Here is a 115,343-nt window from a genome sequence, read left to right as displayed (position 1 = left end):
AGCTTGATGAGCCTTAATACTGTGCATAGCCAGAGCAACACGAGAGGCTATCTGCTGAACCAGCTCAATATCATACTGCTGGTAATTGACGGTTTCTCTTTTCATATAGCAGATATAACCAATAGTTAACCCACGAAAAACCATCGGAACAACACAAGCACTTTTTACTTTTGATGGAAAATAAGGACCATTTTCATCTTGGCGAATTTGATCCAATTGGTTGTGATCAAGTATTACAGGTTTATTACTCTCTATTGCATGTTTAATCATTTTATCATCATTAAAAAAATGACAATGAAATTCAGTATTACTATTGTTTAACCCACAAAACATTTGCATATAATGGTTATCTTGGAGCTGAATAATTGACAGCTCTGTCATAGCAAAATGTTGATAAAGAAAATGTAATAAAGAACTGATTAATTCTTTTTTTGTACTTTGACTAATAACCGTATTGGTAATATCGACTAATACTTGGAAGTTCTTTTTTCATTACTTAATTGCTGTGTAAAATCAGAAGCAAGTTGATGTTCAATAATATGCTCTATCATGGCAGCGATCATATTATTAAACAGTTTAAATTGTCTCTCAGATTCAATACTGTCTGCTAATTTATGATTAATATACTCAATAGCACCTAATGGTTTACCTGCAATTAAAAGCGGTATTTTGCAGTATCGTTTTACGTCATAGTAAGCAGGGTGGTCAACTAATTGAGGAAACGTCTGGTACAGTTCATGACCAGAGATATCATGATAATACTCACAAGAAGCAATCTTATGTAGCGCTAAAGAATGTTGATTATACTGATAATTTTTTTGTTCATTGCCTTTATCTAAAAAGTAAAGTGTTGGCGTATCATCTATATCATTTTTTAGTAGTAAATTTACCCTATCAACTTGAATAAATAGCAAATCTTCGTTATTTAAAAACGTCATTACGCCAGAAATATCGTTGATGGATAATAAGGCTTTTGAAAAACTCATCAAGTCGGCTTCAAAGCGTTCCATGGTACCATTAGCTCTTGCAGATAAATTGGCCCGAATAGCAAATAAAAATTCAAGCATTTGTAATACAATTCTCAAGCATTTTACTAACCAAGCATTGATCTGAATCAACCAAGCGGAAAACTCAATTCAATTCCATATAAAAAATGATGATATCTACTAATTTTCTTCTGACTTATAAAGCAAAGCTATTAATTACTCTCAATGAGAATAAATAAGGCTCCAAAATAAAAAATAGCAATATTTTATCTTGGAAACCTTATTTCCATAAATGCGCCATTATTTAAGTGAAATAATTAGCTACGCATTAATTACATGATTACGTAATCGCGCTTTTAAATTACTGTATTCGGTTTGAACGTAATTTTCTGCCCAAGATTGATCATCAATATGCTCAACTTTTACCGCACAATATTTAAACTCTGGCGTTTTTGATATGGGATCTAAATGCTCAATAGTTAGCTCATTACAAGCACCAATCCACCATTGGTAAGTCATGTAAACCACGCCTTTATTGACACGCTCATTATAGTTAGCTCTAGAGATAACTTTACCTCGGCGGGAAGATACCCAAACTAACTGCTGATCAGCAATACCTAACGCTTTAGCATCATCAGGATGCATCTGGACATAACCAGGTTCATCGGCCAACGTTTGTAAAGCAGCACAGTTACCTGTCATGGAGCGACATGAATAGTGACCAACTTCACGAACCGTTGAAAGTACTAGTGGATACTCAGCATCAGGTTGTTCAAGTGGAGCACGCCATTCGGCACCAATAAAGATCCCTTTACCTGATGGCGTACTAAACTGATTACCTTCAAATAAATACGATGTACCCGGATGATCCTCGGTTGGACACGGCCACTGAACCGATTTCAAATCAGCCATCTTATCGTAGGTAACACCAGCATAGAGCGGACATAGACTACGTAGCTCATCCCAAATCTCTTCAGTATTGTTGTACGACATAGGGTAACCCATACGCGTTGCTAATAAGCTAAAGATCTCCCAATCGGGTTTCACATCACCAGTTGGTTTTACCGCCTTATAGAAACGCTGAAAACCACGGTCAGCACTACTGTATACACCTTCGTGTTCTCCCCAACTGGTTGCAGGGAAAATCACATCAGCAAATTCAGCTGTTTGCGTCATAAAGATATCTTGAACAATCACTAACTCCATTTTACGCATGGTGTCGCGCATTGCGGCAAGATCGGCTTCCGTTTGTGCAGGATCTTCACCAAAGATGTAGAACGCTTTACAGATACCTTCTTCAACCTTGTGACCCATTTCCGTTAAGCGATAGCCAGGAGTTCCTGATAACGAAACACCCCAAGCTTGTTCAAACTTAGAACGTACGGCATCATCGGTAACGTCTTGATAACCAGGGAACTGATGCGGCAACATGCCCATATCACATGTACCCTGCACGTTATTTTGACCTCGAACTGGGCCACAACCCACACCACGACGACCAAAATTACCAGTTAGCAATGCAAGCCCTGCTAAGCCACGAACAACATCAACTGCTTGACCGTATTGGGTAACACCCATCCCCCACAAAATCATCGCTTCAGGCGCAGCAGCATAAGTACGTGCAGCTAAACGAATTTCTTGTGCAGTTAAACCTGTAACTTGTTCAACTGATTCAGGCGGATAGTGAGACGCTATTTCACGAAACTCGGCGAAACCTTCAGTATGGTTTTGCACAAATTCCTTGTTGTATAGCCCCTCTTCAATAATGACATTTGCTAACGCATTAACTAATGCCATATTCGAGCCATTATTTAGGGCTAACCATTGATCTGCAACACGAGCAGATTCAATCTTACGAGGATCACAAACAATGATCTTCGCCCCATTAGCACGAGCTTTTAAAATGTGCCTTGCTACAACCGGATGAGAATCTGCCGCATTGTAACCGAATATGAGTAAACATTTAGTATGTTGAATTTCGGGAATAGCGTTACTCATTGCGCCATTACCTACTGTTGTCTCCAGACCGGAGACTGATGGAGCGTGTCACACCCTAGCGCAGTGATCGACGTTATTAGTCCCTATGACCGCCCGTGCAAATTTCTGCATCACATAGTTAGCTTCGTTACCTGGCCCCCGAGCTGAACCTGTTGTCATAATGGCATCTGGGCCGTATTTCTTTTTGATTTCAAGTAATTTTTCACTTGCAAAATCAATTGCTTCTTGCCAAGAAACCGCTTCAAGTTGAGCATCACGAGTGCGACGAATCATCGGCTGTTTTAAGCGTGGCGTTAATAGATTGGTATCGTTAAGAAAATCCCAGCCATAGTAACCTTTTAGGCACAACTGACCTTCATTAGTACGACCATCAGCAGGCTCTGCTGCGATCACTTTGTTATTTTCAACGACCAACTTTAGTTTGCACCCAGTACCACAGTAGGGACAAACAACAATGGACTTTTTCATACTAACCTTTGGTAGTAACGGTTATTAATTTATATCAGCGACAAATTGCAACGGCATTTAACGCAGCAGCTTCACGCTTTTGTTTACTGTCTTCAGTCAAAGTTTCTGACTCAATGATTCGAATTGCACCGGTCGGACACACCTGCACACAAGCAGGGCCTTCTTCTCGGTGGTTACATAAATCACATTTTAGCGCTTGAGATTGAGGAACTTGACGTTTAAACAACGCAGACCCTTTTGTCTCTTCAACCATTTTTGTCACCACATTCATTGCGCCGTAAGGGCAAGCGATAACGCAAGTCTTACAACCAATACAACGTGACTGAATTACTTTGACAAAACCATCTTCTAAAACAATGGCATTATTAGGACAAACCTGAGCACATGGCGCATCATCACATTGCCGACACATAACAGGGGTGGTCACATGAGCATTTTTCACCAAAGTAAGACGAGGCAAAAAATCTACAGCATTTAACCCTGCTACTGTGCTATCTGCTTGGTGAGAAATAACACACGCAACTTCGCAGGTTCGACACCCAATACACAGATTTGGATCTGCAAAAACAAACCGGTTCATGGTGGATCCTTTATTGATGTCGATACATCGCAATCAGTCAACTGTCACCGAGCTTACTGACTGCGATACCATATAAGCATGAGGCGTGCCAATTTATCAAACTAACTAAAATAAAATATAACTACATGAAAATAATCAGAAAAAAATAAAAGCTCGAATTACTTCGAGCTTTTATTGATATGTCAGACAAGACCATCTCGTTCAATATTTTACTGTCGACACATTTCGTCACAACACTTCGACACTGTCGATATTAACGATACTTACACATGTTCAAACCCTCCATCATCTTGCCAAACAGGAAGTACCTGATACAAGGTTGATACCGCATTTTGAACCATCTCAGTTAAGGGGGCTGAAAATGCGACAATCGCAGGCTGAATACCGACAAAGACGACCTCTGGCACAAAGGTTTTAAGTTCATCAATCAGAAAATTGAGCGGTAGGCTGTGTGTTGAGACGACATACATATCAACAATCGATTCAGGATCTATCACTCGAATCGTTCCAGCTTCTTCGCCAATATCTGCCGCATCGACCACCAGCACACGATTCGGTTTTACTTTTCGAATTAAATGTAAGCAATCTTCTGGCATCGAACCACCTTCAAGTACACTCCAATTATCAATCGGATTGGCTTTTAACATTGTGGCTAATAAAGGGCCCGCTCCATCATCACCCATCATCGAATTACCCACGGTCAGTACGATATTATCAACGGTTAAATCAACATTACTACACGCCGCTTCACCCCATAATGCAGCTGATAAATTAATTTGTTGTAAACCACCACTCATGCTATTTGCCCATTAGTGTCATTATCACTGACCACTGTTGGCTTTTTAGAATCGCCACCGCGGATCATAAGATACATTGTCGGCTCATGGTAAATAGCGCTAAGTGCCGCAATAAAACCTTGGGTTAATTGTTGAGATTTTTTATCTTGTTTTAAAGTATCTAATCGATCAAAAGCAAGTGCCAGCATATTGATATGTTCAGGATAAATTGTAATTTCGCCAAACAAGAGAAAACCTTGCATTTTTCGATACGCTTCACCTTCATGGGGTAAAGCATCAATCCATGCTTGATATTCTCTGCCGTCGCAATCTAGTACTGATTTAAGGCAATCGACCACACCTAAATGATGGCCAATTGCCAGGCTGTAATACATGATCTGTTTTGCTTCTTCTGGCACATCATAGCTTTGATCAACAAACTTACGACTTAAGCTATAAAAATACACATGCCCTTCTAAATGGCGAGATTCAAGGGTGTTACAAGTCATCTCTCACCTCTACCCTAATAAGTCATTTTGAGCAGAACCAGAACACGTTTTTTGGCACTGACTTGAACAAATGCTTGATGCTTGAGGGCCTGTACCCGTTAATGCCGCCATCGTTTTATTAAACAAAATATGTACAATTTCACAAAGTCGCGGGTCGTCCTTTTGCTCAAGATAGGTCTGGATATTACTATCTACGGTATCACTGTCGCTATTGGCTAAAATCTCCATTACTTCATCAGCAATACGTTGACCTTGAACATATCCTGCTAGCAAGCGGGCTTCGCGTTCGATCATCACTTTAAGATCAAGTGGAATACCTGTATGACGTAATGAAGCTTTAGTTTGATCGGGTTGATGCGTTTTAGACTTCAACTTTTGATCAAGAAGCCCCAAAGCAACTGCAAAGCCATAAATCGTTGCTGCAGGTGTTGGAGGACAACCAGGAATATAGACATCAACCGGAACAATTTTGTCTGTTCCGCCCCACACACAGTAGAGATCATGAAAAATACCGCCATCGCAACCGCAGGCACCATAAGAGATCACAATTTTTGGATCGGGAGCCGCTTCATAAGCTCGTAAGGCGGGAGCTCGCATGGCACGAGTCACCGCTCCCGTAAACAGCAAGATGTCAGCATGACGAGGAGATGCCACCACTTTGATACCAAATCGTTCCGCATCAAAAACAGGAGTCGTTGCTGCAAAAATTTCAATTTCACAAGCGTTACAACCACCACAGTCGACACGATAGACATAGGCGGAGCGACGGATCTGCTTAATCAATGCATCTTTTAATTTCTGGCTATGAGGAGGCAACTCAACTGGAACCGTTTGAGTGTGAGCAGTACCAACTAACTGTTTAATACCTTTCATACGTCCTCCTCAATAAAACGTAGGTGGCTAATATTTTCACTATCTAACATATTATTTCGACGACGGCATTCAGGACAGGTTTCAAGCTGCTCACGGCGCTGTGCCAATTGGTCGGTAGGCACACCACTTAGCTCCAGTGTATCCAATACATACTCAAGCAGTTTACGGGCCACAAATGGTCTGCCACATTGGCTACAATCGGCCAGATCAAACGTTGCCGATTCATACAAATCCGCTTTATTGGTCACGGCTAACTCAAAATTTTGCGACAATTTAATGGCTTTTGTTGGGCACACTTCTTCGCAGCGACCACAATAAATACAACGAGCCATCGACAGTTCCCAACGTCGAGTACCTGCTTGCTCATCGGTTTCCATAATCAGTGCATTTGCAGGACAAGCTCGCGTGCATGCACCACAAGATAGACATTGATCAGCGTTTAATTCAGGTTTACCACGAAAATCTTGGCTCACTTCAAGAGGGGCAAATGGGTATTTCGTGGTTGCCTCCCCTGTTTTAAGTACCGTTTTTAATAACTTAAACACAAGGCCCCCTTAGATTTTAAATGGCGAATTCTTGCGATTGATACTGTATTGCTCAATCGCTTTATATGGCACGGTTTGGCTGCGTTTTTTCTTAGTATCAACAATGGTGACGCGGTCTGTGCATGAATAACAAGGATCTAAACTACCGATAATTAAAGGGGCATCAGCAACGGTGTTACCACGCAACATATAGCGCAATGTAGGCCAATTTGCATATGTAGCAGCACGGCAACGCCAACGGAAGAGTTTTTGATTATCCCCGGTCATACTCCAGTGCACATTTTCCCCACGAGGTGCTTCAGTAAAGCCTAATGCAAACTTATTCGGAACATAGTTAAACCCTTCGGTTAAAATTGCCCCAGCAGGTAAGTTATCTAAACCAAACTCCACAATATTAAGAGCGTCAAACACTTCACGAATACGAACCATCACACGAGACTGCACATCGCCATTTTCCATGGTTTGCAGCTCAATCGGCACCTTACTGTAAGCTTCAAACTGCTGGCCGTGGATGACACGAACATCACGTTTAAATCCAGTACCACGAATCAAAGGACCTACAGGGCTGTAATTACGAGCGATCTCTTTACTTAAAATGCCCACGCCACAAATACGGCTATCGATATTTGGCGTTGCTAATAGCATTTCAACCAGTTCGCTAAAGGATTGACGAACCTCTCGCACCATCGCAATACCTTTCGTACGCTGCTCTTTAAGAAAATCTCGGCGAACACCACCAATAAGGTTCATACCATAGGTTTTACGAGCGCCAGTTAACAGTTCAGCTAACTCCATGGTTTTTTCACGAATACGGAAAAACTGCATAAAGCCAGAATCAAAACCGACAAAGTGGCTAGATAGTCCAATGTTGAGCAAATGGCTATGCAGACGTTCAACTTCAAGCAGTACGGTACGAATCATCTTGGCGCGAAACGGCACATCAACATCAAGTGCGTTTTCAATAGTATTGCTATACCCCACACTATGGGTAAAACCACAAATACCGCACACGCGATCGGTCAATTGAGCGACCTCATGATAACCCATTCGTGTTTCAGCCAATTTCTCCATACCACGATGGACATAAAACATGCGATAGTCCGCATCCACAATGTCTTCACCATCAACAAATAGGCGGAAATGACCTGGTTCATCGGAGGTGATATGCAAAGGACCAACGGGCACAATGCGGTTGCTATCGTTGCCTAATTGGTTATCAAACTGATAGGTTTCTGTCTCAGTTGTAGGTTGAGGACGCTGACGATAATCCATAGCATCTTTACGTAATGGATGCAGATCTTCCGGCCAATCGTCAGGGAGAACCAAACGACGTTCATCAGGTAATCCTACCGGATGTAAACCATACATATCCCGTACTTCTCGTTCTCCCCAAACCGCAGCTGGAATCGTGGGCGTAATTGAAATGAATTCTTGGCTTACAGGATCGACTAAAACTTTTACCGTTACCCAACTTTTCACTTCGCCTTCCATAGACAAAGCGTGATAAACCGCAAAGTGACCATTAAGAGAGCGTTCATCATTACCAAACGTTACAGTAAGCCAACCGCCTTGGTCGTAATAAAGCCACTTCATTACATCAACTAAAGCCGTCATTTTGACCGTAATCGTAACTTGATTTTCGGTTTGCCACTCTTCATCTATGATGGCTAATGGGAAAAAATGATTCACGCCATCGACATAGTTTTTACCAATACGTTGGGGATTTATAGCTGTTTCAAATATAGAACTTGTCATTGTCGTGACTTACCAACCAAGAATAAAGAACAGCAGTGCGATCACTGCCACTAAGAACATCGGGAAAATAGCACGATGAATTTTCATAAAACGAAAACGTGCCATCGTATTTTCTGCAATCCCAGCAATTAAGAAGATCACAAAAAGCTTAATCAGCAAAATTACCGTTGCCGAGAACAGTCCAGTGAATGTCAAACTGCTGGCTTTACCCCATGGAATGAAAATCGCTAAAAAGAGCTGAGCCACAACAAGCTGTTTTAAGCCAAGACCCAGCTTAACAAGCGCAAGATTAGAACCAGAATATTCAGTAACAGGGCCCTCTTGCAGTTCTTGTTCGGCTTCTGCGCTATCAAACGGTAACTTACCCATCTCAATAAATAGAGCAAATGCACACACGATGCCGGCTAAAATCAAGGTTAAAGGCTGATGCCAAGTTTGAGTTGCCATAGCTCGACTAATATAACCAAGATCCGTTGTACCCATCGCGAGCGCCACCAGCAAAATAGCCAGAATAAGGATCGGTTCTACCAAAATTCCCAACGTGAGCTCACGGCTACTGCCTAAACCACCGAACATGCTGTTAGAGTCAATGCCCGCAAGAGCAAAGAAGAAACGGAATATGGCTAATAAATAGATATCTGTGATCAAATCACCAGAGATCGGAAATGGTGATGTTTGGGTAACAGTAGGTAATGCCATTGCGATCAACAGCATAGTGATAATCAAAACCCATGGCATCAGCCAGAAAATCATTCCAGCATTGCTTGGTGCAACCGACTGACGACGCAGCAACTTCATAATGTCGCGGTAATCTTGCAAGATACCAGGGCCTTTACGAGAGTGAATTTTCGCCCGTATAACACGAGAGAAACCGGTTACTAATGGAGTTAAAAGCAACATCAATAGCGCTTGAACCACAGCCAAGATAATCCATCCCGCTGATGGCATTTCTAATGGAGACATCAGTAACTTACTCCTGAAATAAATGGGAAGAAACCGATCACAAATAACGCCAGAACTACGCAGAAGACTTTCACTTTATGGCAGCTTAATTGACCATTTAGATCGACAAAGAAAGGCAAAACATAACGCTCAGTTAGGGATGTTTTAGGTCGATTATTGTAAATAAAACCAAACATCTGACGCATTGGTGCAGTAATACCAGCAGTTGAGACTGTCATGCGTTGTTCATACTGATAACCACAAGCCCAAGGATCGCCTTGTTGACGACGAGACACTCGATGACCACCAAAAATCATCAGTAACAAAGCAGGGACTAAGGTCAATAACGCTAACGTAATAGCAATAACTGGGGTAGAAAGGATGGCTTGCGTTGGAATCACAGGATATAACGCGGCACCAGAAGCAACGGGAACTGGCATTAAATTCAACATAGATGAAGCAATCGCAGAGAAATAAGGTGCAATCCATGGCGAACCAACACCTAAGATAATACAAACGATCGCAAGACTTGATGTTGCCAGTGTCATTGCAGGCCCTACTTCTTTGGTATTGGCCGCTTGTTCTGATTTAGGCGCACCAGTAAAACACACACCATAAACCTTAACAAAACACATACAGGCCAAAGCACCGGTTAGCGCCAACATCACCATGCCAAATGGACCAAAGATTAAATTGGTGACACTGCCAGCTTTACCCAATGAAAATAGTGACTGGTAGATAAACCACTCAGAAACAAAACCATTAAGGGGAGGCAAAGCACAAATGGCCATCGTACCAATCAAAAAGGCGAGAGCTGTTTTTGGCATGGTTTTACCCAGACCGCCCATTTGATCCATCTCTTTAGTGTGCATGCGATAGACAATTGATCCCGAACCTAGGCACAAGAGTCCCTTAAATACCGCATGATTTAGTAAGTGATATAGAGCCCCTAATAGACCAAGCAAGGCAATAACAGGATGAACCGTTGCAATACCTATCATTGCAACACCCACACCGATTAAAATAATGCCAATATTTTCAACGGTGTGATATGCCAATAGGCGCTTGATATTGTGTTCGGCAAGCGCGTACATCACACCAAGAACCGATGACAATGCACCAAAAATTAAGACGACAATACCCCACCAGAGCTGACTTGCCCCTAGGAACATAATGCCAAACTTGATGATGCCATAAATACCAAGCTTAACCATCACACAAGAGATTAAGGTTGAACTGTGAGATGGCGCTAGCGGGTAAATCTTTGGCATCCAGCCATGTAAACCAATACCAGCGGCTTTAATACCAAAGCCAAATAGCGCAAAAATAAAGGCCCAAGAAGCCGTTGTACCGGTAATTGGAGTCGCAACAAAAACGCTAAAATCAAAACTATGACTATGGCAAACTAAGATCAAAAACGCGAATAAAATGAATAAATTAGCAAGATGATCAACCACGAAATATTGCAGACCAGCTTTTCTGTTTGCTTCAGAACCGCCACTGACAACAAGCAGAACTGATGCCAGTGAAATGATCTCCACAAAAAACATAAAGACCATTACATTAGCAGCCACAACTAGGGCCGTCATGGCAGCAGCAAACAAGTTAAACAGTACACTGATTTTCCAACCACCTTTACCAAGGTATTCCTGCAGATAATTAATGGAATAAATGGATGATGCGATGGTGACAATTGAAATAACACACACCATCAGGGCTGAAAGCATATCCATACTCGCCCAATGGTTGGTCATTAAGCTTATATTGCCAGATGTAATGGTGGTTAAACCCGCAAGCAACCCCAAAAAAGCAGAAAAGGCACTGACAAGGCCTGATAATTTCAATGTCTCTTGTTCGTGCTCTCGGCCATAAAAAGAAAAAATACTTGCGCCTAAATACCCCAACAGAGCAAGCAGGATTAAAACTAATGGATTCATGATTACAATTCTCCGCCTTGAACAACTGCTGAACTTTCTGCAGCTTGAGCGCGTTTTATTTGGCGAGCTTTAGCGATTTTCCCTTCATCAACCACCATAATGGCTTGTGTTGGACAAACTTGAGCACAGACCGGCCCTTCATCACGAAAACCACACAAATCACATTTTACCGCGATGCTCTTAACACCCGGTTCCCAAGCGAGAATGTCTTGGCCAAAAGTACTTGGTATCGATGTTGATGGATTGCTAGAGCGAGGAGTTGAAGGTATATAAATATCGTAGCTATTTGCCATCGCAACCGGACGACTACCATCAAAAGCAATCGCGCCAAATGGACAAGCAACAGCGCACAAAGTACAACCGACACAAAGAGTTTCATTTAATAAAACCCGATCATCTTGTTTCGTGATCGCTTGTACCGGACAAACGGCCGCACAAGGGGCATCCTCACAGTGACGACACATCACAGGAGCGGTGGCATCATTTTGTTTGACAACCGTTAAACGAGGGTGGCTCTGTAACCCCTCTTGTTTATGAACGGTTGAACATGCTGCCATGCAGGTCCCGCAGCCTATGCACTTTTCGGGATCGGCGATAACAAAGCTTTTCATGGCTCTACCAGTTAATCGTAAAAAGCCCCATTAAAGCAACATCTATGCCAGCAAAGAATAAACTGCATTTTATGTTTTTATTCAATTAATTAGATAAAATCTATTCATTGCTTTGTCTAAACCCATGTCAATAACAAGGTAATTAGAGTGTCGATAGATTTTTCGACACTCATTTCGACACAAGAATCGACATAAATTAAACTCTTATTCTATGCTTACAAAAAATATAAACTTAAATACTTTTTCCAATGGTACGAATAACAACAATGAATCCCATGCTAAAAAAACAACTGTTAACATTAATGCCGTTTTATTTGCTCTTTATTGCAGGAATTGTCGATGTAATTGGTTTTCTGCATCTTAAAAATGGCTTATTTGTCTCTTTTATGAGTGGTAATACAACCCATGTCGGGATCTTACTTAATGAACCAAGTAATCCACTCATTTGGCATTATGTAGGAGTGATTGGACTGTTTGTCTTTGGAGCCATGATAGGAGAAATGTTGGCCCTAAGTGCTTTTCGCTACTATCGCTGTATTATTATGGCAATCGTCGCTCTACTATTGAGTATTACAGCATTAATTACCAATCATACCGCCCCAATTGTGACCAATTTTGTTTTAAGCTTTGCCATGGGCATTCAAAATATCGCGCTACGAGCAACTATAGATAAAGCCACGGCTCTCACCTATGTTACCGGCTTTCTCGTTAATACTGGACGTTCATTGGCGCTTCTACTGATGGGGCATCGGGAACAAAGTGCTTTTTTTCGGCACTTATTGTTATGGTTATCCATTTTTCTCGGTGCGATTACGGGAGCGAAAGTAATGACAGGCTCCTTAACGATAGCGCTGATTACGCCAATTGTATTATCTTTAATAGCAACAGTGATATTGTATTGGACTCATGAATTGGCAGACGCTTAGAGGTTAGGCATTTAATATTTAATCATATGAGATAAAGGCTCATCATGAGCCTTTTTAAACATTACAATTATAAAGAAAAACAATTAACTACATATCAATGGCTCTATTTCTTCATATTCATATTCAATAATCTCTAAGCTAATAGTTCAACAATCAAACTGATTGATAATTACCCAACAAAAGAGATATGTGATTCAAATATAATCACAACAATATCATAATCAAGAATGAATTACACTACCCATGCAATATTCCAATATGAAATCATTGTGATATAATAAAGAAATATTTTTACAATACAAATTCCTTTTATGTATAAACCACACTCAAAAAAACATATCGAAGAGTCAAAAGTAAAATATAATATTTTTTATAGATTTAAAAAAATATTATTTGAAATTGACTGGTCTTTCAGTCGTTTCTTACTATTATTTTTAAATAGAGTTGTATTTTTATCTCTTCTTATAATAAGCAGCCTTTCAATCATATTTCAAGCTCTAAATATTTTTGAATACGATGAAGGTTTATCTGACATTTCAACAATAGAAATACTATTTATATTTTCATTGTTAATATTATTAAGACGATACTATATATATACCAAAAAAACATCTATGCATTGGTGGGATCGTTTAGTCACTCCATTAATTGTAAATGGTAAATTTATTCTTATTACATGGTTTTTATTCAGTTTTATCACAGTTACAGACTCATATAATCATACATATTTTTTCGATAAAATAATAATTCAATACCAAAGTTATCTACAACTTTTATTATTTGCATATCTATTAATCAGTTTATATATCTCTATACCAAGTAAGGATCTAAGGATTAAAAAGCAAAGTATTAAACAACAAATAGCAAATAATGAAGAATTAAAAACTAAAAAAGGAATCTAAAATGCCTGTAAAAAAAAGACTATTTATTGTGATTTTTCTTATGATATTATCAACATCATCTATAGCAAAATCATTATCTTTAGTAGATAGCTGTACAGACCTAATCAATATCTATGATTCAAAAGAATCGCAGCGGCTATTGGCAGCACAAACAACATCATTATCACAAAGTCTTCGTGCTGGCTATTGCTTGGGAGTTATCCAACAATATAAAAAAAACAGAGGCTATTGCTATAAAAATTGGTTTGAACAGGCCAAATTTATTGCATCTTATGAACTTAAAAATACTTACCTATCTGACGATGAATTATTGGAGCAATCTTGTGACGTTCGATGATGAATATATATCTACACCTGATGCAATATTAGAATTGTTTAAAGTTAACTTATCCGAACATAAAGAGTTCAAAGATTTACTCTATTCTTTTATTAGAAATAGAGGTAAAGGTGATAGTTTCTTAAATACAAAAGAAGTCCCTCAAGAAAATACCGGAGCCAACACCAGAAACAATCTTTTCATTCCTAGAAATAGTTTAATAAAACTTAATAATGCAGTTATTCTTCAAGCATTTTTTAATGATACTAAAAAAGTTAAAAAGATATTTACTAATGATAAATTAAGAAGAAAAGCATCTGATTTAATAGCGTTAATATTGACTGATAGAAATTTAATTCTTGGTATAGAACTTCAATCAAGAAATGCTGAAGAGCTTGTAAAATTAATGCGTTCGAATAAGTCATTAGATACAAATCGACTTCCTAACCCTTTTTTGGAATTACCACAACTGTCGTTGGGAGGAATGACAAGTATAATTCAAGGCCTTATAGCTCAAAGTGCAACTCTTTCTCAAGGACATTCTATGATGGATGAATTTTTTAATGGTGATTTAGAATGTGCATACGAAACCTCCATGTCATTACAAACATTTGATTTTAGTACAAAAAAATACCAAACATTAGTACAGAACAAATATAAAGAAGTAATGGAGTTTGAAGAACTTTTGGAAAATTTATTAAATTAACTATTGCGAGTGCAGTGCACTCAATTATTCTTACTCTCGCTTTCTAAGAACGAAGTAGGAATGGTATTAACTAATCTTTGATATTCATATGTTAGTTTTAATCTTTCTAAGATATTCAAGAAAAGAGAGCAGAGTTATATTTTTCTTAGTAATTTAATAAAGGATAAAGTTCAATGACTAAAAAGATCACACCAGAGAATAATGCAGCAAATATTTCTAATCCAAATAAAGGCTATAATGGTACTAATCGTCAATATGACCAAAACCAAGGTAATCGAGGAAAACAATTAAATCCTAATCAACAAGGAAAGAAATAAGATATCAATATCTCAAGATGGGGTAAATCATTTGGCTGATGTTTACAATCCAAATGATGATAATCATCTAGGCAATAACTAAATAAGAAAAGACCACAATCCTTAAGGCTTGTGGTCTTTTTTCATTCATTATTAAATTATATTAAAGAAACATTATCTAATAAAAATTAAATAGTTAACATTCATCTTAATTTATACAATAACTAAAACCATAAGCCAGTTTGTTACAACTTCACCAGCTTATGGTTTATGGTGTTTACTGACTCACAGCAGGAGCTGCAGCTGAAGGTTCCACAGGAGCTTGAACTTCTACAGCTTGTGGCTGTGCGGTTGGTTCAGCTGTTGTTTGAGTCATAGCTTTATGAGAAATGGACTCATCAGAGCTAGCTGCAGTGCACGGTATTCCCAAGCTCGTTAGTTTTTCAGCAAAAGCTTGGGCTTTAGTTTCACAATACCCCTTTTCATGACTGGCTTGCCACAGCACCTCAGTTCCTGAAGCCTTTGTGTAATGTACTTCACACGGTACAGAGCTATCAGGGTTTGTGTATACAACTTCAATAACACGCTCACTATTACCACTTTTACAGACGTACTTATCTTGAGCCTGTGCCTGAAAAGCGAAAATGGATAACGCGACCAATAACAGTGCTTTCATTCTTACTACTCCTAAATAGCAGTACCTTAACGACTTGGCGACTTAATGGGTATCTTACTCAGTATAATATGACTGGAAGCTGAATATTCCACAGTGAAGTCCCTTGCAAATACCCATTAAGCATACGTCAATTTCAGCTCATACGAATAGTAATTTATGGTTAACTCTGCCATATCTTTAAAATCACTCGCTCATCACCATCTCGGCGAACCCAACCATCTTTTTCCATGCGGTTTGCAAGCGGAATGGAATACTTACGGCTAAGTTCGGTACGATCTTTAATTTCCCCCATTGAGATCCGATCATACACTTGGTGGCCAGCGAGAATCTCTTTAACCAGATTATGATACAAACCCATATCAAAATAGATCGTATCATCTAAAGCAGTAATGTATTTTTGATGACTAAGCTGACGTAACCACTTTTTCCCTCCGGCGACCGTCACTTTATTTAACTCTAAGCCAGCCTTACCAAACTGACGGATTTGCTGCAAAATCGCCAAGGCTTCAGCAGGAAGATCATCTTCATTATCTCCAGCGCCAAAGCGCCATTTCCCATAGCTAAGGTGTACTTTCTGTTGCTGTTTAAGGTGCTGCATAATGGTATTAACCACCGCATCATCTAGCTTAAATCGTGAACTCAATTCATTTGTCGCCATTGCATCACCATCTTGCAATAGCGTTAATACATTTTGCATCCACGCATCTAGCCAATGGGAAGCAAAACAGTATGGCGCCAGATAAGTTTGATCACAGGTTGGGATATATTCACCCTCACTGCTATCAACAATCGGTTCAAAATAACCTTGTAAAGTGAGTCGCAGCTGGCGTTGATGCTCAATATTTAAATCTACAGGCAAGGCATCCAGAGCCTGATATAACGCTCGCTTTTGATGACCAGCAATAAAGTCATGCCACACAACTTCACCACCATGCATTAAGCGACTGCCACCTTTTTGAATCAGAGCCAAACGCTGACCAAAAAAGAGAGGAATCGGATGGTTAAACACTACTCGAGCTAATTGAGTCTGTGGCAAGTAGCTGACTTTCGCTACCCCATGCCATGTCCCAATAGCGGCTTCAACTTGTCGCTGTTTTTTCTCTTTTAATTTCGCATCATTTTTATTAATCCGAATGATGCATTGGTCAGCTAAAGTCATCGTATCATTTGCACTGACAACAAGATGACCTCGACCAATATCTTTACGACTTACGCCTTTTATATTAAGTGCTACGCGACAGGTTCCGGAGATCGTCTGTAAACTTTGATGATATGCTTGGATGGAACGAACCGTACCAACAATCCCTGATGGGTAACAACGCACTTTATCACCGAGATTAATGGTACCGTGAGCTAACGTGCCGGTTATTACTGTGCCAATACCATTAACCACAAACGCTCGGTCTACATACAGTTGTAGCTGCGAAGAAATTGTCGATTGCGCCGCTAAACTCTCATGGACGGTTGAAATTAATAACTGACGTAACGTAGAAATATTATCGTGAGTAAGTGCTGAAACCGCCACTATCTCTGGCAGTAATCCAGTCAACTCCATCACATTATCTAAAGCTTGATCTTCAATATCAGCCAATTGACAAGCATCTACTTTGTCTTTTTTATTGATACAAACAACAATGTGCTCTATTCCCATCGCATGGGCAACTTGAACATGAGAAGTGGTCATTGGCATCCACCCCTCATCTGCAGCTATCACTAGTAATAACACATTTAAGTGCCAGACCCCTGCAACCATATTTCGCAAATACCGCTCATGTCCTGGCACATCAACCACACCAATGGTATTACCGCTGTCATCTTGAAAGTGAGCAAAGCCTAAATCTTGTGTCATACCCAAGGCTTGTTCATGAGCTCGTGCTGTCATCATGCCTGTTACTGCTTGAATCAGTGCTGTTTTACCATGATCAACATGGCCTGCTAATCCGATAACGGCTTGGTAAGGAACCGATGAATTTGACGCAACCATTACAACGTCTCCTTGTGGGTCTTTGTTTTATGAACATAAAATTGAGCGATATAGCTATCCAACTGCTGGATAAAAATATCGATATCATGTGGTAATAAGGTAGCGACATTTAAGATCAATTGATTACGGTTAAGATAGCCAATAATAGGTACCGCAAAAGAGCGTAACGCCTCGAGATGTTGTTGTGCTTTTCCAGGTAATGTAAGAGTTAAGCCCAGACAAGGATAGGTCTCAGTTGGGATGGAGCCGCCCCCTACTTGCATTTGCAGCTCTGTTATACAACTAAATGGTTTCCACCGTTTTGCTAATTGCTCTGCAAGGTGGTTTTTCTCTGCTAATGCTTGCAGTGTGCGCTCAGCAATCCCTTTGCCACTCTCTTTCTTATTGAGCTTATCGATCAATAATTGTTCAAGTAACGACAAAACAATACGGCTGCTTCTAAATGCTCGCATCATAGGATTTTTACTTAACCGCAGACACAGAGCTTTATCACCGGCAATGATCCCAGCTTGTGGGCCACCCAGTATTTTATCGCCCGAAAAACAGACCAAATCTGCGCCCATTTTTAGATAGGTTTGCAGAGCGGTTTCACTTTGAGCATAACTTTCACTCGAAAGCCCGGAGCCTTGATCGACCACCAGAGCAATGTGTTCCGGTAAACGCTTAGCAACATCAGAAATATCAGGAGATTCTGTAAAACCTTGCATAGAAAAATTCGATTGGTGGACCATCAACACCATGGCAGTATTTTCAGTAATCGCATTAATGTAGTCATCACTGGTCGTAATATTGGTTGTTCCAACTTCAACCAAAGTGCATCCAGATAACGCCAAAATATCAGGAATACGAAAACCACCACCAATTTGTATTTGCTCACCACGAGAAACAATCACTTCTTTTCCTGCAGCTAAACCATGTAACGCCAGATAAATAGAGGCCGCATTGTTATTAACCACAACACACTCTTCAGCACCTAACCAACTGTAAACTAGACTCGATAATAAACCGTTACGTTCTCCGCGCTTACCATCACTTAATTTCAATTCAAGATTCGAATAACTGGTATTGAGATCACTAACTTGTTGCCATAATTGTTGGTGTATCGGTGAGCGGCCAAGGTTGGTATGCACAGCAATACCCGTTGCATTAATCACACGCTGCTGACGTTGTTCTCTTATGATTTGGCAACGTTGCCTAATCAATTGGTTAATATCAAAAGCCGCAACGCCTTGAGCTTGAAATTGAGGGTCGAGACGAAGTTTAGCAAATAGCGTACGAATGATATCGGTAACAAGCGGGCGGCTGAGTTGCTCAATATAAATCTGAAACTCATCTTGTTGCAGCAGTTTTTCTACTTGAGGTAAACGAAAATTAGGCTTTGATGTAACAGGGGGAGATTTTACATCGGGCTCTGAATAGAGAGTCACGGCACGTATCCTTTGCTGGTTTTAGACAACACGAACCAAGCCAGATAATCAGCTTAGATGTCTTGTTCAATGACATTGATAAAACCATTTATACGCGCGTGAAATGGCGGAAGAGGCAGGAATCGAACCTGCCAAAGCATATACTGCTCACATCGGTTTTGAAGACCGAGAAGGCCACCAGACCTCATCTCATTCCAAATTCCCGCAAAAGATATAGGGATTTGATCTCTTTTTTATTGATCTAACGCATTTATCATACAAAAATAATGGAATTGAATATTTCATTATAGAGCGAAACACTTTTTTGCTATCAAACCATATCTTTGTTTCTACTTAAAGCTAATCATATCCTCAAGCAACACTATTGCCAGTCTTGTTATATCTTACCACTTAGAGTTATGTCCAAATGATTTTTTATAAAGATATTGATAACATTCACTCGATGTTGATAAATAGTAATATTCGTCAACTTCATTTTTGTATTTGAGGAAAGTAAAAATTTTCCTTTGAAATTATGAGGAGTAATTTTAACTCTAGCCATAAATTATAACCTACTGCTACCTTATTGTTATTTTGCGCAGGAATTATAATTCATAATATTATTAGTCAATTTTATACTATCTATTTTTTACTCATATTTAACAGCGTTTATAAATTATGCATTAATTATCCTATAAACTATTATTTAATGATAAATATAACAATTAAATCTTGACACTAATTTACAAATAAATCGATCATCATTATTGCTTTATAAATATAAGTGATAAAATTAACGATATTTAAATACGGTATGTAGATTAATCTAAGTGAGTTATCTCAACCCACTTAAACTGAAAAGTGGTGTAATACCCAAGCGACTAAGTTAAGTTGCACTCACAATACTGTGTATCTTAACGTCACTTGGGTATAGAGTAAGAGGATTAGTTAGGCTTTTGATCTGTCATCACAAACCGTAGTTCACCACCTGCTTTAATGTCACTGTGGTTAAAGAAAACACCATCCGTTAACGGCTTGCCATTGATACTAACCGATTGAACATAGTAATTATCATCACTATTATTTTCAGCAATCACTTTAAAGACGCCGCCTTTGACAGGAATATCAGCTTCATCAAACAGTGGGCGGCCGATAGTATAAACCGTACTGCCTGGTGACACTTGATAGAAACCTAAAGCACTCATTACATACCATGACGACATTGCTCCAACATCTTCATTGCCAATAATGCCATTAGGCAAAGTGGTATAGAAGGTATCTAAGATATAATCGACATACTCTTGGGTTTTCCACGGCTCAGATGTGTAGTTATATAAATACGCTACGTGATGGTCAGGCTCATTGCCATGAACATATTGACCAATTAAGCCCGTCATATCTGCAGTACCTTCTAAAGGTTTTGCATTAAATAGTGCGTCTAGATTGCTTAAAAACGCCTCTTCTCCCCCCATAACGTATTTCAGACCATTGATGTCATGAGGAACAAACCATGTCCATTGCCACGCATTACCTTCAGTATAATTTCCCGTTTCATGAACCGCGTTATAAGGGTCAAAAGGAGTGCTCCAACTGCCATCACTCATAATTGGGCGCATAAAACCAGTACTGTTATGTTCGGCATAACGTGCTGGATTATGATCAAAATAACGTTTATAAGCCTTTGAGCGCTTCATATATTCAAGATAAATAGCATCGCTTCCGGCCAGCTTGGCCATCTGAGCAATACACCAATCATAATAAGCATTTTCTAAACCATAAGAGACCGATTCTGTCGTGCCATTAATCAAGTTTCCTTCACCGTCGCGCTCTACAGCCGGGGCAAATCCTAACTCGGCAATATATTTAATATGTGGAGTTAGAACCTTATTGAGCAAACCTTGATGCCAGTGTTGAAAATCTTCTGGATGATAGTTAGAACTGGCAAGGGCCGCTGCAAGTGCATCTTTACGCTCTTGATCGCTGAAAGATTCTGGATATTTGATCATCGCATCGGCAATGATCGAAACCGCAGGGTATCCCACCATAGTGCCACTGTAATCACCATGTAATTCCCATTTAGGCAGCAATCCACCTTCTTGCTGCTTTTTAATTAAGTTCTTAGCGTACTCGACCGCACGTTCAGGTTCGGTAATGGTCTTTAATGGGTGTAAAGAGCGGAATGTATCCCACATTGAATAGACCGAATAGTTTGTCTCTCCTTCACCATTGGTAAAGTTCTGAACTTGTGTACCATCGGCCATCCCTCGATATTGCCCATCAACATCTTGGTGAATCATGGGTGCTATTTTGGTGTGATACAACGCGGTATAGAAGATCTCTTTTTGATCTGCACTACCACCGGTGACTTTAATATCATTTAATGATTCAGCCCACTTCTGCTTAGCTTGCTGTTTAGCTTGATCAAAAGTGATATTTGCTTCTTGCTGATAGTTTTTCTCAGCGCCTTCAGTGCTAACCGGAGAAAGGGCAACTTTTGCAACAACAGGTTCATTGCTTGGTTCAAACTCAATAAAGGCAGTGACATCGGCTTGGATACGGCGTTTTTTACCTGCATCATCAGTTACAATGCGGGAAATACTTTCTGCGCTATTTCCTTTAACGGGCTCGCCTTCAACCGTTAATTGAATAGACTTAATTTTGTGGTCAAACTTTGCGTAAAAATACACGCGCTGATTCATCGACCAACCACCAAAACCGTGACTATCTCGCTCACCTATAATGGTGTAATCATCAATAATGGTGATCTTATTACGCATACTCTTACTACCCCAGTCGGTATTGAGCGTAGTATTTAAATCAACTTTAAGCTGCTGAGGTTGGTCTGGAGCAAATGTGTAGCGATGAAAACCAACACGTTCTGAAGCGGTAAGTTCAACCTTAATGTCTGACTCATCGAGTGTTACTTGATAAAAACCAGCTTGAGCAACCTCATTAACTTTAGCAAACGAAGCTTTTTCACTTTGGTTATCAAGGCTAAATGGCAAAAACGAAATATCACCTAAACCGCCAATCCCTGTACCAGAAAGATGGGTATGGCTAAATCCATATAAGGGAAGATCCTTATCTATAATCGTGCCTTTGGTGTAATCACTAGGATCGTGATAACCAGACGAAGAGTGCCAACCAGTTAATTGAGTATCTGGTGATAATTGCACCATACCAGAAGGCACAACTGCCCCTGGGAACGTATGCCCTGCATCTGCAGTTCCAATTAACGGATCGACATATTGCAATACACTCTGATCGATCGGAGTTTCGATATTATCTTTACCATCAAACGTCGAATTATCCGAATTACAGCCGCTTAATACCAAAGCGATCGCAGCCGTTAATGGTAGCAGTTTTAGTGACATAATTTGTTCCCTCTAGCCTTAAAAACTTTTTTATGGTTATTGCTCTAGAAACAAATTATCGAGAATAAAATCAGTGGGAGATATAGGACATAATTCGCATTCACTGCCTTTTTGTAACGAAAGAAAACCTCTGTGACCACGCGCAGGATCTTGATACGACCTATTCTGGACTCAAGATCACGCTCTTCCGTCTATGGTGTTTTATCTTTATTTTTCAAAAAGAGTGACTATCAACAAACCAAGTTAAAAAACATCACATCCTGCTCTTTTACTTGAAACACAAAGCCAAGTTTTACTAATAGGTGAGCTGATGCTTGATTATCGCGTGCCACCCCAGCAATCAAAGCCTGCCAGGATGTGTGTTCTTTAGCATGCTGAATCAAACCAGAGAGTAATTCAAAAGCATACCCTCTGCGCCAAACCGTTTCACTTAATAGGTATCCTATGTGTGCTTGTTCTGCTTCATCCACATAAATGAAAACAAAGCCAATCAATAGCTGTGTCTGTTTATCGTAAATAGCGAAAACCAAAGACTCTTGAGTAAGTTGTTGTAACCAATCTTTTGCCTGTTGATTAGTCGTAATATGATGAAAATGAGAGGGCAAGTGTTCAACAACACTAGGAGTAAGTACCGCAAGAATGGCCTCAGTATTCACTTTATCATTGGTAAATGAGTCAGCATCTAGAATCTGAGAAACCGTCAGTCGTGATGTTTGATATTGCATAAGTGTCTGAGCTTCCTACTCGTTCATGATAGAGGTTAAGTTATGCCTAAATTCAGCCTTTCACCTTTAAGTATGACTGTATGACCATTATCTCAGAGTCATTCTTAGCACAAAAAGAAAAGGCTCTGAATCTTATCATTCAGAGCCTTTACGAGCTTTTACTATTTATCATTCGGGATAATCCCTTCAGCCGAAATCTTACTTAACAGTGTTTTGGCTTTTATACATAGAAGAGAATACTGGAACGTATAGTGCAACAATTTTATTAACGATACGAGTCATCTCTATTGCCTCATTAATTAAGTGGATTTAAACCTGCGTTTTATTTAAACAAACCCTTTTTACATCGGGGTTTACCTCTGTATCTATGAGCGCAATTATAGGTATTTTTTTATGGTTGAGAAGTGATATAAAATAAAGATTCGGATTAGTTTTTATAATGCTTTAATGGCCGCAATAATGTGCCCTAAAAAAGAAAAAGCGGATGGTGATATCATCCGCTTTACGGTTTAAATAAACGCTTTTGTATTACTGAGTATGTTGCACTTCATTTGCGTGCAAGAAACTACCTACACCTAAGTTTGGCGGTACATCATCTTTACCTGTACCCCACTCTTTGTTTGGCTTTTCACCCATAACAAAGTGTAATGTTCCACCAGCCATAATTTCATCATGAGTCAAGTAAGTACGAGTAAACGCTTTACCGTTTAAGGTTGCAGATTGGATAAAGATTGCATCACGGCTTACACCATCGGTTGTCACTGTAAATGTTTTACCGTTACCAACATCAATGTTTGCTGACTCAAACATTGGCGTACCAATTTCATAGATCCCGGCAGATGCACTCACTGGGTAGAAACCTAAAGCACGGAAGACAAACCAAGAAGACATGGTACCAAAGTCGTCATTGCCGCAGATACCATCTGGAGTATTGTTGTAACAAACATTCGTAGCCGAAGCGACAGCAGCTTGCGTCTTCCATGGCTGACCAACATAGTTATACAAGTACGGTACATGGTGATCAGGCTCATTACCTTGAACGTGCTGACCTAAATTACCCGTATTAAAAATTGGATATTGGTTATCACCAGCATTACGATCTGGATAGGTGCTAAAGTACTCATCCAAACGGGCAGCAAAGAGATCGCCACGTTGAGCTTTTGGATCTTGAACCTCTTGATCGAACTTTGTCATATGATTGATCAAGCCATGAATATCGTGTTGAACGCTAAATGAGTACTGCCAACCGTTAGATTCTGTAAAGGCGTAGTTAAACATATCTGGGCGCCAATCTTTACCGACAGCTTTCCCCGTTTCTGGATCGACCCAGCCTGCATCTATGAATTTACCTTCGGTATCACGCGCCTTAAACCAACCTTGATATTTGGCCCCACCAAAGTCAAACTGAGCTTTCCAGTTATTGGACCTATCAGCAAACTCTTGATATTCAGGCACCTTATCACCACGAACGGCTTTGATCGCTTGTGCAATACACCAGTCATTGTACGCATATTCTAATGAGTAAGACGCAGTCCAGCTGCTTTCAAATGGTGAGTGAGCCCATAAATCGCCTTCACCTTCGCGTAACTTCGCTGATTTATAACCCTTAGTCACATACTCTTTGATTGAATCAACGGCGCTGTCTTCACGACCATCTTTAATCATGGCATCGATCAGGCGCTCTTTAATATCTTGGCGTTCACGCTCACTAAACCCAAGATCAATCATGCGTTTCTCTAACGAACCTTTGGTCAGTACATCAGCAATAATTGGAGTTGAATGCATACCCATCATCATGCCAGTCTCGTTACCCTTAAATGTCCACTCAGGCAAACGACCAACAACATTCCCACTCTCATCTTTTAACTCTGCAAATGATAAGAACGATAGCACCACATCTGCTAAGCGGTCTGGTTCGATAATGCTCGACAATGGCTGAACGGAACGATAGGTATCCCATAATGAGAACGTATCATAACGAGTGTAATCACCGACACCATCGTTGTTCGCATCCGCGATAAGAACCGGATCATGAAGAATTGGGTTATCAAACTCGCCATTTGGATACGCACCACGACCACGAGTCACCGCACGATAACGACCATCTAGATCCGAGTGAATAGTTTGACCTAATAGTGAGTGATAAAGCGCAGAATAGAAGGTTTGCTTATACTCATGATCACCTTCCACTTTGATTTTTGCTAACTCTTTTTCCCACTTGGCAGTTGCATCTTTACGTACTTGATCAAAATCTTTCCCCGCAACCTCCGTCATATTCAGTGATGCACCAGACTCTCCATTTTCACCAATTTCGACATTAGACAATGCCAATTTAGCCTCTACAACCAGTTCAGATTGTGCCGTATCAAACTCAACATAGGCTCGTGCATATTGGTGTTTACCACGAATTTCTCCGCCAATTTCGGTTGTACCAGCAGGGGCGTCGACATACTCTTTGCCGTCCTTATCGTAATAGGCAAAACGAATGTTCTTAATTGGCTGGTCGAACTCCATAATAAAGAATTCTTTTTGGCTTGGCGCCCAACCATCAGAGAAGCGGTGACCTAATAGGCGATTATTTTCTTTATCCCACTTAAAGTAAGAATCGGCGGTATAATCCCAATTGAGTTTAAAGCCAAGGTTTACAATCAGCTCTGATTTTTCATCTTGCGGGAACGTATAACGGTGAACCCCTACGCGATCAGATGCGGTCAATTCCGCTTTAATATCATAGCTATCAAGTAAAACCGTATAATAACCAGCCGTTGCTGACTCATTCTTATGCTGGAATGTCGACGCTTCAACATTGAGAGATGCAGAGCCTTCATTAAGCATGTAATCTGAGCGTGTATTAATCGGCATCACAAGAATGTCATTAAGATCGCCAGCTCCTGCACCTGATAGGTGGGTATGAGAAAAGCCAACCATACGAGCATCTTTGTAGAAATAGCCCGAAATATATTCCCATCCATTCGAACCATTATTTGGTGATAACTGCACCATACCGTGTGGCGTTGTTGCACCTGGATAGGTATTACCCAGCTCACCTGTACCAATAAATGGGTTCACATAACGAGTTAGATCCATATCATCAAACGCGATGGCTGGGTTTGCTCCCATATCAATATCAGGATTAACAATTGGTTGTTTACCTGATGCATCAACATTATCGTTATCTGAATTACAACCAACAAGGCCAAGTGAGAGTGCAATAGAAATAGCAACTAGCGTAGGTTTAAACATAATGAACTCCATGTTCAATTTAAAGGCGCACATCTCCTTTGCTAACACCTCATGTGCTAACAAAGAAAGAGAATATGGAGGCTGACAAAAAGATTCTGCCAGCCCAATCTTCCCAAGCAACATCAAGCTTTGAGGTTACTTGGGATGATGTATTAAGATTTAACGGGGCGATCGGTCATAACGAAATGTAATTGGCCACCAGGGCGAATTTCGCGATGATCAAAACTGAGGTTGGCATCAAGCGGCTTACCATTAATGGTTACCGACTCAACATAGATATTTTCAGGACTGTTATTTTCTGCCGTTATGGTGAATTGGCCACCATCGATATCCATAACCACTTTATCGAATAATGGTTTACCGATTGTATAAGATGGTAGACCTGGCGTAACTTGATAGAAACCAAGCGCACTCATAATGTACCAAGCAGACATTTGCCCAACATCTTCATTACCGATAAGGCCATCGGTGGTCGGATGGAAGAAAGAGCGCATAGCCTGTGTTACATACTCTTGGGTTTTCCAAGGTTCAGCAGTCCAGTTATAAAGATATGGCACATGGTGATCTGGCTCATTCCCCATAATAAATTGACCGATATAACCTGTCATATCGCCTTGAGATGTATCAGCTTCTGAATTGGCATTAAAGAGCGCATCCAAGTTTTGTAAGAAGCCCGCTTCACCTCCCATGACCGCTTTTAGCCCTGAGATATCGTGCGGTGCAAACCATGTCCACTGCCAGGTATTGCCTTCGGTAAAGTCTTGACCACGATGTTCAGCTCGATACGGCCAGAAAATATCAAAACTTGTTGCATCATTAATATCGCATCCTTCTGGCAAGGTAGAGATCGGATTACCACCATCATCAATAGCGCAAGAAGGATAGTTATTAACCCAAGAACCATCATAGTTTTTCGGACGCATAAAGCCCGTTGCACCATACTTACTGTATTCGTTTGGGTTGAAATCAAAGTAAGGCTTATAAGCGGGAGAGCGCTCTAGATAACGTTGATATTGAGCTTCGTTTCCTGCCAATTTAGCGATTTGAGCAATACACCAATCGTAATACGCATTCTCAACACCATAGGATACCGACTCATTGACTAGCTCATCATATTTATCTTGAGCATAGCCACCATCCTGAGGTTTCTTTTTCACATCGGCAGGCACATAACCATGTTGCTCGGCATATTGACCGTGGCGCGTCATCACAGTAAAGCGTTTATCACCATTCCAAGGATCGCGATACGGAACCCAATCATGAGTAAGCTCTAAATCAAAATTGGCAGAAACATCGGCCGCTTTTAGTGCTAACTGGAACTCTTGCTGGCTAAATGCTTCTGGGTGCTTAACCATAATATCGGCAATCACAGAAACTGCAGGATACCCCACCATTTCACCCGTATAATCTGAATGCAGCTCCCACTTAGGTAGCACACCACCTGTTTGGTACTTATTTAATAAGTCGCGGGCATATTCAATGGCGCGATCTTTATCAATAATGGTTTTTAGGGGATGAGCAGCGCGGAAAGTATCCCACATGGAATAAACCGAGTAGTTGGTAAACCCCTCTTTAGCTTGGTGCACTTTGCCATCCATCCCTCTGTATTTGCCATCTACATCTTGATAAACAAATGGCGCAATATAAGTGCGATAAAGTGAGGTATAGAACAAGGTCTTATCGGCTTCTGTGCCACCATCTACGCTAAATTTATTTAAAACCTTGGCCCATTTTTGCTTATTTTGCTCAACCACAGACGCAAAATCATAACCGTTATTATCGGCTTTTAGGTTTGCCATCGCCCCGTCAATGCCCGTTCCCGAGATCGCAATTTTAACCGTAATCGGCTGCTCACCTTTGGCAAAATTCAGGTGCGTAATAATGTCACGAACCCGCTCACGTTTATCGCCATAACCTTGATAATCAGCCAAGCCGACTTCGTTTTTCGAGCTAGGTTCACCATCCACATATACCCCATGTCCGGTAAAGGGTTCTGAGAACTCAGCATAAAAATATACGGTTTGCCACTGGCCCCATTCATTACTGGTTCTAGCTCCAGCAATTGCATGATCACTGATCTTTTTATAGTAAATACTGCGAGAGTGGTTACCGTACTGTTCTAATAATTCATGTTGAAGATCGATTTGAATCTTACGATCTTCATTACGAGGAAACGTATAACGGTGGAAAGCCACACGATCAGTTGCAGTTAATTCCGCTTTGATTTTGGTTTCAATCAGATCAACAGAATAGTAGCCCACCTCTGAGACTTCGCTCTGCTTATCCATGGTGACAGGCTTAGTATTAAATTTGGTATAAGGCAGAAAAGCAAAATCGTTCAGATCCCCTTTTCCAGCCCCTGAAATATGAGTGGTACTAAAACCTGAGAGCATCGTTAAATGATGGTGATAATCCGATGGCGATCCTTTTCCATTCCAATTCTTCGGATTCCAATTATCAGGGCTTGGTTGGATCATACCCTCTGGCGTTACAGGGCTTGGATTGACATTACCCAAGCCATCGGTGCCAATTAATGGATCCACATAATCTAAAATAGATTGCTCTGTTTCTGGATGGGTTTTATCTATAACCGTATTATTATCAGAATTACATCCAATAAGGGCAAAAGAGATAGCAAGGGCGAGAGGTAAGCGTTTAATAAGCATAAAAATCCCTTTAGCTCAATGAGTTATCATCAAGCCTTATTATTAATAGTTAACCTAGTGGTCAAATTATTAGCAATAAATTATCTGGGATATATAGGATAAACTTCGCATTCACTGCCTTTTTGTAACAAGAATTATGCCCTGTGACATTGGACATATTCTTAAAAGACACTTTTTGGACAGAAGATCACATTTTACGTTTTGATGGACAATCATATTGCGTAATCAATCTGTTTCGTTGAAATATCCTAAATACCGTTTTGTGAATAAAGGGGAATCCACTACCCTACAAACTCCATATACCCAAGTTATTCTTGTAGAACCTCACAGCTTGAAGTTACTTGGGTATATATCCTTACCTGTTAACAATACATGGTCGTGTTATGTCTGTTGAAAATCTTGTTCATCGAATCCGTCAATGTCAGATTTGTAAAGGAAAACTGCCTTATCCACCAAAACCACTGATTCAAGCCAGTGATCAAGCCAAAATTTTAATTATTGGTCAGGCTCCAGGAGAGAAAACCCATTTTAAAGGTCGAGTCTTTGATGATGTTAGTGGCGATCGACTGCGAGCATGGCTAGGTGTTGACAGAGAAACCTTCTATAACCCAGATATTTTTAATATTGTCCCGATGGGGTTTTGTTATCCAGGCACCATTATTCGAAATGGCAAACGAGCAGGTGATAAGCCGCCGAGACCAGAATGCCGAGCAACATGGCACCCTATTTTACTGCCGCAGCTTACTCAAGTAGAGCTGGTGATTTTAATGGGTAATTACGCTATCGAGTATTATCTTAAACAGAAAAAATTATCTGTAACCGATGCCGTTTTTAATCAAGATCACCACAAAGACAATATTTTTGTTCTACCTCACCCAAGTCCAAGAAATAATATTTGGCTGGCTAAGCACCCTCAATTTGAGCAAGATATTCTGCCAAAACTAAAACAGAAAGTAGCGCAATTAATTTAAACAAAAACGCCTCCTATTATATTAAATCGGAGGCGTTTTTGACTCACAATGAACAACTAATCATTAATGAAATGCACAAATTGAGGTTAAATAATCCACCAAAGCCATAGGCTGCTGCTGATTAACCAATTTGGCATCCTGGCTAACAATCGCATAATCACCGTTATCAATATCATCACTATTTAGAGCAATGGATTCGGCCAAAAACTCAGGCAATCCATTATCAATCAGCGACTGTTGATAATCGGCAATTGAAATAGACTTAAACTCAATACCTTTACCGCAATGACAGTTCATAAGCTCAGCAACGTCTCTCATGGCATACGCTTTTGAGCCCGTAAACGTATAAATCTCACCTTGCAGTTCCGGTTTTATCGCTAACATTGCTAAACCTTTTGCAACATCTTGGCGCGAGATAAAACTCAATGCACCACGTTGAGAGCCATCAATAAAGATATCGGTATCTAGGGCCTCTTTTACCGCAAACTCTAGATTTTCCATATACCAACTGCTACGAATAACCGTATGTTTAATACCAGAATGATTTAAATAATTTTCTGTATCAATATGCTGGCGAGTAAAAGGGAACACTGAATTGGGGTCAGTCACAATAATAAAACTCAAATACACAATATGCTGAATATTTTCTTGTTTAGCTGCATCTATGATTTGGCGATGTTGTTCAATTCGACGTTCTGTTTCTGCATTTCCAGAAATAAAAATAACCGTATCGACACCACGAAACGCCTCTTGCATCATGCTTGTGTCGTCATAATCAAAAGCTCTTAAAGCACACTCAATACCATGGTAACTATCAGGGTTTCTTACACCCGCGACAAATTCCACATTATTGTTTAAAAGCTCTTTTACAACACCCTGACCAATATGGCCACTCGCACCTGTTACTAAAATCATTATGTAATCCTCGTTGAAAAGACAATTCAGAAATGAATATCACATACGTTTTTTTAATCCTATCAAATACGGTGGAGTATTTATTTTTATTATTCATATTTCAGATTAAAATACATAAGGTTAGATATTAAATTTCAATATATAATCAAAATACATAGAACACTTAGAATATAGATATCAGCTCATTCGCTTTGTAAATCAATAATAGCTTAATGGTGAGTCTCATTTAAGTCATTAATATATAAACAAGTTGGAAAATATCTTTGCTAATATTTTAACTCTGTATAATTAAAACACTTGGGTATAATAAATAACTTCTAAACATAGTCAGTGTTATTGGTGATAAAGAATTATGAAAATATCCTTATGCTTACATATTGAAAAAAACGCACACACCGACAGTTATCAGCAAGCCTATAACGAATTTATTACGCTCTGTAAAATGGCTGATCGCGCAGGCTTTCATACTCTTTGGACAGGTGAGCATCATGGAATGGATTTCGCTATCACCCCTAACCCTCTCTTAAGTCTTGCCGATTTAGCCCATCAAACTCAATCTATCCGTTTAGGTACGGCAACACTGATAGCCCCTTTTTGGCACCCAATTCGTTTAGCTGGCGAGATCGCCTATACCGATATGATCAGTCATGGTCGTCTTGAAGTGGGATTTTCTAAAGGTGCTTTTCATTACGAATACGATCGCTTAAAACCAGGCATGAACAATGATGATGCAGGTGAAATGATGCGAGAAAGTATTCAAGCGCTTCAAAAACTGTGGCAGGGCAATTATAGCCATCAAGGTAAACATTGGCAGTTCCCAGAAACCTCAATCTCACCGCAACCAAGTCAATTACCGCATCCTCCACTTTGGGTTGCAGCGCAAAGCCCTTACACCATAGATTTCGCTATTGAACACGGATGCAATGTGCAAATGACACCGCTGTGGTTTGGTGAAGATAAAGTTCAAGAGTGCATTAATACCTATCAGCATGCGGTACAAAAACGCCAAGCAGACCACACAAAAATGCTGTTGCTGCGTCATGCCTTTATTGTGAATAGTGAAGAAGAAAAAGCGCGTATTTTGGCTCAGTTTAGTACGTTTTATGCTGAATTTGCCGCATGGTTTAATCAGAGTAACCCGGTATCTAACGGTAATTTAGTGGGTGATATTGAAGTAGGAGAGATGTTTACTGTTGAGACTCTGGCGCAAAACCTACTTATTGGTACGGCGCAAGAAGTATTAGCGCAATTAAAACAATATGAAGCACAAGGTGTTGATGAGTTTGCGCTTTGGATTGCAAATGGCATGAGTTTTGAGACGAAACAAGCCTTTCTTGAGCAATTTATTGAGCATGTTCTCCCGCATTTCCAATCAAACGAATAAGCTAAATAACAGCAGCAAATACATACCCAAGTAACGTTAGTTAAGATACTTGGGTATCAAGCATTACACTGTTTTCTATTCATGCGTCAAAAGTCCTAATCATTACCTAAAATCCAGTAACTCTTTAATAAACAAAGCTCTATTTTACCGCTATACGTTTCTGGGATCATAATCACGGTTAGATATTATGGTTACAAAAATGCTATAAAAGAGTCCTTTCTCTTCTATTTTATCCGGTCTGTTCTTTCTATATTGAGTCTATCGAAACAAGGACTACTAATAACAACAGGAGACTCACAATGAGAGTTGTCGCTATCACCGCTTGCCCTACTGGAATTGCACACACCTACATGGCAGCCGACAAGCTCACAGAGACAGCAAAAAAGCTAGGTATTACGATAAAAGTGGAAACCCAAGGAGCAATGGGTATCGAAAACCGCCTTACTGAGCAGGATGTAGAACGCGCAGATATCGTCATACTGGCCGCTGATATTAATATTGAACAGAGCGACCGCTTTGCCAATCGACGCTGTCTTGAAGTCTCCATCGAAGAAGCACTTAAGCACCCTCGTCGTGTTTTATCTCAATGCCAACAGTTGTTGTTAGCTCATCATTAATAGTTAAGTAAGGCAGTATAACTATGAGTCACCCAATTCAATCATTTCAATTTCAATGTCCACTACCAAATGGTATTCATGCTCGTCCAGCAACGCATTTAGAAAAGCAGTGCCAGCAATTTGAATGTCAAATCACCCTAACCAATTTAAGAACACAACAGAGCGGCGATGCTAAAAGTGTGCTTTCGTTAGTGGGCACTGATACCTTACTTAACGATCTGTGTGAAATGCGTTTTGAGGGCGTTGATAGTGAACAAGCTTGCGCAGCACTACAACACTATATTGAGCAAGAGTTCCCCCATTGTGATGAAGCATTAGAAACTCTAGCAGATGAGAGCGACATTATTTTGCCTCAGTCTTTGACGCGCTTAAATCCAACATTGATTTCCGGTAAACGCCTAGCAACGGGTATTGCTCAAGGTCAACTGATTGCGTTTAGCCAAATAGAGCCAGAACACTTTGCAACCGAGCACAAAGACGAACAAGAAGAGACTCGCTTTACAACAGCCCACCAGCAAGTTTGCCATGCTCTTAGCCAAAAAATCGCAAATGCGACAGCACAAGAAAAAGAGATCATTGAATCTCACCTCGCTATCGTTAACGATTCAGCCTTTGTCGCTGGTATTAAACAACATCTGGCTGATCACTCTACAGCTAATGCGATTTTAGCCGAAGTTGAACGAGTCTCTGCTCAGCTACGAAATGCATCGAGCAGCTATTTACGTGAACGAGTATTGGATATTAAAGATGTGGCAATTCAGCTTCTTACTGCTGCGTACCCAGAAAAAAATCTGATTACAGAATTTACTCTCAATAAGCCAAGTGTGGTTATTGCGAACGATCTAACGCCGAGCCAGTTTCTTGGTTTAGACCGCAAACATCTGCAAGGTTTAGTCTTAACCCATGCTGGTAGCACATCTCACACCGTAATTTTGGCGCGTGCTTTTGGTATCCCAACTCTATCTGGTATTGAACTGAGCGATTGTACTAAAGCGCTTAATCAAACGGTTTATCTTGATGCAAACCTGGGTGTATTGGCGGTTGATGCCACACCACAAGTTGCACAATACTTCCATCGTGCAATCAAACTCGCTCAAACTCAGCAGGAAAAACAAAACGGTTTTGCTCAACAAAAAGCCACTACACAAGATGGTCATTGCATTGAAGTGGCAGCCAACATCGCATGCTCTATTGAAGCAGAAGGTGCCTTTAATCAAGGTGCTGAAGGTATCGGCCTATTTAGAACTGAAATGCTATTTATGGATCGCAGCCAAGCACCGGATGAAGAAGAGCAGTTTAACCACTATCGCCAAGTGCTAGAAGCTGCTAACGGTAAACCTGTGATCATCCGTACTATGGATATTGGCGGTGATAAACCTATCGATTATCTGCAATTGCCAGAAGAACATAACCCGTTCTTAGGTTACCGCGCGGTTCGTATCTATCCACAATTTTTAACGCTATTCCATACTCAGCTCAAAGCGATTTTGCGTGCTGCTCAATATGGTAAAGCAAAAATGATGATCCCAATGATTCAAAGTATTGAAGAGATCCGTTGGGTAAAACAGCAACTGGAAGTGGTTAAAGCAGAACTCTCTTCACAAGCAGTGAGTTACTCAGAACATCTTGAGCTAGGTATCATGGTAGAGATCCCTGCGGTTGCCTTTATCGTGGATCAGTTCTGTCAAGAAGTCGATTTCTTCAGCATCGGCTCAAACGATATGACCCAGTATTTGTTAGCGGTCGATCGTGATAATGCGCAAGTGGCTAAACTCTACAACAGCCTAGCGCCATCGTTCTTACGCATGCTAAATCAAGTGGTCACTACAGCTCATCAACACAACAAATGGGTTGGTTTATGTGGTGAATTGGGTGCCGATGCTAAGGTTCTACCATTGCTAGTTGGTGCGGGTCTAGATGAAATCAGTATGGGCGCACCTAAGATTGCAGCGACTAAATCAACGCTTGCAACACTGGATTTTGCCCATTGCCAGCAGCTTTTTGCCGATGCGTGTCAGTGCAGCACTATCTCTGATGTTGAGCAGTTATTAAACCAAGCAAGCAGTGCTCAACCAGGTAAAGCTTTGCTATCACAAGATTGTGTCTTTAAGCACGCTGATTTTTCTAGCAAAGAAGAAGTGATTCAAGCTCTTGTGGGTAACTTGGGTGTTCAAGGTCGCTGTGATAATGCTTATAAGCTAGAAGAAGACGTATGGGCTCGTGAGGCGGTGTTCTCAACAGGTCTAGGCCATGGTTTTGCGATTCCACATACCAAATCAGAAAATATTCGTCATTCCAGTATCAGTATTGCGCATCTAGAAACACCGATTGATTGGCAGTCAGATTCGGGTGATGTCGACTTTGTGATTATGCTGACGCTTAATAAAGACCAAGGCGATCAACACATGCGAATTTTCTCAAGCCTTGCACGTAAACTGATTCACCAAAGCTTCCGCGACATGCTCCGTGATGCAGATAATGAAGCCGAAGTGATTCGAATTCTTGAGCAGGAGCTTGCGCTGTAAAGTTACATCTTTGTCCGTCGTATGGTAGGTACTACCATTTGTTTTAGCAGTATCGCTCCTGAGTGATCGTGCATTAAAACCTCCCTCTGTTCCCCCAACAGAGGGATTTTTTATTTTTGGGCAGGGGGAAGTAAAAGGAGGATTTAAACTATTAATAGAAAACCGTCACTGTGGACGGTTTTGAGGGATTAATACTTGGTGATCACACATCGTATTCTATATTTTGTGACGCATTTTTGGACAATTTCGCATTACGAATCGAAACAACACCAAACCCATTTGCATGAGAATATGTATGGCAAAACTCTATCTCATTGAGCAATTTTGATGAACCACTACACCTTTGATCTAAAAACTTAGTGAATAGTTTCATCCGTTGGGTTGATTTTTAAGCAATAGTCTCCATATGTTTTATGTGGTTATTACTGTGGTCGTTCTCATTTTGGGAACTTTATTGACTTAATTTAACTTCACATATAGGATAATTCCCAAATGGAGAACCTTTAATGCAATTGATTGGTAAACATCACCTCGCCACCGTATTAGGGATTGATGAAGACACTGATTTATGGGTTTCGGCGTGGGTCACTGAAGTCAGTCATGCTACTTGGAAAGAGCCTAACGCCATTATGGAGGCATTTCCCAGAGCCATACCTGTCGATCAGGCAGTATTTCTTTTTCCTGTTTGTGGCAAAGAGTTTCCTAGAATAAAGCTGAAAATTAAGTTTGGTTTGGATAAAGCAATGATTAGTGAAGTTATACAACAATGAGTACTCAATTAGTTCTGAGAATTATTAGGACAGAAGAGCAATATCATCAATATCTTAATGAAGTCGACGGTTTGTTTGACCAAAAGTTGGATCCTGGTTCAGAGGAAGCTGAACGCTTTGAATTGCTGACTTTACTCATTGAACAGTATGAGAAAAGTCACTATCCAGTGACTCCCGTTGAGCCTATCAATGCAATTAAATTTCGGATGGAAGAAAAGGGGCTTAAACAAATCGATTTAGCTCCATACTTTGGAACAAAAAGTAGAGTGTCTGAAGTTTTGTCAGGCAAAAGACCTCTGACAGTGTCAATGATTAAGTCGTTGTCCATAGGTCTAGGTATTGCACCACAAACTCTTTTGGGAATGGAGTCAGAGTCTGAGTTTACAGAAAGAGCCAGTAAACAAGAGATTAACTGGGCAAAGTTTCCAATTAAAGAGATGACCTCAAGAGGTTGGATTCAAGATACGACCTCAAAAACAAAATCTGAAATCGTAGGGCATGTAAAAGCTTTCATTCAGCAACTAGGCGGGACGACTGCATCTGCTGCATTTAAAAGAACTCTTACAGGTGATGCTTATTCGCCTTCGACTCAATACAAGTTGTACGCTTGGGTGAGTCGGGTGATACAAAAAGCCAGAGAGAAGAATGATATACCTTCATATGATCCTACAGTAATCGATAAAGAGTTTTTGAAGGGTTTGGCGCAGTTAAGTTGGTCGGAGTTTGGCCCTAAATTAGCGGTTGAGTATCTTGAGAAACATGGAATATGTGTAGTCATTGAACCTGCTTTGAAAGGAACTTCTGTGGATGGCGCTGCTTTAAAAGATCTAGATGGGCGGCCCATTGTAGCTCTGTCGCTGAGGTTGGATAGACTCGATAACTTCTGGTTCACTTTGCTTCATGAGGTTGTTCATGTATGGAAGCATATCGAACTAGACCAAACGTTTGTCGATGACCTCGAACATGGTTCAGATACAACAGATAAATACGAAGCGGAAGCTAACCGTATAGCAAGAGATACTTTAATTCCTCGTGCTGTTTGGAAACGTAGCCAAGCTTACTTGAACCCAAACAGCAAGAATATAGAAGAACTATCTAGAACTCTTAGAATTCACCCTTCAATAATCGCTGGCAGATTAAGAAGGGAAACGGGTAAATACAACCAGTTTACTAACTTGGTTGGTCAAGGGGAGGTTCGCAAACACTTTCCCAACAAAATTTGGTAAGTGAGGTAAGTTATGATTCCTAAATATGTCCCAATTAGTCGAGCTAAAAGCGGAGAGTTTGAAGCTTATAGACAACTTGATAAAAGCGTAAAAAAATCTATTTTGCCGATTTTCGAACTCCCACCCATGACAGAGGACATGTTAAGTAGGAAGAAATATGCCTCAGTAAGTAACCCATATGAAATTTATGTTCAAGCTATCGCCAGTGAGATAAAAGATGTTGCACCAGATGGCGCAATAGGGATAGACATAAACAGTTGGGCATCTAATGCCACTGTTGAGTCTGGTGAGCATGTTTTGGGGTTTTTTAGTAGTTGTTTAACTCATTTGGGCTGCGATGTTATTCCCGTAGTGGGCTATGACAGATGGGAAGATGATGAATACGCCACGATTTTGAAGCAGTTATCCAAAACTACAAACCGCTTTTTTATTCGCTTGGATAATGATGCTTTTGGCGATATGCAAGAAGAAGATTACTTTCTTGAAGTGTTCGAGGATATAGTCTCGACACTAGATATTGATACGTTTAGATCATCTGTTGTATTTGATTGCGGGGATGTTTCTGTTGCCAAGTCTTCAATCGTAGCTATTCAGGACAATATCATGCTAGCTTTGAAGCTTCTTGAAGGGTACACGTTTAAGTTCATGTCTATGGCTGGATGTTCAATAGCTGGAGATATAAATGGTATGGTTGATACTATTAACTCTCAAGCTCCAGTTATTCGCAAGGAAGTTAAAGCTTGGAAAAGCATAAAAGCGTTTAACCCCAACCTTAACTTGGTATTTGGTGATTATGGTATAAGTAACCCAACAGTGAGTGTCGATATGGCTCCATATGCAAATGGAAAAATAAGATACACAATTTCAGACAGCTATTGGGTCGTGAGAGGCTATCCAAGAAATCAGGGTGAAAAAGGTGCACAGATGCATGATTTATGTAGGAGACTGATAGCATCTGGTCATTATATGGATGCCTCTTTTAGTTGGGGAGATCGTATGATTAGTATCTGTGCTAATGAGGCGTGTGTAGATGGCAAAAAAGAACCATTTAAAGGAAGTACAACGCAGTGGGTCAGTATAGATACTACCCACCATATGACATATGTTGTTGAAGAAGTTAAAGAGTTTGAGTTGAGTCTATCTTCTACGAAAAAAATGGAGATGGTTACAGTTCGAAAGTAACGAGTTAGCTTACTAATTACCTAGGTATGCGCTCTTACTAAAAGCTTAAATAGCAAAGTAGTAGGCCACAAACTCAGAATATGTCTACGTTGCTATAACAACTCCATCCAAGTAGTGTTTGCTCTCAAGTAGACCCGCAAGAGTGGTTATTGAAAAAATAGCCACTCTTCAACCTCTTCGTCAGGCTTTCTATCATTAAGCTCACGTAGTTTACTAACAAAACTACTCCAAATCTCAAGCGGGGGTTTATTCCCATCGTAGAACTTCTTACCATTAACAAAGGCATTGAATCGTTGTTGTACAAGGCTCAGCATGTCTTGAACAAGGTTTTCTGAAGGGCTGGTATCTGCACTAATTTACTTGTGGTGATAGGCTCTGAAATAGCATTAGCAGCTCCTTAGGAGGGGCGAGTAAGCTGCTCGATGGTCATCGTTTTGGGTCGAGCGGTGTGTTCGAAAAAAGCGTAAGAGAAAATAAGTAAAACGGTGTTAAAGCTGACCACCTATCTAATTGTTGAAACACACAATGGTGCACTTCTGAGGTTCGAAGCATCAACTGTGAATGTGCTCACCACACGGATCTATCATTTACTTAAGTTCAAATTGACCGTCTCTATTTTTACATAGTTCTTTGACTATCAACATGAGTTAATTAGAGGTGTGTAGAATGATCGTTATAGATACTCGATCTCAACTTACCGAGAATAAAACACCCAATACAGTAAAACCGCAAATTAAAACTCTTATAGAGGTAGCCGAATTGGGCTGTATAGAGCATTTAAGTTGAAAGATATTTGACGGATTCGCTTAGAGCTTGAAGAACACTTATTTTAATTGACGCTATTTAATTAATTTTGACTCATGCTTAGCTCAGAAGTACAACTAAATACATTAGTTTAGAAATGAAGATACATTGAGAATTTCAGAAAACTGTGAGACATAAAGCATATTAGGTTTCAGATACAAAAAAACCCGCTTTAGGCGGGCTTTTTTGTTAAAATCGTTGCAACTTAGTTCGCAGGGGCTGTCTTTCGAGAGCTAGCCTGAAAATAAATCTAAGTGCTTACCCCAAAATAGTACGAGAATGACCGGCATAATGCAAGTTCAAGACTACCAATATTTAAAGCAGGATCTTTCACTACCCCGTTTATCTAGTTATCAACACTTCTTTAAACCAGAAAGTCCAATAGAGCTGTATGGTCATTATTGTTGGAATGAGGCTATATCTGCTGCTTTTTTTCGTTTAATCGGTATTGTTGAGATCACTTTAAGAAACAAATTACACTCTGCGTTAAGTCAGCATTACTACAATTCCAGTTCAATAGGCTCTAAAGAGAGTAATGACTGGTACAAATCATTAGAGCTAAATCTACGCTCTGAAGAAAATATTCTAAAAATAACCCACAGCAGAAAGAAAGGAAAATGGCAACCAAAGCATCCTCCGCTCAGTCATGATGATGTCATATCACGATTAACATATGGTTTCTGGCCTAAAGTTCTCGATATCAAGAAAGATAAAACGAATAAACCGGTACCATGGGGACAGATTATTCCTAACGTCATACCTTATCATCGACAGAAAGGTGATAGTTACTGGAAGAAAGTAAAACATCAAGACACGCTCTATGCTCGACTAGAAATGGTTGGATCACTAAGGAACCGTATTGCTCATTTTGAACCAATCTGGAAACAAGGAGCTCTCTTTGAAGAAACAAGAGAACGTCAAAATAAAACCCCAAAAAAGCTAGAAAACGCGCCAACCACTAATAGTGAGGCGTTAGAAAGGCTCAGACTCATTCATGAACGTATCCAAGAATTACTAGGTTGGCTGTCATCATCACGTTTAAAAAACTATCAAAATAGTTATACGTTTCGTCAACTAAACTGGTTGCTCAGTGCTCCTGGAAAAGCAACATATCTAGATCTACAAGATCAAAGTCAGCTAAGTAAAACCGAATTTAAACGAAATATGACAAGCATTATTTCAAAACAAAAGACGGTTGCCATTACCCAAAAGAATGATGTTGTGGGGATATTTTATCCATTAAGATAAATTTAACTCACTTTTATCCCAAGCAGCTTAATCCCATTAGATTATATCTGTATTAGTTTTGCTAAGACTAACCACTCCATATCCAATAACTCATTTTGCTCTTAGTGATCTTCACACCAGTTCGTTTCACAATAAGTCTCGATGACACTTCGTCACCGCAGCAAAGGAATTCGAACATGAAAGCCATCTTCCATGTTGATCAAATTGAGCGCTTAGATCTTGCCCTTAATAACATCATTCATGTATTAGAAATTGAACCTAAAATGGAGATAGAGCTGCTTGCTCACGGCAACGCAGTGCAAGGATTTTTAGTAGAAGGGAATACAAATTTAAGCACAATCGAAACCCTGTCTCATCAAGGTGTGACCTTTGCGCTTTGTCACCACTCCCTTGATAAGTTTCAGCTATCTCAAGAGCAATTAAGTACAGTTGTCACCGTTGTACCAGCGGGAGCCTATGAGCTAATTAAAAAGCAAACGGAAGGATTTAGTTATATTAAGCCTTAAACAAAAAATCCAAGTACATCTCTGCACTTGGATTTTTATTAACGATAAAGGTAATAACGTTACTGAACCAGCTTACCGTTATACTCACCCGTTAATGTTTTTAAGTAAGCAACAATCTCTTTCGTCTCTTGAGGTTGTAGCGTTACACCAACTTGATACAGTGCCATTTTATTTACCGCATCATCCAACGTTTTAGCATTGGCATCATGGAAGTATGGCGCTGTTTGAGCTACGTTACGCAACGTTGGTACTTTAAAACGGTGTAAATCATTCGGATCATTAGTCACACCAATACGACCTTTGTCAGCGTCTGTTAATGGAGTGCCTCGATCGGCAAAGTAATCTTTCTTCACACCGAGAATTTCAAATGTCTGTCCACCCATTGCTTCACCAGCGTGACAGGTTTGACACTTGTACTTATTAAATAACTTGTAGCCTGCAATTTCTTCTGCATTTAACGCTGATTTATCACCACGCATGTACTTATCAAAGCGGCTGTTTGGTGTCACTAAGGTTTTCTCAAATTCAGCGATAGCATCTGTAATGGTTTCTTCAGTAATACCTTGCTTATACAGCGCATCAAATTGTGCTTTCAGAACAGGATCCTTATCCAACTTAGTAATAATTTGATTCCAAGACGTTGATGCCATCTCTTTCGGGTTTAGAGGTGGACCACCAGCTTGCGCTTGTAAATCAAAGGCACGACCATCCCAGAACTGGTGAATATTAAATACCGCATTAAATACAGTAGGCGCGTTAATTGGGCCTTTCGCACCACCCACACCAGTAGACGTATTTAATCTATCAACACCACCACGGTTAAGATCATGACAGGTCGCACAAGAAACGGTGTTATCAGAAGATAGGCGAGTATCGTGATACAGTTCATCACCGAGCTTCACTTTAGCTTGGTTAACTTTAAAGGTTGTTGTGATTGGTTGAACAGCAGCATATTTGAATTCTGCGGTTACCCCTGTATTGGCATGTTGCTCAGCGCGCTGCTGGCGAACCCAATCGAGTAGAGTGTTCTTCTCATCATCTGATAGGTCAGAACGCCAGTGCATGGTTAGATACAGTTTAGGAGGCATTGAACCGTCTTCAAGAACCGATTCAAGTTTAGCAAGATCTACGTCTGAAATGGGTTTACCCTGCTGCATGTTTTCTAACATACCAGAGATATTAAACTGACGTTGAGCGTTACGTACATCTCGCTCCATTAGCTGCTTCGCAATCGGCAAATTAGCATAAAATGGCATTTCGCTGTTTTTGGTGTGACAGTATTCACAGCCATTTTCAGCAAATACATTGAAGGCTTTTGACGACAGCGCGTTCATATGAGATAGGGTCGCATTTTGCTCTTTCTGTTCACTTAGGTTTTGATCAAAGTGGTCAACGGCATATACGGTGGCAAGATATCCTATAATGCCAGCACCAACTGCATATTTAATTAATTTCACAACAACTTCCTATTTAGAATATTTATTTGTGTGCAAAATAAATTTCCAAATAAAAATGTTCAAAACGAAAAAAACGGACACTGTAATAGAAAGATTCGATAAAACAAATTAGAAACAAAAAATAATCAATATAAACATAAAGATAAGAAAACATGTTTCTAACATGTAAAATTTAGCTTAAATTTTAATCGCCACAATACTTGTTCTAAATCAATTTAAAAATATACAAAAAAACAGCAATTTCAAGCAAAAAATATTAAGTAAAGTATCAATATAAATACTCAACACGATAATATAAATGAGAGAGCACCAGATAAACACAAAGGCAGAGATCGTAATCTCTGCCTTTGCATTTTAGAAAATTAAGACAAATTATCGAGCCTTAATAGCCCACCCCATTGGTTGAGGCTGAATAGATTTAATCACTTTACTGCGTTTTTTCTTAAGTAGGATATGACACATTTCCATAGTTAAGCCAAACGCCATAGCAAAGTATACGTAACCTTTGTTGATGTGGATAGCAAAGCCTTCTGCCATTAATAATCCACCGAGTAGTACTAGAAACAACAAAGCTAGAGTTTTAAATCCAGGATAACGCGTAACATAGGTATTAATTTTCTCAGCACACAGCATCATCACAACTGCGGCAGCTAAAATCGCAGCAACCATCAATGGAATTTCATCGGTCATACCAACAGCGGTAATAACAGAGTCCATTGAGAACACAGCATCTACAGCAACAATCTGTAGCAGAACCAAAGTAATACCAGCACGAACTGTACTCGCATTATGTTCTTCGTTATGAGTTAACCACATCCATAGCTCTTTTAAGCTTTTCGCTAATAGGAAAGCACCACCACCGATCATAATAAGATCTCGGCCAGTAAATACCGTCTCAGCTATGGTTAATAATGGTTCAGTGAGTGACATAACCCAACTGATAGAGAAAACCAATACAATACGAGCAGCTACCGCTAAAGTAATACCAAGATTACGGGCCATCTTTTGCTGATGAACAGGTAAGCGTTCGCAAAGTACCGATATAAATACAATATTATCAACACCTAATACGACTTCTAACGTAAATAGGGTTGCTAAGATCATCCAGGATTCTGGTTGTAAGAAAAGTTCTAGCATTGTGCAGTCTCCTTAGATAAGGAGCTTAGAGTTAACAAGCAACTCGAGGGGTCGTCCATAGTAAGTATATTTACCTCATCAATTTCGATGGCGCTAGTTGACCATGAGAGGATTATCCACTCAACAGGGAAGTTGTAACTAAGTATTTCATCATCACTACATTTCTATATATCCATAGAAAAAACCAATTACAGCAATTGTTGATTTTATCTTTACCTATTTGTTATATAAGGCTATTTTGTATTCAGAATAGGTTAATGCAATTGTATTGCCATTGATCAATTCGACATAACTTGCGCTGTACACCAAATAAGATAGTCAAATATCTTTAAGTATTGAGCATAACTAAGATAGGCTAAATTTCTTCCCTACCACTCAAGAGATTTATTTACGTAGATCTCCTGTCCGTTGATATACGTAACTATCGCGACTGGCCCTTAAGTTATCTTGAGGGCTTTTCTTTATTTAATAACCCACCTTTCCGATACTTAAGTAACTTCTATATTTGCTTACAAAAATTCGATTAATCCAAGCACTTGTCTAACATAGTAATAGGGTAAGCTAACACTTAATAAGCTCAACTCGTTAGTAAACAAAGAATTATTTATCGATATGACAGGAGCCTCAGTGACAAAAAAACATTCAAGTCTGGCACTCTGTATTTGTAGTACCTTAGCGTTTTCTCCCTCATTAAGTTATGCCTCTTCTACGGTCAGTAATTCACAGTGGGAGAACAATTCTTCACTGCCTTATAACGCTTCAAATCCTTATGAAATTGCCCTATTTTCTGCTCATAACGGTGAAGATAAAGCAAGACTTTGGTCACAAACTCAATCTATTATTGGTTACGGTTTAGGTGTTGCTGGCTTTTTAGCTTTGCTGCCTAGTGACTTTACTAATTGGGATAAAAGTGACGATCGATTACTTGAAAAATGGTATGACAATGTTACTGAAGGCCCAGTTTGGGACCGAGATGTTTGGTATATCAATTATATTGGTCACCCATACTTTGGTGGCGTTTACTATCAAGTAGCCAGAAAATCTGGGTATCGTCAGTGGGATTCATTTCTTTATTCAGCACTCATGTCGACGGTGTATTGGGAATACGGTGTTGAAGCCTTTGCCGAAGTACCATCAATTCAAGATTTGGTCGTCACCCCTGTTTTAGGTTGGGTTTACGGTGAGTGGGCCTTCCAGCAAGAACGTCACATTAGAGCTTCTGGCGGTAAAGTTCTGGGATCGCAAACTCTAGGTGATACCGCTCTATTTTTGTTAGATCCAGTCGATAGTATTGGCCGAGGTATCAATCAACTAACCGGACGCAACTTGGTCAAAGCGGGCACTGGCTATATCTCATATAATCAGCAACAACATCGCAACGGCAAAACCGATAATCAAATTGCACTTAACGTTAGCTATCAGCTCAATGATCCAAACCAAAGAAGTGATCGCCATTACCGCGAGCGAGGTTATACCCAATTAACCAACGATCCTGTGACCTACGGTATTGTAGGTATCACCGCTGGAGCCAGTTACCTTAATTTAGATCCCAAATGGGAGTTACAGAACGATTGGGCACCAACGATGTCATTGGGTTTGTATTTTACTAAGCAGTTTTCATCACGTTTAAACTACACCCGCGCCGATCTCAAAAGTACGACCACTCAACAAACCAATACCTATGAGAGCTACAACCTTGATATTCAATATTACTTTAACCCTCATGGGCAATTACGACCTTATTTATCGGCGGGGATTGGCGAGAGTTTAAAAGATCAAGATAGAGATATTAAAAGCTTCCAATATGTTGGTGGCGCAGGTTTACACTATAAATTCCACCCAAACTGGGCTTTACAACTGGACTGGCGTCATCACTATGGTACTAAGTACTCAACCAATGATGATTTATTCACCGGGCAAATAGTTTATCGCTTTGGACAAGGTGAACGCGAACTATAACAACGCGGGAGTTCACAGAAGTAAACTAATCATTTTACTCAGCTTGCTATTTCCCTTTGTTTTCATGACAATTTGTTCCTTAATCATTGCTTTAATTTCTTGTGCTAAATAAGGAACATCATGAAACACCTTTGGTTTGTTGTCGCCAGCTCAATGGCTTTAACCGCTTGTGCCCCGTCAGATCTCGATGTTTATGGTCCGGCGGAGCCATCAAAACCACCGGTTGTTATTCCTCCGCCTCCACCAACAACCAATACCAATGCACAAGAACAAGCCTTTAAGAAACTGCTCGCTTACTTAAATGAGCAAGTTAAAAAGCAATGGGGTGATGATGAATTTTTACAAGCCGGTAAACACCGTTATGTAAAATATCTTGATGGGTATCGAACTCGAGCTCATATTGATTTTGATACAGGTAAAATTTACGTTTCAACAGTGTCTAAATACGCACCTCAAGAGACATTAAAAGAAGCGATTGTTTCAACTTTGCTGATGCCAGCTGATCCTGCTCAAGTTGATCTGTTTAGCGATAAAACCATCCCTCTTAATGGCAAGCCTTTCTTACTGGGTCAGGTAAAAGATCATGATGGCCAAGATATTCAATGGGAGTGGCGCGCTAACCGTTTTGCCGATTACTTAATTGAGAACAAACTTCAATCAAAACCCTTTAAATACGGCACCGCTTATTATGTCCAAATAGATATGGTAGGCGATCACCTTGAACAACGTGAATATCAATATGCTGATTTAATCAAACGCGCATCAAAGCAGTACGGTATTGATGAAGATTTAATTTATGCCATTGTCAAAACCGAAAGTAGCTTTAACCCTTTTGCCGTAAGTCATGCAGGTGCTTATGGTTTGATGCAGGTGATCCCAAAAACCGCAGGAGCTGATGTCTTTAATTTGGTAAAGAATAAGCCAGGGATCCCAACGAAAGAATATCTGTTTGATCCAGCTAATAATATCGATACAGGTACAGCATACTTCTATATTCTAAAAAACCGTTATTTGAAGAATGTTCAACACCCAACGACCAAACACTACACGATGATCTCGGCTTATAACGGGGGCACCGGTGGTGTATTGGCAACCTTTGATCCTGATCGAGATCGCGCGATGAATCAAATCAACCAACTCAATCCAGATCAAGTCTACTGGGCTCTTACCAATAAGCATCCAAAAGAAGAGGCGCGTCGATATTTACAAAAAGTGCTTCATTTCCAAAAAGAGTTCAATAACCAATAAGTCTTCCCGCTAAAGTCTGCAACTCTTACTGATGCGTTAATGGTAACGTTAGCGCATCACACCCCATCTTTTTTATTACTTAGTCCAAAGTAGATAACCAATATTTTCTCACAGACCTTTACATCGATTTAACTATTCACCGATGTAATATCATTATCAACTATGCCAAAATGCTCTTCTATACCAACTTGGATATACCGAATATAAACTTATTGCTAAACATGGTAGAGTTAGCAATAAAACACCATACAATAATCTGAAGTTTAGCCGACTTATGACAAAAAAAGATTCTGCAGTAGCTCAAGAGCACTCAACGACACCTGAACCATCAGGCACGAAACTAAAAATGAAAAAAATTGCGAAATGGGTAGGACTCAGCGTATTGACCCCTGTGGCAATTGGTATTGGTGTTCTGAGCTATGGGGTAACGCTGGATCTCACCCCTCATAAACAGGAAATCAGCCAATGGTTAACGAAAAATTTAGCCAGAGAAACCAAAATTGAGGGGGATATTGCCTTAACTCTCTCCTTTTCTCCTGAAATCGATATCAATAAGTTAACGATTGGAAATACCGAAGCGATGAAGTGGCAACCTATGCTCTCTTCGGGCCACGCTTCAGCAAAAGTATCACTGCTACCACTGTTACGAAATACACTAGAGATAGACTATCTCAAGCTCGATAATACACATGTCGAACTCAATCGTGATTATCAAGGTAAGCCTAATTGGGTGTTTAATTCATCACCAAAGGTTACGACTTCAGACGATAAAACCAGTAAGCCTTTAACGCTTAAAATAACAGATACCATTACGGCTAAAGATGTATCTGTCTCTTATTTAGATCAGCAATCAGGACAATATTTTTCTGCGGCAGTTGAGCAACTGTCTCTGACCAAACCCGATAAATGGTTATTAAAAGCACAAGGCTTTGTTCAAGGCCAGAGCTATGATTTTTCATTGACCGGTGATTTAGAATCAATCATTAATCATCAACAAGGTCACTTGATTGCTACTGGCGAGTTTATTGGCGCTCAACTTAATATTGATGCTGATATCCAGCCATGGCAAACAGGTGTAACCCATGCCAATATTGATCTCGACTGGCATGATACGGCTCCGATAAAAAGCTTTTTAGACTTGGATATTGGTCCTGCTGCACCATTAAAAATCACAACAAAATTAAGTGCTTCTCATGAAGGTATCGGCTTAACTAAATTAAAAATCGACAGTCCGGTTACCCAAGCATCAGGGCATTTAGTTTTTGCTCTTGCGAAAAAAGGACAACCACTTAACTATATTGATGGCAAACTCGATATTCCGATTATCGATCTTCGTCCTTGGCTGCAACCAGAACAACCCCAACCAATGATGATGAGTTACGCTGCTGCGCCACCTCAACAATCGCCATTGCAGCGAGCACTGGATCAATGGTTAGTTAAAACCCAAACTCATCTCGCGCTACAAGTCGGGGAAATTAAAGGCCTCGGTACTCCTGTTCATTCCATTGCTTTAACCGTCGAAGGTAAGCAAGGAAAGCTAACTGCACCTATGCAGGCAAATATTGCAGATGTTGCTTTTACTGGTAGCGCCAATATTGATGCAACAACGGGATTATCCAAAGTGGCGATTTCGTTAGGAGCAAAAGACTCTCAGTTAGGTGAGATGGCTGGGTGGATATCAGGTATTCCTAACGCAACAGGCCATGTTAATTTGGCCGAGCTGAATGTCGATACTCAAGGGACTAAATTACAAGAGTGGATCGATAACAGTAAGTTAGCACTAACTATTGATAAGGCTCAATTAGATTGGGGGGCAAAGGCAGATTTTGCAATTGACCGTGCAAAACTAAACGCAGGAATGAACATACCTTTCAGCTCTCATATTTCAGGGCAAATGATGGGAATTCCTGCCAAAATTGAAGCCTCTGCAGGTAGTCTAAGCGATATTATTAACCAAAGAGATTGGCAGACAGATTTTCAATTTATTAGCCCTGCTATTACGCTAAAGGCAAAGGGACAATTAGTTGGTACGCAATGGCAACAAGGAAGCTGGTTTGATTTAGACATAAACAGTAAAGATGCTAGTAAACTCAGTCCATGGCTCGGTACGAAATCAACGATGCATGGTCCAATTCAATTAAAAGGCAGGCTCACCTATAAGCAAGATTGGGTTACATTAAAGGCTTCAAATATCAATTTGCTTCGAAGTCAGGGAAACATTGATCTTAAGTGGAAACCCACAGGTGATATGTTTGTGGGCCTAAACAGCCATTTTTCGCGCTTAGATCTCTCCCAACTAAGTCAATTTATCGATGGCGATCGCTTACCTCATGTGGAGCAAACGGTGCCAACACAGGGGGTAAACCTTGATGTACCAATTTTAGCTCACGGTTTGGTCGTCAAAAATGCAGATGTCAGCGTAAATGTCGATACAATGAAATGGTCTAAACAACAGCTGCATCAGCTCAGTTTTACCGGAAAAATGCTCGATGGCATCATGCCCGCAGCACCTTTTTCAGCCAACTACTTAGGCAGCCAATATCGTGGCGATATCGCGCTGAAAATCAATCAAAATAAAATTGCTTCAACGTTAAATCTGTCGGTCGATAAGCCCAATGTTGGAGCAATTTTAAATCAGTTTAATATTAGTAATGATTTTGACTTCTCTCTTCGCCGAGCTCAGTTACATTTAGCTTTATCGGGCCGTTCCATGATTGAGTTTATGGAGCAAGCGAATATCAATGCGCAACTCATCGGTGGGCATCTTGGCGTAAAACAACAATACACAGGTAAAGCCTTTAATATTGAACTCGATAAAGGGCAATTTATCACCGGGCCTAATACTGAAACGTCACTGTCTCTAGTCGGTCAGGCCGCGCAAGACCCGGTAAATATCACGCTCAATTCGGTTTCATTAAAACAAGCCAACGATGGCAGAAAAACCATCCCATTATCACTAATCGCAAACATTGGTGATATTAAACTTAATGCCCGTTCTCAAGTGAAAATGCCGCTCAATATGCAAAAGCTGAATCTTGCCGTTGAAGCAACCACCCCAAATTTAAACCGTTTTAATAAATTTACGGGGGTTGAGCTACCACCTTATGGGCCAATAAAAGTTGCTGGACAGTTGACCTCCGATCCTAACGGCTATCACTTAAATAATATGCTTTTACAAGTAGGTAGTAGCGAACTCACAGGAAAAGGCGATCTGCTGCTAACGCATAAACCACAACGCATTCGACCATGGATCAATTTAGATTTGTCGGCACCGTTTATTCAACTTAATGATTTTAAAGTAAAAGGTTGGCATGCATGGCAGCAAGAATCCTCAGCAAGTAAAGACCCTCAAGCATCTAAACCCGTTGCTTTGATGAGTCCTGATGGATTGAAAAAGTTTGATGCCAACTTCGGCCTAAATGTTGGCGAGGTACGTTCTGGTAATGACTGGCTGGGCGCGGGAGAACTGGATTGGACACTAAACAACGGCTTACTGACGGTTAATCCTCTTCATATCAAACTGCCTGGCGGTGAAATTGACCTTTCAGGTTCGGTAAAAGCGGTAGGAGATAAATTTGATATTGGTTTGAAAGGTAAAGTCGAAAACTTTGACTATGGCATCTTAGCTCGTCGTATTGACCCAAAAACTACCATGCATGGTTTATTAAGTACTGAATTTAACCTTCATAGTTTGGCAAATACACCAGAATCACTAATGAATAACGCTTCAGGATTCCTTGGATTTGCAGTTTGGCCAAAGGCGTTTCAAGCCAACGTAGTAGACTTATGGGCGGTCAGTCTTGCTGATGCGGTACTGCCAAGTTTAACCAAGCACGATCCTTCCGTTATCAACTGTGTCGCTGGTGGCTTTAATATTAATCACGGTACGATGAAGCAGAGAGATCTGTTGCTCGATACAACTCGTATTCAAGTTCACGGCACTTTTGATGCCAATTTCAAGCAACGTGATTTTTCCATGTATTTGAGTCCGAAAGCAAAACGTGCGCAAATATTTGGTTTACAAACACCGGTTGAGGTTACGGGCAATTTTAACGACTTTAATCTGAATATCCCATTGTCGGCAATATTGGAAACTTCAGTACGTTTTACAACAAGCCCTGTTATTGCGCCTCTAAGTTGGCTATTTGAAAAACCGATCGCACCGAATGCAAGTGGTGAATGTCAGCGAATTTGGCAAGGATTACCACAATAGCAAGAACACCATAACCAGAATCTGATGGTTCTCCAAGCCAAATGCCCAGTGATTATCCGACTCAATATCGGAACACTGGGCATTTTGCTATCAGAGGTTTAAAGTTCAGCGAAAATACGTGTTACGACTGACCTAAATACGGAGAAATAAAAGCACTAACCTCATCTTCTCCGACACCAATTCTTACATCAACACCGGCATCAATTAGCACCTTAATTCCTTTACCATTATTGCGCGGATCCGGATCAAGTGTTGCAACAACAACTCGCTTGATACCGCGTTCAACTAAAGTATGAGCACAAGAAGGAGTACGACCGACAAATGAGCAGGGTTCCAAAGTGACATAAGCGGTAACATCCGCTAGAGAGTCAGTGTAATTTGCAAGGGCCATCGCTTCAGCATGATGACAACCCGGCTTTTGCGTAAATCCTTCGCTCACTATTTTCCCATCTTTAACCAATACACACCCCACTGGAGGATTTGGTCGACAATCGGGTAAAGCTTGCTTTGATAATGCGAGTGCTTGTTGCATAAATTCAATATCAGCACTTTGACTCATAGTCTCTTTCTCTCTTAATTATTGATGAGATAGTTCATTCATAAGTGTGTACTCACTACGGTGTTTGTATCTATTTTTATTCACTTTTGCCTAGTCACACTCTGCTTTATCTCTATTTTTTCAAATAAACCACACATTCTCTGAAGCTATTCATTTAATGTTCATGATAAATGTGGTTTTATAGCACCTTAACTAATAAAGCGTATATCGTGCGTTTAAAACATCGCTCAATTAATAAATAAAAACGAAGAGTTACTATCCATTTTATGTCTATATTTCAAACTTCGGTATTACAACGACTGAGTAATACCAAATTTCTAAGCATTGCCGGACTCTCATTAGTCACGGTTGCTGTTGTGATTTCACTTAATACTAACACGACACCATCAACTGCGACCAAAAGCATTGAATTACCCCAAAAAGCAGCAGCACCTCAAGTTGTTGTCGACACATTAAAACCCGAAACCATTATCAAAACCGTCCCTCTGCCACCGCAATTTGAATACACCATTAAAAAAGGCGATACCTTAAGTGGCGTATTTTCCAAACTGAATGTCTCTCGTGAAGATATGCAAAAGGTGATGGAATCAGATTTAGACAGCTTAAAAATTGATACCTTAAAACCAGGAGATACCCTGCGCTTTTGGTTAGATGAGAATAACCATAAACTGACTAAATTTGAATTACAGCAAACACCTGCGCAAAAGTTTGATTATGTTCGAACACCAAGTGGCGATTTTGAGTATCAAGAGACTACACTTCCTGGCCAGTGGAAATCAGCGGTTGCTAGCGGCACGATTCATGGAAGTTTTTCAGTATCGGCACAAAAAGCGGGCTTGGACTACAGTGAAGTTCTTGAAATTACGAACCTATTAAAAGATAAGCTTAACTTTGCGCGAGATCTACGTGCAGGAGATACCTTTGAAGTGGTTCACGAACGCCAATTTATTGATGGAAAACCAACCGGGCAACACGAAGTTCGAGCCATTCGTATCCACAATAAAGGCAAGATAATTTCAGCTTATTTATATACCGATGGTAACTACTACGATGAAGATGGTAATAGTTTGCAACGCGCATTCTTACGTTATCCATCAGCGAAACAGTGGCGTATTAGTTCAAACTTCAATCCAAATCGTAAGCATCCAGTAACGGGTCGTCGTCAGCCTCATAACGGAGTGGATTTTGCCGCGCCTCGTGGTACACCGGTTCTCGCAACTGGTGATGGCGTTGTTGTGCTGACAACTAATCACCCTTATGCAGGTCGCTATATCGTGATTCAACACGGTACAAACTACAAAACACGCTACTTGCACAATACTAAGATTTTGGTGAAAAAAGGCCAGCGAGTTCATCGCGGTCAAAAAATTGCGCTATCAGGAAGTACAGGTCGAGTTACCGGTCCACATATCCATTATGAGTTCTTGATTCGAAATAAGCCGGTCAACCCAATGACAGCCAATATACCAATGGCTACATCGGTACCAGGCAAAGAGAAGAAAGTCTTTGAGCAGATGGTGGCACAATATAATCAGATGATGAAAGATCCTATGTCTGCAGAGACCATTCAATTGGCCCGCATTAAGCCTAAAAATAAAGACAGTTAAATCTGCTGTAATATAATAAAAGCAAAGCTATCAATACGATTTGGTATTTGATAGCTTTGCCTCTTGCTATGTATTTTTTACGTATGACCTAATCTTCATATCGTTATCTTGCCCATCGTTCAAATCATTCCCGCTAAACATTCCCACTAAATCCAGCACAAAAAATCATTTGGAACATAGGTACCAACCTCTTTAGATACAATTAGAAACAAAACATCCATCATAAGTTAGTAATATGTGATCGTTCCTACTTTTCTATTCACAAAAATCTGCTTATTCTGCTGCCAATTTCCATATCAATCACAGGGATAAGTGGCTTATAACATAAGCACGACGACAACATATGGTAGCAAAACATATATCTTCACCTTTTGAGTTTGCCAATATCAGCATCACGGCAGGTACCCGAGCCAATTGCGAACTGGAAATTGCTCGACTCTATACACATTCTCCGCTTTCGGTCTCTGTTGACATTCTGCATGGCAAACATCCGGGCCCCGTGCTTTTAGTTAATGCCGCAATTCATGGCGATGAACTTAATGGCGTCGAAGTTGTACGCCAAGTTATTGATAAAATCGATCTCAATAAACTACATGGAACTGTCATTGCCGTTCCTGTGGTTAATGTGTTCGGTTTTATTCATAAATCTCGTTATCTGCCTGACCGACGCGATCTCAACCGCTGTTTCCCAGGTTCTGAACGTGGTTCCATTGCAGGACGAATGGCTTACCAATATTTTAGTCAAGTGGTTCGTCGAGCAACTCATGTCGTTGATCTGCATACCGCAGCCATTCATCGCACGAATCTGCCTCAAATTCGCGCTAATCTTGATAATGAAGCGGCACAAGCGATGGCTGTTGCATTTGGCTCTCCTGTTGTAGTGGATGCTTCTTTGCGTGATGGTTCACTACGCGCTGCCGCAGAAGCTTATGATATTCCAGTTATTACTTTTGAAGCGGGTGAAGCTCTGCGTTTTGATCCCCATGCCATCGGATCTGGTGTACAAGGCACGCTTAATGTTATGAAGCATTTAGGTATGTTAAGAAGCAGTCGCAGTAAAAAAGAACATTCTCCTATGGTTCCCAAAGCAACACGTTGGGTTCGAGCCGATTCTGACGGTCTATTACGCTCTCATGTTGCACTGGGCGAAAAAGTGGAAAAGAACCAAATTATCGCCTCAATTAATGACCCATCAGGAGCCAGTGAAATATCCGTTATCGCACCACAAGGGGGAATTGTGATTGGCCAACAGACCCTGCCACTGGTTAATGAAGGCGACGCTATTTTCCATATTGCTTTCTTTGATGAACCTGATAGCTTAGTCGAAGAGCAAGTAGAGTCGTATCTTGATGATGCCATTGAGATTCTCGACGACGATTTAAAATATGGCATGACGCTATAACTTATAGCCACGCCTCTTTCAGAGCAGCTAAATCATAAGCTGCTCTTCGTTCCTACTCTATGCTTTCACTATACCTAGTGTTTATTTCAGTTTTATCACCCCCTTTATAACTAGGGATCAGGAGCATTTCATGGAAATCGCCATATTAATTGGTTTAATTCTGCTAAATGGTGTCTTTGCTATGGCAGAAATTGCGTTAGTGACCGCGAAACGAAGTCGACTGCAACGTTTAGCAGAAGATGGGAAATCTGGCGCACAAACTGCCATTAATCTTGGTACTAACCCAACTCGTTTTCTTTCCACCATCCAAATCGGTATTACTGCTATTGGCCTATTAAACGGTATTTACGGTGAATCAGCACTAGCCGGTCCTATGGCGCAATGGTTAATTGAACTTGGTATGCACGCTAAAACCGCATCTATAGCATCGACTGCGATTGTGGTATTGGGTATTACCTATCTCTCCATTGTATTAGGTGAACTGGTTCCTAAACGTTTAGGTCAATACTACCCAGAAGCCATTGCGCAAGTTATTGCTAAACCAATCTCGTTCTTAGCCAGTGTCTCTAAACCGTTTGTCTGGTTGTTATCACTGTCAACAGAAGGTTTTCTTGCTCTTATGGGCAAACGCGGTGGCGATGGACAACAATTAACAGAAGAAGACATTGAAGCGGTGATCGCTGAAGGTTCGGAAAGTGGTGTATTAGAAAAACAAGAACACGACATGGTGAAGAATGTCCTTCACTTTGACCGTCGTAAGATTTCGTCCCTATTAACGCCACGCAATGATTTGGTCTATATCGATTTAGAGCAGGGTCAAGAGAGTAATTTACAGAAAATCTTAGCCGCTAAATTTACCAGCTTCCCAGTCTGTAAGGGGGGGATTGAGAATATCCAAGGCTTTATTACCGCCAAACAGTACCTACAATTTATCAGTCATCCAGACCATGAGATCACAGACTTTATCTCGGCACCTGTGTTTGTGCCTGAAAACTGGACAGGACCTAAGCTACTTGAGTTGTTTAAACAATCAGGCAATTCGATGGTTTTTGTGGTTGATGAATATGGCGATCTACAAGGTATTGTGACGCCAAAAGATATCTTAGAAGCACTTGCCGGTGAATTTAATATTCGTAATCCAGAAGATGTTTGGTCGATTCAAAATGCAGATAACAGTTGGACTATGGACGGCTTATTGCCTATCGCCGTTCTCAAAGAGTTACTAGAGTTAAAAAGTCTACCGGATGAAGAAGAAAATGGTTATCACACGCTCAGTGGTATGATCATGTGGCAACGCGGTGAATTACCAAAACCTGGAGATTGTATTTACTGGCAAGGCTGGCGTTTTGAAGTTGTCGCAATTCAAAGTAATCGTGTCGATCGCGTTTTTGTACGCCATCAAACTTTGAACGATAAAACCAAAGAAGCATTTCTTAAAGAAATGAACCAGTAAAACGACCTAATGTACTTAAGTAATTCTGCTATTACTTAAGTACAAACCGTTGCCCACATTTTAAACATCGATAAACTTTAAGATTCAAAGCTCTTTCCCACCACTTTCTTCGAGAAAAAACGGCATACGGAGGAATACAACAACAAAGATGCTCACTCATATCAAATATTTCCAATTTACAACTAAACTGTTTCCAATGCTAAATATCAACATTACATTATGATTTAGAATCAGTTTTTTCTTTCTTATATTGGTTTAATACTCTGATACGACTTTGCTTTAATATTTCCTGACATAGGTGATTCTTTAACTGACTTTGTTTATATATTTTCATCTCTATCTTCCATAATATAATCCTTCGCGATTAAATTAAGGGATGAAAAGCGTAGAATAAATGGCATTTCTGATTTTATAAATAAAAAAAAGCCTCCTTTTCTTAGGAGGCTAGTATTAACAACTTAAATATCAATCTCTTAATCTAATCAAATTCAATTAAATTCTGTTGATATGCTTGGTATTGTTTTTTCACTTTATCAGACGGTTCACCCGTTAATAAACTGGTACCGATGGCTGCAATAGAAGCGAAAATAAAGCCTGGTACCATTTCGTATAAATCAAAAATACCACCAGTCAACTGCTTCCATACCACAACGGTAATTGCACCAACGATAATACCCGCTAATGCTCCATTTCGATTCATGCGAGCCCAAAATAGGCTAAGTAGCAATACAGGACCAAACGCTGCACCGAAACCAGCCCAAGCATAAGAAACCAATCCCAAAACAGAGCTTTCAGGATCCATTGCTAGTAGTAGTGCAATGATCGATAGCACAATCACAGCAATACGACCCACCATAACAATTTCATCACTAGAGGCTTGTGGACGGAACACTTGCTTGTAGAAATCTTCCGCAAGAGCAGAAGAGGAAACTAGTAATTGAGAATCTGCGGTACTCATAATGGCTGCTAGAATAGCTGCAAGTAAAATACCAGCCACAACAGGATGGAAAAGTGAGTTAACCAGTAGCATAAAGACTTTTTCGCCATCGGCCAAAGAACCACCGATTTGCCCATCGACATACAGCATCCCAGTTAAACCAACCAGAATAGCACCAGCCATCGATAACATGGTCCACACCACTGCAATACGACGAGCTGTAGCAATATCGCCATTACTACGGGTAGCTTTAAAACGTGCCAAAATATGAGGCTGACCAAAATACCCCAAGCCCCAAGCAAGCAGTGAGATAATTGCAATGGCTGAAAGCGGCTGACCCTTTACATCATTAAATAGCGTTAATAACTCTGGATTTTTCGCTTCTAATGCAGCGGTCAAATCACTCACACCGCCATTCATCGCAGCAATAGGTACAATGACTAGCGCTGCCGACATCAACAAACCTTGAACTAAATCGGTCCAAGATACCGCTAAGAAACCACCAAAAAGCGTATAGGAAACCACGCAAATGGTACCAATAATAACGGCAATGCTGTAATCGAGCCCAAATACTGTTTCAAATAATTTACCGCCTGCGACTAAACCTGAGCTAGTATAAAAAAGGAAAAACAGCAAAATAAAAAATGCTGAAATAGTTTGAATTAGCTTAGATTTATCATCAAATCGACGGGATAAAAATTCAGGTAACGTTAAAGCATTATCGGTTGTAATACTGTAAGTTCTTAATCGTTTGGCACAAATTAACCAGTTAAGCCAGGTTCCCAATAATAGGCCACCGGCAAGCCATAATGATTCAATACCTGCAACATAAGCATAACCTGGCAGTCCCAATAACAACCAACCACTCATATCCGAAGCACCAGCCGACAGTGCAGCAGGCCATGGACCTAATGTTCGTCCCCCCAGGAAATAATCTGAGGAGTTGGCCGTTCGTTTATAAGCATAATAACCAATTGCCAGCATTACGATTAAATAAGCGACAAAGGTTCCGGTAATAGCAACGCTATCTACTGTCATCATAGTTTCCTTGTTAGTGTTCACTTTTGTCATTGCAAAAGCTTTGTTGTTATACCCAAGCAATGCGATAAATCGTTCTTCAAATTTGCAAATAATCGAAGACCTAAAGCTTACTTGTATACAAACCGAGGCTTCTTATCTTTACCCTCAAAAAGCCTCGGAAATCATTCAGTGATCGCTATCTTGAGTCTGAGCCAATAAACGAGCATTGCCGCCAATAGCCGTCACATTAATAGTTAGTACTCGTTCACTAATAAATTCTCGCCACAAGTCACAGCTTGTTAGTATCGGTATTGTTTGAGGCTGAGTTTCAACCACAAAAGAAATTAAAGGCCCTTCTTTTTCTAATACCGCACGATTCAAACCAAGTAAGTACCCACTATCACCCTGATAGGAGATAACTCGAACTTCATGTGCAAAAACAAAAGGTATTAAGGTTTCAAAAGAGTGAAGAGAAAAGACAGAGGGAATCAAGTCCATCAATAATGTTAAATTTAACGACTTGGTCTGCTCTTTCTCCATAGGATAAGTAAATAAATGGACAGAGCACCCTATTAATATGGGCACAATCACTTGAGCGAGTACACCTAACTCATTTGCGTGCTTATCATAAACTGCGCAGACAAGTCCTTTTGGTTGTAACGTTAACGTATTCTCCTCACCCGTAGCCCCTGTTAACATCACCGAGCTTACCATCTGATTTTCAATATTCTGGCGATGAAAAGAAATCAACGCTTGCTGCTGAGTATTAAGACTTTCAACCCATGGAGCGAGTTGTGACCACTTTTCATTAAGCGATAAATGTTGCCAAGCATTAAGAGATACTGACATTATTACGCCTCCATTTCCGATGAATAGATTAAAGATTCAGAAACAAAACGGTACAAATAATGAGGCCCGCCCGCTTTAGGACCTGTTCCAGATAACCCATGTCCACCAAAAGGTTGAACACCAACAACAGCACCAATTTGATCGCGATTGATATAACAATTACCAACCTCAACTTGTTGAGCAATAGCGTGATACGTGGCTTCATTACGACTATGGATACCAAGCGTTAAGCCAAATCCCATACTATTGATATCTGTGATGATCTGGTCGAGCTCAGTGGCCTTATAACTCACAACATGCAAAATGGGACCAAAGTGCTCTTGAGTCAGCTCGGTTATTGAACCAATTTGTGCCAGCGTTGGGGGAATGAAAAAACCATCAGATGAGGTTTCATTAAGTTGACATTGATACAGCAATTGATGGTTGCTTTGTAGCGATTGAATATGATGAGTTAATCGATCGTAAGCCAACTGATCAATTACAGGGCCAATGTCGGTTTGATAATATTGAGGATCGCCAATAACCAACTCTTCCATGGCTCCCTGCAATAGGGAAACAAGACGTTGGCTAATATCTTCTTGAATATAAATTACTCTTAGCGCAGAACAACGTTGCCCAGCAGAAGCAAAACTTGAGCGAATAACATCACGAACCACTTGCTCTGGCAGTGCTGTACTATCAACAATCATGGCATTTAGACCGCCCGTTTCAGCAATTAACGTAGCTGGTAAGCACTCACGTTCGGCTAAGGTTTTTGCTATATGGAGTGCAGTCTGGGTTGAACCTGTAAACGCAACACCCGCAATCGCTGATTGTGACAATAAGTAGGGACCAATTGATTGTCCACTGCCAATCAGGAGCTGAATTGCATGACTAGGCACTCCAGCTTCAAACATTAATTCAATAGTGCGAGTTGCAATCAACGACGTTTGCTCTGCAGGTTTTGCAATCACACTATTTCCACTGACAAGCGCTGCAGTAATTTGGCCCAGAAAAATCGCGAGCGGAAAATTCCAAGGACTGATGCAGACAAAAACGCCTTTAGCTTGATATTGACGCTCACAACTTCTACCTAAATAATCGTTCGCTGATTGCGGTTCATGAAATAATGTTTCAGCTTGAACAGCATAATAACGACAAAAATCAACCGCTTCTCTAATTTCATCAATACTGTCTTGCCAAGTTTTTCCAGCTTCCTTTTGACACAAAGCGATCAGTTCCACTTGATGTATTTCAAGTAAATCAGCCAGTTTTAACAGGCACTGACAGCGTTCCTCAACAGGCCGAACAGACCATGATAAAAAACCGTGAGCGGCAGCCTTTATCGCAGATTCAATTTCTTGAGGCGTTGCATCGTAGCGCTCCCCAACGATGACTTTATTATCAAAAGGGCTAGTAACATTTATAGGATGGGTCGAAAGAGCTTTTTTACCATCAATAATAGAATTGGCCTGCCACTGCCCTTTTGAATATAAAGCGACCTCTGCCATTAGAGGCATTTGCTCTGAGGCAATATCTAGACTAACCCCTTGTGAATTTTTACGTAAAGGGGCAAATAAATTAGGGGGTAAAGCAATGGCATTATTGGCTAAAGAATGGCGAGACATCAGTTGCTCATAAGGATGAACCACCAACTGCTCGATATCACATTGAGCATCTATTAACCGATGAACAAACGAGCTATTAGCGCCATTTTCGAGTAAGCGGCGCACTAAATAAGGTAATAGATCTTTATGGCTACCAACAGGGGCATAAATACGAACGGGTTGAGAACGAGCGGCACGCACTTTTTGGTATAAAGTTTTTCCCATCCCATGTAATCGCTGAAATTCATAGTCACGACGATCTTTAGCCAGCACCTCAATCGCAGCAATGGTATGAGCATTGTGAGTAGCAAATTGAGGGTAAATCAGAGGTGACATATGAGCTTGTAATAGAAAACGAGCACACGCTAAATAAGCACAGTCGGTCGCTTCTTTACGTGTAAAAACAGGATATCCAGCAATACCACGTTGTTGGGCCAGTTTAATCTCACTATCCCAATACGCGCCTTTAACTAAGCGAACCGGAATTTGATCTCCTTGCTGCTGTGCTAAAGCGGCTAACCATCCCAACACGGCAAGAGCTCGTTTAGAATAGGCTTGAACCACTAACCCAAAGCCTCCCCAACCAATTAACTCTGGAGTTTGATAGAGCTTTTGAAACAGCAATAAAGAGAGTTCTAATCGATCAGATTCTTCAGCATCGATCGTAATAGCCACATCTAATTGACGAGCACGGATAAGTAAATCTAATACACTCTGGTACATTTCATCCAATACTCGCTCTGCCTGTGCCATCTCATAGCGTGGATGAAGTGCCGATAATTTAATCGAAATCGAAAAGCTTTGTTTATCCTGTTGGGATGAGTCTGTTTTTTGCTGAGCAACGTGCTCAATAGCAGACAAATAATCGTGATAGTACTTATTTGCATCGAGCTTAGTTAGCGCTGCCTCTCCTAACATATCAAACGAAAAACGATAACCTTGGCGATAATCTTCGGATGCATGATCAAGGGCTTCATCAATAGTACGACCCAAAACAAACTGATGTCCCATGATCTTCATCGCCTGTTGCATAGCCTTACGAACAACGGGCTCTGATAGCTTATTCACCAAACGAGTCATCGCTTGGGTTGGTGAACCGCCTTCAATATTATGCCAAGTCGCGACTTTGCCTGTCAGCATTAAGCCCCAAGTAGAAGCATTCACAAAGACAGAATTAGAGTGTTGTAAATGAGCGTACCAGTTCGCCACACTCAACTTATCACGTAATAATTTATCGGCAGTGGCAGTATCAGGAATACGCATTAGCGCCTCAGCTAGGCACATCAAGGTTATCCCTTCATCAGTATCGAGGCTATATTCTAAAAGTAATGCATCGATCATCTGCACCGAACGTCGATCAGATCTAACTTGACCAACAAGATCTTTTGCACGAGTGGTGATCTCATCATTTTCAGTTGAAGTCGGCCGGACCAACTTAAGTAATTCAGTTAACCATAGATCTTCATCAATACAGTACAGCGGAGAAATCCGTTCCCAGTGATCTAAAAGTGTAGATTGAGACAGATAGGTTGGAGCAAGAACCGCATTAACATCGAGCATGAATTATCCCTCACTCAGTACAAAATGATGGTGATAACAGAGTTAATTAAAATGTTACACCATTGTTACTACTGATGATGGTATTTTTTGTTCGAACAGCAGTCTTGCGTTATTCTCCGATCATTTTTAGTGAATGTCTTGTTTTAACTAAAATTTGAACTAAAAAATCCCTAAAATGCATATATCAAGCATAATAAAACATCATATCTTTATCTTTTCATTAACAGAAAGAGATGAAATTAGAGATAGAGCACCAAATTAGACAAGTTCGTATTATAAAAAATAAGCATCACGCCATTTTTCGAAAACGTGCAGGAGAGATTGAAAAGAGACGACTGAATGATTGGGTAAAACTACTTTGACTAGCAAAACCACAATGCTGTGAAATTTCCATCAAAGAGAGCTGAGAATGAATCAGAAGATGTTTCGCTCGATGAAGACGCTTATGTAAAACATACTGATGAGGAGTCATTCCTACTTGTTGTTTAAACAAAAGAAAAAACTGACTATCACTTAGAAACGCAGAACCAGCAAGCTCTGAAACTGAAATTTTGGTACTAAGATGAGATTCTATATACAGATCAAGATGATCCATATTTAAGCGATGGTTTACATGTTTATGAGGATCTTGAATATGGCGCTGTAAAGAACACAACAACATATTAGAACAACTTTGGCTAAGCAGTAGATCATTCGGTGCTGATGATAGCTCGGTAGATAGGGCCTGAATCAACGTCTGTGCTTGTAGATCAAGAGAGAAATAATATGAATGATCAAAAAGAGATTCTAATTGGTGATGATCAGCAAGTAGTCCTTCAAAATGAGATGGCAAGTTCACAACTAAAATCTCATTCGTTCCTAAACCTGAAAAAGCGTGCTCTGCATCTGAAGATACAATGCAGCCTTGGCCCTTTGAAATAACATTACCTTTCCCCTCAATTTCAAATTCAGAACGACCAGAGACACCAATAACAAGTTGGTGATGATCATGGTGGTGGTGATCCATTTCATCGGGAAGAGCAACAATTTTAGAGCAAGTAGGAAGGCAAGATTGCATAAACGTTATAGCTTAATAATGACCTTCGGATTATCGCAGAGAACCCAGCCTATTTTCAAATTATTTACTAAGATCTTCTCTGAAACGATGATCAAGGTCGACAAATTTACGGCCAGTGTCATTTGGATTATAAAAATGATGGTAAATACAGCAATGCATTCAACATTAAAATATAGAGAAACAAACACAATTAGCTTAAGTAATTGAATTTAAATGGTTATATAAAACAAGACCATGATCATCGTTCCACACCACAACAGCTATTTACTTGATCATTCTTTCAAAAAACGATCCTTTCAAACAAATTTACACAAAATATTTGATAATAGTTATCATTTGCATTTATTCTTTAAACAACTTAGCTTTTCTTTATGGAAATCATGTAATGGACACATCAGTACAAAAACTGTCTAAATTAGTGCAACAACACAGTTGGCAATTAACAAATAAACGTTTAATTCTACCCGTCATTATTCTTGCATTACTTATATCTACTTCACCATTACGAGAATTAACCATTCAAGTACTGGCTGACGGTTTTTGGCAAGTCGCGGCCTATGTTGCAGCAACCCTTGCTGTCTATGAGTTTATTTCAACAAAACTAAAACATAGAAACTCCCAAATAACCAAACTAATAGAACATTCAGTGATAGGACAAATCGTTTTTTCAGCTCTAATGGGGGCATTACCTGGTTGTGGCGGAGCCATTATCGTGATGACTCAATATGTGAATGGTAAATTACCTTTTGCAGCAGTGGTAACTGTATTAACAGCCACAATGGGAGATGCTGCTTTTCTTTTATTGGCAACCAAGCCTACTGTTGGGTTATTCGTAATCATGATAAGTACGGTGGTCGCAATATTATCAGGATTAGTTATTTATAAAGTTCATGGCGTGCATTTCTTAAAACGGGTTCAACATGCTAATGAATTCGTTGAACTACAAAACTGTTGTCGCCATTCTTCATCGCAAGACACAACACCCATGCTGATAAAGTTACAAAGCAAATTCTGGCAATGGATACTCATACCAGCAATCACTATTGCGTTGTTAGGTTCATTTCAAATTGATACCAACCATTTATTCAATCTTCCAGCAAATACAATCGAAACAGTTGGTGCGGTTGCCGCTATCATTACAATATTTCTATGGGCTTTGAGCCGCGAGGTGTCAGATTACCAGTCAATGGTCTCTGAAGACCCTAAAAAACCTAATGACAAAGCATTTAATCGAATTGCTCTTGACACCAATTTTGTTTTAAGTTGGGTCATTGGTGCATTTCTTGCCTTTGAGCTTATGATCTACTGGACTCAAGTCGACTTAAATCAACTATTCAACCATTGGGGTATTTTGTTACCTTTAATTGGAGTCGCTATCGGACTACTACCTGGATGTGGTCCACAAATCATAGTAACAAGCATGTTTCTAGCAGGAACAATACCCCTATCCGCTCAGTTGGGTAATGCCATTAGTAATGATGGTGATGCTTTATTTCCTGCCATCGCATTAGCACCAAAGGCGGCATTAATCGCGACACTTTATTCCTCAATTCCAGCACTACTTACTGCATATACATATTTTTATCTATTTGAATAACGAAGAAAAAACAAACTAACAACTGAACAAATAACACCCAAAAAGAGCAAGAGATAAAGCTACTAGCATGAAAAGAAATTATCTTATGGATTAGTTTTTATAATAAAATCAACCTAAACACCAAATACACATAAAGCAAACATTGTCAATAGGTGATTTCCCCCTACTTTGTTATTTCTCGGTTAGTTATAGTTCATACGTAGACAGGCACTATGTGTTTGTTTACGTATCCACTACTGGATACATACCACTAAATTTTCTTTAAATACAACCCTCATTTTAAAGATAAATTTAATGGATACCTCTTCTACACGTCGTACAGGATAAAACTCTTCGGAGTAAAACTCTTGTCTTTTGCCAGTCTTATGACTGGCATTTTTTTTATCTAAAATCAGTGAAAACGCCGATAATTAAGACATTGAAGACCAGTAACATTTACCTAGCATATGAAATTCACTAGAATTACTAAAACATAATAATAAGGTTATACGTGTGAAAGAGTCGGTACCACCAAGTTTAATGCATATATTCAACCAACTTCCTGGTTGCTGGGGCTGTAAGGACTTAAACTCCACTTTCGTCTATGCAAATAAAGAGTATGGAAACATTATTGGGGTCGAACACCACCTAGACTGTGTAGGTCGGACAGACTTTGACATGCCAAGCCCAACTATCGAATGTGCAGAGCATTTCCAAGAACAAGACCAACAAGTTATTTTATCAGGTCAACGTCTTAGAATTTTAGACATTCACCCATATTCAGATGGTACATGGCGTGCACATCTCTTTACTAAAATGCCATGGCGCAATGATGACAATAAAATTATTGGCACCATATTTTCAGGTATTGAATTAAAAGATACTGCACTATTAGAAGCGGGTCACTGGATCTGTCGAGCTGCTGGGTTGAATCCTAAAGAACAAGCATCTTTTAATATTGATTTACATAACTCGCCGATTAAACTGAATACAAGAGAATCAGAAGTCCTGTTTCTACTCTTATACGGTAAAAAACCTCAATATATCGCAAAAGTTTTAAACCTCTCGGTCAAAACAATAGAAAATTATGTTCTTCGTCTAAGAGAGAAATTTAATGCCAATACAAAAGGTGAATTGCTCGATCTAGCGCTGGATCATGGCTATGGCTCTCACATTCCACCAAGTATGCTTAAACAGCAATTATCTGTTATATTAAAAGAATAACATTTCAATATACTGACTAATCTAAGGCGCTAAACGTTCAATTGACCAGTTTTCATGATCGACTTTGGTATATAAAAATCGATCATGAAGTCTGTGATCGCCACCTTGCCAAAACTCGATACTCGATATTCTCACCCGATACCCCCCCCAAAAAGATGGCAGCGGGACATCGCCTTCAGAAAACTTTTTCTTTAATTCAAAATACTTACTTTCTAATAATTGACGAGTACTTAAACGCGAGCTTTGCTTACTTGCCCAAGCTGCTATTTGGCTCTCTTTAGGACGAGATGAAAAGTATTTAACAACTTCAAAAGAAGATAATTTTTCAGCAGTTCCCGTTACGTGAATTTGTCGTTCCAGAGCGTGCCATGGAAAATGAAGGCTGATATTTGCATTATCTTGTAAATGTAGAGCTTTTCGACTACCTAAGTTAGTGTAAAAAACAAATCCATCATCCCCAACATCTTTTAGTAAAACGATACGTTGGTATGGACGGCCTTCACTATCTACTGTTGCCACAGTCATTGCCGTTGGGTCGGAAAGCTGAGCATCAATTGCTTGCTGTAGCCATATATTAAATAAATCGAGAGGATTCTGAGTCAAATCTTCTCTTCTTAAGCCACCTTTAGTGTAATCTCTTCTAATATCAGAAAGATCCATATCTCATATCCTCTCAATCTTAATCTCATTCCATCATAACTTTGATCTAAATTTAACACGTAACAATCAAGAGATTAAACAAACTTCTTCGAGTCAATTAACGATTTTGATCTCTTCTAACCTAAAATCATTAAAGCCTAAAACCTCTATTTGCTACATTAATAGGGACTCACCATCTATCTCATAAATGGCGCATCACATAGAAATCTTTCATTTACGCAACCATTGCCCATCTTAGGCTTTCTTATGAGTTTATATAAAAAACAAATTATAAATATCGCGAGTATTTTTACTCTAACGATTGGCGCATTAACAATTAACCAGGTAGCAACAGATAGAGAGACTTAATTGCGATTAGTGAAAAACTAATAATAAAATCTGAACTTCAATTAATACGTAATTATTTACTGACCACACCATCTTTAACAGAAAAAAATCTAGCCCATATTGAATCGGATATCGGACAACTAATATCTCATGAAAATTTTTCACATATAGAGATAAGTATCGACGATCAGAAAATAAAATGGTTATCACCTATTGAACCAAAATCCTTATCATATCAATTTGTGACAGCTGTTTTTCCTGAAACCGATTATTCAATATCAGAAAAATTAGTAACCCCATTAAATAATCAGATCGCGATTAAACTAGTTAGTTCATCATCCAATATGGCCAAAGAAAAAAATTCCGCCTTGATAAGAATACTTTTCGCAAATGGCACCATATTACTCTTCGGGTTAGGGAGTCTTTATTGGTTTACACGCCGAGAATTTAATGAATTACAGCAAGTTATTCAGCATTTAACTAAGAATCCACAATCCCCTCTTCCGATGGCAAAAAATGAAGAGTTCAAAATTATCACTAAAGCATTTAATAGCTTAATTACTCAATTAAACTTAAATTTTCAAGCCCAAGCAAAAGAGGCGCTAAAACTAAAAGAACAAGCTTACAAAGATCCTATTTCATTATTAGGTAATCGTAGTTTCTTTATTCATCAACTTAATTCATGGTTACAAGAATCATCAAAAGGAGGAGTTATTCTCTCTAAGTTACAATTTGTTGATGACTATTATCAAAAACAAGGCTATCAAATAGGAGACCAGTTAATCAAAGAAATAGCCACATATTTAGAGCAAGCTGTTAGAAATACCAACGCAACGGTTGCACGTTTATCCTATGATGAATTTGCTATATTAATCCCATCAGAAACCTTAGAAAATCTTAAACTCATTGGTGAAAATATTTTGCTCATGCCAGAGCAATTAAAATTGGATGAGGAATTAACTTTAAATCAAACACGTATCGGGATTGTTTTATGTTCAGAACCAACAACAACTAGCAACTTATTGGCTCAGTTAGATAATAGTTTAGCTCAGGCAGCTTTAACGCCTGAACACCCGATTTATGTTACAACAGACATCACAACTAAAGCAGCTTTTGGCAAACAGCAATGGAAACAAATTCTATTAGATGCCATTGAAAAAGATAACTTCAGCTACCAATATCAACCAGTTCAAATTGGAGCTGACCAGATCTATCATTACGAAATTTTTACGGCAATCCATGATTCAACATCACGATATAGCGCAAACCAATTTCTTAACGCAATAGAAGATTTATCGTTAGGGAGCCTATTTGATCGCAACGTTATCATCCATGCGATCAACACCTTGTTAGCAAAAAAACAGATGCCCCCTATCGCAATTAACTTAACAACAAATAGTATCAATGATCCTGCGTTTATACGTTGGCTAACAACAACGTTAGATACCAATAAAAACTTATCTCATCGACTGTATTTCGAAATTCCAGAATCCTGCTGTGTCCGACATTTTGATGCCACAAGTATTCTTTGCTCAACCATTCGATTTCATCACTTTGGTATAGGGATTGATAATTATGGACGTTATTTTCAATCACTAAATTACCTTCAAGAACTAAGACCGGATTATGTCAAAATTGATTTTGTTTACACAAACCAACTAAATGACCCAATCAAAGCAAATGTTTTATCATCAATCTGCCGTACAGCACATAGTTTGAATATAAAAACGATAGCAACAAGAGTAGAAACGGAAACACAAAAAGAACGTCTATCAGATCTATTTATCACTGGATTCCAAGGTTTTGTCATCGAGAAGGGCATAACGGAAGAAAAGATAATTGCATAATAATTAATTTACAGTGTAAAACTTTAATCCCTTTTACACTGTAAATCTAATCTAACATTAATTCTATAATTCATCCCCAAGCCAGAAATTCTTATCATAATGCTGATTAATGCACTTTAAATTATTCTATAGATGGTGCTAATCGAACATTAGATTAATCTACTATTCGACAGGTCAAGATTCAAAGATTGGTTAATGCACCGATTAAATACCTTGAACGTTAAGGACGACATACAATCCCAGTACAGATATTTTCCTTTTCTATCTGTCGCTAAGATATATTTCATATTGTCTCATTTACAGTGTAAACCAACACAAAGTAAGTACACACTTACATTTTATTTACACTGTAAACTCAAGCTATCTTCTTTAATCCATTATCAAACACACCTAATATTTTAAAGGAGAAGACTCGGAGTGTTGTCATGGGTTTAGGGTTTAGGGTTTAGGGTTTAGGGTTTAGAATAATCATACCGTAAATAGGAATACTCCCCAATTCATTAGCTAAAGATATTGTTACAACAGCACACCTAAGCAAGACTTGCATTTATCTACATCACAATGAACAAGCTCTATTCTTCATTTCAAAACCTCTAAGAATTCTAGTCTTTTATACCCAAGTGACTTCAAGATGCAGGATTCAAAGCGTTGTCACTGATTCAAGGTCAAGACAAACAATGCAAGGTAATATTTTTAAACTGAGTGTTTGATGATATATCCCAGGACTTAAATATGAGTCGATAGACTACTATGTCGGTAAGAAGGTAAGAAGGTAAGAAGGTAAGAAGGTAAGAAGGTAAGAAGGTAAGAAGGTAAGAAGGTAAGAAGGTAAGAAGGTAAGACTAAAATAGAATATTTACAGTGTAAACCCATAATAAAGATTTACACTGTAAACAGAGATTAAAACGAGTTCACTGAAAATTCTGATATTAGCTCTTTTCCTCTTAGCTCTAGGAACGATAGAAATGAATCAGGAGAATACGTTATTATACGTTCTTGAGGAAAATTATGATGCTTAAGTAATGCTTTAACTTGAGTAAAATTACCAACATCTGCAGCGAAGTGTGCATCTGACCCCGTTGTAATAAAGACATCCAATTCTTTAGCCATCGCAATAATGTCAGAACATCTAGGAGCGCTCCCTACTCTCGATCCTCCTAACGAAGAGTTATTTACTTCAATTGCGACATTATGATTTGCTGCTTGACGTAAAACCACTTCAAAGTCGAAATCGAAATGCGGATTACCTGGATGACCAACTGCATCAATATTGCCTGAACTAATCGCATTGATTAAAGCTTGAGTATGACTCGCTTTATCCGCAGGTTGAAATATTGGTTCATGAAAACTACCAATTACCCAATCAAGGCTATCGATAATACGTTGGTCTAGATCAATATCGCCTTCTACATTAAGGATATTTGCTTCGACGCCACGAATAATTGCAACGTTATGAAGAAAGCGTGGCAAAATTCGTTGATTAGCAAAGAACCAAAAATGAGGCGCACCAGGCATTGATGGAGCATGATCGGTAGTACAAAACATCTTGAGACCATTTTTAGCCGCAAATTCAGCATTCTCAAGAAGCGTACTATATGCGTGTCCACTCGAAACCGTATGCGTATGTGTATCAACTAATATTTGCATGTTCAGTACTCCATTTTAAAAATATCTCTTGAACAATAGATCGTAATTTTTGCTCAGCCTGCTTTTGCCCAACTAATTCATAATCTATAACCAATTCAGACCAGCTTCTCTTTTGAAATACTTTTCGGCAAAAGAACGATTCATCTTGCTCAGATAAAAAACTCGGTTGACTCAAATACCACATCATCAGTTGCTCAAGACTTGCAACAACAAGATCATACCCCATTCCACCGCGAAGAAATGCGGAGAGCTGCATATTCATCAAATCCAAAGAAAGAAAAGAAGCTTGATTTTCTTGCTTAAGGGATCGCCACAATAGCAGCAATAAAGAAGGCTCCAACTGAGAAAACACCTCAACTCTTTGATACATCAAATTTGCAGCAAAGAGCGTTTGTGCCGACTCTAACCAGATCTCACTTTTCGCAGTTAGAGGATGTACAGCTAAAGCCGAATGTACTCCACTCGATGCATCTTTTGTTAATCCTAAACGAATAAACTGATAATTAGCTTTCATCCAAAACTGAGTTAGGTCGCAGCTAGCGCCAAAACTTGTTCCCAAATAATCGAGATCTAATGCTTTTGCTTGAGATGTTACTGCCTCTAATAATTTCAAACCAAAACCTTGCTGCTGGCAATTTGGATGAATTGCAATACGCTGGATTCGCCCACAACCTTGGGTAAGAGCAGCATCCAAACCAATATGAGCCGCTATGGATTGAGGGAGTAAATGTCCTTTTATTCGACGTTGGCCCAGTCTAACTTCTTCAGCTAAAGTGCTATCAAACCCACCTTCTTTTAATACAATACAGCAGCCAATTATGCGACCTTGATAGGAAGCGATAAAACAAAGTACATCAGGGTGAGTTAATAATAATTGGATATCATTTGGCGAGGTTTGGTAGTGAGCATTAATCAACAATCCAACAAACTGCCTAAATCGTTCTTCATCTTTTGCTAATATGTCAATGCTAACTAGAGAATAAATAATCTCTGAGTGATGACTTGGAAGCTGAGTTAAGTCTGCCATCTCAGCATTAAGCATTAGAGCATCGAAACACCATTTTTCAAGAGGGTCATTTGCAGCCCAACGAACGGGGTGATGTAGCGAAATCGAGCGAAACTGAGGCATTTTATTGGCTAAGATCTGCTTAAATTTAATCGCAAATCCTCGTCCAGTCCCTTCATAACCGTGAATTGTTGATGAGAAGACAATACGACTATATCGGTTAAGAATTCGTTCGAGTATGGAAGTCGGAATAGCCGCGGCTTCATCAACAAATAATAAATCACAGTCAACATGCTGCTGTAATAACTCATCAGGAGCTACATATACAAGCATACTGTGTTGCCAAGATAACTCTCTTCCTAAATGACACTCTAGCCCGAGCCTATCTGCAGCATGATGAAATATATTTTGCGCCGCTTTAAATGACGGCGCGGTAACGACAATTTTAATTTTTCGTTGAGATAATAATTGGGCGGCAGCTAAACCAAGGGCAGCTGATTTACCTCGACCTCGATCTGCCGTTAAAACCAACGGTCGCTTGCGGTGTCCAGTCATCACTTTAATAATAGCTTCAATGCCTTTTTGTTGATCGAGAGTAATAGCTCCATACTCAAGAACCGATGAAGCAGTGTGAATAATAGAATCATCTATCTCTGGCAACTGGGGGAATAAAGCGCGAGATTCAGACAAAAAAAGGACGGTATTGATATCGATATAATTCAATAAACGTTGATAGGCTAAGTTAGCCTCTACCCACTCTTCAGGTACGAATAAAATAGCTAAACCGCCACCTTTAATTGTACCGACAACAGCTCCAATGGCTTCATAACTCAGATCTGAATTACCTTCAAAAATGACACAATCCGTTTCCTGACCTAAAACCGTTTTTGCTTTTTTATAACTGATACGACGACCTTGATATAAATTGGAACTAAGCTCTCCTACCCAAAGTGGTTCTTGATAATAGCTAGTACACAATTTGAGATAAGGTTGAGCCCATTCGTAGCTTCCTTGAATCACAACGAGTCGACGGCTGTTCGTTTGCTGTAAAAAAGGAATTAGCTGCGTCAGATAATGAGAGAATTGGATATGCATAAGTCAACGATACTAAAAAAATTCTGTATCGATCATAGCATGGATGAGTCAATTATTTTGCTAAACAATAGATAGAAAAAAACCACATTGATTAATGTGGTTTAAAAATAAGAGAGAAGATTATTTGAGATATTCAGTGAGATATTGAAGAATATCACTCACTTGACGATCGCTCATTTTTTTAAGTTTTAGCTGTAATTTATCGCCATCACGGGTATAGCTAACTTTACCTTTAACTAGTTCTTGAGCTTTTGGCTTTTCAATTGGTTGTTGTGGTTTTAAGCTCTCTCCCATCTCTTCAAGCTTTATCGTAACTTCACGTGTAATACGAGAAATACCCTGAGCATTGATCTGTTTCCACAATGGCTTATTAGTTTGTGATAGCTGATCAATTAACTCATGCTGCTTATTATCATCTAAACCAAAGAAAATACGATGTAGCTTTACAATGGTTGGGCGACCTAACTCACCAACACTAGGGTATGCCATCAGTAATTCCATTGGTAAACTAGCCGCCTTAAGAGCTCCACTAACTAATGCTTCACTGCATTGACAGTATTTAGCCAATTCTTTTTGATCGGCAACTTTGCCATTATTTAACAATGCCTGCATTTCTTTACCTCGCTCATAAAGAGACAATGGTTTATGCGCATTCGCGACATCAGAAAGAAACTTAGCATGTTCGGTATTAATACCGTTCGCAACATAAATTAAGAAGTCTTTTTGTGCCAAAATACATGACATACGACGGCGGCTACCATCTAAAACTTCAATTCGACCGTCGTCCATCCAACGACCAACAGCCGGATATTGCTGACCACGATCTTTTAGTGTTGATAAAATATCAGCAAGAGCGTGCTCATTTAAAAACGCTTGTTCACGAGCATTTTCCGTAAACACAACCGTTTTCGTTGCAACCTCAGCTGCTGGAATTTTAACTAATTCAAAGGCTACCGTTTCTTCACCCGCAACGGCCAATTCGATAACAGCTGCTTTATCTTTTGCCGCAGTTTGAGCTTCAATCGGGGTTGTTGCACGGCGCTTATCGGCTTTACCAAATAAACGAGCATTGAGATCTTTTGTTTTAATTGCCATAGTTTACTCCCGATTTAGATTCGCCCAATGGCTATGCATTACACGTTCAAGCTCTAATGATACTCGCTGAATGGCTTCTTGCGCTGTTGATAAGGTTTTTTTACCCCCTTCAAATTCAGCCGCAGTTAAATCAAATACTGTACTATAGGTATCAGCACAGGTTTCAAACGCTCGACTTCTTGGTACTGTCGCCATCATCACTTGATCACGTAATAAGTAGTTCATTTCAGTTAAAACCGAAACTTGTTTCTTATTATCGTCTTCAAACATGGTAGGCATCAGGCGAATAAATTCCAAACCATGCCAATCTTCAGGGAACATCTCATATACAGTAGGTAGATGCTGGAAGAAGTTTACGGTCGATGCCCAGTCCAATCGCTTTGCTGCACATGGAATGATTAACGCATTAGAAGCATACATAGCGTTCCAAACAAGTGGATCAATATGAGGACCTGTATCGATCATGATTAAGTCAAACTCATCAGCAATCGGGTCTATCACACGATCTTTTAGTAAGCGAACAATATCAAGGTCTTGATTTACAGCGAGATCTTGCCAAGCATCAGCATTGAACATTGCATCTTCAGGGAACGCGGCAATTGTCTTTAAATTTGGATATTGAGTTGGTAAAACAACGTTATCCATCAAGAATTTCTTATTAAGCTGTGCTCCTTCAGGAATATTATCGAGCATAACATCAACAGCTGAATAAATTGTTTCTTGCTCACCAACACTGATCAAAGGGTTTAAGAATAGGCGTAAAGAACCCTGTGGATCGAGGTCAATAAGACAAATACGGTAACGTTTATCCAAATCGAGAGCTAAACATGCAGCAAGATGAACGGCAGTCATTGACTTACCAGTACCACCTTTTTGGTTCTGAACATTAACAACCCAAGGTTTTCGACCCGCACCCTCTCGCTCATGAAATGCAGGTTTTTTAGCTGCAGCCATAAGTTTGTGTGCTTCATCTAATGTAATAGAGTAGTGATTAGCATTATTTTTAGTAAATTGATGACCAGTTGCTTCCATTCGAGCAATTGCATCATCTAATTTACGGCGTGTTAAACCAGAACGAGTTTCCATTAATGCTTTAGACATTGGAGGAAAAAGTTCTTCTCTTCTTTCTTCTAAAACAATCTCAATACGGTCAGCTTGTACTTGTTTCGTCTGCTCAGCAATATTGAGCAAATTCGTTATGGTCTGTTCCCTATTCATTCTATTTTTCACCATGATAAAAGACTTAGCGATATTGTACAGCACATTTACACAAAAACAATAAATAGCTGAACAAAAAAAGATAAGTATATATAATTGCTTTTTGCAGGATAATTCAAATTTTTAGATCGTTTTTTGTGATGAGCTCTGAAATTTTATAGGGTAATTAACCAAGAAAGAGGGACACAAAGAAAGTGTTACAACGTCACTTATTTACAATGTAAATGAACATATCTCGGAAGCGTGAAAAAAAAGAGCTAAATTACGGATGATGTAGAATCAATTATATCTTCAGTATTTGATGCAAAATTAAACACACTAATGAAATTACTCAATTTCATAGCCAAAACTGTCAATTATCTTAGTTAAACGAGCTACGAAAGGCGACAACCTTGATCATTGATCCATAATTTTTAATAAATAGCCGAACGATGATCAAGGATGTTTTACACACTAAGATCATGCCATATTTCAGTCTCATGATCGGAAAAATGATCAAGTAAAGCTTTAAAAATATATTTGATCTCGGAAGCATATAAAATCAGGAGAAATTTACGGGGAACGTAGATTCGACAAGGGATTAGACGCTATTTTTACAATAATAAAAAGTCGCTAATAGCTATAGATAGATAAAATTGAAATACAAAAGCTCTTCCATGATCATCTTTTCCATCGGACACATGATATAATCCGATTTCTTTACTGGAATTGTCATTTCAATTTTGGATTTGAGAGTAAACTACAGCATAATTTGGGAGAATTGCGTTCAAAAAACGATTACTTGATCATTGTTCTAGGGTGAAAATCTCAAAAAAAGAAACCCTATCGAAGTCTTCTGTGGATAAGTCTGTGTGTAACCAATGATCAAATCATGATCATTGATTCGAATAGTTATTGATCATCGTTTCATCTCCTTGATGATCATGCTTTAGGGGCTTTGTTGATCATGCTTTCTCATACTTATTGATCATGCTTCTGTGAAGCCTTTGATCATTCTTCCTAATATCAAAAAAATAAAAATTGTATTTATCAATGGCTTAAGTACGTATTTAATGACCAGATCATAAGATCAGATAATCATATAGATCATAAAAATCAAAAAGATCAGTTAAAGAAAAAATAATAAAAAAATCTTTATTTATTGATCTTTTTCTATTAATCTCTTACGGAAAAATGATGCATCTACGGCCTTTGACAGATGAAAACCACTCAGAAGACTGATACTACAACCACGGAAAAGATATTGATCTTAGCTCCAAGATCCCACAAAGATGGGCATCTTTTTGCAATCCATTCGGCGATTGTTGATTGGCTTGGTCAATATCAACATTTTAAAGGTGTGACAAAAAGCATCATTGAATTGTTAAATCTAATTTCACTTCGAGGTTTATCAACGGTTGATGGCATGGTTTCAACAACAGAGCTTGTTGAAGCAACAGAAGGGCAGTTAACTCGTGCAGCCATTCAGCAACGGTTACGAGCAGCAGTTAATCTTGGTTTATTTACTCAGCAACCCGTGCGATTTGAAGAAGGGCTTGCAGGGAAAACAATGCTGCATCATTTTGTTAATCCAGCACATTTAATTTCACAGTTAGGTACTGGAAGCCTTATTTCTGAAACAAGTCAGGAAAAAGAAAAGAAAAAACGCTCGAAGGCTTTAGCTCAAACTCATGTTAACCGTCGCTTACTGACGGAACATGGTTTAGGTACTCCACCAAGCATGCCCGATGAGGCCGATCAAATTGTGGTTTCACCAACAAGTTGGGCTGGGATCATTGATCAAGCGTTAGCCCCCCCTCGGACAAAAAAGAGCTATCAAAAATCAATGGTAGCGATTAGTGGTACAAAAGCGATCATTGAGACTCGATCTTCAAAGTCGATCATGACGGTTGATGATCTGATGACACTATTTGCGCTGTTTACATTAACCGTGCAATACCATGATCATCATATCTCTGATTACGAACTTCAATCTCGAGTTATGGGGAATAAAACACCTGTTTATATTACCGATATTCTAGCACTGCGCGGTAAAAAAGACAGTGGACCTGCGCGAGATTCTATTCGTGAAAGTATTGATCGTATTGAATTTACTGACTTTCAGTTACATGAATTAACCGGTCGTTGGTTAAGTGAAAATATGCCTGAAGGTTTCAAAAGTGATCGTTTTCGTTTTATTGCTCGTACGATCACAGCTTCTGAAGAGGCGCCACAAGAAGGTGAAGATGGTGAGATCCGTATCAAACCTAATTTGTATATTATGGTTTGGGAACCGTCTTTTTTTGATGAATTATTAACCCGTGACTATTTCTTTTTATTCCCACCAGAGATATTGCGTCAGCATACACTTGTGTTTCAGCTGTATACGTTTTTTCGTAGTCGAATGTCGCGTAAAGGCACTGATACTATGCTTCTTAGTGAGTTAAATCAAAAGCTTGCAAGAAACATTGAGTGGCGACGTTTCTCTGTTGATTTAATTCGGGAATTGCGAAAATTAGCAAAAGATAAGATCTCTGAGTCTATTTTTGCCGTTAATTTATGGGGCTATCATTTAACGATCTCACCAGAGGATCCGGATAAGCGCTATACCGATTACCAAATTGATATTAAATGTAATGCTGATGAAGTGATCCGTTTTTCTCGTGCAAAAACAATCAATGAAGGTAAGCGAAATATGGCACCTACTATGCCAAATCCGCTTCGAAATGAGATTATGCCACGGCAACACCTTGATCAGCTTTCCGAAATTATTGATGGTGAATTTGAACCCATTCAGCGCAAAGAACATCGACCGAAAGGACGTCTTGGCCGTCGAATTAAGCTGCGTAAGCATTTGGTAGAAATTAATGCCGATGAATTAACGATTATTTTATCTAAATATACTTCTCCAGAAGCTCTACAACGCAGTATAACGGCACTGTCGGCTATGACTGGTCATCCCTCTAGTGCTATCACTGATGAATGCCAGGGGTATTTAGAGAAGCTAGATTGGCTACGTGTCGGTGATGAAGTGGTATCTTATGAGACCTTAAGTAAAACAGTTGAATTATACAATAGTCAGCAAGATGCCCGACATTTGTCGATTGAACGTTTAATCTCTGGTCTAGCGGTTCGTCGTAAGGTATGTAAATTAGTTCATACTGGACATATTAATGATCAAGTCATGGCTGCACTAGATGATGTTGCAAAGGGTATATAAAATTTAGATTACTCGTCCGAAAAAGGATTCTCGTGGTAGAATCCTTTTTTCTTTTTTATCTTCTGATAACTATTTACCGAAATGATCTTTATAGAGGGTAGTATGTCGCGTTTAGATCGAATGCATGTCAGAAAAGGGTTATTGATAGTTGCATTATGTTTTAGCTCTAATGTCTTTGCTGATGCGATAGATCGTCCACAGATAGATCGTAAAAAAGTTGGTTTAGTACTCAGTGGGGGAGGCGCAAAGGGCGCAGCTCACATTGGTGTTTTAGAAGTTTTGGAAGAGAACCGAATTCCTGTTGATGTCATTACTGGTACCAGTATGGGAGCCTATGTTGGTGGCATGTATGCAATGGGATTAACGGCTAAAGAGGTGAAAGATCGCACGTTAAATGCAAATTGGGATCAAGGTTACAATGATCGAGCAAAACGAAATGATCTAACATTACGTCGTAAACAGCAGAACGATGATTTTCAGCTACATACCGATCTAGGTTTAGATCTTAATGGGGAATTTAAAGCGAGACCCAGTGCTTTTCAGGGGCAGGGGATGGCCGTTTTACTGCGTAATTTAACCAATAACCTACCTGCTGTATCATCATTTGATCAATTACCAATACCTTATCGTAGCGTTGCAACCGATATTGCAAAAGTTGCGCCTTATGTCATTAGTTCTGGTCATTTAGCAACGGCTATGCAAGCGTCTATGACGGTTCCTGGCGCACTTAAGCCTGTAAAATTAAATGGCAAGCTATTGGTCGATGGTGGTGTTGTTAATAATATGCCGGTTGATATAGCCCAGAAACTGGGGGTCGATGTTATTATCGCGGTCGATTTGCGAGACAGTTTACTTCCTCAAAAAGATCTGGAAAGCGCACTTAATATCATCTCTCAGCTAACAACATACATGACAAATGCCAGTGCTGATCATCAAAAAAGTTTACTTCATCCTGGTGATATTTATATGCAGCCCGATGTGAGTTTTATGCTTGCACCGGATTTCGATAAAATGGAGCTAGCGTATCGCGCTGGCCGAAATATCGCGAACAAGATGTTGCCTGCTTTACTTAAATTTCAAGTTTCTCCAGCCCAATATGAACAATATTTAAAAGAAAAGCAGAACCGACGTAGTCAATTGGCGGCTCATAGTGCCTATTATATTGATACGATCGATATTGATAACCATACCCGTTTATCTGACACGGCATTACTGGCTTTATTAGATTTGAAAACGAAACGTATCATTTCTAATGAAGAGCTTGAAGAAGCGGTTAATCGCCTGCAGTCTCAAGATATTTTTGCTAAAGTCGGTTATGAAATTGAACACCGCTCGGGTAAAAACGTGTTAGTGATGAAAGTAGATGAAAAGCCTTGGGGGCCGGGATATCTTAATTTTAAATTAACCTTTGAAGATGATTTTTCTGAACGTTCAGATTTTACCTTTGGGGCACAATATATTTATACCGATGTGACCGATAAAGGTGGTGAATGGACGGTGGAAGCACAGCTTGGTAGCTGGAAAAAGGTGAATACAGAACTCTATTTGCCTTTTGATTATGACCAAAAATTCTTTAGTGCCTTTGGCGCGAGTTGGAACAATGAAATTCGTCAATTTAGCAATATTGATGCTGATGCCTCATCCTTAAATCTTCGTGCTGAATATGCAAACTATACCGGTTTTGCGGAACTTGGTTGGAATGTTCGCCCTTGGGCTGTCTTTAATATGGGTTATCGTATTCAAGATGGTAAAATTCGTCTACTTGTTAATGGTTCGAAAGAAGATTACCGAACCTATGGCCCATACTGGAGCTTTACCTATGATGACTTGGATAATTTTTATTTCCCATCAAAAGGAACCTATTTCTCATCTGAGTTTGGCCTTATCGACGCAAAAACAGCATTCTTAGGTGAAAGTGAATCTGGTTATGGCTCCTACTATGACGTTTCATTAATTCAACCATGGAATTTAGGTCGTCATTCAGTTGTTAGCATCTTAAAGAGTGGCGGTTCTGATTCTGAAGAAATCTTACCAATCAATGTTCAAGATCTCGGTGGTCTATTTAATTTATCAGGTTATCACCGCTATGAGTTAAATGGTCGTTACAGTGCTTTTGCTGGTTTAATTTACCGCTACCGTTTATTTGATAATGATTTTGGTGCTTTCTCATCTCCGGTATATCTCGGAGGTTCTATTGAACGTGGTGGGGTATGGAACCATGTGTCTGATATGAGCTGGAATAGTGCCATCAGTGCAGGAAGTGTATTTATTGCCATCGATTCATTTTTAGGGCCTGTGTACTTTGGTTATGGCCAATCATCTCACGGTGATAACTCCATTTATTTATCTGTTGGCGGTGGTATTCAAAACTAAGTGACATATTTTGACATTGACATGACAAAATATTGACGGATTGAGCTATTATTTATCCCGGATATAACCTTTGTCCCTTTCGATGAGTGTACTGTGGCGTTACTAAGGATAGTAATAAGACAGTAGCTAAACTCTCGAAAAGCAATATATGAGTTTTTGGCGAGCCTTCGACCGGCTCGCTTTTTTTTACCTAAAATTTGATTTAGCCTTCTAGCTTTGAATGTCCATACCAATACGTTGACGATATTGTTCTGGTGTACTACCAGAATGCTTTTTAAATAATGTTATAAAAGGAGAAGCTTGGTGATAGCCTAAGGTCAAGGCTACTTCTTTTACCGTCATCCCTCGTCGCAATAAATGCAAAGAGTAGATATATTTTCTTCTCTGGCGCCACTCTGTAAAACTCATTCCCAATTTATCTTGGCAGTGTCTTGCTAATGTTCTCTCTGTTGTATGAAGCTCGCTTGCCCATTGTGCTAATGATTTGGCATTTGTTGGATTCTTTTCTAACTCGACCAAAATTGGATTTAACAGCTTATCATCGCTTGTTGGTAAAAACTGTTGATGGATAGGGCACTGCAAGACTTGATCGAGAAGAACTTTAACTAGTCGTTCATCTTCAGGTGTTTGTGGATAGACTAACTTTCGACGGCGAAAATCATTTACAATTGCCTCGATAATAGGAGAGATTTCTAATAGGCAAGGATAACTTGGCAATGTCGATGCTAAAGGCGCAATAATGTTCATCGAACAATAATCTAAACTGCGGCGAATATAGCTCTCATGAGTGACAGTTGGTGGGACCCAAACCGCATACTGAGGAGGTGAGAGAAATCGTTTGTTTTGGGTTTTTAGCTCCATTATACCGCCACTGATTAATTGTAACTGTCCCCATGAGTGCCAATGCGGAATGGTTCCTGTATTTGGCAAAAAGACTTCATGGCCGAAAAATATTTCAGCTGGAGGGTTGTTATCATCAAAAATTGGGCGATAGACATTTTTCATATGTAGATCATCTATATGACTCTTTCTCTGCGTAAAGATACGGTCTTCGAGATAATAGTTCAATCAATACCCTGACAAATCTGTACATAGAAAGGATAGATATGGCTGAATTGACTTGGCATTGTTGCAGTTGGAAAACTAGATTGGAACAGAATGATGAAATTATGGCGTATTCCTGTATTGCTCGTTGCCCTTTTGGGAACAAGTTTATCTGTAATGGCAAAAGATAATCATCCAATATTGTATAAAGGCGTGTACACCGTTGGTTTTGAAGTGAATGCTTTTACACCATGCAATGATACTAAAGACTATTGGTTATACTCAGAGAATGATGCTTTAGCTGATATTGACGCAAATTTATTGGATCAAATTGCAAATGGTAAGGGCGATGAGCCTTATTTGAGTGTATATCTTGAGTTTGACGGTGTGAATGAAGGTAAATCTGATGGTGATGGCTTTGATAGCGAATATGATGGTGTCATTAATGCGAGCAAAGTACGTTTAAGTAGTAAAGTAATCCCTAACAACTGTAAGATCCACTCTCACTAAATAATGATCGTTTAAAGAGAACTCTGGATATAGTGTTCATCTCAAAGTTCACCCAAGTAAACGATAATGGTATTATCCGTGTCTGTTTACCCCGTGATCCTTGGATGAAGAATGAATTTTGACCGCTTAGTCTGTTTTGACCTTGAAATGTGCTGCTGGAATGATGGACGAAGACCAAGGACTGGTGAAATTATCGAAATTGGAGTCGCGGAACTGGATTTAAATACTGGGGAGATAGTTCGTCGAGCTCAGCATTATGTGCTACCAGATCACGATCAAGTTTCTCCGTTTTGTACCGAACTCACTGGCATCAAACCTGAGCAAGTTGAAAAGAACGGCAAACCTTTAGCTGTTATCCTTCGTTCGATTGAACAGAAATTTGGTGGTCGACATAAAATTTATGCCGCTTGGGGCCAAGATGACTTAATTCTTAAACGAGAATGTGAAGCTAAAGGTCTTAAGGTTCCATTTCGTGAATACCTAAATTTAGCGACTTTGTTTAAGTTACAACGCCATGTTGAGAATAAGCGATTAGGTCATCGAGCTGCAATGGATGTTGCAGGTCTTGAGTGGGAAGGTCGTCAGCATTCTGGTTATGTCGATGCGTATAATCTAGCGCGATTGGCAAGAACCATGTTTTGTGACGCTAATTCTTAATTAATTTAAGCGGAGCAAGTGCTTCGCTTTTTTGCATTTATCGCCAATATCATTCTTTTTTTGATTATGTCTGATAAATAACTCAATATGTCCGATTACGAATATGTGTTCGGTAAATGACGTGACACAATAGCCTTATAGAGTCTCGTATATTCGAGTAGTCTCCTGCAAGTTCTGCATTAAGGCGTGTTATGTTCTACCTATTTCCCCTGTTAACCGTTACGATCTGGGCTATAAATGCCATCGTAAATAAACTTTCATTTAGTGTTATAGATCCCGGTGCGATCTCTTTTTATCGCTGGTTTTTCGCCATGGTGACGTTAACGCCGTTTGTCGCAATTGGTGCCTGGCGCAAGCGTCATATTATTAAGCCTTATCTATCCAAATTAGCGTTTTTAGCTCTACTTGGTATGGTATTAAACCAATCTCTTGGTTATTTTGCTGCAGCTACCACCTCTGCAACTAATATGGCTTTAATTATCTCATTAGTACCGCTTATCAGCATGTTTTTAAGTGTCCCTTTACTCGGCCAACGATTAGCGCCAATGGCGTTAGTCGGGGCTGTTCTGTCCCTAGCTGGCCTTATCTTTATGTTAGGGCATGGTGATATCTCTTATTTATTAGCACAAGGGATCACTCAAGGAGATGGTTTATTGCTAATTGCAGCATTCGTGTATGCACTTTATAGCGTGTTACTGAAACGTTGGAAAATGCCGATAAGCAATTGGCAGTCTGTGTATGTTCAGACATTATTTGCGGTGATCATGCTAACTCCCCTTTTGATTACAAGTCATCGTTCAGGTATTACCGCCGATTCTTTACCACTTATTATGTATGCTGCTATCCCTGCTTCTGTGATTGCACCATGGTGTTGGCTACAAGCTATTGAACGATTAGGTGCTGATCGTACGGCGATGTTTATGAATTTAATGCCGGTAATTGCTGCGATTGTTGCCAGTATTGTTCTGCACGAGCAACTGGCTTATTACCACTATATTGGAGGAATGATGGTGTTGGCCGGTGTTGCATTAGCACAACGAAAACCCAAACAGCCACCAGCAAAAGATATGGCAATTGCTTAATTGATTTAGTAATGAGAAAAAACGGCTTGATAATAAGCCGTTTTTTTATGCTTTTTTCTTTTAGCTATTGTTTTGATCTTTGGTCGATTAATTGAAGAGAGCTAAATAGTTGATTGTCTTGATTATGACTGGCACCATTACCCAACAAAAGACATTAGATAGATAAAGGTAAGCTATGGATCTCAATACCGTTGCGATTTTTGCACAAGTTGTCGAATGTGGCAGTTTTACCCAGGCAGCAGAGGCTCTAGAGTTAACCAAATCTACAGTGAGTCGAAAAGTTGCTGAATTAGAAAGCCACTTAGGGGTTAGGTTATTAACGAGATCAACGCGACATATTACTCTAACTCAAGAAGGGGAGCTGTTTTATCAATCTTGCGCTCAGATGATGGACATTATTTCACAAGCCGAATTGGAAGTGACTGCAAATCAGGATCAAGTCCGTGGAAGGATTAATATTGCGATGCCGGTAGAAGTAGGACAGCAAGTCTTAATTCCGTACATCAATGAATATCTGCGTCAATATCCAAATGTGGTCATCCATCTTGATCTAACCAATAAACCGGTTGAGTTAATCAGTGAAGGTATTGATCTTTACGTTCAAATTGGGCCAATTGAAGATTCAAGTCTTATTGCTCGTCAGTTTCACTCTTCTCATCGTATGCTGGTGGCAAGTCCTGAGTATTTGGCACAGTATGGTGATATTAATGTACCTACTGATTTAAAAATACCTCACTACCAAATTCGAATAGATAATGCTGCAAGGGTTAACTCTGCTTGGCAAATATCACAAGATGAGCAAGAATTTCACATTGAGCTTCCTCATCGTATTCAGGTTAATACGATATCTGCCGCCGCAGAAGCTTGTGTTGATGGTTTAGGTATTGCTTTATTGCCTGAGTTTATTTGTCTTCCTCACCTTGAAACTGGGCGACTTGTTCATTTATTACCTGAGTGGAAAATGCCAGAGGTTCCAATCAGTTTCGTTTATTCTCAGCGAAATTTGATGCCTAAGAGATTACGTCTGTTGATCGATTTCTTAATGGCTAAATTAGAAGAACACCATAAAGGAAAGCTCGCTCCAACTGTAAGGTAACGACCATAATAAAAAGGACTATGATCGATTTTTCGACCATAGCCCTTTTTTGTATCTTTTACTGCCAAATTACATAAAAGCAAGTAGTGGAGAAATACAAAGCAAGATACCAGTAATAATAATTAGATTGGTCGCTACACCTTTGTATTTATGTAAGCTAGGCACTTTATATACCAAGTATGCTGGGATCAAACAGCCAACTAAACCGAAGATCGGACTACAGATAGAAGTGAACGACAAGATTGGAGCATTGAGTGCAACCGCAGACCATGCCAGTAAAATAATAAATACGGTCACCAATTTATTAACCAGTTGACGGTTAATTTGTGACTCTTCAAATTTTCGTAGCAGCAGATTCATTGCTAAACCACGACATGCTTCCTGGAATGCAAGAAATACCCCAAAGAAGGATGTTACGACCGCAAAGATGTTGATTACAATTCCGGTAATTGTCGCCCAACTTCCAGGGAAGTAATGAGCAATAATGGCAAGTGCAGAGATATTTTGTTGCATGGCTTCATGAGCTTGCTCTTGATTTATCGCAAAGGTAAATGATATTGCGAAGAAGAACACGACAACAAATAAGATAGAAAATGCGATAGTCATGGCACGAGAGGCTTTGTAACGTGCAACTTCAATCGATTTTTCATGGGATCGGTATGAGATCACCATTGGGCTAAGTGATTGGATAAATAGGATCGAGGTTAGCGTAAACGGTAAGGTAATGATCGCATCCTTGATCATTGCTCCCATATTTCCCATTGCTGGAATATTATTGAAATCCCAGCGAGAAATAAGCAGTACTCCCATAACACCAACCAAAGTTAATACCGTTACTGCCATAAATCCCGACAGTTTAAACAGCAACTTTTCACCTTTAGAACCGATAAAGGCCAAAATACAGATAAGTGCTAAGCCATAAAAAGCATTTTGGTTTAAATGGCCTTCGGTAATGCCAAAGGTATGCAGATAAGATGAGCTATCATTGGTAACGGCAAGTGAATACACCAGAACCCAAATAACTAACATCAAAAAATAGAGAATACCAAGAGCTACACCCCAGTTCTTACCTAAGTAGCCAGAAATAACCCCAGGGTAATCCGTACATTCTTTTGATTCTGCTAACGTATTAATAAATAGCTTTTGGAAGAGATACATTGCTGGGTAGCCAATGATCGAAGAGAGCAAAAAGACCCAAAGTCCCATCACGCCGACTTGCACAGGAAGGAAAACAATACCGGCACCAATTGCCATGCCGATACTCATTACAATCCATCCAATATCAACGCTGTCAAATTTTATCGCTTGTTTCCACTCTTGCTCTGACATATTGGCACTAATGTGGGGTGGGACTTTGGTATTACTCGCAGATTTTACTGCTGGGGTGATATCACTCATAGTGGTTTCCATTTAGTAGGGTTGTTATTTTTATTTTAGATACAGAGCATCAATTCTCTTCAAGATGAGCATACTCAGATATGAAGAGAATTATTTTGCAAAAAAACGCATGTAACTAGCATAAAAAGAAATCCATTCTCTGCTATTGGGTTAAGCATAAAATGAATTTTCACCCTTGATTCTGATCAGTTTAAACGATCTTTTTTGTGTCTAATAGTTTGAATTACTTCAATATTTTTATATTTATTTGGCTCTGTAATGGCCTTGTATTTTCATCTGTTACTGAGATATAAATCGCAAGTTTAGTCATTTTTTCTAAAATAAGCTGTTAGATGGAGACTTATTCTAAAAAGGGAACAATCTTGAGTAATTTTATCTGGTATTACAGATTGAGTAGGATTATCTCGCTAGAGAATATAATTAGAAATAACTAAAGGTTATAAGTTATCACTAATGCTTATTAAGAAGGGAATAACTAGAGTTAAAAATCAATTGAGAGGTAAGGATAAACCCATTGTATTTACACAATGGGCTTAGTTGTACGGAGAGTAAATGATGATCTGAAGCGGTATTACGACTTGTTCACCATAATATCTAGAATCTGCACATCGGTTTGAGTCATTGCGCCATTGGCTAGAGCGGATAAGTTGCGAATAGAAGTGTCAACATCATCTGCCACAATACCCTCGTTACCAGTTACACGAATACCGTCAAGGGCCATTAATGCGGCTTTAACGGCAGCACTAGCAGAAGATGAAACTTTCATTGCACAGCTGGTTTTTGCTCCATCACAAATAATACCGGCAATATCCCCAATCATGCTGCAAATAGCAGAGCTGATTTGTGGAAAGTTACCGCCCAGTAACCAAGTCATCCCCGCAACTGCCCCCATTGAAGCTGTTGTTGCTCCACAAAGTGCTGAGAGTTTGTTTTGATGACTTTTAATATAAATGGCCATTAAATGGGAAAGCATAAGAGCTCGAATTTGTTGCTCTTTATTAGCTTTAATAAAATCGGCTACAGCGACAACTGGCATTGTGGCTGCAATCCCCTGATTACCAGAACCAGAGTTGCTCATTGCTGGCTTCATGGCACCATCCATTCGCGCATCTGATGCCGCTGAGGTTCGGCAGAGTACCTCTGTTAACAGTCCACCAGATAAGAGTCCACGGTCGACGTTACGCTGGAATGTAGCACCAATTTGTAAGCCATATTTACCTGTTAGGCCTTCAATAGATAATGCGTCATTAAGCTCATAAGCTTGTTCAATAAAACGAATATCTTCAAGAGGGGCATTCATTGCAAAATCATAGATATCTTCTGCAATGGCTTCTATAAATGGATTTTCATCGGCGCCCGCTTTTTGTGCAGATGTGTCTTTTTGTGCCGTAAACGTCGTGATGCCGTCCTCTTCAATTGCAATTACTTGTGTGTGACTATCGGCAATGGTAACACTAACAAAATGCTCTCCGCTGTATAATGTCGCTTTGGCATAAAGAATATTGGTGACATCGGCAACGGTTACTGCAACATTACCATTATCAATAAGCGCTTTACCTAACTTCACGTCTTGCTCGGTGATATTTTTTAATACTTCAAGTTGTGCTTGTGAATCACCTGCGATAGCTCCAACTGCAGCTGCAATGGGTAAGCCAACCATACCTGTTCCAGGTACTCCAACACCCATTCCGTTTTTCATTAGGTTTGGTGATACTTGAGCACGAATTGCATCTATATGAGTAACGCCTAGTTGCTTTAGTTTTTCCATTGCAATGGCAGCAGCAAGAGCAACAGAGACTGGCTCAGTACAGCCAAGAGCTGGAACCACATCGCGTTTAACAACAGAAATAAACCCATTCCATAGATGCTTTTTCATTATATTCACCTTAAATCTACTGCTAGAAATACAGAGCTTGTTAGCGATATAGAAGAAAGAAAGTGCTCTGTATGATTTAGGATTATATTAACGCTAGAAATGAAGAAATGTTTTCCCTTTTTATCCTCATTTTTTATTGATATGTAGAAATATTTTCTATGATTGTTGCTGTTAATAGGTTGTTTGTTGACTTGATCACATAATTAATAGAATTTAAATTGTTAATTATCTGTAAGCTTTAAACGTAAATTTCACATATTTTCTTAATCTGTAGCAATCGTTTTCGTTTGCAATTAATTGTCTGCTGTTTTCTTCACCAAATACCAATGAGATCATCATCAAATTTTTGCTTTTTGTGTTAAAGCTTCTTAAAATCGCGGCAAAATTTAAAAAGCCAAACGTTTGCGTTGCGTTTTTTTACTTCCTTTAAGCCTGACGACAATCATGAAGGATAACTCTCATGTCAGATAATCGCTCCATTGCTTCTCATGCAACTGGTCATACTGGGTTAGATCGTTTTTTTCAAATCTCTGAACGTGGTAGCTCCGTGCGCCAAGAAGTCGTTGCTGGATTAACGACATTTTTAGCAATGGTATATTCCGTTATCGTTGTACCAAGCATGTTAGGTGCGGCAGGTTTTAACCAAGGCGCTGTATTTATTGCAACGTGTTTAGTTGCGGCCTTTGGTTCTTTACTTATGGGTCTTTGGGCTAACCTTCCGATGGCTATTGGGTGTGCCATCTCTTTAACTGCTTTCACTGCATTTAGTTTAGTGCTAGGACAAGGGATCAGTATTCCTGTTGCGTTGGGTGCTGTCTTTTTAATGGGTTTAATCTTTACTGCGATTACCGTAACAGGGGTACGTAAGTGGATTTTATCTAATATGCCTTTTGGCATTGCTCATGGCACAGGTATTGGTATTGGTCTATTTCTCTTATTAATTGCAGCCAATGGTGTGGGTTTGGTGGTTAAAAACCCTCATGAAGGTCTCCCTGTTGCAATGGGGGATTTCACTTCTCTACCTGTACTTATGTCTCTTATTGGTTTAGCTGCGATTTTTGGTCTTGAAAAACGTCGCGTTCCTGGTGGTATTTTATTAGTCATTATTGCTATTTCTGTTTTTGGTTTAATTTTCGATCCTAAAGTAACATTCCATGGTTTTTTTGCGATGCCAACCTTTGGCCATGAGGGGGAATCACTGCTTGGCGCTATGGATATAATGGGAGCGCTAAACCCGGTTGTTTTACCAAGTGTTCTAGCCCTTGTGATGACGGCTATTTTTGATGCTACAGGTACGATTCGTGCTGTTGCAGGACAGGCTAATTTGCTCAATGAACGTGGTCATATTATTAGTGGTGGTAAGGCTCTTACCGCAGACTCAGTAAGCAGTATTTTTGCAGGTTTTGTTGGTGGCGCTCCTGCTGCTGTTTATATTGAATCAGCTGCTGGAACTGCCGCGGGTGGTAAAACAGGCTTAACAGCAACCGTTGTTGGTGCTCTATTTCTACTAATGCTATTTCTCTCTCCATTAAGTTACTTAGTTCCTGCTTATGCGACCGCACCGGCTCTTATGTATGTCGGTCTACTCATGCTCAGTAATGTCAGCAAGTTAAATATGGACGATCTGGTTGATGGCCTTTCAGGATTATTGTGCGCCGTCTTTATTGTATTAACTAGCAATATTGTGACAGGCATCATGTTAGGCTTTGCTGCTCTTGTTATTGGACGCGTCATTTCTGGTGAATGGCGTCGCCTTAACATCGGAACCGTACTAATTGCGATTGTTCTTGTTGCTTTTTATGCTGGTGGTTGGGCTATCTAAGATTTAATCATTAGATGCTATAAAAGCCCTTGAGATAGTATGATCTCAAGGGCTTTTTTGTCGTTTGAAATATTTTTTTACAAGCCAATAAAACATTGTTTTTGACGATAAGATAAAAACATGTAATATCGTCGCCAATATTGATACATGGTGATGTGAAACATGAAACTAAAATTATTAAGTGCGTTACTGGCCTCTGTTGTCGCATACTCTGCTAATGCGTGTACAGGTATCTCTCTTTCATCTACTAACCACGATTATATTCAAGCTCGTACCATCGAGTGGGGCGAAAGTGATCTAAATAGCAAGTTAGTTGTTTCTCCACGAGAGCATTCGTATACCTCTATCTTATCAGATCAAAAGAAAGGCTTAACTTGGCAGAGCAAATATGGTTTTGCTGGTATCTCAGTAAGTGATGACCGTTTTATTGCCGAAGGGGTAAACGAGGAAGGCTTAACCGCAGGATTATTCTATTTTAAGAATTACGGCTCTTTAGCTAAGTACGATCCAAACTCTGTTGCGAATAATATTACAGATATGGATTTTGTTCGTTGGATGCTAAGTCAATTTAAAACGGTAGCAGAAGTCGAGCAGGCGCTTAATCAGATTAAGATTGTCCCTGTTTATATGGACGCAAAAGGTAATCCATCACCAACTGCTCACTGGCGTGTTTCTGATAAGCAAGGTAACAGCATCGTGATTGAGATTATGGATCATGGGCAGATCCATATTCATAAAAATACCGCTAAAGTCCTAACTAATGCTCCTGACTATAATTGGCAGGTGACAAATTTAAATAACTACATAAATTTACATCCGGGAGTGAGTCAGGCTCAGCAGATTAATGGAGTTAATGCCTTCTCGTTTGGTGTTGGTTCTGGTGCTTTAGGCTTACCTGGCGATATTACACCACCATCACGATTTGTTCGTGCGGCATTTTATGTAAACTCGGCTCCTGTTATGAAAACGGGTGATGAAGCTGTTTCTCAAGCATTTCATATTTTAAATAACTTCGATATTCCAATCGGCAGTGAGTTTAATGCAAAGGAATACATTCCAGCCGATTTACCAAGTGCGACACAATGGACATCAGTTATCGATCAGACTCGTGGGCTGTTGTTCTACAAAACTATGCGTGATAGCACCATCAAGAAAGTAGATTTAAGTAAACTAAACTTCACCAATAAGAAAGAAGAAGTTCGCCCCTTAGATAATGGTAAGTTTTCGATTGAAGATGTGACACCATCTCTTTAAGTAAAGTGCGTCATTGTTAAGTTAGAAGCACAGTATTTCTATTAGGTACTGTGCTTTTTTTGTGTCTTATATCTCTGTTTAGATACCATTTTGATGTAGAGCTAATACTCTATATATTTGCAATGTATTATTACTAATAATGATAGGTTTGAACAAGGTGAATATTCTTAAATTACTTTTTATGTTCATAATTTTGATTTGTTGTTTGATTAGTTATGAATGACTTTAAGTTGATGCCTGATTATTCATAATCTTAGCAAAATAGAATTATTTATATCTTTTCATTTTTATTATTATTTTTAATAGTCGTCCAAAGCTCAATCGTATTACATGCAATTTAGGACAATACGACTTTTACATTATACGAATCTAACGTTGCAACTATGTCGCTAATAATTTTTAAATCTTCTGGTATGTTTAGTACAGAAGTCGCCACAAGAATACTGACATGCTTCATTATCATAAGTACAGAGACATTTAGGAGCGTAATATGAAAGTTGTTATTGAATTTACAGAAACAGGTAAATATCGTGATCAAGCATGGGAAGGCTCATTTCTTTGCTCTAAAGGTCAGCTACATGCAGTAACACCTTCTTATGCCGCGCAGTTAATCCAACAGCGCAAAGCCGTTGTCTGTATGGATAAAGATGGTGAGATCCGAATTGAGAAATAATGTAATTTCTTAATTTAGTACAGAATTAGAATTAACTAAGTTATGTATCACAATGGATGTGCTCATTCTCTACATAACTTAGTTTCCTAAATGAAACCCTTTTTATTCACAGTTTTTTTCATTTTGGGAAGATTACAAGTATTGCTTATAGATACTTGGGTTAAGCGGGGAAAGCCGGATGCTTTCCCTATTTTTTTATCTTTCATTTATAAAGCATAATACTACTTTCTAACGCTGTTTTGCATTCATCGAGCCATTGATAGCGTTTCGTATAGAGTTTTCGCTTGGTTCTATTTAGTTGATCTACATCTTTTCGTTCTGATTGAGTGGGTAGCTGATAGGTATACTTATCAATACGCTTACCATGGTATTCCTGCCATAGCTTATCGTAATCAAAACTCACTGCATTTCGTTTCGAACCTATATAACGCAACGCTTGATAAATATGGCCTTGGTTAGATATGGCACATATGTTCTCTATCTCAAAGAGCTGTGCAAACATCATTACGATTTCAACCATTAAGGCTTTGGTCCGCAGGCCATGTAATGCTTTGGTAAGACTTTTTATCGTTTCATTTCGATTATAGATACTCTCCGTAGGCCCTTGTAGAGAACCAATGTAAAGAGTATTTTCAGTTGTTGATATCGTAAAGCTGATTGAATAAAGCCGTTGACCGTATTCATCGATAAGTTGGAGCCCTAGCGATCCTTCTCTGCGTTCGCCTGAGTTGAGATTAATACTGTAGGATCTTTTGTCTTTATCTTGAAACTGATATAACACGATGCCTCTATTTTTATAGATAGCATCTATATGATAAGGAAAATGTTTAAGCATAAAAGTGAAATGCTCAACAATAAGTTGGGTTCTTCTTGCTTGTGACCATCCAAGATTGCCATAGGGCTTTAAAGGCTTTTCGAGAAGACAAGGAAATTGCGTTTTTAATGGTGCTAGCTGAGGTGTGGTCAACAAATCTAGCATGGTTTGAACCGTTTTTGGCGAGGTTAAGTACCAAAAAACAAAGCGAGCATTTTTACGTATTTTTTGAATCCCTGCTGTATGTGGATACACTAAGTTTGCGAGGCTAATTGCTTGCTGTAGCCGACTATAATTATCTTGGGATGGTAAAGTAGTGCTCACTGGATATCCTTGGCTATTGACGATAGAACATCCCATCTTAAAAAAATGACTTTCAAAGTTCTGTCTTATTGATGTAAGCGATTGTCATTGTTGTATTTGTTAATATTCTATATTTGTGATCTTTATCAACTGAAAGATTGAAATAAATAATAAAAAATATCTTTATTAAAACCTTTCGATGGTGATTAATATCATTATTTTTCTTATTGATTTCACTAGATATGGATACATATATTCTTTTTTAGCGGTTTTCACTTTCACTACAATGAAAGGTTTTATTCCAAAATTAAATAGAACAATGATTGTGATCAGGATTTCATTTTTAATTTTATTTAAGTGCTGAAATGAATTTATAAGATTACTTATCTTTATTAAGTTTCTAACTAAATTTTTGGAGTTAGATATGACCAGCACGGAACGCAGACAAAAAATAATGCTAGCAATACGAGAACATGGTTCTGGTAAAGTGGATGACTTTGCTTCTGAATTTAATGTATCAACGGTTACTATTCGACACGATTTAAATTTACTCGAAAAACAAGGATGTATTTTTCGTTGTTATGGTGGTGCAACCTTAAATCCACATTTTGCATTTGAATTACCGCTATATCATAAAAGACAAGTTAATCGCTCTATTAAAGATCTAATTGCTTCTACGGCTGCGAATCTGATTCATGATGGTGATACTGTTATTTTAGATTCCGGTTCAACCATTGCTAGAATGACTGCGTATTTAGCTAATAAAAAACAGTTGGTTGTTATGACTAATTCCCTAAATACTGCTTATCAATTAAGTGGTTATGAAAATATCGATCTTCATGTTGTTGGCGGGCAGTTACGCCGAACTTCATGTTCTTTAATTGGACACCAAGGAGAGGACCAAATTCTAGGTCATCGCTTTGATAAGCTATTTTTAGGTGTCGATGGATTTGATTTAACTGCTGGGATCACAACTCCAGATGCTAATGAAGCTTGTATTAATCGAGCAATGTGCTCTGTTGCTAATGAAATAATTGCTGTTGCAGACTCTTCTAAATTTGGGCGTAAGAGTTTTTGTATGATAAGAGAAAGACATCAAATTAATACATTAATAACTGATAGTAATATTTCTCACCATTACCATGACAAACTATTAAGCCTAGGTGTTGAAGTTATTATTGCTGATAATAAACAGCATTAATTTTATTTATTTTTAGGGAATTCTTTAATACAAAAACAGATGGATTTATATCATTGATAAAAAGGAATGTGTTATGCCTAATATTGTATTAAGTCGTATAGATGAACGTTTAGTGCATGGTCAAGTTGGCGTGCAATGGGTTGGTTTTGCTAATGCAAATATTGTTATTGTTGCCAATGATGAAGTTGCCCAAGATGAAATGCAACAGAATTTAATGGAAATGGTACTTGCAGATGGTATTGCAATTCGTTTTTGGTCAATACAAAAAACAATCGAGACAATTCATAAAGCAGCAGATCGACAAAAAATATTACTTGTATGTAAAACGCCACAAGATTTTCGTTTATTAGTTGAAGGTGGGGTTCCGATTGAAAGGATCAATGTTGGTAATATGCACTATAGCGATGGTAAGAATCAAATAGCGAAAACCGTTTCTGTTGATCTAAATGATGTAGAACAATTTAAACGATTAAAGGAATTAGGAGTCACTTGTTATGTACAAGGTGTTCCTACTGAAAGTGCAACAGATCTATTCACTTTGTTGTAATTGAATAAGGGATGTCATTATGGAAATTAGTTTTATACAAGCAATAATGCTAGGGGTGCTTGCCTTTTTTGCTGGCTTAGATCTTTTTAACGGTTTAACGCATTTTCATCGTCCAGTCGTATTAGGCCCATTAGTTGGCTTGATCTTAGGGGACTTGCCTACTGGTATTTTAGTTGGTGGTACCTTAGAACTTATTTGGATGGGATTAGCGCCGTTAGCAGGTGCTCAACCACCGAATGTGATAATCGGGACTATTGTTGGTACTTCGTTTGCTATTACAACAAAAGTGGAACCTAATGTGGCTGTCGGAGTTGCAGTTCCTTTTGCCGTCGCGGTGCAAATGGGCATTACTCTGTTGTTTTCTGCTATGTCAGCCGTGATGTCTAAGTGTGATCAATTTGCTCAGAATGCCGATGATAAAGGTATAGAAAAAGTCAATTATATGGCATTGGCTGTATTGGGAACATTCTATTTCTTATGTGCTTTTCTACCTATTTATTTAGGTGCAGAACATGCTGAAAATATTGTAAACGCAATGCCAAAAGAGTTAATTGATGGTCTTGGCGTTGCCGGTGGAATTATGCCTGCTATTGGTTTTGCTGTGCTAATGAAGATCATGATGAAAAATGTCTACATACCTTATTTCATTTTAGGCTTTGTTGCTGCAGCGTGGCTTCAATTACCTATTCTCGCGATAGCAACAGCTGCAACGGCGATGGCTGTCATTGATTTTATGCGCAAATCTGAACCCACTCCGATGACAACGGCTCCTGCACAAGAGGATTACGAAGATGGAATCTAATATCACTCATGACATGAAGTTAAATCAGTACAATCCTGAAGTACAACCAGCCCCTGGCATTGCTGCTGATGAATATGAAAATAAAGAGATTGGCGCAGAACTAACAAAAGCAGATATTAATCGCATGGCTTGGCGTTCTTTATTATTACAAGCCTCTTTTAACTATGAGCGTATGCAAGCTTCTGGTTGGCTCTATGGTTTGCTTCCTGCTTTGAAAAAAATTCATACGAATAAAGCTGACTTGAGTAAAGCCATGCAGGGGCATATGGGCTTTTTTAATACTCACCCATTTCTAGTGACTTTTGTTATGGGAATTATTCTTGCTATGGAACGCTCAAAGCAGAATATCAACAGTATTCAAAGTACTAAAATTGCTGTTGGTGCTCCGATGGGAGGTATTGGCGATGCGATGTTTTGGCTAACGTTATTACCAATTTGTGGCGGCATAGGGGCCGATCTTGCACTGCAAGGTTCCATTATGGGCGCTGTTTTTTTCTTTGTTCTGTTTAATGTAGTGCATTTTGGTTTACGTTTTGGATTAGCACATTACGCCTATCGTATGGGAGTTTCGGCAATTCCCATGATTAAGGCCAATACTAAAAAGGTTGGACACGCCGCATCCATTGTCGGTATGACAGTTATTGGTGCTTTGGTGGCAACGTATGTTCGTCTTTCTACTACCGCAGAAATCACCGCCGGAGATGCGGTTGTTAAACTTCAAGCTGATGTAATTGATAAATTAATGCCAGCGTTTTTACCTTTAACCTACACCTTATGTATGTATGCGCTCGTTAAGCGAGGATGGAGTCCTCTTAAACTTATTGCAATAACGATGACTCTTGGAATTGTGGGTCGTTTCATGGGATTTTTATAATTGACGGATAAAGTAAGGAGTGAGATCGAACTGATGACAGCTCCTTACTTGCCAAGGATATAAACTATGATTGGGATAATTATTACTGGGCATGGGCCGTTTGCATCGGGCCTGGAACAAGCATTAATTCAAGTCATTGGCAGTCAGCCACAATGTGTAGCTGTCGATTTTTCTGTTGCAATGACAACTGAGCAATTAACGCAGCAATTGATGAGTGCGATAGTAGAAGTTGATAGTGGGGATGGTGTTATTTTTATGACAGACCTATTAGGTGGTACGCCATTTAGAGTTGCTTCGTTGCTATGTCAGGAAATGACGTTTGCAGAAGTGTTGACAGGAACCAATATGCAAATGGCCGCTGAAATGTTACTTGAGCGTGATGTTATCGGTTTTAACGAATTTACTGAGCAAGCTTTGGCAGCAGGACGTCGTGGGATCACCTGTTTAAAATTGCAACTGAGTGCTCATCATAAAGTTGAGTCTGTGGAGGCTGGGATTTAAATTCTGTTATACATAGGCTAAATGAGAATAGGTTTAGCCTATCATTTCTTTTTAAGCTCTCTTTACCCCTTCTTCATGATACGTTATCTTAACTTTCAATAACTTCCTGATGTTTAATGTGTTATGACCAAAAAGCTCACTATTTTAGATATTGCTCGTTTAGCGGGGGTTGGAAAATCAACGGTTTCGCGGGTATTAACCAATGATCCTAACGTAAAAGCAAAAACTCGAGAAAAGGTTGAGCAAGTCATAAAAGAGTCTGGCTTTATACCATCAAAATCTGCGCAATCTATGCGTGGTGGTAGCTCTAAAGTCATTGGGATTATTTTATCGCGTTTATCATCACCATCGGAAAATCGTGCTGTAAGCGGCATATTAGATGTGCTTTATGGAGCGGGATATGATGCGGTTATTATGGAGAGTCAATTTGATCGCCTCAAAACTAATGAGCATCTTGCTGTTTTAAGAAAACGTCGAGTTGATGGGGTTATTGTTTTTGGGTTTACTGATTGTGATATTAACACTCTTGAACAATGGGGGCACAAGGCAGTTGTTATTGCCATTGAAACACAAGCAATCTCTTCTGTTGGGTATGATAACCATGCCATGATTGAGCAGCTAATGGAGCATCTTTACCAAAAGCAGTGCCAGAATATCAGTTTTATTGGTGTTAACCCCCAAGATAAGACAACAGGGGAAATGCGTCTACAAGCTTACTTAGATTATTGCCACAGTCATAGTATTGAGCCTTATTTCTCAACCGGGAAATTAACTGTTGATAGTGGTTATGCCTTAGTTGATGAAGTATTACAGCCAACGACACAAGCGATTGTTTGTGCTAGTGATACTTTGGCAATGGGAGCTGCTAAGCGATTACAACAACTTGGTCGAGACGATATTATGGTTACAGGCGTTGGAGCCACAGAGCTGCTTACGTTTTTATTTAGCAATACCGTTAGTATCGATCCTGGATATTGTGAGGCTGGAAAAGCGGCTGCCTCACAACTATTAACTCAACTTTTGGGAAATGAGCAAGTTGTCCACTTTACTCAGCCTGTACGCTGGTCTTGCTGATTCATTTATGATGATTGATTGCTTTTTTGGTAGTGAGCCACTGCTTGCTTTAATACGGTATTGGCTTGTTTTGAGTCCATGATTCCTTTTATCTCAATATTTCCCTCAGTTCCTTTGTAGTGACTGAACCATATTTTGACGATATCAATTATGCCAGGAAAGGCGTGTTGTAGTTGTTCTATGGTTGAGATCTCGTGAAATGATGAGCTATCTGCTAATGATATCGCAATTAATTTATCATCTTGCTCGCCATCATCTAGCATTTGTAAGCCACCTATCACTTTTACTTGAGCCACACTACCTCTCGGCTGCGCGGGGCCAAGCACAATAATATCGAGAGGATCTCCATCCCCCCCCAAAGATTTTGGTAAAGCCGTATTGGGAACCGTGCCATAGTTACCAGGATAACCAAGATATTTCACTATGCGTGGCTGACCGTTCTTAAACTCCCAATGTAATGTAGAGCTATCTTGTTTACTCACTTCCCATTTTTGATTAGAACCCGTTGGTATTTCAATAATAGCGTTAACAGAGCCATTACTGTTTTGAGCTGGAATATCCGCTAAGTAATCTCGATTTGCTTGAATCGTATAGCTATCAGTTTGTGTATACTCTGTTGCGGCATAACTTGTTGTTGAAGCAAGGATTAATCCTATATTCAAAATGAGTTTCTTCACGTTTCATTATCCCTAATCTAGTGTCCTTTGTTAGATATCATCGTAATTATTCATGAAGTTATGATGTTATTTCTATGGCTATTTCATGACATTTGTATGCCTTTTAAGAATTTGCTAGTTGTCACAATTTTAGTCGTTCTGTTTGCACGGAAAGTGAGCAATATCACTGATAGGGAATGTTCCCATTTTAATTTTGATTTTACTTTGTATGATTAACTTGTTTTGGGAACATTCCCAATTAATAAGCATTAACAAACAACATATCCGCTACTGAAATATCCTTACCTAAAATGGAAATTGGTATGAGCCAGATAAATCGTCAACAAATAGAGCAGTTAATTGAACTGATTGGTGGAAAAACTAATATTGCTAGCGTAACGCATTGTCTTACTCGTTTACGATTTGTTCTCACAGATCCCACGCAGGCTAATGTTAAACAAATTGAAGCGATTCCTTGTGTTAAGGGGTGTTTTACTAATGCAGGTCAGTTTCAAGTTGTGATTGGGACTGATGTTGATCAAGCGTTTGCATTATTACAAAAATTAACTGGCTCTCAGGGTGTTTCAAAAGAGGAAGCCAAAGTTGCAGCAAGACAGAATATGAGTTGGCTGGAACGAGGAATTTCTCATTTAGCTGAAATTTTCGTACCGTTATTACCTGCGATTATCACCGGTGGTTTGTTGCTTGGTTTTCGCAATGTGATTGGCGATATTAAACTCTTTGATGGTAAAACTCTTACAGAAGTTAGCCAATTTTGGCGATCTGTCTATGACTTTTTATGGTTAATTGGTGAAGCTATCTTTATGTTCTTGCCTGTAGGGGTTTGCTGGTCGACGGTGAAAAAGCTTGGTGGAACACCCATTTTAGGGATAGTTTTGGGTATTACGCTTGTCTCTCCTCAATTGATGAATGCCTATCTTATTGGGAAACAGGTTCCTGATGTGTGGAATTTTGGTTTATTCACTATTGAGAAAGTGGGCTATCAAGCTCAGGTCATTCCAGCCATGCTCGCAGGTATAGCTCTTGCCTATATTGAAGGTTTTTTTAAGCGAATTATCCCTTCTTACCTTTATTTAGTTGTTGTGCCATTTATCTCTTTGTTGCTTGCGGTAATTTTAGCTCATGCCTTAATTGGCCCATTCGGTCGTATGATTGGTGATGTGATCGCTGTTGTAGTAAAAGCGGCGATGACAGGTGACTTTGCTGTCATCGGTTCTATGGTGTTTGGTTTTCTTTATGCACCTTTGGTTATTACAGGTATTCACCACACCACGAATGCAGTTGATTTACAACTGATGCAAGATATGGGTGGAACCCCAATTTGGCCTTTAATTGCTCTTTCTAATATTGCTCAAGCATCTGCAGTCGTTGGTATTATTTTCATTAGTAAAAAACAGAATGAAAAGGAGATATCGGTTCCAGCTGCTATTTCTGCCTATCTAGGTGTTACAGAACCTGCCATGTACGGCATTAACTTAAAATATCGTTTCCCTATGCTAAGCGCTATGATCGGTTCTGCGATTGCTGCTGGTATTTGTGGTAGTGCAGGGGTAATGGCAAACGGTATTGGTGTTGGGGGATTACCCGGTATTCTCTCGATTCAACCACAATATTGGTTAGTCTTCTTAGCGGCAATGCTGGTGGCTATCATTGTTCCTTTGCTTTTGACTCTTGTGCTTTATAAGCGCGCTCAGGCTAAAGGGGAGCTTGATGATAACAACTTAGATGATGAGCGCCCTGTATCTTCTCTTGCCTAATAATCCTATTTATTTTGAAGGAGCTAACAACTTCTAGCTCCTTTTCGATATCTTTTTGAGTGACCGTAATGACTAATAATATTGATTGGTGGCGTACTGCTAGTATTTATCAAATTTATCCTAAGAGTTTTTGTGATAGTGGCGCTAAAGGTACTGGCGATCTACTTGGCATCATTTCAAAGTTAGACTATTTAAAGTTACTTGGAGTAGATGCTATTTGGTTAACACCTATTTATGTCTCTCCTATGATCGATAATGGTTATGACATTGCCGATTATTATGCGATTAATCCTGATTTTGGTTCAATGGCCGATTTTGAGCTGTTACTTGAGCAGTTACACCTTCGGGATATGCGCCTGATTATGGATATTGTTGTTAATCATACTTCAACAGAGCATCACTGGTTTCAATCTGCTCTAAAAGATCGCAATAGCCCTTATCGTGATTACTATATTTGGCAAGATGCTAAGGATGGAGAAGCGCCTAATAATTGGTTATCTAAGTTTGGAGGCAGCGCTTGGCAGTGGGATGAGTCCTCGGAACAATATTATTTACATCTGTTTGCGAAAGAGCAGGCAGATCTTAATTGGGATAATCCGCAAGTTAGGGAAGAAGTTAAGAAAATCATAAGCTTCTGGGCAGAGAAGGGTGTTGATGGATTTCGTTTAGATGTGATTAATTTGATTTCTAAGCAGCAGGATTTCCCAAACGATGATCAAGGTGATGGACGTCGATTTTATACCGATGGACCAAGAGTTCATGAGTATTTACAAGAGATTAGCCGTGATGTGTTTCAGTACTATGGGTCGGTTACTGTGGGGGAGATGTCATCAACGACACTCGAACACTGTCAACAGTACTCTGCGCTAGATGGCTCTGAACTTTCGATGGTGTTTAATTTTCATCATTTAAAGGTGGATTATCCGCAAGGTGAGAAGTGGGCATTAGCACCGTTTGATTTTGTTGGTCTCAAGAAAATTTTTTCCCATTGGCAGTGCGGTTTACATTGTAAAGGCTGGGGAGCTCTGTTTTGGTGTAACCATGATCAGCCGCGTATTGTTAGTCGGTTAGGTAATGATGGAGCTTATAGGGAGCTATCAGCCAAGATGCTCGCTACCTCGTTACATATGATGCAAGGAACTCCTTATATTTATCAAGGTGAAGAACTTGCGATGACGAATCCTCATTATCAAGACTTATCGCAATATCGTGATGTTGAAAGTCTTAATATGTACAAGATTATGGTTCATCAGCAAGGGATTGAGCCAACGACAATGCTCAATATATTGGCCGAAAAATCACGAGATAATTCCCGAACGCCAATGCAGTGGAGTGATACTTTACATGCCGGTTTTAGTAAAGAGCAGCCATGGATTGATGTTGCTGATAATTACCAATTAATCAATGCTGAGCAAGCAATCAAGGATCCAAATTCTGTTTTTTATTTTTATCAAAGACTAATAGAGCTGCGTAAAACTGTTTCTATTATTACTGACGGTGACTTTCTTGATCTTTGCCCTGAGCATCCTCAACTATTTTGTTATTTACGCCAAGCAAATGGGCAACATTTATTATGTATTAATAACTTTTATGATAAACAGGTCGAATTTGAACTTCCTGAGAATATCGATGTGTCTGAAGGGAGAGTCTTATTAGGTAATTACGATGATTGGCAAAGCCAAACGATTCAATCATCTATGCTAGTTAGACCTTATGAATCTCGGGTTATTCTGTTTAATTAATGCATAAGGTAAGCAAGAGATTAATTGACGATCTCTTGCTTTTTTTTCATTAAATAGACATTAATACAGCCATTACGGTGTTTGAGATCTGGCCTTAGTAAGCGATTGATATGATAAAGTAGCCAGAATCTCGGCCATTCACGAAAATGAATATGGTGCTTACCAAATGTTGAATGATGAATAATCTCTAACTGATTTTCTTCGGCCATTTTAATAATTTGCCAATGGCTGATTGGTGAAATATGCCCGCCATTAAGATACTGCCCATCATCAAAATATGTAAAGTTGTCTTTAATGAGACTCTCTGTTACTGAGAATGCGGAAGTGATGTTAGGTGTGGTTAAAAGTAATATCCCATTATCTTGCAGTAGTGCTTGGCATTCACGAAAAAAAGCGCGAGGATTTTCTAAGTGTTCAATGATTTCCACCGCAGAGACAAGATCGAATGTTCGTTGAATACAGTAACTAAATTGAGAATTGAGATTAACTTGTATTAATGCTGCTTGTTTAGGAGATAGACGAAAATTATCAGTCACAAGATCAACGGCTGTAACTTGATAACCTTGGTCGATGAGTCTTAAAGATAGAGCACCAGCACCAGCTCCTAGATCAATAGCTTGTAAATGTGAGCTATGCTGATATTGGATTGCAAGTGATACTACATATTCATGCAATCCTTTCATCGCATGAATGGGGATATCTTTATAATAATCGGCAGTAGTGTATTTCCCTTGCGCGGTTTTTTGATATAGGGCGACAAGGCTTACATCTTGTTGTTTTAAATTGGCCATAGATACACTTAACGAATTCGTATCCTTGTCATTAAGCAATTTTAAAGCCAAAAAGCGCATCTAAACGGGATGCGCTTAAAAAAGAGTTTTAGTTATGTTGGTTTAATACATAATCTAAAGCCCCAGTAATGGCAGCGACTTGTGCTTGGTTACACTCTTCATCGGTAACTTTTGGACTATCGGGATAAACTTCTGTTGTCGTTGTATAAAGCGCATCCGTAATGCTGGCACAAAGTGAAAGTGCTTTTAGGGGGTAATTAATAACACCTTCTTGAGTGATTGGTTCACCAATGATATTGCCATCTTGATCGGGTGGAGCAATATGTGTGACATGTCGTACCGAATCAATAATGGCTTTTTGAAAACCATCTTGCGGATTTTCACTGTCACCTACCACATAAAAACCATCTGGAACAGAATCTTCAATGTAGTCTTTACCATCACGAGCCGCTAATGCTGGACGGAATTCTGATTCATCGGTATCTGTTGTTTCGTGAAGATCGATATGAACAAGAATTGGATATTCACATTTATTCACTACATCCATTACCCAAGCGGACTCTTCTGCTGGAGTATTGGCAAAAAATGAACGGTTTGGATCGATCGCATTTGGATTCCAGCGGTTGATCGTTTCATAGCCCCAAGGACTAACACATGGGATCACAATGAAATTAAAATGAGGTTCATAATTAAAAGCTTGAGTCGCTAAAAATTCGAGTGCGCCATGTACCCCGCTGGTCTCATAGCCGTGAACACCACCAGTGATTAATACCGTTGGTTTGTTGCTATCAAAATTGCGAGAACGGATGACAAACAATGGATATTGGCCTGGAATATAAGTGAGTTCACCATACGGTTCTACATCAAAGTCTTCTTCTAAAATGGCTATCTTGCTAACAACCTCATCAAGGTAAGAACGTTTGATGCTGGTTTGAGCTCGCCATGCAGCCACTTCGGCTTCGCCCCATTTTTGTCCATGAACACCAATTGGATATGCAGATGATTGTTCCATTACGGATCCCTTTATGTGGTTATATTTACAGAGCAAGGGTAATCATGAGTGGTAGAGATAGCAAACGACTTTTGTTTTTTATTTGTCACTATTAATAAAATAGAGAAACAAGGAGGAATAATCGAATAGTCGTTCTTAGCTTTGGTGTTTTTTCGAGGTATACCCGTTTTGGTGCATATCTATGGTGATGTATGAGAATTAATCCGAGTAATATTGCTTAATAATGCATATTTTGTTCTATAAATATTATCTTTCATTTTCAATGGGATATTTAAGTTGTTATAACCATGTAGAGGCATATAGTGAGCGGGTACGGAATTGATATTGATGAATTCCAAAGGAGAGAATGATGAGCAGTAAAGAATTAACTGAACAAGAAATTGTCGATGCGAAACAGCATCAAACTCGTCTTCTGGCCACCCCGACTGATCTTAGCCCTGAGGCGACCAAAGAAATTAGCGCTGTAATGACCACTATTCTAGCGGATGTTTTTGCTTTATATCTAAAGACCAAAAATTTCCATTGGCATATGACAGGTTCTCACTTCCGTGACTATCATTTACTTTTAGATGAGCAAAGTGCGCAAATTTTTGCGATGACTGACGATATTGCTGAACGTGTCCGTAAAATTGGTGGTCGTACTATTCACTCTATCGGTCATATCGCTCGTCTTCAGCGTATTGAAGATAATGATGCCGATTATGTTGATCCACAAGATATGTTGGCTGAACTTTGCGAAGATAATAAGCATTTAGCTTCTGAGCTTCGTATGGCTCATACATTGTGTGATGGATTTAATGATTTTTCATCAGTAAGTATGATTGATGATTGGATTGATCAAACAGAGCGTCGAGTTTGGTTCTTATACGAATCTTATCGCTAGTCGATAGGGAAAGAGATTGGCTACTGGTAACTAGTCAATTTGAACTGAGAATTAAAGGGGCTTGTTTTTGCCCCTTTTTTAATTCTTGTTATTTAAGGAAGTACTCCCGATCAGTGATCAAGATAGAGATAGTTTTGCCAACTCTTCATTCGAATTAAAACCTTACGCATAACAGCAACATGCTCAAAACTGTCTGAATAAATAGCGACTTCCACATTGGTACCTTGGGGTAGTTGATATTGTCCAATATCGTCTGTAATTTTCAGCACAACCAGCGGGCGTCCTTGTCGTTGCAGAGCTTCGGTTCCATACAGTGTGCCTTGGGCTTGAATTTGACTTTCACCAATTGCGGGTAATACTTCTACTACTTCTCCAGCAAATGTTTTTCCGGGCAGAGCTTTAAATATAAAGTCAGCTTTAAATCCTTTTTCTAATCGTAGTAATGAATTTTGGCGAAACGCAGCGACAAAAAGATTTTCAGCATCTTTATTAACAAATGTCATGACAGGTCTTAGTGGCATAGGCACAGCCATCATTCCTGGACGTAGAGCTAATTGAGTAACATAACCATCTGTTGGAGCATGAACAACCGTTTCATCTAGATTGAATTGAGCTTTTTGTAATTGTGCCCGTATCTTAGCTATATTGGTATTTTCTCCTGCTATTTCTGACTCAAAGGCTAACTTTGCTCGTCGCTCTTCAGCTTTTGCTGCTTCTAAAGATGATTCTGCACTTAAATAGAACTGACGGCGGTTATCAACATCGGATTGAGTAAATGCTCCTTTTTGATGACCTTTTTTATAACGTTGATATTGAGTATAAGTACGATCTCGTTCTGCTTGTGCTTTATGGGTGGTTGCTTGAGCGGCTCGATATGCAGCTTCCAATCCTAATACATATTGTTGTGCTTCTGCTAAGGCGGCTTGTTGTAAGTTGACCTCTGCTTGAAATGGGGTTGGATCAAGCTTAAAAAGCACATCACCTTTATGTAGGGGGCGGTTTGCTTCAACGGGTACTTCAATCACTTTGCCTCTTACTGCTGGAACCACTGGTGTTGTGACAAAGTACTGGCCGCCTAAATTACTGTAAGGGTGGTTATAGTTCATCAATAGAATTAATGTGCCAATCAATACTACACCACCAAGAACAGCGGTTGGCACTGTCCATTTATTTAACGGTATTCTGAATATTTTAAAAATGGCAATACATAAGGCGGTGTAAGTGAGGATAAGTAATAAATCCATTTATTGTTTCTCCTCTGGCGATGATTTTTGTTTTGTCGCTGATTCAAGCTGAGTTTGAGCCAACTCTATCGCCGTAACTTTTTCGGTCAGTTTTTCTAATTGTTCCGTAAGGTGGGTCAGTTCATGGTGTAATTCGTTTTGTTCCGACTGAATTTTATTAAACCCCCAACCACGATCATCGCGCCAGAGTGTTGCCCATATCCATAGAAAAGGCCATAACACATGTAACGTAAATAAGCTTACCCATCCAGCATAGTGAATGGCGTCTTGATGAGGGTGATTGCGCGTTTTTGCGATTTCATATGGAATGTCATGAATCACGATAATGCCGTAAAACAGCACTAATGCGACAAAAAATAAAAGCCCTAAGGCAAAATAATCAAGAAACATCCTTGCTCCTAAGTTTAAAAGTTGTTTTGAAAACGTTATCTAATTTAACAACTAAATTAATAATAGAGGGATGAAACTACTTTTACTTATCTTTTTTGACTAAATGCCACATCGATCTAGATCTATACCGTTGATGTATGAATAGCTACAAGATCCTGAAAAACGCGAGTTCTGACTCTAGTGTTACAGCTCTGAGGGTAATGGTGGGATTGTTATAGTAGTGCAGGAGCGTCACGTTAGTATGATGCTCCTATGGTTATTCTTAAGCTATATGTGGTTGTGAGGTAAATGAACTGTCAATAATACTTAATAGTTCGATACTTGATCTTATGATCGGCGCTTGATTACTGACAGCTCGATAAGAATGGATAATATCTTGATATTGATAAGTACGAATCCCTGCTGCAATACCTGTCTGTACCCCTTGTACTGTATCATCGACATAAAGACACTCATCTTTAGAAAAACCGAGATACATCGCAGAATATAACAAGATATCTGGTGCTGGTTTCCAGTTGCCAACATCATCACCACAAAACAAATTATTACCAAAGAAGTGGCTTAATTGAGTTTGAGACAAAATCGCTTTGAGTTTTGCTTTTGATGAATTAGAAATCACACAAAGCTCGATATTGCGTGCTTTCAATCGAGTGAGCAGGTCAACCACACCCGGTATCGGTTGCAGGTGAGTTTCCGATAGTAAGGCATACTGTTGTCGATAAATGGGTTCAAGTTTATCAATGTCGATACTTGTCCCGCTTCGATACTGTACTTTAGCTAACTGTTCTGTAATTTTACCGCCTTCGAAATGTTGGACACAGTCTTCTAACTGAAGTGGTACATTAAAAATAGCAAAGGCATTGACGATGGCTTGGCAAACAAGGCGTTCACTGTCTACCAGCGTACCTTCACAATCAAATATAATGCATTGAATATTAGATTTATTACCCATAGCCATACCTATAATTTCTTTTATTAGGATATATAACCCAAGTAATTCTGATATTGCTTGGGTATATATATGGGTAATACAGAGAAGAGGTGAGTACAACGCGAAAGTTAATATTTTGTCGTATGGCTCTCTAACTTGATGCCTTTCACCAATAAAGTTGAGATAAAGCTCGCGCTTTGTTTAGCGATATGCTGCAAGAAATTGACGTAAAATAGTCAAGCTCTCGCCACTACCTTGATGCTCAGCAACTAAGTAGTTGTAGATGGCATTTTCATGATCGGCCACGAGTTTATAGAGTTCTTTATGCTCGGTTGCTAAATCGGATTGTTGCTGATAGCGGATTTGATAAGGGGCGACCCAATCCACCATGGTTTTTATGAGATCTGGCCAAGTTAAACGTTGCCATTTTTTAGCGTCAGAGATCCCTTTTTGCTCCATTTCAGAGTTGTGAGGGGTACATTCAATGCCTAATGGTTTCAGTCCTTGCTCTAATAATTGAGCGGTTAATTGTTCAATTTCGGTTAACAGTTGCCAATGTTCTTGATAGTGAGAATCATGATAGTTGTTGGCAAAATACTGGAAAAAAGCGATACCGTAGAGTTCGCCTAAATATGCGTTATGAAGTTGTACTAGCATGTGTTTATCCATTTCTTTACTATTCTTTTAATCATACAAGTAAAAAATAGAAAGAAACACAGACAAAAGATAGGAGTATTTTATGCCTTCAACCATTTTCCCATCATGGCTTGGTGGGTATGAAATTCGAGAACACATTACAAACCCGAATATTAAAGTCGGAGAGTATACTTATTATTCTGGCTATTATCATGAAAAACACTTTGAAGATCAGTGTGTTAGATATCTTTTGGGTGACAAGCCAAGTGCAAGTGTTTGGGAGTCTGGTATCTTTGGCGAAATAGATCAGTTAATTATTGGTAAGTTTTGTTCTATCGCAACCGGAGCTACTTTTATGCTTGCTGGGAATCAAGGTCACCGCCATGACTGGATTTCTACATTTCCATTCGATGTTGAACAATTTGGCGATAAAGTTAAATCAGGTTTTCAGCGCGCGGGTGATACGAGAATTGGCAATGATGTTTGGATTGGAACTGAATGTGTGATCATGCCTGGCGTAACTATTGGTGATGGTGCTGTTATTGGTGCTCGTGCAGTTGTGACTAAAGATGTTGAGCCTTATTCTATCGTAGTGGGTAATCCGGGTACGGCAATTAAAAAGCGTTTTACTGAGCAAGAAATTGAGATGTTACTTAAAATGCAGTGGTGGGATTGGACTGAAAATCAGTTGAAAGACAATATGGATCTCATGTGCAGTTCTAATATCTCTGAGTTATACCAACGCTTTTTACTATTTTAATTTTTGCTATTAAACCAACCTCATTATGATTGAGGTTGGTTTATCGAATTGTTATGGCTTTAGTTTAAGTAATTCTGCCATATCGACTGGCTGTTCATAATTAATATTAGGCACTTCAAATCCATTAAGTTGCATAAACTCTTGTCGATATTGTTGATAATCACTTATGTCTTTAAAGTTATCGGGTGTAATTTTCTTTATAAGCTCTGCCGTTTGTTGTTGAACTTCTGGTCGTAATTCCCAATCGTCCAGACGAATTAAACCATTTGCATCCGACTGTATTTCATCTTTGTTTGTCGATAACTTCTCTTTAAACAGACGCTGCATTTGTTTTAAGCACCCTTCATGAAGACCCTGTTGTTTCATCACTTGGTATAAAGCCAACATATAAGGTGAAAAAGTAGGAATAAATGCGCTCGCTTTGGTAACTAAGGCCTTACAGACAACAACATGAGCACTTCCTTGAATCGGTGCTAACTGCTGATTGAGTGTCGTGACACTTTGATGTAAATGCTCTTTTGCAGCACCTAATGTTCCGCGATGATATATATTGTGAGTTAGAGGAGAACCGATATAGGAAAATGCCAAGGTTTGGCATCCAGATGCAAGTAAATCTTTTGACTGTAGAAAATCAACCCATTCTTGCCAGTCTTCACCTCCCATGACTTTAACGGTATCTTCTATTTCTTTGGTTGTTGCTGGTGGAATGTCGACCAAGTCTAATGTTTCATGTTCTAAGTTAAGGTTATAGCCTGTTTGAGCTTCTTTTATCGGTTTGATGGTAGAGCGCCACAACGTTCCATCAATAGGGTTGGGCCTTGCTCCCGTTGCTAATGAGTAGATAACGAGATCAACTTTACCATTAAACTTTTGTTGAATAGCTTCGGCCACTTGTTGTCGTGTTGATTTTGCAAAGGCATCACCCACAATATTGATTGCTTGATAGCCATGACGCTCAGCTTCTTGCTTAAAGTAAATATTGTTATACCACCCAGCTGTACCTATGTTTTTATCGGATGGTCCTCGCTCATATGAGACACCAAGAGTATTGGCTTGGCCTCCTCCAAACGTTAAACATATCCGCGCAGCAAGACCAAATCCTGATGAAGCGCCGAGAATCAGAACATTTTGCTTATTTCTCGATGCTCCAAGTGAATTTTTAATGGTTTTAACTTGCTGTTTAATCATTTCATGGCAACCTAAGGGATGACACGAACGGGCGACATTAGAATCAATGATTGGCGTAATGATCATAGATAAGTCCTTTTTTTTTGTGTTACAAATAACAATGTATTCCATTTATTTTCAACAAAAGTTGAGTGTTTGCTGAATTTTTAAACTGATGAAATCGATTTCTTGATAAAAATTTGATCTAAACCAGTTAAATTCCAATTTTTTAATATTTTTTAAAACAAAAGTTGAGACTTTCAAAAAAAATTGAGTAAGATGGTCGTTAGAAAGCGATGACTTAGTGAATAATGCTCCACATATTTTGCTGAGTGATAATAAATGGGAACTTTGTATCCTTTTAGTCCTTGAAACGTTGATGAGATAACCATGAGCAACTCTTTAGTTCTAGTAATCAATTCTGGTAGTTCTTCACTTAAATTTGCCCTAATCGACACTGTTACCGGTGATGCGATGTTAAATGGTCTTGGTGAGTGTTTCTTCTTACCTGAGGCAGTAGTTAGCTGGAAAGTTAACGGTGAAAAACACGAGTACAAACTCAGTGGCCTAGAAAACCACCACCAGCAAGCGATTGATCGTATCGTTGCTCTGGTTGACGAATTAGGTCTGAAAGAAGACATCGTAGCTATTGGTCACCGTGTTGTTCATGGTGGAACTAAGTTCTCACATACCGTGAAAGTTGATGAGCAAGTTATGGCGGATATCGAAGCGTTGAGCGATTTAGCTCCTCTTCATAACCCAGCTCACGTTATTGGTATGCGTGCTGCAGCTAAAGCTTTCCCTACGCTATCTCAATACGCTGTGTTTGATACTGCTTTCCATCAAACTATGCCAGAAAAAGCGTTTACTTACGCAATTTCTAAAGAAGTTAGTAAAGAATATGACATTCGTCGTTATGGCGCACATGGTACAAGCCACTATTATGTAACTCGTGAAGCTGCAAAAGTGGTTAATAAACCAGTAGAAGCATCAAGCTTTATTTCTGTTCACCTAGGTAATGGTGCATCAGTTTGTGTGGTTAAGAACGGCGAAAGTATTGATACCTCAATGGGCTTTACACCACTTGCTGGCCTTATGATGGGCACTCGTTGTGGTGATATCGACCCAAGTGTTCTTGAGTACCTTCTTAAGAAAGGTTGGACTCCTGAGCAACTTCACGATCTTCTAGTTAAGAAGTCTGGCTTCCTTGGTATTTCTGGCATTACAAGTGACTGCCGTGGAATCATTGAAGCAATGGAGCAAGGTAACCACGATGCTAAGCTTGCATTTGAGGTGTTTACTTACCGTGCTGCGAAATACATCGCATCTTACATGGTAGCTCTAGATGAACTTGACGGTATTATCTTCACAGGTGGTATTGGCGAAAACTCAATGCCTGTTCGTAGCGAGATCCTTCGTTTATTGAAGATCTTTGGCTATCGTGAAGATGAACAAGCAAACGCAGATGCACGCTTTGGTAATTCAGGCGTGATCACGCAAGCAAATACTCCTCTTGCAATGGTAATTCCAACCAACGAAGAATGGGTAATTGCGAACGAGTCTATGGCGCTACTACACGCTTAATAGACTAATATCTCGCTTGGAACACGAGATATTGTACGGAATGGGAAAACGGCTCTGAGATCACTCAGAGCCGTTTTTCGTTATATGAGGTAAATTTTATTCTTGCTTACTCTTAATTGTTTATATTTGTAATAATACAGATATAAACAATCATCATATTTCAAGTGGTTGTATATTAAGAATTAAATTTTACTATCTCTATTTTGGAATTTAGATCACTTAAAAAATATTAGAAAAATTTGCAAAAAAGCCAAACAGAGACCATATTAAATATAAGCCTACTAACTGTTATCCATTATGCGAAGGTTTAGGAGGAATCAAGCAAGAATTCTTTCAATCTAGTTAGGCTGACGTTGCTGTCTTCAGACAAGATGCAGCAAAGACAATTTGGAATAGCTTTAACTAAGCCGTTGCTTAGAAATTAGATACTTAACAATTTGGTTTAGTACAAAAATATTTGATACTTCTTCACCAAAAATTATCTGGGCAGTCTGAGAATACGTTTGGCTCCCACGGCATACTCAACGTAATGAGTGGTGAAGGTACACATGCTTGCAAGCAAAAAACACAAAGGCCATACATATTGTTTGTATGGCCTTTTCTTGTTGAACGTTACCTAGAAGTTACTTAAACAACACTTTGAGTTAATTCGTTGGAGAGATGAAGATAGAGTTGCTCTAATGCCATCGGTTTACCTAATAAGTAGCCCTGACAGAAATCCACATTAAATTCGCGTAATTTCCCAAAAGTACGTTGTGTTTCAACGCCTTCTGCAACAACATTCAAATCAAGACTGTGCGCAAGCTGAATTGTATGCTGAATGATACTCTCTATTGATTCATCAATTTCAATTTGATCAATAAAACTTTTGTCTAGCTTCAATTCAGTAAAGGGTAAAGATGCTAGCTTTGAGAGTGATGAGTAACCAGTACCAAAGTCATCAATTGATAAACCAAAACCATTGAGCCTGAGTCGAGATATATTCTCTAATACGGTTTGGTTTTCAACAAATACAATCCCTTCTGTAAGCTCAATACAAACTTTATGATGTGGTAGGTTAAATTGTTTACAGGTTGCAATTAACCAATCACAAATAGGCTCTTCACTTAGGGTTTTTTGCGATACATTTATTGATATTTTGCCAATTTCTGGTATTGAGCTGAGGTCTTGAATTGCGTTAAAGGCTGTTAAATAAAATATATCACTGATTAATAAGCTAGTTTCCGCTTCTTCAATAAAATAATAAGGGGAAAGTAAACCATATTCTGGATGTTGCCAACGAACTAATACTTCAACACCATATAGCTTTTGGCTACGAGTTTCATAAATAGGTTGATAGAAATTAATTAACTCATGATTTTTAATACCATTAGCAATATCTCGTTGTGAGATAGAAATAGGCTCTTTTTTTTCTATATGAGATTGATGAGGACCCGGTGCAAAGATGGCATTGATGATTTTTTTTTCTGTTATGGGTTTTTGGATAAACTCTCCAATAAAGACAGAAAGAAAATCATTCATTCTCTGAATGGTTGATGATATTTTAGAATCTAAAGCTGAAATAAAATTGATTTGTCCTTCAAATCCAATCGCAACTAATTTATTGAGAAAAGAGACAGAATCGATTGAGGTTAATTCTATATCACATAAGATAATATCAATAGCTTGAGATTGGCAAATACTAAGCCCGGTTTGAATCGAGTCTGATGAATAGATTGATTCAAATCCAATACGCTCGAGCATATGTTTGAGCATATTGGCCTGAAAATGATTGTTTTCAATGATAAGTATATTTTTCATATGAACACATGCATAAAAATTATTGAACAGAGTTCACATTCTAGCGGCGTCTAAAGGTAAGAAAATAGCAGATGAAAAAGCAAAAGAATGAAGGTGCTATATATACCCAAGTAACCTAGCATCTTGAAGTCACTTGGGTATAGACATCTAATGATAGCTGAGTGATCCTCGATAACTGTTGAAGATCACTCTATATATTGTATTAGTTGATTAAATAAGGGTGATTGGATAGTTGCGATGGGCATACTCCTGTCCAGCGTTTAAATGCGCGAGAAAAAGTACTTAAGTCGGAAAACCCTAAGCGCGAAGCAACTTCTGTCATGCTGATATTACTGTTTTCTAGCCAAACTAACGCTTTTTCCAGTTTATATTTTTCTAGTACGCCTCGGTAACTTGTTTCCACTTCAGCTAATCGTCGATTTAACGTCCTAAAGCTAATATTCATCACTTTTGCAATATGCTCACCTGAGGCTTCATAAAGCGAAGGGAGTGTGTCTAGCGTGCTGTAAACTTGCTGGGTTATGTTCGTTTTCTTTAATCCAGCAAGTTCGGTATCAAGTAGTTGCCCCATTTGCTGATAAATAGCATTGTTTGCATAAGAACTACCAACATCTAGCTGCTGCTTTTTAATAACAAGACGATGAATAGGGTAGCCTTCATGAATTCGGCAATGAGCATATTTTTCTGTTTGTTTCTTTATATCTAAAGAGCTCTGCCATTTAGGAATAAATAAGTCAAAATCAATGTTTGTACTCGCATTGGCATCCAGCATCGAGATAAAAGCGGATATGACCAACATTGTTTCATTATGACTCATGTCAGATTCTTTGCTGCTGGTTTCATGGTTGATAAACCAAATATCAATAACATCATTTTTTGTTTCATGGAACAAGCAGCGGATAGGAAGCCCTAATAGTGGACTATAGTGACAAGCATCTTTTATTGCGGTTAACAGCGTAGGTGCTGTCCAGATTCTTAAACTATACTCACCGAAAGAAAGTGGGCTAATTTGATTGGTTAGGTCAAATGGAAACTCATTTAATGATTGAGTCAGAGCCTTCTGGCGATAGAAAGTACGAAACTGATGAACATCCCATTCTTCTGAATGCGTGGCACTATTAGTCACTAGAGTTGTTTGTTCACTATCACTGAGCAGAGTAATCCATCCAGTATGAATAAGCGGGCTGTTTTTTGATGAGGTATGACACTTAAGCTCCATTGTCTATACTCTTTCCGAATTTTGATACTTTTTTATACCATGCTCAATGCAATATGTAGCATGTGAAATATTATCTTGCATTATAAGTCAGTCATTTTAAGACGTAGCTCAACAGCCCAATCATATACTGGGCATTGAGTAAATTTGTTATAACAATGAAATGGATGCTGAGTAATGTTTTGATTTACAATGGCTTCGTCTAGTCGAGCATTTTTTCTCGGCGGCACATTTTGGGCAACCGTTGCCTGATAAGTGATTGGAGGGCAATTGTTCAAATTCGCCATGCTGAGCGCAAATAATAACGCCTTTTGTTCTTACATTAGTATAAATAAACTGACTATAATCATAGAGCTTTCCATGCACCTGCTGAGCTTCTTTGATAAATTGCGCTGTTGTTTTTTTACGCCCATTTTTTGCACATTGAGGACAACCCACACCTCTTAAATGCGCATCTGCTCTTTGTTCAAAATCACCATGTTCGGGGCACGTAATAATTCCTTTTTCTAGAGCTCCTGAGTAAATGAAGTGGCCGTAGCTATATTTGTTTTGATGGGTTTCATTTG

The 115,343-nt window shown here is 39.2% G+C and carries 89 protein-coding genes, 1 tRNA gene and 1 pseudogene (2 of these 91 cut by a window edge); 43 read left to right on the top strand and 48 right to left on the bottom strand.

Translation table 11 applies throughout. The features are described from left to right. From WAX86_RS19525 to WAX86_RS19470, 11 genes and pseudogenes are all read right to left on the bottom strand, one after another. A pseudogene (locus WAX86_RS19525) lies at positions 1-1,067 on the bottom strand (sigma 54-interacting transcriptional regulator) (it extends 1,152 nt beyond the left edge of the window). Positions 1,068-1,307: 240 nt separating this feature from the next. Further along, positions 1,308-3,452, bottom strand: coding sequence for a formate dehydrogenase subunit alpha (fdhF, locus tag WAX86_RS19515; protein WP_138240636.1), 2,145 nt, complete (start codon positions 3,450-3,452; stop codon positions 1,308-1,310). Positions 3,453-3,486: 34 nt separating this feature from the next. Next, positions 3,487-4,032, bottom strand: a complete 546-nt coding sequence (locus WAX86_RS19510) for a 4Fe-4S dicluster domain-containing protein (RefSeq protein WP_341489543.1) — start codon at positions 4,030-4,032, stop codon at positions 3,487-3,489. 263 nt (positions 4,033-4,295) lie between these two features. Next, positions 4,296-4,718 carry a hydrogenase maturation peptidase HycI gene (gene hycI, locus WAX86_RS19505; protein WP_341489807.1) on the bottom strand — a complete coding sequence of 141 codons (423 nt, stop codon included), beginning with the start codon at positions 4,716-4,718 and terminating at the stop codon, positions 4,296-4,298. A 107-nt stretch (positions 4,719-4,825) separates the two neighbouring features. Next, positions 4,826-5,317: a formate hydrogenlyase maturation HycH family protein gene (locus WAX86_RS19500; protein ID WP_341489542.1), complete on the bottom strand. Its 492-nt coding sequence runs from the start codon at positions 5,315-5,317 to the stop codon at positions 4,826-4,828. 9 nt (positions 5,318-5,326) lie between these two features. Continuing rightward, entirely contained in the window at positions 5,327-6,190 is an 864-nt protein-coding gene (locus WAX86_RS19495) for an NADH-quinone oxidoreductase subunit B family protein (RefSeq protein WP_065171128.1), read from the bottom strand. Beyond that, positions 6,187-6,735 carry a formate hydrogenlyase complex iron-sulfur subunit gene (locus WAX86_RS19490; RefSeq protein ID WP_065171129.1) on the bottom strand — a complete coding sequence of 183 codons (549 nt, stop codon included), beginning with the start codon at positions 6,733-6,735 and terminating at the stop codon, positions 6,187-6,189. The genes WAX86_RS19495 and WAX86_RS19490 overlap by 4 nt, the downstream gene beginning before the upstream one ends. Positions 6,736-6,744: 9 nt before the next feature. Beyond that, entirely contained in the window at positions 6,745-8,490 is a 1,746-nt protein-coding gene (locus WAX86_RS19485) for a hydrogenase large subunit (RefSeq protein WP_341489541.1), read from the bottom strand. A gap of 9 nt (positions 8,491-8,499) precedes the next feature. Next, positions 8,500-9,453 carry a respiratory chain complex I subunit 1 family protein gene (locus tag WAX86_RS19480; RefSeq protein ID WP_005303920.1) on the bottom strand — a complete coding sequence of 318 codons (954 nt, stop codon included), beginning with the start codon at positions 9,451-9,453 and terminating at the stop codon, positions 8,500-8,502. Further along, a complete protein-coding gene (locus WAX86_RS19475) occupies positions 9,453-11,369 on the bottom strand; it encodes a proton-conducting transporter membrane subunit (RefSeq protein WP_341489540.1) in 1,917 nt (638 codons plus the stop codon). The genes WAX86_RS19480 and WAX86_RS19475 overlap by 1 nt, the downstream gene beginning before the upstream one ends. 2 nt (positions 11,370-11,371) lie before the next feature. Further along, complete coding sequence (locus WAX86_RS19470) at positions 11,372-11,980, bottom strand: 4Fe-4S dicluster domain-containing protein (protein WP_341489539.1); 609 nt, start codon at positions 11,978-11,980, stop codon at positions 11,372-11,374. Positions 11,981-12,255: 275 nt separating this feature from the next. Between WAX86_RS19470 and WAX86_RS19465 the strand changes: the two genes are divergently transcribed. From WAX86_RS19465 to WAX86_RS19445, 5 genes are all read left to right on the top strand, one after another. Further along, positions 12,256-12,906, top strand: coding sequence for a YoaK family protein (locus WAX86_RS19465; protein WP_005306404.1), 651 nt, complete (start codon positions 12,256-12,258; stop codon positions 12,904-12,906). Positions 12,907-13,217: 311 nt separating this feature from the next. Then, complete coding sequence (locus WAX86_RS19460; RefSeq protein ID WP_341489538.1) at positions 13,218-13,808, top strand: hypothetical protein; 591 nt, start codon at positions 13,218-13,220, stop codon at positions 13,806-13,808. A 1-nt stretch (position 13,809) separates the two neighbouring features. After that, positions 13,810-14,145, top strand: coding sequence for a hypothetical protein (locus WAX86_RS19455; protein WP_237030267.1), 336 nt, complete (start codon positions 13,810-13,812; stop codon positions 14,143-14,145). After that, positions 14,132-14,830: a hypothetical protein gene (locus tag WAX86_RS19450; RefSeq protein ID WP_341489537.1), complete on the top strand. Its 699-nt coding sequence runs from the start codon at positions 14,132-14,134 to the stop codon at positions 14,828-14,830. Before WAX86_RS19455 ends, WAX86_RS19450 begins: the two co-directional genes overlap by 14 nt. Before the next feature lie 173 nt (positions 14,831-15,003). Beyond that, complete coding sequence (locus WAX86_RS19445) at positions 15,004-15,147, top strand: hypothetical protein (protein ID WP_341489536.1); 144 nt, start codon at positions 15,004-15,006, stop codon at positions 15,145-15,147. Between the two features lie 256 nt (positions 15,148-15,403). Here WAX86_RS19445 and WAX86_RS19440 read toward each other — a convergent pair whose 3' ends face one another. The 8 genes from WAX86_RS19440 to WAX86_RS19405 form a co-directional block, all read right to left on the bottom strand. Next, positions 15,404-15,802: a hypothetical protein gene (locus WAX86_RS19440; RefSeq protein WP_237042032.1), complete on the bottom strand. Its 399-nt coding sequence runs from the start codon at positions 15,800-15,802 to the stop codon at positions 15,404-15,406. Positions 15,803-15,962: 160 nt separating this feature from the next. After that, a complete protein-coding gene (selB, locus tag WAX86_RS19435; RefSeq protein WP_341489535.1) occupies positions 15,963-17,786 on the bottom strand; it encodes a selenocysteine-specific translation elongation factor in 1,824 nt (607 codons plus the stop codon). Continuing rightward, on the bottom strand, positions 17,786-19,213 hold the full coding sequence (selA, locus tag WAX86_RS19430) for an L-seryl-tRNA(Sec) selenium transferase (RefSeq protein ID WP_341489534.1): 1,428 nt from the start codon (positions 19,211-19,213) through the stop codon (positions 17,786-17,788). The genes selB and selA overlap by 1 nt, the downstream gene beginning before the upstream one ends. A 104-nt stretch (positions 19,214-19,317) precedes the next feature. Further along, positions 19,318-19,409: transfer RNA gene (locus tag WAX86_RS19425), tRNA-Sec, on the bottom strand. 727 nt (positions 19,410-20,136) lie between these two features. Continuing rightward, complete coding sequence (locus tag WAX86_RS19420; RefSeq protein WP_341489533.1) at positions 20,137-22,566, bottom strand: GH92 family glycosyl hydrolase; 2,430 nt, start codon at positions 22,564-22,566, stop codon at positions 20,137-20,139. Between the two features lie 230 nt (positions 22,567-22,796). After that, on the bottom strand, positions 22,797-23,291 hold the full coding sequence (locus tag WAX86_RS19415; RefSeq protein WP_341489532.1) for a GNAT family N-acetyltransferase: 495 nt from the start codon (positions 23,289-23,291) through the stop codon (positions 22,797-22,799). Positions 23,292-23,819: 528 nt separating this feature from the next. Further along, on the bottom strand, positions 23,820-26,534 hold the full coding sequence (locus WAX86_RS19410; RefSeq protein WP_259347002.1) for a GH92 family glycosyl hydrolase: 2,715 nt from the start codon (positions 26,532-26,534) through the stop codon (positions 23,820-23,822). 152 nt (positions 26,535-26,686) lie between these two features. After that, complete coding sequence (locus WAX86_RS19405) at positions 26,687-29,200, bottom strand: GH92 family glycosyl hydrolase (protein WP_341489531.1); 2,514 nt, start codon at positions 29,198-29,200, stop codon at positions 26,687-26,689. 383 nt (positions 29,201-29,583) lie between these two features. Here WAX86_RS19405 and WAX86_RS19400 point away from each other — a divergent pair, with 383 nt between their 5' ends. Continuing rightward, positions 29,584-30,171, top strand: coding sequence for a uracil-DNA glycosylase family protein (locus WAX86_RS19400; RefSeq protein ID WP_065171139.1), 588 nt, complete (start codon positions 29,584-29,586; stop codon positions 30,169-30,171). A gap of 63 nt (positions 30,172-30,234) precedes the next feature. Here WAX86_RS19400 and WAX86_RS19395 read toward each other — a convergent pair whose 3' ends face one another. Beyond that, positions 30,235-31,086 (bottom strand): NAD(P)H-binding protein, encoded by an 852-nt coding sequence (locus tag WAX86_RS19395; RefSeq protein ID WP_341489530.1) that lies wholly within the window; start codon positions 31,084-31,086, stop codon positions 30,235-30,237. 352 nt (positions 31,087-31,438) lie between these two features. Between WAX86_RS19395 and WAX86_RS19390 the strand changes: the two genes are divergently transcribed. From WAX86_RS19390 to WAX86_RS19365, 6 genes are all read left to right on the top strand, one after another. After that, positions 31,439-32,470, top strand: coding sequence for an LLM class flavin-dependent oxidoreductase (locus WAX86_RS19390; RefSeq protein ID WP_341489529.1), 1,032 nt, complete (start codon positions 31,439-31,441; stop codon positions 32,468-32,470). Positions 32,471-32,769: 299 nt separating this feature from the next. Then, a complete protein-coding gene (locus WAX86_RS19385) occupies positions 32,770-33,087 on the top strand; it encodes a PTS fructose transporter subunit IIB (RefSeq protein ID WP_065171142.1) in 318 nt (105 codons plus the stop codon). Positions 33,088-33,110: 23 nt separating this feature from the next. Beyond that, positions 33,111-35,612: a phosphoenolpyruvate--protein phosphotransferase gene (gene ptsP / locus WAX86_RS19380; protein WP_341489528.1), complete on the top strand. Its 2,502-nt coding sequence runs from the start codon at positions 33,111-33,113 to the stop codon at positions 35,610-35,612. A gap of 506 nt (positions 35,613-36,118) precedes the next feature. Continuing rightward, positions 36,119-36,382 (top strand): hypothetical protein, encoded by a 264-nt coding sequence (locus WAX86_RS19375; protein WP_341489527.1) that lies wholly within the window; start codon positions 36,119-36,121, stop codon positions 36,380-36,382. Next, positions 36,379-37,608, top strand: a complete 1,230-nt coding sequence (locus WAX86_RS19370; RefSeq protein ID WP_341489526.1) for an ImmA/IrrE family metallo-endopeptidase — start codon at positions 36,379-36,381, stop codon at positions 37,606-37,608. The genes WAX86_RS19375 and WAX86_RS19370 overlap by 4 nt, the downstream gene beginning before the upstream one ends. Before the next feature lie 12 nt (positions 37,609-37,620). Continuing rightward, the gene (locus WAX86_RS19365) at positions 37,621-38,790 is read left to right on the top strand and encodes a beta family protein (RefSeq protein WP_341489525.1); all 1,170 of its coding nucleotides are present in this window, start codon (positions 37,621-37,623) and stop codon (positions 38,788-38,790) included. 146 nt (positions 38,791-38,936) lie between these two features. Here WAX86_RS19365 and WAX86_RS19360 read toward each other — a convergent pair whose 3' ends face one another. Further along, positions 38,937-39,104, bottom strand: a complete 168-nt coding sequence (locus WAX86_RS19360) for a hypothetical protein (RefSeq protein WP_341489524.1) — start codon at positions 39,102-39,104, stop codon at positions 38,937-38,939. Positions 39,105-39,873: 769 nt separating this feature from the next. Here WAX86_RS19360 and WAX86_RS19355 point away from each other — a divergent pair. Together WAX86_RS19355 and WAX86_RS19350 are read left to right on the top strand one after the other, a co-directional pair. After that, a complete protein-coding gene (locus WAX86_RS19355; protein ID WP_106141641.1) occupies positions 39,874-40,842 on the top strand; it encodes an Abi family protein in 969 nt (322 codons plus the stop codon). A gap of 176 nt (positions 40,843-41,018) precedes the next feature. Continuing rightward, on the top strand, positions 41,019-41,348 hold the full coding sequence (locus WAX86_RS19350; RefSeq protein ID WP_341489523.1) for a DsrE family protein: 330 nt from the start codon (positions 41,019-41,021) through the stop codon (positions 41,346-41,348). Between the two features lie 59 nt (positions 41,349-41,407). Here the strand turns inward: WAX86_RS19350 and WAX86_RS19345 are convergent, their stop codons facing one another. Together WAX86_RS19345 and WAX86_RS19340 are read right to left on the bottom strand one after the other, a co-directional pair. After that, complete coding sequence (locus tag WAX86_RS19345) at positions 41,408-42,805, bottom strand: cytochrome-c peroxidase (RefSeq protein ID WP_086368316.1); 1,398 nt, start codon at positions 42,803-42,805, stop codon at positions 41,408-41,410. A 372-nt stretch (positions 42,806-43,177) separates the two neighbouring features. Continuing rightward, positions 43,178-43,942, bottom strand: a complete 765-nt coding sequence (locus tag WAX86_RS19340) for a TerC family protein (RefSeq protein ID WP_068947279.1) — start codon at positions 43,940-43,942, stop codon at positions 43,178-43,180. A gap of 627 nt (positions 43,943-44,569) precedes the next feature. Here WAX86_RS19340 and WAX86_RS19335 point away from each other — a divergent pair. The 3 genes from WAX86_RS19335 (at position 44,570) to WAX86_RS19325 (ending at position 51,362) form a co-directional block, all read left to right on the top strand. Continuing rightward, positions 44,570-45,901 (top strand): DUF3943 domain-containing protein, encoded by a 1,332-nt coding sequence (locus WAX86_RS19335; protein WP_341489522.1) that lies wholly within the window; start codon positions 44,570-44,572, stop codon positions 45,899-45,901. 120 nt (positions 45,902-46,021) lie between these two features. Continuing rightward, a complete protein-coding gene (gene mltC / locus WAX86_RS19330) occupies positions 46,022-47,149 on the top strand; it encodes a membrane-bound lytic murein transglycosylase MltC (RefSeq protein ID WP_154140870.1) in 1,128 nt (375 codons plus the stop codon). Positions 47,150-47,423: 274 nt separating this feature from the next. Beyond that, positions 47,424-51,362, top strand: coding sequence for an AsmA family protein (locus WAX86_RS19325; RefSeq protein WP_341489521.1), 3,939 nt, complete (start codon positions 47,424-47,426; stop codon positions 51,360-51,362). Between the two features lie 121 nt (positions 51,363-51,483). Here the strand turns inward: WAX86_RS19325 and WAX86_RS19320 are convergent, their stop codons facing one another. Further along, positions 51,484-51,921 carry a bifunctional diaminohydroxyphosphoribosylaminopyrimidine deaminase/5-amino-6-(5-phosphoribosylamino)uracil reductase RibD gene (locus WAX86_RS19320; protein ID WP_036765895.1) on the bottom strand — a complete coding sequence of 146 codons (438 nt, stop codon included), beginning with the start codon at positions 51,919-51,921 and terminating at the stop codon, positions 51,484-51,486. 266 nt (positions 51,922-52,187) lie between these two features. Between WAX86_RS19320 and WAX86_RS19315 the strand changes: the two genes are divergently transcribed. The 3 genes from WAX86_RS19315 (at position 52,188) to WAX86_RS19305 (ending at position 56,383) form a co-directional block, all read left to right on the top strand. Next, positions 52,188-53,528, top strand: a complete 1,341-nt coding sequence (locus tag WAX86_RS19315) for a peptidoglycan DD-metalloendopeptidase family protein (RefSeq protein ID WP_237030286.1) — start codon at positions 52,188-52,190, stop codon at positions 53,526-53,528. Positions 53,529-53,871: 343 nt separating this feature from the next. Next, on the top strand, positions 53,872-54,930 hold the full coding sequence (locus WAX86_RS19310) for a succinylglutamate desuccinylase/aspartoacylase family protein (protein WP_068968850.1): 1,059 nt from the start codon (positions 53,872-53,874) through the stop codon (positions 54,928-54,930). A gap of 130 nt (positions 54,931-55,060) precedes the next feature. Next, entirely contained in the window at positions 55,061-56,383 is a 1,323-nt protein-coding gene (locus WAX86_RS19305) for a hemolysin family protein (RefSeq protein WP_115061168.1), read from the top strand. 478 nt (positions 56,384-56,861) lie between these two features. Here the strand turns inward: WAX86_RS19305 and putP are convergent, their stop codons facing one another. The 4 genes from putP to WAX86_RS19285 all read right to left on the bottom strand — a co-directional run bounded on the left by putP (position 56,862) and on the right by WAX86_RS19285 (position 63,392). After that, positions 56,862-58,358, bottom strand: coding sequence for a sodium/proline symporter PutP (gene putP, locus WAX86_RS19300; RefSeq protein WP_237036017.1), 1,497 nt, complete (start codon positions 58,356-58,358; stop codon positions 56,862-56,864). A gap of 168 nt (positions 58,359-58,526) precedes the next feature. Beyond that, positions 58,527-59,189, bottom strand: coding sequence for a hypothetical protein (locus WAX86_RS19295; RefSeq protein ID WP_237030288.1), 663 nt, complete (start codon positions 59,187-59,189; stop codon positions 58,527-58,529). Positions 59,190-59,191: 2 nt separating this feature from the next. Beyond that, entirely contained in the window at positions 59,192-62,335 is a 3,144-nt protein-coding gene (gene putA, locus WAX86_RS19290) for a bifunctional proline dehydrogenase/L-glutamate gamma-semialdehyde dehydrogenase PutA (protein WP_341489520.1), read from the bottom strand. A gap of 289 nt (positions 62,336-62,624) precedes the next feature. After that, the gene (locus WAX86_RS19285) at positions 62,625-63,392 is read right to left on the bottom strand and encodes an AraC family transcriptional regulator (protein ID WP_065171160.1); all 768 of its coding nucleotides are present in this window, start codon (positions 63,390-63,392) and stop codon (positions 62,625-62,627) included. Positions 63,393-63,777: 385 nt separating this feature from the next. Between WAX86_RS19285 and WAX86_RS19280 the strand changes: the two genes are divergently transcribed. Further along, positions 63,778-64,989, top strand: coding sequence for a putative manganese transporter (locus tag WAX86_RS19280; protein ID WP_044177775.1), 1,212 nt, complete (start codon positions 63,778-63,780; stop codon positions 64,987-64,989). Between the two features lie 492 nt (positions 64,990-65,481). Then, positions 65,482-66,192, top strand: a complete 711-nt coding sequence (locus WAX86_RS19275; protein WP_224756820.1) for a PAS domain-containing protein — start codon at positions 65,482-65,484, stop codon at positions 66,190-66,192. Between the two features lie 21 nt (positions 66,193-66,213). Here WAX86_RS19275 and pdxH read toward each other — a convergent pair whose 3' ends face one another. Then, positions 66,214-66,852: a pyridoxamine 5'-phosphate oxidase gene (gene pdxH / locus WAX86_RS19270; RefSeq protein ID WP_284669810.1), complete on the bottom strand. Its 639-nt coding sequence runs from the start codon at positions 66,850-66,852 to the stop codon at positions 66,214-66,216. A 569-nt stretch (positions 66,853-67,421) separates the two neighbouring features. Between pdxH and WAX86_RS19265 the strand changes: the two genes are divergently transcribed. Beyond that, the gene (locus tag WAX86_RS19265; protein WP_341489519.1) at positions 67,422-69,026 is read left to right on the top strand and encodes a GGDEF domain-containing protein; all 1,605 of its coding nucleotides are present in this window, start codon (positions 67,422-67,424) and stop codon (positions 69,024-69,026) included. Between the two features lie 900 nt (positions 69,027-69,926). Here WAX86_RS19265 and WAX86_RS19260 read toward each other — a convergent pair. The 4 genes from WAX86_RS19260 to WAX86_RS19245 form a co-directional block, all read right to left on the bottom strand. Beyond that, positions 69,927-70,673 (bottom strand): phosphatase, encoded by a 747-nt coding sequence (locus tag WAX86_RS19260; protein WP_341489518.1) that lies wholly within the window; start codon positions 70,671-70,673, stop codon positions 69,927-69,929. Continuing rightward, positions 70,657-72,774, bottom strand: coding sequence for a GNAT family N-acetyltransferase (locus tag WAX86_RS19255; protein WP_341489517.1), 2,118 nt, complete (start codon positions 72,772-72,774; stop codon positions 70,657-70,659). The genes WAX86_RS19260 and WAX86_RS19255 overlap by 17 nt, the downstream gene beginning before the upstream one ends. Positions 72,775-72,894: 120 nt before the next feature. Continuing rightward, positions 72,895-73,869 (bottom strand): ParB/RepB/Spo0J family partition protein, encoded by a 975-nt coding sequence (locus WAX86_RS19250; RefSeq protein WP_341489516.1) that lies wholly within the window; start codon positions 73,867-73,869, stop codon positions 72,895-72,897. A 3-nt stretch (positions 73,870-73,872) separates the two neighbouring features. Further along, positions 73,873-75,087 carry an AAA family ATPase gene (locus tag WAX86_RS19245; protein ID WP_005306311.1) on the bottom strand — a complete coding sequence of 405 codons (1,215 nt, stop codon included), beginning with the start codon at positions 75,085-75,087 and terminating at the stop codon, positions 73,873-73,875. Positions 75,088-76,285: 1,198 nt separating this feature from the next. Between WAX86_RS19245 and WAX86_RS19240 the strand changes: the two genes are divergently transcribed. Then, positions 76,286-78,286 carry a replication initiator protein RctB domain-containing protein gene (locus tag WAX86_RS19240; protein WP_005306308.1) on the top strand — a complete coding sequence of 667 codons (2,001 nt, stop codon included), beginning with the start codon at positions 76,286-76,288 and terminating at the stop codon, positions 78,284-78,286. Between the two features lie 102 nt (positions 78,287-78,388). Further along, positions 78,389-80,659 carry a patatin-like phospholipase family protein gene (locus WAX86_RS19235; RefSeq protein WP_341489515.1) on the top strand — a complete coding sequence of 757 codons (2,271 nt, stop codon included), beginning with the start codon at positions 78,389-78,391 and terminating at the stop codon, positions 80,657-80,659. Positions 80,660-80,869: 210 nt separating this feature from the next. On the opposite strand, the gene WAX86_RS19230 is transcribed toward WAX86_RS19235, so the two are convergent. Further along, positions 80,870-81,664 carry a helix-turn-helix transcriptional regulator gene (locus tag WAX86_RS19230; RefSeq protein ID WP_065171167.1) on the bottom strand — a complete coding sequence of 265 codons (795 nt, stop codon included), beginning with the start codon at positions 81,662-81,664 and terminating at the stop codon, positions 80,870-80,872. 153 nt (positions 81,665-81,817) lie between these two features. Between WAX86_RS19230 and WAX86_RS19225 the strand changes: the two genes are divergently transcribed. The 4 genes from WAX86_RS19225 (at position 81,818) to WAX86_RS19210 (ending at position 85,048) form a co-directional block, all read left to right on the top strand. Beyond that, complete coding sequence (locus WAX86_RS19225; RefSeq protein WP_341489514.1) at positions 81,818-82,213, top strand: hypothetical protein; 396 nt, start codon at positions 81,818-81,820, stop codon at positions 82,211-82,213. A gap of 111 nt (positions 82,214-82,324) precedes the next feature. Continuing rightward, the gene (locus WAX86_RS19220) at positions 82,325-82,870 is read left to right on the top strand and encodes a 3'-5' exonuclease (RefSeq protein WP_341489513.1); all 546 of its coding nucleotides are present in this window, start codon (positions 82,325-82,327) and stop codon (positions 82,868-82,870) included. A 191-nt stretch (positions 82,871-83,061) separates the two neighbouring features. Next, a complete protein-coding gene (locus tag WAX86_RS19215; protein WP_005306297.1) occupies positions 83,062-83,952 on the top strand; it encodes a DMT family transporter in 891 nt (296 codons plus the stop codon). A gap of 175 nt (positions 83,953-84,127) precedes the next feature. Then, entirely contained in the window at positions 84,128-85,048 is a 921-nt protein-coding gene (locus tag WAX86_RS19210; protein WP_341489512.1) for a LysR family transcriptional regulator, read from the top strand. A 69-nt stretch (positions 85,049-85,117) separates the two neighbouring features. On the opposite strand, the gene WAX86_RS19205 is transcribed toward WAX86_RS19210, so the two are convergent. Then, a complete protein-coding gene (locus tag WAX86_RS19205; RefSeq protein ID WP_341489511.1) occupies positions 85,118-86,446 on the bottom strand; it encodes a hypothetical protein in 1,329 nt (442 codons plus the stop codon). Between the two features lie 571 nt (positions 86,447-87,017). After that, entirely contained in the window at positions 87,018-88,322 is a 1,305-nt protein-coding gene (locus tag WAX86_RS19200; RefSeq protein ID WP_044177810.1) for a serine dehydratase subunit alpha family protein, read from the bottom strand. A gap of 460 nt (positions 88,323-88,782) precedes the next feature. Between WAX86_RS19200 and WAX86_RS19195 the strand changes: the two genes are divergently transcribed. The 3 genes from WAX86_RS19195 to WAX86_RS19185 all read left to right on the top strand — a co-directional run bounded on the left by WAX86_RS19195 (position 88,783) and on the right by WAX86_RS19185 (position 92,071). Then, complete coding sequence (locus WAX86_RS19195) at positions 88,783-90,144, top strand: NCS2 family permease (RefSeq protein WP_341489510.1); 1,362 nt, start codon at positions 88,783-88,785, stop codon at positions 90,142-90,144. Between the two features lie 162 nt (positions 90,145-90,306). Further along, entirely contained in the window at positions 90,307-91,398 is a 1,092-nt protein-coding gene (locus WAX86_RS19190; RefSeq protein ID WP_341489509.1) for a choloylglycine hydrolase family protein, read from the top strand. A 490-nt stretch (positions 91,399-91,888) separates the two neighbouring features. After that, positions 91,889-92,071, top strand: coding sequence for a hypothetical protein (locus WAX86_RS19185; RefSeq protein WP_005306282.1), 183 nt, complete (start codon positions 91,889-91,891; stop codon positions 92,069-92,071). Between the two features lie 202 nt (positions 92,072-92,273). Here the strand turns inward: WAX86_RS19185 and WAX86_RS19180 are convergent, their stop codons facing one another. Beyond that, positions 92,274-93,209, bottom strand: a complete 936-nt coding sequence (locus WAX86_RS19180; protein WP_341489508.1) for a VirK/YbjX family protein — start codon at positions 93,207-93,209, stop codon at positions 92,274-92,276. A gap of 403 nt (positions 93,210-93,612) precedes the next feature. Between WAX86_RS19180 and agaR the strand changes: the two genes are divergently transcribed. From agaR to treR, 6 genes are all read left to right on the top strand, one after another. Next, complete coding sequence (gene agaR, locus WAX86_RS19175; protein WP_341489507.1) at positions 93,613-94,389, top strand: transcriptional repressor AgaR; 777 nt, start codon at positions 93,613-93,615, stop codon at positions 94,387-94,389. A gap of 73 nt (positions 94,390-94,462) precedes the next feature. Next, positions 94,463-94,936 (top strand): PTS N-acetylgalactosamine transporter subunit IIB, encoded by a 474-nt coding sequence (gene agaV / locus WAX86_RS19170; RefSeq protein WP_065171177.1) that lies wholly within the window; start codon positions 94,463-94,465, stop codon positions 94,934-94,936. 19 nt (positions 94,937-94,955) lie between these two features. Continuing rightward, the gene (agaW, locus tag WAX86_RS19165) at positions 94,956-95,738 is read left to right on the top strand and encodes a PTS N-acetylgalactosamine transporter subunit IIC (protein ID WP_065171178.1); all 783 of its coding nucleotides are present in this window, start codon (positions 94,956-94,958) and stop codon (positions 95,736-95,738) included. Then, positions 95,728-96,612: a PTS N-acetylgalactosamine transporter subunit IID gene (gene agaE / locus WAX86_RS19160; protein ID WP_065171179.1), complete on the top strand. Its 885-nt coding sequence runs from the start codon at positions 95,728-95,730 to the stop codon at positions 96,610-96,612. The genes agaW and agaE overlap by 11 nt, the downstream gene beginning before the upstream one ends. A 66-nt stretch (positions 96,613-96,678) precedes the next feature. Beyond that, positions 96,679-97,113 carry a PTS galactosamine/N-acetylgalactosamine transporter subunit IIA gene (gene agaF, locus WAX86_RS19155; protein ID WP_341489506.1) on the top strand — a complete coding sequence of 145 codons (435 nt, stop codon included), beginning with the start codon at positions 96,679-96,681 and terminating at the stop codon, positions 97,111-97,113. Positions 97,114-97,236: 123 nt separating this feature from the next. Then, complete coding sequence (gene treR / locus WAX86_RS19150) at positions 97,237-98,187, top strand: trehalose operon repressor TreR (protein ID WP_341489505.1); 951 nt, start codon at positions 97,237-97,239, stop codon at positions 98,185-98,187. A gap of 5 nt (positions 98,188-98,192) precedes the next feature. On the opposite strand, the gene WAX86_RS19145 is transcribed toward treR, so the two are convergent. Continuing rightward, a complete protein-coding gene (locus WAX86_RS19145) occupies positions 98,193-98,864 on the bottom strand; it encodes an inorganic diphosphatase (RefSeq protein WP_341489504.1) in 672 nt (223 codons plus the stop codon). 302 nt (positions 98,865-99,166) lie between these two features. On the opposite strand from WAX86_RS19145, the gene treB reads away from it, so the two are divergent. Further along, positions 99,167-100,621 carry a PTS trehalose transporter subunit IIBC gene (treB, locus tag WAX86_RS19140; RefSeq protein WP_171027319.1) on the top strand — a complete coding sequence of 485 codons (1,455 nt, stop codon included), beginning with the start codon at positions 99,167-99,169 and terminating at the stop codon, positions 100,619-100,621. Between the two features lie 59 nt (positions 100,622-100,680). Beyond that, a complete protein-coding gene (gene treC / locus WAX86_RS19135) occupies positions 100,681-102,363 on the top strand; it encodes an alpha,alpha-phosphotrehalase (protein ID WP_376788117.1) in 1,683 nt (560 codons plus the stop codon). Between the two features lie 20 nt (positions 102,364-102,383). Here treC and WAX86_RS19130 read toward each other — a convergent pair whose 3' ends face one another. Continuing rightward, the gene (locus WAX86_RS19130; RefSeq protein ID WP_171050659.1) at positions 102,384-103,154 is read right to left on the bottom strand and encodes a bifunctional 2-polyprenyl-6-hydroxyphenol methylase/3-demethylubiquinol 3-O-methyltransferase UbiG; all 771 of its coding nucleotides are present in this window, start codon (positions 103,152-103,154) and stop codon (positions 102,384-102,386) included. Between the two features lie 88 nt (positions 103,155-103,242). After that, positions 103,243-104,166 (bottom strand): M14 family metallocarboxypeptidase, encoded by a 924-nt coding sequence (locus WAX86_RS19125; protein ID WP_106339909.1) that lies wholly within the window; start codon positions 104,164-104,166, stop codon positions 103,243-103,245. A 346-nt stretch (positions 104,167-104,512) separates the two neighbouring features. Between WAX86_RS19125 and WAX86_RS19120 the strand changes: the two genes are divergently transcribed. Beyond that, positions 104,513-105,049, top strand: a complete 537-nt coding sequence (locus WAX86_RS19120; RefSeq protein ID WP_232092219.1) for a Dps family protein — start codon at positions 104,513-104,515, stop codon at positions 105,047-105,049. Between the two features lie 110 nt (positions 105,050-105,159). Here WAX86_RS19120 and WAX86_RS19115 read toward each other — a convergent pair whose 3' ends face one another. The 4 genes from WAX86_RS19115 to WAX86_RS19100 form a co-directional block, all read right to left on the bottom strand. Next, positions 105,160-106,293, bottom strand: a complete 1,134-nt coding sequence (locus tag WAX86_RS19115) for an HlyD family secretion protein (RefSeq protein ID WP_106339911.1) — start codon at positions 106,291-106,293, stop codon at positions 105,160-105,162. Then, entirely contained in the window at positions 106,294-106,683 is a 390-nt protein-coding gene (locus WAX86_RS19110; protein WP_036765884.1) for a DUF3302 domain-containing protein, read from the bottom strand. A 262-nt stretch (positions 106,684-106,945) separates the two neighbouring features. Beyond that, positions 106,946-107,635: an HAD-IA family hydrolase gene (locus tag WAX86_RS19105; protein ID WP_069533117.1), complete on the bottom strand. Its 690-nt coding sequence runs from the start codon at positions 107,633-107,635 to the stop codon at positions 106,946-106,948. Between the two features lie 180 nt (positions 107,636-107,815). Next, complete coding sequence (locus WAX86_RS19100; protein WP_341489503.1) at positions 107,816-108,271, bottom strand: hypothetical protein; 456 nt, start codon at positions 108,269-108,271, stop codon at positions 107,816-107,818. Between the two features lie 82 nt (positions 108,272-108,353). Between WAX86_RS19100 and WAX86_RS19095 the strand changes: the two genes are divergently transcribed. Next, on the top strand, positions 108,354-109,010 hold the full coding sequence (locus WAX86_RS19095; protein ID WP_068968823.1) for a CatB-related O-acetyltransferase: 657 nt from the start codon (positions 108,354-108,356) through the stop codon (positions 109,008-109,010). 51 nt (positions 109,011-109,061) lie between these two features. Here the strand turns inward: WAX86_RS19095 and fabV are convergent, their stop codons facing one another. Beyond that, complete coding sequence (fabV, locus tag WAX86_RS19090; RefSeq protein ID WP_341489502.1) at positions 109,062-110,264, bottom strand: enoyl-ACP reductase FabV; 1,203 nt, start codon at positions 110,262-110,264, stop codon at positions 109,062-109,064. Between the two features lie 303 nt (positions 110,265-110,567). Here fabV and WAX86_RS19085 point away from each other — a divergent pair, with 303 nt between their 5' ends. Continuing rightward, positions 110,568-111,761: an acetate/propionate family kinase gene (locus tag WAX86_RS19085; RefSeq protein ID WP_005306251.1), complete on the top strand. Its 1,194-nt coding sequence runs from the start codon at positions 110,568-110,570 to the stop codon at positions 111,759-111,761. A 627-nt stretch (positions 111,762-112,388) separates the two neighbouring features. Here WAX86_RS19085 and WAX86_RS19080 read toward each other — a convergent pair. From WAX86_RS19080 to WAX86_RS19070, 3 genes are all read right to left on the bottom strand, one after another. After that, on the bottom strand, positions 112,389-113,561 hold the full coding sequence (locus tag WAX86_RS19080) for an EAL domain-containing response regulator (RefSeq protein WP_341489501.1): 1,173 nt from the start codon (positions 113,559-113,561) through the stop codon (positions 112,389-112,391). Between the two features lie 202 nt (positions 113,562-113,763). Then, positions 113,764-114,780 carry a helix-turn-helix transcriptional regulator gene (locus WAX86_RS19075; RefSeq protein WP_341489500.1) on the bottom strand — a complete coding sequence of 339 codons (1,017 nt, stop codon included), beginning with the start codon at positions 114,778-114,780 and terminating at the stop codon, positions 113,764-113,766. Positions 114,781-114,927: 147 nt separating this feature from the next. Beyond that, positions 114,928-115,343: the 3' portion of a hypothetical protein gene (locus WAX86_RS19070; protein ID WP_341489499.1), read on the bottom strand. The gene runs 412 nt beyond the window's last position; only the last 416 of its 828 coding nucleotides appear in the window; its start codon lies off the right edge, out of view — the gene reads right to left on this strand; it ends in the stop codon at positions 114,928-114,930.

Origin of the sequence: Photobacterium damselae subsp. damselae (assembly GCF_038086725.1) — a bacterium.
Classification (GTDB): domain Bacteria; phylum Pseudomonadota; class Gammaproteobacteria; order Enterobacterales; family Vibrionaceae; genus Photobacterium; species Photobacterium damselae.
The sequence above is the reverse complement of the archived record's forward strand: the minus strand, read 5'-3'. Positions and strand labels throughout refer to the sequence as shown.

Bases quoted from the DNA above. Each gene is read 5' to 3' on its own strand.
- WAX86_RS19255 (WP_341489517.1), bottom strand. From the start codon at position 72,774: ATGCATATCCAATTCTCTCATTATCTGACGCAGCTAATTCCTTTTTTA.
- WAX86_RS19370 (WP_341489526.1), top strand. From the start codon at position 36,379: ATGAGTACTCAATTAGTTCTGAGAATTATTAGGACAGAAGAGCAATAT.
- agaF (WP_341489506.1), top strand. From the start codon at position 96,679: ATGATTGGGATAATTATTACTGGGCATGGGCCGTTTGCATCGGGCCTG.
- WAX86_RS19245 (WP_005306311.1), bottom strand. From the start codon at position 75,087: ATGAATAGGGAACAGACCATAACGAATTTGCTCAATATTGCTGAGCAG.
- WAX86_RS19495 (WP_065171128.1), bottom strand. From the start codon at position 6,190: ATGAAAGGTATTAAACAGTTAGTTGGTACTGCTCACACTCAAACGGTT.
- WAX86_RS19080 (WP_341489501.1), bottom strand. From the start codon at position 113,561: ATGAAAAATATACTTATCATTGAAAACAATCATTTTCAGGCCAATATG.
- WAX86_RS19115 (WP_106339911.1), bottom strand. From the start codon at position 106,293: ATGGATTTATTACTTATCCTCACTTACACCGCCTTATGTATTGCCATT.
- WAX86_RS19500 (WP_341489542.1), bottom strand. From the start codon at position 5,317: ATGACTTGTAACACCCTTGAATCTCGCCATTTAGAAGGGCATGTGTAT.
- WAX86_RS19420 (WP_341489533.1), bottom strand. From the start codon at position 22,566: ATGTCACTAAAACTGCTACCATTAACGGCTGCGATCGCTTTGGTATTA.
- WAX86_RS19130 (WP_171050659.1), bottom strand. From the start codon at position 103,154: ATGGCCAATTTAAAACAACAAGATGTAAGCCTTGTCGCCCTATATCAA.
- WAX86_RS19315 (WP_237030286.1), top strand. From the start codon at position 52,188: ATGTCTATATTTCAAACTTCGGTATTACAACGACTGAGTAATACCAAA.
- WAX86_RS19225 (WP_341489514.1), top strand. From the start codon at position 81,818: ATGATGAAATTATGGCGTATTCCTGTATTGCTCGTTGCCCTTTTGGGA.
- WAX86_RS19485 (WP_341489541.1), bottom strand. From the start codon at position 8,490: ATGACAAGTTCTATATTTGAAACAGCTATAAATCCCCAACGTATTGGT.
- WAX86_RS19475 (WP_341489540.1), bottom strand. From the start codon at position 11,369: ATGAATCCATTAGTTTTAATCCTGCTTGCTCTGTTGGGGTATTTAGGC.
- WAX86_RS19100 (WP_341489503.1), bottom strand. From the start codon at position 108,271: ATGCTAGTACAACTTCATAACGCATATTTAGGCGAACTCTACGGTATC.
- WAX86_RS19400 (WP_065171139.1), top strand. From the start codon at position 29,584: ATGTCTGTTGAAAATCTTGTTCATCGAATCCGTCAATGTCAGATTTGT.
- WAX86_RS19105 (WP_069533117.1), bottom strand. From the start codon at position 107,635: ATGGGTAATAAATCTAATATTCAATGCATTATATTTGATTGTGAAGGT.
- WAX86_RS19195 (WP_341489510.1), top strand. From the start codon at position 88,783: ATGTCAGATAATCGCTCCATTGCTTCTCATGCAACTGGTCATACTGGG.
- WAX86_RS19365 (WP_341489525.1), top strand. From the start codon at position 37,621: ATGATTCCTAAATATGTCCCAATTAGTCGAGCTAAAAGCGGAGAGTTT.
- WAX86_RS19465 (WP_005306404.1), top strand. From the start codon at position 12,256: ATGCTAAAAAAACAACTGTTAACATTAATGCCGTTTTATTTGCTCTTT.
- hycI (WP_341489807.1), bottom strand. From the start codon at position 4,718: ATGATGGGTGATGATGGAGCGGGCCCTTTATTAGCCACAATGTTAAAA.
- WAX86_RS19405 (WP_341489531.1), bottom strand. From the start codon at position 29,200: ATGCTTATTAAACGCTTACCTCTCGCCCTTGCTATCTCTTTTGCCCTT.
- WAX86_RS19240 (WP_005306308.1), top strand. From the start codon at position 76,286: ATGAAAACCACTCAGAAGACTGATACTACAACCACGGAAAAGATATTG.
- WAX86_RS19215 (WP_005306297.1), top strand. From the start codon at position 83,062: ATGTTCTACCTATTTCCCCTGTTAACCGTTACGATCTGGGCTATAAAT.
- WAX86_RS19510 (WP_341489543.1), bottom strand. From the start codon at position 4,032: ATGAACCGGTTTGTTTTTGCAGATCCAAATCTGTGTATTGGGTGTCGA.
- WAX86_RS19385 (WP_065171142.1), top strand. From the start codon at position 32,770: ATGAGAGTTGTCGCTATCACCGCTTGCCCTACTGGAATTGCACACACC.
- WAX86_RS19260 (WP_341489518.1), bottom strand. From the start codon at position 70,673: ATGCAAATATTAGTTGATACACATACGCATACGGTTTCGAGTGGACAC.
- treR (WP_341489505.1), top strand. From the start codon at position 97,237: ATGACCAAAAAGCTCACTATTTTAGATATTGCTCGTTTAGCGGGGGTT.
- WAX86_RS19110 (WP_036765884.1), bottom strand. From the start codon at position 106,683: ATGTTTCTTGATTATTTTGCCTTAGGGCTTTTATTTTTTGTCGCATTA.
- WAX86_RS19230 (WP_065171167.1), bottom strand. From the start codon at position 81,664: ATGAAAAATGTCTATCGCCCAATTTTTGATGATAACAACCCTCCAGCT.
- WAX86_RS19120 (WP_232092219.1), top strand. From the start codon at position 104,513: ATGATGAGCAGTAAAGAATTAACTGAACAAGAAATTGTCGATGCGAAA.
- WAX86_RS19285 (WP_065171160.1), bottom strand. From the start codon at position 63,392: ATGCAATCTTGCCTTCCTACTTGCTCTAAAATTGTTGCTCTTCCCGAT.
- WAX86_RS19410 (WP_259347002.1), bottom strand. From the start codon at position 26,534: ATGTTTAAACCTACGCTAGTTGCTATTTCTATTGCACTCTCACTTGGC.
- WAX86_RS19480 (WP_005303920.1), bottom strand. From the start codon at position 9,453: ATGTCTCCATTAGAAATGCCATCAGCGGGATGGATTATCTTGGCTGTG.
- WAX86_RS19350 (WP_341489523.1), top strand. From the start codon at position 41,019: ATGAAAGCCATCTTCCATGTTGATCAAATTGAGCGCTTAGATCTTGCC.
- WAX86_RS19325 (WP_341489521.1), top strand. From the start codon at position 47,424: ATGACAAAAAAAGATTCTGCAGTAGCTCAAGAGCACTCAACGACACCT.
- WAX86_RS19395 (WP_341489530.1), bottom strand. From the start codon at position 31,086: ATGATTTTAGTAACAGGTGCGAGTGGCCATATTGGTCAGGGTGTTGTA.
- WAX86_RS19295 (WP_237030288.1), bottom strand. From the start codon at position 59,189: ATGTCAGTATCTCTTAATGCTTGGCAACATTTATCGCTTAATGAAAAG.
- WAX86_RS19185 (WP_005306282.1), top strand. From the start codon at position 91,889: ATGAAAGTTGTTATTGAATTTACAGAAACAGGTAAATATCGTGATCAA.
- WAX86_RS19280 (WP_044177775.1), top strand. From the start codon at position 63,778: ATGGACACATCAGTACAAAAACTGTCTAAATTAGTGCAACAACACAGT.
- WAX86_RS19320 (WP_036765895.1), bottom strand. From the start codon at position 51,921: ATGAGTCAAAGTGCTGATATTGAATTTATGCAACAAGCACTCGCATTA.
- WAX86_RS19440 (WP_237042032.1), bottom strand. From the start codon at position 15,802: ATGAAAGCACTGTTATTGGTCGCGTTATCCATTTTCGCTTTTCAGGCA.
- WAX86_RS19125 (WP_106339909.1), bottom strand. From the start codon at position 104,166: ATGGAACAATCATCTGCATATCCAATTGGTGTTCATGGACAAAAATGG.
- WAX86_RS19460 (WP_341489538.1), top strand. From the start codon at position 13,218: ATGTATAAACCACACTCAAAAAAACATATCGAAGAGTCAAAAGTAAAA.
- WAX86_RS19190 (WP_341489509.1), top strand. From the start codon at position 90,307: ATGAAACTAAAATTATTAAGTGCGTTACTGGCCTCTGTTGTCGCATAC.
- WAX86_RS19310 (WP_068968850.1), top strand. From the start codon at position 53,872: ATGGTAGCAAAACATATATCTTCACCTTTTGAGTTTGCCAATATCAGC.
- pdxH (WP_284669810.1), bottom strand. From the start codon at position 66,852: ATGGATCTTTCTGATATTAGAAGAGATTACACTAAAGGTGGCTTAAGA.
- putA (WP_341489520.1), bottom strand. From the start codon at position 62,335: ATGCTCGATGTTAATGCGGTTCTTGCTCCAACCTATCTGTCTCAATCT.
- WAX86_RS19220 (WP_341489513.1), top strand. From the start codon at position 82,325: ATGAATTTTGACCGCTTAGTCTGTTTTGACCTTGAAATGTGCTGCTGG.
- WAX86_RS19415 (WP_341489532.1), bottom strand. From the start codon at position 23,291: ATGCAATATCAAACATCACGACTGACGGTTTCTCAGATTCTAGATGCT.
- WAX86_RS19085 (WP_005306251.1), top strand. From the start codon at position 110,568: ATGAGCAACTCTTTAGTTCTAGTAATCAATTCTGGTAGTTCTTCACTT.
- WAX86_RS19375 (WP_341489527.1), top strand. From the start codon at position 36,119: ATGCAATTGATTGGTAAACATCACCTCGCCACCGTATTAGGGATTGAT.
- WAX86_RS19210 (WP_341489512.1), top strand. From the start codon at position 84,128: ATGGATCTCAATACCGTTGCGATTTTTGCACAAGTTGTCGAATGTGGC.
- treB (WP_171027319.1), top strand. From the start codon at position 99,167: ATGAGCCAGATAAATCGTCAACAAATAGAGCAGTTAATTGAACTGATT.
- WAX86_RS19235 (WP_341489515.1), top strand. From the start codon at position 78,389: ATGTCGCGTTTAGATCGAATGCATGTCAGAAAAGGGTTATTGATAGTT.
- WAX86_RS19340 (WP_068947279.1), bottom strand. From the start codon at position 43,942: ATGCTAGAACTTTTCTTACAACCAGAATCCTGGATGATCTTAGCAACC.
- fabV (WP_341489502.1), bottom strand. From the start codon at position 110,264: ATGATCATTACGCCAATCATTGATTCTAATGTCGCCCGTTCGTGTCAT.
- putP (WP_237036017.1), bottom strand. From the start codon at position 58,358: ATGACAGTAGATAGCGTTGCTATTACCGGAACCTTTGTCGCTTATTTA.
- WAX86_RS19095 (WP_068968823.1), top strand. From the start codon at position 108,354: ATGCCTTCAACCATTTTCCCATCATGGCTTGGTGGGTATGAAATTCGA.
- WAX86_RS19355 (WP_106141641.1), top strand. From the start codon at position 39,874: ATGACCGGCATAATGCAAGTTCAAGACTACCAATATTTAAAGCAGGAT.
- WAX86_RS19305 (WP_115061168.1), top strand. From the start codon at position 55,061: ATGGAAATCGCCATATTAATTGGTTTAATTCTGCTAAATGGTGTCTTT.
- agaV (WP_065171177.1), top strand. From the start codon at position 94,463: ATGCCTAATATTGTATTAAGTCGTATAGATGAACGTTTAGTGCATGGT.
- WAX86_RS19205 (WP_341489511.1), bottom strand. From the start codon at position 86,446: ATGAGTGATATCACCCCAGCAGTAAAATCTGCGAGTAATACCAAAGTC.
- agaW (WP_065171178.1), top strand. From the start codon at position 94,956: ATGGAAATTAGTTTTATACAAGCAATAATGCTAGGGGTGCTTGCCTTT.
- agaR (WP_341489507.1), top strand. From the start codon at position 93,613: ATGACCAGCACGGAACGCAGACAAAAAATAATGCTAGCAATACGAGAA.
- WAX86_RS19470 (WP_341489539.1), bottom strand. From the start codon at position 11,980: ATGAAAAGCTTTGTTATCGCCGATCCCGAAAAGTGCATAGGCTGCGGG.
- agaE (WP_065171179.1), top strand. From the start codon at position 95,728: ATGGAATCTAATATCACTCATGACATGAAGTTAAATCAGTACAATCCT.
- ptsP (WP_341489528.1), top strand. From the start codon at position 33,111: ATGAGTCACCCAATTCAATCATTTCAATTTCAATGTCCACTACCAAAT.
- WAX86_RS19390 (WP_341489529.1), top strand. From the start codon at position 31,439: ATGAAAATATCCTTATGCTTACATATTGAAAAAAACGCACACACCGAC.
- WAX86_RS19200 (WP_044177810.1), bottom strand. From the start codon at position 88,322: ATGAAAAAGCATCTATGGAATGGGTTTATTTCTGTTGTTAAACGCGAT.
- WAX86_RS19250 (WP_341489516.1), bottom strand. From the start codon at position 73,869: ATGGCAATTAAAACAAAAGATCTCAATGCTCGTTTATTTGGTAAAGCC.
- WAX86_RS19075 (WP_341489500.1), bottom strand. From the start codon at position 114,780: ATGGAGCTTAAGTGTCATACCTCATCAAAAAACAGCCCGCTTATTCAT.
- selB (WP_341489535.1), bottom strand. From the start codon at position 17,786: ATGGTTGCGTCAAATTCATCGGTTCCTTACCAAGCCGTTATCGGATTA.
- WAX86_RS19455 (WP_237030267.1), top strand. From the start codon at position 13,810: ATGCCTGTAAAAAAAAGACTATTTATTGTGATTTTTCTTATGATATTA.
- WAX86_RS19445 (WP_341489536.1), top strand. From the start codon at position 15,004: ATGACTAAAAAGATCACACCAGAGAATAATGCAGCAAATATTTCTAAT.
- WAX86_RS19360 (WP_341489524.1), bottom strand. From the start codon at position 39,104: ATGCTGAGCCTTGTACAACAACGATTCAATGCCTTTGTTAATGGTAAG.
- mltC (WP_154140870.1), top strand. From the start codon at position 46,022: ATGAAACACCTTTGGTTTGTTGTCGCCAGCTCAATGGCTTTAACCGCT.